Below are 115013 nucleotides of genomic sequence, written 5' to 3'. Positions count from 1 at the left end.
CGGTGTGCCAGCGCGGCGACGTCATCGGGCACGACGTGGTTGCGGCCGCGGACCACGGCGAGGGCGCGGGCGGTACGGCAGAACGCGATCGTCGCTCTCGGGCTCGCTCCGTATTCGATCAACCGGGCGATGTTCGCCGGCAGATACTGCTCCGGCTCCCGCGTCACGCTCACGAGCCGGCTGGCGTAGGCGATCAGTTCGCGGTCCATGTACACGGTACCCACGAGGGCCTGCACCCGCCGGATGTCGTCGATCCCGACGACCGGAGGCGTTCGGTAGTTCTTCTCGTACAGGCCGGCGTCCATCCGCAACACGACCTCGACCTCGTCGTCGACGGAGGGATACCGGACGAGTTCCTTCAACATGAATCGGTCGGTCTGCGCCTCCGAGAGCGGATAGGTGCCTTCCTGCTCGACCGGGTTCTGGGTGGCGATCACCAGAAACGGTTCGGGGATCGGGTATTCCACACCGGCGATGGTGGTCTGGCGTTCTTCCATCGCCTCGAGCATCGCGCTCTGGGTCTTTGCGCTGGATCGGTTGATCTCGTCGAGCAGGACGATGTTGGCGTGCACGGGCCCCAGTTGGGTGGCGAAGGAGTTGGTGGCCGCCTCGTAGATCTGGGTGCCGATGATGTCGCTGGGCAATAGGTCGGGCGTGCACTGGATGCGCCGGAACCCAGCCTGGATCGACTCGGCGATGACGCGGGCGGCCGTGGTCTTGGCCAGGCCGGGCACGCTCTCGATCAACAGGTGCCCGCCGGCCAGCAGGGTGATCAGCAACGACTCCCGCAGGTCGTGCTGGCCGACCACCTTGGCCGAGAAGGCCGAGGACACCGCCGCGACGACGCGTTCGGCGTCGGCGAGATCGCGCTGGTCAAGCCGCGGTGGTGACGCGGTCATAGGTACCTTCCGTATCGAGACAAGTCCCGGTAGGTGTACCCAGCCACCGCCAACTCATGCTTGCTAGGACGGCGGAATCAGCACCGTGTAGAGCTCGGCGATCCTGCCGTCCTTGATCACGGCGGCATCGAAGCCGGACATGCCGGTTTGTCCAGTGGTCGGGTCGACGAGGTTCCAGGCCAGGTATCCGAAGTCGGGCAGCACGTGCACCGGACCGGCCGCCGCGAACTGTTGGTCTCCCAATTGGTTCTGTAGCGCAACGCATTTCGCTTCCAGGGCGTCATGTCCGGTGGACACTCCCTCGGCGTCGGTCCATCGGACGTCGGGTGCGTAGGTGCGCTCGATCGCGGGCCGCCGCGCTTTCTCGTCGCGTTCGTTGAACACCGCGAGCAGGTTGGCCAGCATCAGGGTTCGATCGGGTCAGACACCGTACTAGCCTACGTGCTTGCTGATCGCGGGTCATGTCCTGCCGAAGTACAGCTCCTGGGTCGCGATGCAGACCAGTTGCCCTGAGCGGTTGTACATCGTCGACGTCGATAGTCCACGGCCCGCGACACCGCTCGGCGAAAACTGGTCGGACAGCACCCAATCCGACAGGTCGACCGGCCGGTGAAACCACAGCGCATGGTCGATGAGCGCGTTGAAGGCACTCAGTGGTGTCTGGCGCCGCCGGGTAAGCGCCACCTCGACCATCGTGGTACCCGACAGGTACGTCAACAGACAGCTGCCCAGCACCGGATCGGCGGACACAGAACCGTTGGGCCGCCACCACATTCGCATACGCGGTGGCAGCTCGGGCAACTCGATCGCCAGCCGTGGTGGGGCGTCGACGTAGCGCAGATCGAACGGTTGCGGCCGGACCCAATGGCCGCCCAGCTCGTCGGCGTAGTCCGCCAGCTGCTCCTGGATGGGTGGCAGCGATTCAGGGTCGACGACGCCGGGCATCGGCTGGTGATAGTCGACTGACTCGATGGGCTCGCTGAACGACGCGAGCGCTTCCAGCAGGATCTGTCCGTTCTGACGGGCCGTGATCTGGCGGGTCGACAGCGCGCCGCCGTCACGCGCCACATCGACGTGGATGTCGACGGGCGCACGCGCGTCGCCGGCCCGGATGTAGTAGACGTGCACGCTGTGCGGGGTTCGGCCGGGAGCGGTAAGGCTCGCCGCCATGAGCGCCTGACCCGCTATGTGTCCACCGACGATGTGGTGAGCCGGATTGTCGAGCTGTGTCGCGAGGAAGTGGTGTTCATCGACCCGTTCGACTTCAAGGGTGGCCACCACGTCGGCCAGGGTCGGCGGGCTGTATGTCACCTGCGCATCATGCCGCAGCCGTTTTCACCGGTCGGATCGCGGGTAAGGGTCCCTCATGACATCTCCGGAGCCTGAGAACGAAACCGACGAAGTCCTCACCACGCCCGCCACCCCGGGCGCGGTGGCGCTGCCGACGGAGGCTGACGAGGACGACGAGTCCACGCAGGAATGAGTGCTGACGCGTCGCTGAGCGCCGAGGACCTCGAGTTTCTGCGGCGTCCGCTGCACGGCTTTCTGTCCGTCGCCAAGGGCCCGGTTCCGCCGCAGCCCCGACCGGTGTGGTTCGAGGTCACCGCCGAGGGAACAATCCAATTGTTCACGGGGCCAGACACTTTGAAGGTGCGGCGGGTGCGTGACGACCCACGCGCCTCGATCGTCGTTGCCGCGCCCGTTGGTGAACGCGAGCGATGGGTGTCTGTCGCCGGCCGCGCCACCGTGGAAACCGACGGAGGACACGAGCTGGCCGCCCGGCTGGCCGAACGCTACTGGGATCTCGACGACCCCGTGCGGGCGAAGGACCTCGCTGAGATCCTGGCCGAGGATCAAGTTCGGTTCGTGATCCACCCGGAACGGGTCCGCCGCTACACGTACTGACCTACGCCAACCGCTTCCCGTCCTTGGTCAGCACATGCCATTCGCCGCCGAACAGGTCCAGTCCCTGCCCGCCGGCATCGCGGTCATCCTTGTCCCCTGCATAGCGGTACAGCGGCTGGCCCTTGTACGTCACCTGATTGGTGCCGTCACGACGCGGCGTGGTCGAAGCCGCGGCGACGTCGATGCCGATACCGCCCGTCGGGTCGCCCTTGGCCAAGATGGGCAGCCAGGTGTCGGCACACACGTCGTAGCACGTCGGGTCGTTCGGTCCGTCAGCGGTGAATACGTAGACAGTGCGGCCCGAGCCGTCGACGATGATCTGGCCGACGTCGCCGCGGTCGTCGATCTCCAGCGAGACATCGCCGATGGGCGGTATCCGATCCGTCGACGGGATCGGCGTCGGCGTACCGGTCGCCTCGGTGCGAGGTGCGGCCACCGTGCTCGGCGTCAAGCCGGCCGTCGAGGACTCGGTCGCGGCTTGGTTGGCGAAGGCCGAGCACGCCGTCAACGCCGCGGCGCTGAGCAGCACAAGCGGAAGCAGATGCATGGTGATTCCGTTTCCAGGCGCGACGTCGCTGAAACCCGGCGTGGCGCAGGCCACTAAACCGGCGCGATGCGCTGCGCCCACGGCAGCGCCTGCTCGAGTTGGCTCGCCAACCGGATGAGCAGCGCCTCACCCGCCAGCGGGGCGACGAACTGAACACCCAGCGGCAGACCGGCCGCGGTCCAGTGCAGCGGCAGCGAGATCGCGGGTCGCCCGGTGATATTCGCCAGCTGCGTGTACGGCACCCAGCCCAGATTCTTGTCCACCATGTCGTCGACGATGTTGGTGAACCGCAGCATGCTCGCGGTGCGCGTCTTGAGCAGCAGGTCGGCACCCCTCTGCAGCACAACCGGGAGGTCGAATTCGCCGGTCTTCGGGGGCGGGGTCGCCAGCGAGGGCGTCATCAAGAGGTCGTATGACTCGAAGAAGGTGCTCAGGCGTCGGGTGTGTTCGTGGCGCTTCTGGACCGCGTCGAGATAGTCCACGCTGCTGGTCGCACGGCCGATCGCCGCCAGGACCAGGGTGTCGCGCTCGAACGACTCGTCGCCCGCACCTGTCACGCGTTTGGCCTCGGCGAGTTCCCATGCGGTGTTGACGAACCACGCGAGCAGGAACTCCCTGGCGAGCGCGGCGTCGTCGAACGGTGCCTTCGGCAGCTCCTCGACGTGGTGGCCCAGCGCGGTCAGCGCGGCGACGGTGGCCTCGACGGCCGCGTAGGCCTCGGGATGCGGTGCCGGCGTGATGGCGCAGGGCACCCGCACACCGATGCGCAGCCTCGGAGGCTCCGCGCCGACGTTCGACGCAAGGGGCGATTCCGGCAATCCGGGCACGAATGGTCCGCCCGGTTCGCCGCCGACGATCACGTCGAGCATTGCGGCGGTGTCGCGCACGGTGCGCGAGACGACGCCCTGCACCGCGGCGCCGTGCATGGCCTCGCCCGTCGCCGGACCCGCGGGCGTCAGCCCTCGGCCCGGCTTCAATCCGACGAGCCCGCAGCATGCGGCCGGGATCCGAATCGATCCGCCGCCGTCGCTCGCACCGGCACACGGGACGATGCCCGCCGACACCGCGGCCGCCGCCCCGCCCGACGAGCCACCCGGCGAGCGCTGCAGATCCCACGGATTGTTGGTGGGCCCCCACGCGATCGGCTCGGTGATCCCCTTCGCGCCGAACTCGGGGGTGTTGGTCTTACCGAAGATGACCAGGCCGGCGTCGATCCAGCGTTGGACGACGGTGGCGTGCTCGGCGGCGGGCAGCGACATCAGCGCGCGGGAACCAGCCGAGGTCGGCAGACCGGCGTAGTCCTGCCCGAGGTCCTTGATCAGAAACGGGACGCCGGCGAACGGTCCGGTGAGATCCGCGGTCGGCGCAGCGGGCACGTCGCGCACGATCGCGTTGATCCGCGGGTTCACTGCGACGGCCCGCTCCCGCGCCAGCGTCAGCAGTTCGGCCGCGGACACCTGCTTGTCGGCGACCAGTTTCGCCAGCCCGGTGGCGTCATACGTCCGGTACTCCTCGAAGTTCACTCTCTGACCGTATGTCGCGTGGATATCGTGCAGCCATGAGCCTCGTCACCTACGAGTTGGACGATCACATCGCCACGATCACGCTCAACCGCCCGGAGGCACGCAACGCCATCAACGGCGCGCTGCGCCAACACCTGAACGCCGCCTGGGACCGGTTCCGCGATGACGAGGACGCGTGGGTGGGCATCCTCACCGCCAACGGCAACGTGTTCTGCGCCGGCGGTGACCTCAAGGACGGCGAGGGATCGGTGGGCACCTTCGGCGGCACGTTCTGGGAGAAGCCGACGATCAACTCGTTCGAGAGCGGGATGGAACTGTTCAAGCCGACCATCGCGGCCGTGAACGGTCCGTGCGTCGGTTACGGGGTGACCGGAATTCTGTTCTGCGACTTCGTTATCGCCTCCACGACAGCCACCTTCTCTTTCCCCGAGGTGACGCTGGGGACGCCTACCATCGTCGGTGCGATCCGCCTGCCCGAGCGGCTGCGCTGGGCCGATGCCATGGAGCTGTTGTTGACCGGTGCGCCGATGTCGGCCGAACGTGCCAAAGAGGTCGGCCTGGTGTGGAAGCTGGTCGAGCCCGAAGAGTTGCAGGCGCAGGCACGTGCCTGGGCGCAGACCCTGACGAGGGCCGCGCCGCTGGCGCAGCGCGCGACCAAGGAGGTGGCGTGGCGCACCGCGAACATGGGGTGGATCGAGTCGGTCCGCTTCGGCGAGACGATGCGCAAGGTCGCCGCCGCGACCGAGGATGTCGCCGAGGGCATTCGGGCGTGGCAGCAGAAGCGTGCGCCACAGTGGCGGGGCCGCTGATCAGACCACAGTGGCGGGGCCGCTGATCAGGCGGGTGTCTTTTCGAAGGCGACCGGAGGGGGTGCATCTTCGGTGCCGGGGGTCTCGGTGCCGTTGAGCGGACAACGCGTCGTCTCGGGGATCCTGGACAGGGCAAGAGCGCCGATCACGCACGCCGCCATCATGTAGTACGCCGGGAACAGCGCGTCGCCGGTCGCGTTGGTCAACCATTCGTTCACAGCGGGAGCGGTACCGCCGAAGATCGAGGTCGACACGTTGTAGGCGATGGCGAAACCGGCATAGCGCACATGGGTGGGGAACATCGCCGGGAAGGTCGCCGAGATCGTGGCCAACTGCGGCACGTAGAGCAACCCCAGTACTGCGAATCCGATGATGGCGCCCGCCAGATTTGTGCCCATGAGAAGGAACATCGGGATGCCGGCGACGAAGAGTCCGATCAACGAAGCCCACCACACCGGCTTTCGTCCCACTCGGTCGGACAGCAATCCGACAAACGGGACAAAGACCATCATCGAGAGCATGCCGATGATCGGTACCAGCAGCGACTGGTCGGACGACAGCCCGATTTGTGTCTCCAGATAGGTCGGCATGTAGGTGAGCAGGGTGTAATTCACCACGTTGAGGGCGACGACCATGCCGCCCAACTGCAGAATGGGCCGCCAGTATCCGACGATCAGATCACGAAACTGCGTTGTGGTCTGCCCTTCCGTCTTCCCCTCTTGCTCGAGTTCCCGGAATACCGGCGTGTCCTCCAGTCGTGACCGCAAGTAGACACCGATCAAGCCGAGCGGTGCCGCCACCAGGAATGGCAATCGCCAACCCCAGGCCTGCATCTGGTCGTCGCCGAGGGCGAGCGAGCATCCCAACATCAGCAGGGCGCCACATGAGAACCCGGCCAGCGTGCCGAATTCCAGGAAGCTGCCCAACATTCCGCGTCGGCGGCTCGGAGCGTATTCCGCCATGAACGTCGCTGCGCCGCCGTACTCACCGCCGGTGGAGAAGCCCTGGATCATTCGCAGGAGTACCAGCAGGAACGGTGCCCACAGACCGATTGCGGCGTAGGTCGGAACCAACCCGACGCAGAAGGTCGCACCGGCCATCAGCAGGATCGTAATGGCCAGCACCTGCTTGCGGCCGAGTCGATCTCCCAGCGGGCCCCAGACGAATCCGCCGAGCGGTCGAACCAGGAACGAGACAGCGAAAGTCATCAACGCCAGCAAGGTGGCCTGACCGGTGTCACCGGGGAAAATCGCGGCCGAGATATAGGTGACCCCGTACGCGTAGATGCCGTAGTCGAACCACTCGGTGGCATTACCGATAGCGGAGGCCGCGATCGCCTTTCGGGTCACGGAGGGTGATGTTTCTTGCTCGGCAGTGGGCGATTGAGCTTCACCAGAGCTCACGCATTCCTCCTTGAGAAGTTTGGCTGACGCTCACCCGTACCCAAAAGCTTCATGGTTTATCCGGGTCATTGCCCCAGCAGACGTCGCGACCCGGTTGGCGGCGTCCTACCGTTCCTGCGTTTCGAGCTCAGGCGCTTCACCGGCCTGCGCCGCGTCGTCGGCGGGTGTCGGTTCGAGCGCGACGCTCCATGTTCGTTCAGTAACCGCTCCGGCCGATGCCTGGACCGGGGCCGGCTGCAGCCGGACCACCTGCCCCACCGCACGCCGTAGACCGGGTGCCCCGCGCACCCTCAACAGGTTGCCCAGCCGCCCCGCCCGATAGCGCAACGGAGAGCCCAGCAGTTCGCCCATCACCACGCCGGCCCCGATCGCCAGCGCCGTGGCGGCCGCGGCCGCCGCTTGAGCAATCCCCTGGCCGTAGTCCTTATCGACGACGAAATAGAACACGGCTCTGAACACTGCGAGACCTGGGAGCATCGGGGTGATTCCGGCGGTCGCGGTGACCAGAGCTGGCGCCTGCCGCCGAATTGAAGACAGCGTCGCGAGTAGGCCAACCCCGGCCGCGGCGATACCCGTTGCGACCACCTGGCCGACGCCCCCGCTCGCAAGACCGATCAGTGCCAGCTCGGCGAGGCCGGCGACCACGCCGGCGGTCGCCACGGAACGCAACCGTGCGTAGCTGACGACGGTCAGGCATGCGCCGGCCAGCGCTGCGCCGGACACGGCCAGCGCTATCGACCCTGGTCCGCGCGGAATGATGAAGGCCTCGGTCGCGTCGACTTGGAGCGTGATCGTGACATCGGCAAGCGCGGCGACCTGAAGACCGGCGAGAATGCCGACCACGATGCCCGCCGTCATGAACACCACGTCACCCAGCCGGGCCACAGCGGTCAGCATGTACCCGGTGAGGGCGTCTTGGACCGAACCGACCAGGGTCAGCCCGGCGAGCAGCATGACGATTCCAGTGGCCACCAGTGCGGTCGGCCCCTGGTCGGCGTACTGGTAGGCCGCCACGGCGACAAGGGTGGCGATGAAAGCTCCGGCCGCCTGCTGGAAGAACAGCGGGGTGCCCACACGGTGCAGCACCCTGCCCACCCGATCGATGACCGCGGATGTGACCGCGGCCAGCAGGCAGGTCAGCCATGTGCCACCGAAGAGCATCGCGATACCGAGAGCGAAGCCCGCCCATCCTGCGGTCGCCACCCACCTCGGGTATCGGTGCGGGCGCCGGGTCAATTCGTCCATCGCCTCGTGGGCCTGGTCGACCGAGACGCCACCGGAGGTGATCCGTCGGACCAGCCTGTCCAGCTCCGCCAGTCGCGAGTAATCGGTCGACCGGGCGTGCGCCGACCGCACGATGGTGACGGGCGGGCTGTTCTCCGTGGTCAACGCTGACGCGAAGATGGTGGTGACGAAAACGTCGATCACACAGTCATGAAGCTGGTACGCCGCCGCCACATCCTGCGCGGTGACGACGACGTCCGCGGTGCCCGAGCCCGATGACAGCATCACCTCGGCAAGCCGAACGGTCAGGTCGAGCACCTTGCGGGTGTGCAGATCGTCGACGCCGCCCTCCCGCCTACTTCGCTGTCCGGCCGAGGGAGCGGGATCGCGACGCCCGAGACGCGGAATCCGGAGTCCGCGCCGGCGCCGCTCGTTGTCGCGCGTGCGTGGCGGTTCTATCACCGATCAGGAATCGAGGTGCCCGCGTCGCTTCGGAGCAATCAGCATGACCATGTTGTTCCCATATCCGAGACAGCGGTGGCTCAAACCCGTCACTGGCGGCGCTCGACGTCGCGGTCAGGCGGCGCGCAACGTCAGCAGGGTGATCTCGCTCGGCGCGAACACCCGGAACGGCGGACCCCAGAAGCCTGTCCCGCGGCTCGTGTACAGCTGTGTCCGCTCACCGTGCCGACTCAGGCCCTGCACCACCGGTTGATCCAGTCGGACAAGGTAATTGAACGGCCAGATCTGGCCGCCGTGGGTGTGTCCCGACACCTGCAGGTCGACGCCCGCGCGCACGGCGCGGCCGACCTGCTTGGGCTGATGGGCGAGAAGTAGGACCGGCAGCGTCGGGTCGGCGCCGGTGAGTGCGGCATCTAGATTCGCGCCGTGCCCGTCCACACCGGAGGATTTGGCGGTGGCGTCGTCCACCCCGGCGACGACCAGTCGATCACCACCGCGTTCGACGACGATGTGCCGGTTGTGCAACGCGTCCCACCCGATGCGCTGCATGTAGTCCAGCCAGGCCTGCGCCTCGCTGAAGTACTCGTGGTTGCCGGTGACATAGACCCGCGCCGACGTGGCGTCCACCGCCGACAGCGGGCTCGCCTGGTTTTCGCGTAACTCGACGGTTCCGTCGGCGATGTCACCGACGTGGCACACGACGTCGGCGCCGAGCTCATTGACCCGCGCGACCACGGCAGCCGACCAGCGTGCCCGCTCGATCGGCCCGTAGTGGGTGTCGGTGATCAGCGCGACGCGCAGTCCGTCCAGACCTGCGCCCAGCCGTGCGATGGCAACGTCCACCTCTCGCACCCGGGGCACTCGCATCGCCTCGGCATAGCCCCATGCCAGCAGGACCACCGTCACCACGAGGACGCCGCCCGCGACCCACCTCGACCGTGCCGGATCCTCGACTCCCCCGGCGAGCAGCAACAGGCCCGCCACCTGGCCCAGCACCGACCAGACGAACAGCACCCACGCCGCACCCAGCAGCGCATCGCCTGCGACGGCGGCCCAGTCGGAATGCCGGCGGCCATGGCCGAACACCATCAGCGTCGGCAGCGCGGCGGCGGCTACGGCGAACAGGAGCGTGCCCGCCACGAACACGGCCGTCGGCCACGCTGTCCCCGAGCCCAGCAGCGTCCACCACGGCACGGCGAACAGCAGCAGCACGATGGTCAAAACCACCGCCAGCCGGCCGAGCTTGCGGGAACGGCGAGGCGGGTCCATCGATTCGACGACCTCAGCCGGGGTGTCTGTCATCACGGACGACGTTACCGACGGATTTGCGGTCGCGCCGTCCGCCTCACACTCCGCAGGCGGTGACGGTGAAAAGAACGTGACGTGATCCTTTCATCGGTTCACATCGATGACACGGCCGGCGGGAACCCTGACGTCGACATCCACTCCCGCCAGGCCATCGACGACCAGGTGCTCAACGAACGTCAACGACGGAAGAAGCGACGAAGTGTCCTATGTGGAACCCCCTCAATTCGTGACGAAAATGATCGACGCCGGCGAAACCAAGGTGTTCATGTCCACCCGGGACACCGTCATCCGCGCCTACATGGCCGGCGCGATCCTCGCCCTGGCAGCCGCGTTCGCGGTCACGATCACCGTGCAGACCGGCAACGCTCTGGTGGGCGCCGTGCTGTTTCCCGTCGGCTTCTGCCTGCTGTACCTGATGGGCTTCGATCTGCTCACCGGCGTCTTCACGCTGGTCCCATTGGCGTTGCTCGACAAACGGCGTGGTGTCACGGTCCGGTCGATGCTGCGCAACTGGGGCCTGGTCTTCGTCGGCAATTTTCTCGGGGCGCTGACCGTCGCGCTGATGATCGCCATCACGGTGACGTACGCATTCACGGTGGATCCAAACGAGGTCGGCCAGAAGCTCGGCGAGATCGGTGCCAGTCGAACCGTCGGGTACGCCGATCATGGCGCCGCGGGAATGCTGACCCTGTTCATCCGAGGTGTGCTGTGCAATTGGATGGTGTCCACCGGTGTGGTTGCAGCGATGATGTCGACATCAGTGTCCGGCAAGGTGATAACGATGTGGATGCCCATCATGCTGTTCTTCTACATGGGCTTCGAGCACTCGGTCGTCAACATGTTCCTGTTCCCGTCCGGGCTGATGCTCGGTGGCGACTTCTCCGTCGCCGACTACTTCATTTGGAATGAGATCCCGACAGTCGTGGGCAACCTTGTCGGCGGACTTGCCTTCGTCGGGCTCACCCTCTACGCGACGCACGCCCGCACCGGTATCGAGTGGAAGCGTCCCGCCGATCCCACCGACTTCAAGCTGCCCGCCGAGGCCAACGCATGAACCGCGCCGAGATCACTGAGCAGATCAGCGCCGCGCGGATCGCCAAGGGGTTGACCTGGCAGCAGCTCGCCGAGGCCATCGACAAGCCCGCGGTATGGACTGTCTCGGCGCTGCAAGGCCAGCACCCGATTCCGGCCGAAGCCGGCAAGGTGCTCGTCGAACTGCTCGGTTTGGACGAGTCGGCGGTACCGATCTTGGCGGCGGTTCCGATGCGAGGCGGGTTGCCCAGCGCGGTGCCCACCGATCCGACGATCTACCGTTTTCACGAGGCCCTTCAGGTGTACGGCGGCGCCATCAAGGAACTCATCCACGAACAGTTCGGCGACGGGATCATGAGTGCCATCAACTTCAGTCTCGAGGTTGAGCGCAAACCTCATCCTGAAGGCGACCGCGTGGTCGTGACGTTCGACGGGAAATTCCTGCCCTACGCCTGGACGGCGGCCGACGGCTAACGGGTGGCCATCGCCCCCGTCTCGAGCTCACGCATCGCAGTCCGCAAACCACGGCGTCTCCCAGTGGAAAGGTCGACCCCGAAGCTCTCCGCCATCCCGTTGCGGATCCGGAACTTGAGCTCCGAGTGCGTTTCCGGGGCATCGTCGGATGATGCCCTGAGCAACTTGTCGGGAAGTGCCAGTTTAAGGATCGTCCAGAACGACTGAAAATATTGGCGGGGAAGCGATCCCGTGGTGTACGGCAGATCGTACTTCTCGCAGAGCGCCCTGACCCGCTCGGCGATCTCAGCGTATCGGTTGCTTGGAAGGTCGGGAAACAAGTGGTGCTCGATCTGATAACAGAGATTACCGCTCATGAACGCCATCACCGGACCTGCGTGAAAGTTGGCCGATGCCAACATTTGCCGCAGATACCACTCCCCGTTGGTCTCGTTGTCGAACTCCTCCTGCGTGAACTTTTCCGCACCATCGGGAAAGTGGCCGCAGAAGATGACTGCGTACGCCCAGTAATTTCGGATCAGATTGGCAATCGCGTTGGCCTTCAGGGTCGATTTCCAATTGCGGCCCGCCAAGGCCGGAAAGACGATGTAGTCCTTGCCCACCTGTTTACCGACCTTCTTGCCGATAACCCGCAGATCTTTGCGCACCTCTGCGATCGACTTCTCCCCTTTGCGGTACTTCGTGGTCTCCAAGCCGTGGGCGGCCACCCCCCACTCGAAAAGGGTGCCGAGCAGAATGTTGTAGATCGGATTGCCGATCATCCACCGCTCCCAGCGTTGGTCGCGGGTCAGGCGCATGATTCCGTAGCCGATGTCGTCGTCGAGGCCGACGACGTTCGTGTACTTGTGGTGAATGAAGTTGTGGGACTTCTTCCAATGCACGCTTGGGGAAGTGGTATCCCACTCCCACTCGGTCGAGTGAATCTCCGGATCGTTCATCCAATCCCACTGGCCATGGATGATGTTGTGCCCCAGCTCCATATTCTCGATGATCTTGGCGGCCGCGAGCATGCCGATTCCTGCGAAACGGGCCGCCCTGTTGTGACTCGCGAACAACGCGACGCGCCCGCCCGCGGCCAGGCCGCGCTGCAGCTGGATGGCCCGTCGGATATAGCGCGCATCGCGTTCACCCCTCGAATCCTCGATGTCGGCGCGAATGGCGTCGAGTTCATCGGCGAGCGCCTCGATGTCCTCTGGTGTGAGGTGCGCGTACTCCTTGATGTCGGTGATGGCCATGATCCCTCCCTCTCTGTCTAGATCTTGAGCGTGCAGTCGCCGGATGCGGTGGAGACGCAGGTGTTGATTCGGTCGCCTGCGCCGTGCTCCTCGCCTGAGCGGAAATCGCGCACATGGCCCGACTCCAGTGGCAGCACACAGGTTTGGCAGATGCCCATACGGCAACCGAAGGGCATTTGAATGCCCACCTTCTCCCCCGCCTCCAGAAGCGATGTGGCACCATCGATCTCGAGACTCTTGTCGGAGATGGCGAATGTGACGGTGCCGCCTTCGCCACCCTTATCGGTGCGTGCGATCGTGAACCGCTCGATGTGGAGGTGCTCGGCGCGGTCGGCGGCGTCCCACACTTTCTCGATGTCATCAAGCATCTGGGTGGGCCCGCAGGCCCAGGTCGGCCGCTCCGCCCAATCGGGAACGACATCACCGATGCCCTCGAACTCGAGGTGTCCGTCGGTCTCGGTCAGCTGCAGATGCAGCCGGTAGCTCGGATGGTCGTCCTCCAGCATCCGCAGCTCGTCGTGGAAGATCACGTCACCCGCCGTAGGCGCGGAGTGAACGTGCACGATGTCCGGGGACTGACCGCGCGCGGTCAGGGTCCGCAACATCGCCATCACCGGCGTGATGCCGCTTCCGGCACTGATGAAGAGGACCTTTTCCGGTGGCGGGTTTGGCAGTGCGAAATCACCTTTGGGTGTCGCCAGCCGCACGATCGTGCCGGGTTCGACGCCGTTGACCAGGTGCGACGACAAGAAACCCTCGGGGGTGGCCTTCACCGTGATCGTGATGTGCTTGGAATCCCTGAGCGGAACCGACGTCAACGAGTACGAGCGCCAGTGCCACCGCCCGTCGACGCGCAAGCCGATGCCCACGTATTGCCCAGGTCGGTACTCGGCGGTGAAGCCCCACCCCGGCTTTATCGTGACGGTCGCAGAGTCCTGTGTTTCTCTGCGCACGTCGACGACCTCCCCCCGAAGCTCGCGAGCCGTCCACAGCGGATTGAGCAACTTGAGGTAGTCGTCCGGAAGCAACGGCGTGGTGGCACGAGCGGCGAGGCCGCGCAGAACATTCACTTTCGGAGTGACCGCGGTTTCGACGTTTCTCGCCGGCTTGACGGCCCACCTCGCGATTCGGCGTGTGGTCAGGGGCATCCGTCATCACCTCCGGCTGAGCGGAACTGTCCATTCAGTGAACACATGTGCACCCGGTACCCCGCCGCTCGGGTGTTCACACATCATGGCCAGAGCAGGGCTGAATCAGCTCACACCACGTGACCGTCGGCGCCGGCGTGCACAGGCAATTCGTCGCCGGCGCGCGTAAATGCAGTGAGGGCCCGCACCAGACCGCGGCGTTCGGCCGGTGCCATCTTCGCAACCACACGCGCGATCTCTTCGCGGCGACGTTCGGTCACCGCGTCGACGATTTCACGACCGCGCCTGGTCAGCGTGACGACCAACTCACGTCGGGAATCCGGGTGGGGGCGGCGGTCGATGAGGCCGGCGGTGACGAGACGGTCGACCATCCTGCCGGTGGTCGACGGCGCGACATCGAGTAGGCCGGCCAAGTTCGCGAGGTTGATCGCGTCGCGGGTCGACAGGATCACGAGCGTGCGGAACTGCGCGAAGGTGATCGTCTCGTCCACGAGGGCGATCGACCGTGCTGACATGGCAACCAGCAGCCGGGACGCGGTCAGCAACGCGTCAGTGATCGCATCCGCGGCATCTTCGGCCGATGCCGCGCCTGCCGTCATGTCGCCCTCCGTATCTGCCCACCGGCCACCACCATCACCTTCACTCATCGCGCGGCCGACCCGAGAACCAGAGCAGTAAGCAACTATTGCATACTGCAATTATGCGCACCTCCCGGTTCTGGGCACCGCACGCCTAGCAGTCATCGGCTGAATCACCTACGAAACCGTCTTCACCAGAATGCATCCCGAAGTCGGACCGGCTCCCTGAGCCGTGTTGGAAGGAAGGACAAATGAAGGTAATCAAGAAGATTGGGCCCCCGTCGGGCATCCGTCGGTTCCTGTTCCGACTACCGATCTACCTATACCGGGTAAGACTCGGATGGATGCTCGGGGACAGACTCTTGCTGTTGCACCATGTCGGCCGAGTCTCGGGTAAACACCGTTTGGTGGTGCTGGAGGTCGCCGAGCACGACAATGCCACCGACAGCTTCCTCGTTGCGTCGGGCTGGGGGCCGACCGCCGCGTGGTATCGCAACGTTCTGAAGACGCCGGATGTGACGATCCAGGTGGGCCGTCGCACAATTGCCGTCACGGCTCAACCCCTCACCAAAGAGGAGGGCGCCGAAGTCTTCGTCCGTTACGCACGCCGCCACCCAAAGGCTGCCGAACGCGTGCTGCCACATCTGATGGGCTACTCCGTCGATGGATCCGAGCGGGACTTTCGAGAGGTCGGGCTGATGATGCCGTTCATCCGGTTCACCCCACGGGCGACTGTACCGTGACCCCGCTGATTTCGGCAGGCGCGCTCGTCAGCCTCGTAGCGGCGACGATCTCACTTTCCGCCTGTTCATCGACATCGACTGCACCGCCGCAGACTTCGTTGGAAACCGGTCCGCAGCGGGGAGAGCTGTCCGTGATGACGCCACGCCGACTTGTCGAAGCACTCGATCGCGCAGGTCTTCCCGCGCCCAACCCGATGGACACGACCGCTTTCGAGTGCAAGTCCACGCCGTGCCTTCAAGCGATCGTCACCGACACCGTCCGCGTCAAATCGTTTGCGACGACGCGGCAGGCACAAACCTACGCCGCCGATCGAGGTCTCTTTCAGGTAGCGACGATCGTCGTCGCGTTCGCACCTCCGCTAAACCCTGCCCAGCAGCGCCGCTACCGCGCCGAAATCCCTGAACTGCTGCATCGTTGACCTTGGCCGATTGCGCTACACGAAGTGTGCTTTCTGAATCTGCGCATGCACGCCGACCGTCTTGTCGACCACCTGGCTGACGGCGAAGTTCGCCGCGGCGGAGAGATACGCGTAGGCCGTCGGACGATCCATGCCGCGATCGTTCTCCAGGAAGTTCAGCGCGTTGATCACGGCGCGACGCATCGCGACGTCCAGGTCGCTTCCCTGTTCGTCGGCTGCGCCGTCGGGGTCGGACAGCCCGATCGGAATCCACGAATCCTGGTCCTCTGCAAAGGGGTACATGAAGGCGACCGACGGCGCATCGGCGGTGCCCTTCTTGCACACCGTGAGGCGGAACGTTCCCCGCAACGATCCCTCCATGGCGGTGAGCGCGACTTCGCCGTCGCCCATCGCCATGTGCGGATCGCCGACGTAGAAGAGCGCGCCCTCGGCGAAGACCGGCAGATAGAACGTCGACCCCGGTCCCAGCAGGCCGATGTCGATGTTTCCGCCGCCGAGCGTCGGAGGGACGGAGTTCGCATTAGGCGAGGTCAGCCCCGGAGCGTCCGCATACGCGACACCCATCATTCCCATGAAGGGCCGCAACGGAAATCGCACTGCGGCCCCGTCACCGAACGACATCACGCCGTTGCCTTCTTCTATTGCGGTGAACACCGACACGTTGCCGTATTTGGCCGGATCCTTGGATTTGCGCCCGTCCGTCGCCGCGGGTGGCATCACTTCGTCCAACTGCACACCCGCGGGTGCTTCGCCCTTCGCGGACAGTGCGAGCGCTCCCTTGCCGTGTCTGCTGGAGACCACGCCGTAGGGCACCCGGGGAACCGCCTCCAGCGTCTCGACCTTCAGGACATCGCCCGGCTGTGCACCTTCGACGAAGATCGGACCTGTGACGATGTGCGGTCCGTCGACGTCGAAATTGCGTGGGGTGCGCCGGTATCCGGCAGCGATATCGATCGCATCGTTCAGGACGTCGCTTTCGGACACACCGTGTCCGCCGAAGTACTCGACCGGGTTCCGACCCTGATCCTCGAGGATGCCTTCGTGTGAAACGGCGTCGATGGTGACCGTCTGTCCTGACCGCATCTGTAGCACCGACTGCGCGTGCACGGTGGGAACGTAGCCCCACAGCACCTGGTCGGGCGCCGAACCCAGGTAGTGATCGCCCGGCTTGGGGCCGCCACCGGGCTGCAGGATCTCGCCGGCGCTCGCCGACGCTCCGCCACCCGCGCCCGGGGACGATGCGCACGAGGCGAGGCCTGCTCCTGCGCTCAACGCGGCCACCGTCTGAACGAACCGTCGGCGCCCTATCCCTCGCATTATCGTTTCGGCGGCTGATTCGGCATCACTGTTGTTCATTCGTCAGGCATTCCCGCATCCGATTTCGGACACATTGCCTGGGCGTAACGCTTCTCGACTCTGGACTACTCTTTCGGGCGTGCTCGATGCCCTCTGGACCGCCGCGACCCGGCATCCGTTCCTCGATGCGGTGCGCGACGGCACCATCGGCGACGCGGCCTTCGACCGGTGGCTGGCGCAGGACGCACTGTTCGTCGCCGACCTGCTCACCTTCCAGGCGCGGCTGCTCGCGCGCGCGCCGCGCCCGGCTCAGGGTGTGCTCGCGGGGGGATGTGTGGCCCTGGTCGACGAGCTGGACTGGTTCGAGGTCAAGTCGGCCGAGCGGGGCGTCTCCCTGGATCAGCCCGCGCTGGCGGCGACGGCCGCGTACCGCGAACTGCTGCTGCGGCTCGACACGATGCCTGTCGGCGCGGCGCTGACGGCGCTCTGGGTCATCGAGCGGGTGTACCTACTCGCCTGGTCTTCGGCGGTCTCGAGCACGTCACCCCTGCGTGAATTCGTGGAGCATTGGACGGCGCCCGGCTTCGCCGCATACGTGGATGCGCTCGGGGAGTTGGCGACCCCCGAGGGCCACGACGATGTGGTCGCCGAGGTGCTGACGCGTGAGGTGGCGTTCTGGGATATGGCACTGGCATGAGCCTCTCCAATCGGCTGTGGTCCGCCAACGGCGATCTGGCCGCCGCCGCCCTGGCACATCCATTCGTCCGCGGACTGGGCGACGGCTCGCTGGATCGAGAGGTCTTCGCGGGTTACGTCGCGCAGGATGCGTTCTTCCTCGAATCCTTCGCACGCGCCTACGCCTTGGCGCTGGCTCGCAGCACCGATACCCCCACACTGATCGCGTTGGCCGGCTTGATCTCCGGGGTAGCCGACGAGTTGGGCCTGCACAACTCGTACGCCGCGCGCTGGGGCATCGACATGGCCGGCATCGAACCGTCGCCCGCGACGCTGGCGTACACCGACTTCCTGCTCGCCACCGCCGCAACGGGCGGACTGGGCGTGACGCTTTCGGCGATGACGCCATGCATGCGCCTCTATGCCTGGCTCGGGACGTCGTTGGATGCGGACGCGGCGGGACCGTATGCGGAGTGGGTACAGACGTATTCCGATCCCGGCTTCGAGAGCTTGGCGTCCCGGCTGGAGGGGCTGCTCGACCAGCACGCCGATGACGGCGTCGCGGTCAGGCAGGCCTACCGGCGCGCGATGATTCTCGAGGTGGCGTTCTTCGAGTCGGCACTGTCACGCTGAAGGCCCGTGCTACTGGCTGGTGTTCAAAGGTGCCGCGTCGGCCATCCTGCGCAGCTCCTTGCGGTCGGCGTCGGCGCCGCCGAGCGAGGGCAGGCTGAAGCTGGTGTACATCACGCGTCGTTCGCGGTGCACCGGCGGCGCAGCCATGTGCAACGTGCACGAGCAGTGCACGGTGACGTCGCCGGTCTCGGTCGCGAGGTTGACCACCGGAAGATCGAGGCCTGGTTGGAGGCTGGGCGCGGGCCAGACCAGGGCTCGATGTGAACCGGCGACGACGCGGAGCTGACCCGACATCGCGTCGGCACCGGTGACCGAGATGCCGACGGTGAGGCCGCAGCAGTCGTAGCTGTGCCTGCCGAGCGAGCAGTCCTTGTGCCACGGGATGTCCGAAATCCCTTGGACGACACCGATCGGTTTAAAGAGCGCTTCGAGTCGGTTACCGTCCCATCCGCTGGCGACGTGGCCGTCGCCCGTCAACGCGGCGATACGGGTCAGGCGTTCGTCGGCGACCAGTTCGGCGGCGAGCGGCGATTCCTTGTCGAACCGCTGCATCCGCACCAGCGCACGAGATCCGTCCTCGAGGCCGGCCCACCATGACCGGCCGTCACCATCGGCGTAACGCGTTGCGGCGACGTCCATTTCGGCGGATACGGCGACCATCTCGTCTTCGCTGTACAGACCTTTGACGTGGAGGAAGCCGGCTTGCTCGAGGAACCAGGCCATGTCGGCGGCGGAATCGGCGGGAGTGAACGAACGGCTCAGGTCGAGCGGTCCGCCGTCCCGATCCTCGAATTCGATCGCGCCGGTGCGGTGGGGCGTCGTGCCGTCGAGTGTGGCCCGGAGCAGGAGCCACCAATTCAAGATGTCGGAGAGGTGCCCCGTCATATCGAGGGAGCCGCTGGCCAACCAGCCCATCGGGGTGACTTTGTCGGCGACCAGTGCGTCGAATTGCTCGGCGTCGACCCGGATGGCGGAGCCGGTGCCCGGACCCTGCATGACGGCGACACGAGCATCGTCGGCACGCAGCGTCCAGGATTGCCCGTCGACGGTGACGGTGAGTGGCCGGGGCCGCATCTCCTCCAGCGACGGACCCAGCCGATCCGTCGCTGCGGCGAACAGTTGAGGCAGCGTGACGTCGAGGAACTCGGCGGGCGCGATGGATGCGGGCTCGCCGTCGACCCTGATTCGCCTGTCGACAGTCATGTGCGTGATCAGCTTAGGCAGATTGCGGGGCGCCATCGCAGGATTCCGGGATCGGGGTGCCCGCGCGTTAGTGTGCTGTGGTCGGCTCCGAACCAGCCGACGGAAGAGTTGAGCTTATTCATGACTGCACCAGCAGACGCGTCGCCCATGGAAGCGCGGGTCGGCAGCTACTACCAGATGGACGGCACCTACCTGGTGGGCCGCGAGAAGGTGCGTGAATACGCCCGCGCGGTGCAGGACTATCACCCCGCGCACTGGGACGTCGCCGCCGCCGCTGAGCTGGGCTATTCGGATGTCGTCGCGCCGGTGACGTTCACGTCGACCCCCGGCATGAAGTGCAACCGGCGCATGTTCGAGTCGATCGTCGTCGGATACGACACGTACCTGCAGACCGAGGAGGTCTTCGAGCAGCACCGCCCGATCGTGGCCGGTGACGAATTGACCATCGACGTCGAGCTGACGTCGGTGCGCAGGACGGCGGGGCGGGATTTCATCACCGTCACCAACACGTTCACCGATACCGCAGGCGAGCGCGTGCACACGCTGCACACCACCGTCGTCGGGGTCACCGCCGAGGACATCGACGCGGGAGTCAAGACGGCTGTGCAGAACGCGATGATGCACGACATGAACATCCTGGACATCCCCAGTGTGGATGGCGAGTACGAGAAAGAACTCCGCCCCGAGGGCGAGATCCGGATCGCCGACGGAGGCTTCACCCGCACGCCGGGAACACCGTCGTTCGACGACGTGAAGGTCGGCGACCAGCTGCCGGTGCACCACACCCGCCTGTCGCGCGGCGACTTGGTGAACTATGCCGGTGTGGCGGGTGACGCCAATCCGATCCACTGGGACGAGACCATCGCGAAGCTGGCCGGGCTGCCTGACGTGATCGCCCACGGAATGCTGACCATGGGTTTGGGTGCCGGCTTCCATTCCGCGTGGTCAGGAGATCCCGGCGCGGTGACGCGCTACACGGTTCGGCTGTCGGCGCCGGCCGTCGTATCGGCCACCGGGGGTACCGACATCGAGTTCAGCGGGCGCGTCAAGTCGTTGGATCCGGCGACTCGCAGCGGTGTGGTGATCGTTGCGGCGAAATCGGACGGCAAGAAGATCTTCGGTATGGCGACCATGGACGTCCGCTTCCGCTGATCGGCGGTCACTCGCTCCCGGTATTCGCGGTGGCCAGGCCCGCCTTCACCTTTCGGGACAGTTCATCGGCGAGGATCTCCTTTTCACCGTTGAGCAGCCCAGTGACGGCCAGCGCCGCGACCTGTGCCGGATCGATCTTCTGCTCTGGTGGGATGTAACTGACCATGTCGGTGTCCATGTAGCCGACGTGCAGGGCGGCCACGTGAATCCCCTTGGGAGCCAGCTCTGTTCGCATCGCATCGGTGAGAGCCCACGCCGCAGCCTTGGCCGCTGAGTAGGCGCCGGAGGTCGGTGGGTGGGTCCACGACAGGACCGACAGAACGTTGAGGACGCCGCCGCCGCCGTTGCGCTCGATGATGGGGACGAACTCCCGGCTGACGTTCAGCGTTCCGAAGTAGTGCGTTTCCATTTCCGCGCGGATGTCGTCGATGGATCCGTCGAGCAGCGTGGCCCGCGTCGAGATGCCGGCGTTGTTCACCAGCACGGTGACATCGTCGGCAACGGCCGCCGCATGCCGGATGGACTCCGGATCGGTGACGTCGAGTTGAATCGGTACCACGCCCGGCAGATCGACGGTTTCCGGTCGCCTCGCCGCTGCGTACACCTTCGCGCCGCGCGCTAACAGTTCTGCGGCCAGTTGCCGACCCAAACCTCGATTGGCGCCGGTCACCAATGCGGTCACGTTCTGCGTCATCGACGTCTCCCTTCCTTGTTGCGACCACACCCGATCGCTCGACTGCAAGAACACACAATGCTCGACTTCGCGTCCCGGCTGGGAGGCAGCGCCTTACAGCTACGAGCAGATCAGACATGGCCGACGAGGCGCGCGGCGCTTCACGATGGGGAAATGCAATACCACGGACACGTCGTGCGCAGCGCCGCAGCCCTCGCCGCGGCCATGGGGATAGGCCGGTTCGCGTACACGCCCATCCTGCCGCTGATGACCGCGCAGGCGGGCATCACGACGCATACCTCCGCGACCCTGGCGACGGCCAACTATGCCGGCTACCTCGCGGGCGCACTGGCCGGATCCATCTGGCCTCGACTTGCCCGTTCCGTCGCTGTCTGCCGCGCTTCCCTGGTCGTACTCGTCGCCAGTCTGGTCGGAATGCCGTTGATCGCCAGCACAATCGAATGGGCTTTGCTGCGCGCGTTGGCCGGGGTCGCCAGTGCGCTGGTCTTCGTGATCGCCGTCAACACCTTGCTGGAACACCTGCATGAGCGGCCCGCCCATCTCGCCGGCTGGGCACTGGGCGGGGTCGGCGGCGGTATCGCGTTGTCGGCAGTCGTCGTGCTGACAAGCGGTCAGTGGCGGTTGGCGTGGTGGACTTCGGCCGCAGCGGCGGCGGTGCTGGCCGCCGTCGCCTGGACCATGCATCCCGCACCAGAAGGGGCGACGCCGGAGTCGTCAGACCGGCCCGGGCGCCGTCCACCGCATCGTGCCTTCGCGCTGCTCGCGGCGAGCTACACCCTGGAAGGGATCGGGTACATCATCGCGGGCACGTTCCTGGTCGCCGCGGTCGCACAGGATGCGCCCCACTGGCTCGGTGGCGGGGCGTGGTTGGTGGTCGGCTTGGCGACAGTGCCGTCGGCGGCGCTATGGGCTGCACTCAGCTCTCGCTGGTCACACCCCGGTCTGCTCGCGACAGCGCTGTGCGTGCAGGCCACCGGCATCGCCGTAGCCGGCCTGTTCGGCGGGGTGACCGCAGCACTGGTCGGCGCGGTGCTCTTCGGTGGGACATTCATCGGTGTCAGCACGCTGTCACTGGCGGCCGGGCGTCTGCTGCGCTATCCGCGGGCTGTCGCGTTGCTGACGGCCGGTTATTCAGTCGGTCAGATCGCCGGACCCGCCGCGGTGAGCCCGTTGCTCCACAACGGTTTTCGTACCGCGATGCTCGTCGCTGCGGTGGTGGTGTCAGCCGCCGCTCTCGTCGCCGGGCTGATGCGGATCGTCGGCGGGCAACCACACGGATGGGTCACCGAGTCCGAAGTCGCCGACGCCTCGGGTGAATTCGTCGATCAGGGCGTGAATCGCGGGGTTGTCCTCACCCCGCCGCCACACCAGTGACCACGTCCACATCGGTGACGGGTTCACCACGGGTCGACGCACCAGATCTTTCGGCAGTGTTTCGTCCTGGCCTTTGGGATTGTTCAGGACCGCGCGGCGCAACCCTCGCACATGCTCGAAGAACGTCGCTCCGGTGACACCGCCGTCGTCGGTGCGCATAACACGGGCGCCGGTCGCGGAGGCGAACTGCTCTGCGTAGCGATTCCACGACGACCAACTGGCGGCATCGGAGTCGACGAGCACCACGGTGTCACCGGCTTCGACGGGGGACTCGTCGGAACCGGCGGCGAGCGCATAGAGCCGGTCGACCCCGAGGAGTCGCGCCTCGAGCGACAGTTTCTCGAGGTCGCTGTTCTGGACCCAACAGATCGCGAGGTCGAGGCTGCCCTCCGCGACCCGTGCCGCCTGGGCGTGTGACGGCATCACCCAGGTATCCACCCGCAGCTCAGCCACTCCTGCCGCACGCTGCGCCCAGTCGACCGGGCACCAGTTCACGTAGCCGACACGGACAGGCTGTGATTCTCCGAGACCCATTGCCCGCCTGCGTAATTCGTCGGCATCGCTGACCAACTCCCGCGCATCCGGAAGCAAAGCCGCGCCCGCAGGTGTGAGAACGACCGATCTTCGGTCCCTTTCGAAGAGGGTCACCTTGAGGTCTTTTTCCAGGGCTTTGATCTGTTGAGACAGCGACGGACCCGCGATGCGCAGACGCTGAGCCGCTCGGCCAAAGTTCAGTTCCTCGGCGACGGCGACGAAGTAGCGCAGCTGCCGCAGCTCCATCGGGTCAGCCTAATAGCCTCGGCCTCCCAGCAGGGAGGTGATTCGTCTCGTCTGCCAGGCATAGCCGCCCTATCTCGGCACGTTGAGCCGGGCATGGCAAGGAAAGGAACAACAATGAACACTTCGACACGGGTCGCCGTCATCACCGGCGCCTCCCAGGGGATCGGCGCCGGACTGGTTCAGGGTTACCGGAAACTGGGCTACGCGGTCGTCGCCAACTCGCGGACCATCGGCGAGAGTGACGATCCGATGGTGCTCACAGTCGCGGGTGACATCTCTTCCCCCGGTGTCGGCCAGCGCGTGATCGATGCCGCGATGCAGCGGTTCGGCCGGGTCGACACCGTCGTCAACAACGCGGGCATCTTCATTCCCAAACCGTTCACCGAATACACCGACAGTGACTTCGACGCCATCACCGGCGTGAATCTGCGCGGCTTCTTCGAGGTCACTCGTGCCGCGCTGGCAGTGATGCCGACCGGCGGCCACATCGTCAACATCTCCACCAGCCTGGTCGACCAGGCCAACTCGCAGGCGCCGTCGGCGCTGGCGTCGCTGACCAAGGGCGGGCTGAACGCCGCCACCAAGGCGCTGGCCGTCGAATATGCCGGTCGTGGCATCCGGTCCAATGCGGTCGCGCTCGGCATCATCGACACACCGATGCACGACCCGTCCACGCACGCGGCGCTTGCCACACTCAACCCGACGGGACGGCTCGGTGACATCGACGACGTCGTCGACGCCGTTCTCTACCTGGAGACGGCCGGCTTCGTCACCGGCGAGATCCTGCATGTCGATGGTGGTCAAAGTGCTGGGCGCTGAGGAGATCCTGCGCGCGGTACTGGACCCGTGGAGGGACGGAATCGACGCGCACGATCCAGACCGGGTGGCCGGCGTCTTCACTGATGACGCCATCTTTCAGGGGCTGCGGCCGTACAGCGTCGGGCCGCAGGGGGTGTTCGAGTACTACGACGCGCAGCCGCCCGGCATGACGGTGCAGTACCGGATCCTGGAGTCCCGCCGGCTCGGCGCTGATGTGGCGCTCGGCTACCTCGCCGCGGACTTCGCTTTCCGGGACCGGGACACCGTGCACCTCAACATCGGGTCGTCGTCATCCGCACGAGCAAGGACTGGCACATCGCGTCGTATCAGGCGAGCCCGGCAACCCGTGGGTAGCACCCGCCGAAACGGGTACGGACTGCTACATGAGCAGTGGGCGACCTCGAGTTCTCATCATCGGCGGCGGGTTCGGGGGGTTGTTCTGCGCCCGTCGCCTCGGCCGGGTCGACGTGGACGTCACCCTGCTGGACCGCGCAGCGTGCCATGTGTTCCAGCCGTTGCTCTACCAGTGCGCGACCGGAACGTTGAGCATCGGCCAGATCAGTCGATCGCTGCGTGAAGAACTGTCACGCCACCGCAACGTCAAGACACTGCTCGGCGAGGCCATCCGGCTAGATCCCGAGGCGCGGCGCGTCACGGCCCGTCGGCCCGACGAGTCGAAGTTCGACGTCGACTACGACTACCTGGTGATCGCCGCGGGCATGCGTCAGTCGTATTTCGGGAACGAGGAGTTCGCCGCCTGGGCGCCCGGTATGAAGACACTCGACGATGCGCTCAGCATCCGGCGTCGAGTCTTCGCCGCCTTCGAGATCGCCGAGACCCTGCCGCCAGGCCAAGAGCGGGAGCAGTGGCTCACGTTCGCCGTCACCGGCGCCGGCCCCACCGGCGTCGAATTGGCCGGACAGATACGGGAACTCGCGACCCGCTCACTGGCCAACGAATTCCACAGCATCGAGCCGGAGGACGCCAGGGTGCTGCTGTTCGACGGCGGCGACAGGGTGCTCAAGAGCTTTGCGCCGGCGCTGTCCGAACGGGCGTCGCGGATACTGGAGGAGTTGGGGGTCGAGCTGCACTTCGGCGTGCACGTATCCGACGTCCGGCGCGACGGCGTCACGGTGAGCCCGAAAGACGGTGGTCCCAAACAGGATTACGCCACCCGAACGGTGCTGTGGACCGCCGGCGTCGAGGCTGTGCCGTTCGCGAAGCACGTCGCGAAGGAATTGGACGCCGCCACCGATCGGTCGGGCCGCATCACCGTAGACCCCGATCTGTCGGTGCCGGGGCATCCCGAGGTATTCGTCATCGGTGATCTGGCGGGTCGCGACGGGTTGCCGGGGGTCGCGGAGAACGCGATGCAGGGTGGCTGGCATGCTGCGGCCTGCATTCGGCGTGATGTCGCTCAACGCAAGCGCAAGGATTTCCGTTACCGCGATCTCGGGTCGGCGGCGTACATCAGCCGCGGTCATGCGGTGGTGCAGGCGGGACCGGTCAAGCTCGCGGGCATGATGGGTTGGCTCGGCTGGGGCTTCATCCACATCGCGTTTCTCACCGGCGTGCGCAACCGTTTCAGCACGGTCGCGACATGGATGGCGACGATTGCGCGCGCCAACCGCAGCGACCGCTCGTTCATCCTCGGTGGATCCGGCCATCCGGAGGAGCCCTACACCTGGGAGTCGCCCGTACACCAGGGCAACCGTTCGGCAGACTAGCGGCCCCGGCCAAGCGGGAACGCTAGAGTGCGTAGATGACTGATATCACCACGAAAGCGGCTGCGGCATCGGAGAACTGGCCGTCGTTGCGGGTCGATGACTGGACTGCCACGCGTGAGACCCTGCACATGTGGACACAGATCGTCGGCAAGATACGCCTCGCCCACGCACCGCTGGTCAACCACTGGTGGCAGGTCACCCTGTACGTGAGTCCGCGAGGCCTGACCACCTCGGCGATTCCCTACGAAGCCGGCGTCTTCGACATCGAGTTCGACTTCATCGAGCACCGGCTGCACATCCGTTGCAGTGACGGCGGCCTCCGTCAGATCGCGCTCGAACCCAAGTCGGTCGCCGCCTTCTATGCCGAAGTGATGGCTGCGCTCGACGAACTCGGCATCACTGTGCAGCTTCGGGCCAGCCCCAACGAAGTCGATCCCGCGATCCCGTTCGCCGACGACCACACGCACGCCTCCTATGACGCCCAGGCGGCGCATCTGTTCTGGCGTCAACTCGTGTCCGCGGACCGCGTGCTGCACGAATTCCGCTCGCACTATCTCGGGAAAGTCAGCCCCGTGCACTTCTTCTGGGGCGCCATGGATCTGGCGTGCACCCGGTTCTCCGGTCGCACCGCACCCGAGCATCCGGGCGGCGCGCCGAACTGCGGCGACTGGGTGATGGTCGAGGGCTATTCGCACGAGCTGAGCAGCTGCGGCTTCTGGGCCGGGGGCGGTGACGAAGGCGCTTTCTACGCATACGCCTATCCCGAGCCTGCGGGTTTCGCCGATTACCCCGTCAAACCCGAACAAGCCTTCTACAGCACGGAGTACAAGCAGTTTCTGTTGCCCTACGAGTCGGTGCGCACCGCCGCCGACCCGGATCGCGCCCTGCTGGAGTTTCTGCACGCGACCTATGCGGCCGCCGCTGACTTGGGCGATTGGGACCGGGCCGCGCTCGAGGTCGATCCGCTCCGGTGGCGCGACAAGCAGTGACGTCGGCGCCCCGCGGCGTTGAGCGCTTCTGAGGCTTGGCGGTTAACCAACTCATCTGTCGCTCCTTGTCGTGGGATTGGACGTGATTGTCGCGCTTCGGGTGGGATCGGGATAACAAAAACGGACTGGAAGGTCACGAAATATGCTTGGGCTCTTGATTTTCCGTCGCTCCCGTCAACATTTGGGCCCCGTGTCAATTGCTCGTGGCGGCCAGGAGAATCGTCTTTCCCCGCAGACGTCCTGCGTCGGAGTCCTCATGCACGGCCGCGGACTGTTCCAGTGGCCGGCGGTCCGCGACCTCGATGCGCAGCTGTCGTTCGTCGACGCGACCGACCAGCCCCGCCAACTGCGCGGCGTCACTGCGGACGAATACTCGCTGCGAGCGGACTCCGCGGCCGGGGTTCTGCGGCCCGAAAACCATGGTGCCCACGTGGAAGCCGCCGTCGGCGATCGCGCCGATCAACGCTTCGGTCTGCTCGTCGGTTGTGCTGACGAGGTTGAGCACCACGTCGAACGGTGCCCCCTCGATCTCGACCGGCGACGAGCTGTAGTCGATGTAGTCGATCGTTCGGTCGGCACCCAAACCGCGTAGCCGCACGGCGTCACGCTCTTTGGCGGTTGCGGTCACGACGGCGCCGGCCTGCTTGGCCAACTGGATCGCATAGCCACCCACCGCGCCGGCAGCGCCATTGATCAGGATCGTCTGTCCGGCCGTCACACCGGCGACGTCGAAGAGGGCCTGCCACGCTGTCAACGCAGCCTCGGGCAACGCTGCCGCATCGGTCAGGTCCACCGAACGCGGCGCGGCCGCCAGCGACTCGGCCGGCACGAGGGTGTACTCAGCGGCCGCGCCGTCAGCGTCCAGCGGCAGAAACGCGACTACCGCGTCGCCGACCTTCCATCCCTGGACTCCGTCGCCGAGTTCCGCGATCGTGCCCGCGACGTCCACACCCGGGATGTGCGGGAAGCTGATCTCGTACACGTCGGACAGGTAGCCGCCGCGGATACCGGCGTCCACCGGGTTGAACGAAGTCGCCGCCACCTTCACCAGAACCTGCCCCGGCCCAGGTACCGGCCGCGGGGCCTCCTCGTACCGCAGCACATCGCTGCCTCCGTAGCGGTGGTATCGCACAGCCTTCATGTTCTCCTCCTCCAGTAGTGCTTCGATTTCGAAGCATTCAAGTGGAGTAACTACTTCGATGTCGAAGTAATTCCGCGACGCCGGTCTCGGGTGGTCCAGCAACGCGCCTAGGGAACGCGCCTAGGGAAGGAGTAGCAGCGCAGAAGTGATGGGCATGACGACAGCGGTGCCGCCGTGGACTCCCAAGGCGATCGATTTGGCGCCGCCGTTGCGGAGCACGATGGTCGCGTCGGCGATCGGAATGAAGGTCGCTGCCAATATCAGCCAGCCGAGGAGGTGGGTCGCACCGCCGACCATCAGGACGATGACGAACAGACCCGATGCGATGTCGCGCACGCCCTTGGCGCGCAAGTAGGCGTGAACCGACGTCTGCTCTGAATCGGGCAGCACACCGTAGCCGGCGGCCGCAACGCGCGGCGCGACGATGAAGCGTGCGCCGATGAAGATGATGCCCGCTGCGATGAGTCCGGCGAGTGTATAGCCGATGGCGATGGCGGTCACGGGATCATCAGCACTACGCAGAGGGCAGCCACCGCCAGGCCTTGCAGCGCTGCACGGGCATCGATGACGCGATCCCACTTTGTCTGCAGCACACGTCCATTCGACAATGTTGCGCCGGCATCGACGGCCGCTGTCAGTTGTCGATTGATCGGCGCGCTCACCTGTGTGTAGAGCGCTATCCAGGCCAAGAGCAGCAGCAGAGCGGCGCCCGCCGCGATCGTCTGCGACCAATGTCCACTGACGGCGGCCAGCATCGCGCTCGTCGCGGAGGCCACGACACCGAGCACTCCGGGCACACGCATGCGCCGGTCCCCATATCGGTGCACTCGTCCCATGATCGCGACCAGCGCACCGTCGTCGAGCGACGCCAGGGCAGGTCGAAGCACAATCGCGCAGAACACGTCGGTGCCGTATACGACTGCGGTCCCGAGCACCGCGAGCAGTGCGGCGATCCTGGTGAGCTCCAAAGCCATGTCACAGCACCCTTCGGGAGTAGGTGCTAGCAACGCTAACCCCGTTGGATCTCGCTGTCAATAGCGGTGCTATCTGTTCTAGCGGTGCTAGAGTTCGGCATGGCCATCGATGACCGCCGCGAACGTGAGCGCGCCGCCCGGCGGCGGCTGATCGTCACGACGGCCCGCAGGCTGGCCGAGGACGAGGGCTGGGATGCCGTGACCACACGTCGGCTGTCGACTGAGATCGAGTACAGCCAGCCTGTCCTCTACAAGCACTTCACCGGCATGGAACAGATCGCCGATGCGATCGCCATCGAGGGGTTCGGCGAGCTCGCCGAGGTGATCAGGGTCGCTCGCCGCGGGGCAGGCGCGGCGGCCGAGGCGTTGCACACCAGCGCCCGCGCCTACCTCGACTTCGCCCGCGACAACCGCGCCGTTTACGACGCGATGTTCACCCGCACCACCGCGCTACGCTTCGCCGCCGACGACACACCTCCCCAGCTGGAGGCAGCCTTTACCGAGTTGCGTCACGCGGTCAGCCTCGTCACCGACGAACAGGATGCCGACGCGCTCACCGAGGTCTTCTGGGCGACGTTGCACGGGCTGGTCACCCTCGGCCGTACCGGACGACTACGCCCGGGCAACGAATCGGAGCGGCTGGATCTGCTCGTCACCCAATTCACCCGCCGCTGAGAAAGCTGAACACGCGGCGTTACTTATTGCTTCGATGTTGAAACACTAGGATGACGCCATGGCGAGCGGTCTGAAGCCTGCGCAAATGCGTACCTACTTCGCACTGACCGAGGCGGTCAGCCTGCTTCAGCACGCGGTGCAGGAACAGTTGCAGGCCGAGGGCGGCCTCAGCTATGTGCAGTTCGAGGTCTTGGCCAAACTGGTCGACGCCAAGCGTCCGCTCACCATGACTGAGCTCGCCGACGGTGTGGTCTACAGCCGCAGCGGCCTGACGCATCAGGCAGGACTGCTGGAGACGGCGGGACTGATCGTCCGCAAAGGCAGCCCCGATGACAAGCGTGCCACCGTCGTTGACATCACCAAGGCGGGTCGTGCGCTGGTCGCCAAGGTTCTTCCCGGTCACATCGACGTGGTCCGCGACCTGCTGTACGGCGCACTCTCCGACGGCGACGTGCACATACTCGGTGACCTCATGAGTCGCGTGCGCGATCACATGCGTGAACGGCCACCCCGTTCCGCCGCACCGCGAAGACGCGCCCCCTAACGAACGGCGGGTGCGCCCGTCGCAATTCGACCAACCCCTGCGAGCTTCTGGATGACGCGAATCTCGTCGTCATTGTGGGCTCGTCCATCGGGGTGGATCAGATCGCTGAACCACGTGTCAGGGAGCTCGGTGTACGGCTGCTGCCACGAATCCCAGGGCAGATAGGTCTGCGTGCGTCCGGCGACGAACCCCCAGTTATAGGCGCCGACGTTGCGCCGCTTGGCGATCGGAAGAATTCCTTCGACCGTGCTCCCCAAGTTCCGCGCCAGGTACTCGGTGCAGATGATCGGGCGCCCCAGCGGGGTGAGTTCGTCGATGCGGGCGTCGAATTCAGCGGGTTCGGCGTAGCTGTGGAAACTGATGATGTCGGAGTGCTCGAGCTGCAGGCCGGCTATCTTGCTGCGGCTTCCCGGATCCTTCCAGTGGCCCTGCCACACGCCACTGGTCAATGGCTGAATCGGGTTGACGGCGCGCACCCATTGGAAGACATGCGGGAGGAAGGCGGCGACCAGTTCCATCTTGTCCTGGTGCTCGACCTCGCTGTAGTCCTTCGACGGGTTGTCCGGCTCGTTCCAGACGTCCCAGCCGAGCACGCGAGGATCGTTCGCGAACATGCCCACGACGCCGGTGACATAGCTTTGCAGCACGCGGGTGTAGGCCGGGTCCCGAAGACGATGGGCGCCCGGGCTCTGAACCCATCCGGAGTTGTGCACCCCCTTGATGGGTGCGCGTTGACGGCCCGCCTTCGGTAAGGGATCCCAGCACGAGTCGAACAAAACGAAGAGCGGCTTGATCTGGTGCCTCGCTGCGATGGCCACGAATTCGGAAAGCCGGCTGCTGAACCCGGCCCGATCGGTCGCCCACAACTGGTCGTGCAGGAACACCCGCATGGTGTTCATCCCGATGCGCCGGGCCACGCTCAACTCGCCCGCGATGCGGCGCGCGTCGTAGGTGCCCGCCTGGAACATCTCCAGCTGGTTGACGGCGGTCGACGTGACATAGTTCGCGCCAAGCAACCAGCCTTGCTGCGCGTACCAGGCGTTCGCGCGATCTGCTGACCATCGACTCGCCGCAGCGGAGGCGACGGGAATCTTGGTCAGCGCCGCGGCCGCTGCCAGGTACAACGGGAGCTTGAGAGCAGTTCGCCGGTGCACCAGACGACCATAATGTCGCGGACCAAAATGTTTGCTGTCGTGTCTCATGTTGCAACGCAACAGGTTTCAAATCGTTATCTAGCAGCCGAGCGGGGTCGAAAATCTAGGTCCACAGTTTGGCGCGGCTGAAGTCGACCGATTGGGTCGGACGGTCGCCGAAGCGCCACAACTCCCGACGCCGTCCCCGCAGTAGCAGGCCGAAGGATCCGGCGTCGGGACTGTCCGGTGCGGTGGTGGTATCGCTGGTGTAGAAAATGCGCAACTCGGCGTCGGATTTGTGATCTTTGGGCAGCCCGGTGGCAGGGTTCAGCTTGCTCGCGACGGGATCGAGTGCCTCCCGAATGGCTTCCTGAGACACGGTGTGGGGGAAGCCGTATTTCGTGCCGCTGGCAGTCGACGACACCAGGGTGATCGCAGGATGGATGCGTTCGACGAGTTCCAAGTTGACGCCGTGCTTCGACGCATGGTGCGAAACTTTGAAAACGTCGGCCGACAGCAGGTCTCGGTTCCCCGTCGCGGCCGCGATCGCCCTGGCCTGCGCGCTGCCCGATGCCGCCAGGAACGGGAAGTCGGTCGCCACGAACGACCAGGACAACGTCTGGGCGTCGCCGCCGAGGATCAGCGTCGCCGAGGCCGGGTTGGCCGCCCAGTTGGACTGTCCGCCGAGCGAGGCGAGGTCGGCCAGCGCGCGGGCGGGATGCTCGATCCGCAACGAGATCGAGGAGTCGTTGATCTCGACTCCGTAAGTGTCGAAACGGTTTCGCAGGTGAATCGAGGGGCTCAGCACTGTCACCGCGACCTGGCCGAAGAAACGATGCATTCCGCTGGTCGGCTGGGTGTAAACGATGTTCGTGCGGGTACCGATCTCTCGAAGCATGTTCTGGTAGGACGCGGCGGTGTGGAAGAACCCGGGCTCCCACACCTCGGCTACGTGCTCACCGCGGGCCTGAAAGAGTTGGGCCATACCTGCGATGTGATCGTGGTGTGGATGGGTCGCGACCACGAGCGCGATGGTGGCGTCCGCCGGGTTGGCGAATGAAATGAGGCCCACCTGTTCCAGCGTGTCGAGAAGATCGATGACCTTGTCGGTGACACCGGCATCGACGACGATCACCCGGCGGATGCCGTCGGGTCCCAGGGGCAACACAATCACTTGAGCGTCGGCATCTCCGACGCTCAGGCAGAAGTAGACGAGGTCATTGTCTCGGACCGCATCGACGAAGTCGGCCGCGGTCAGTCGGTGGTCCTCCAGCGGCAGCGGTTTCATCGAGGCCCGCTCAGATCGTCGGACGGGCCGTCGCCGGCCCCCCTGGCATTTGGGCGACCTGTTCTGTCACACCCGAATATTCGTCGTCGGCGGCGAGGGTCATGTCATCCACCGGCGGCCGGACCTCGCCCAGCGCTGCCACGGCGACGGCGACCTTGGCCATCGTCCGCGCCTGCGAGGTGATGTCTCGCAGAGCTTCCCAGTCGCTCGGCGACTCCGCAGAGAAACCGTGCACCCAGAATGTGTCGCCGATCCGTAAGGGCCGCAGCATATCTCCGGCCTGGGAGCGGAGCCTGTCGACGACAGCCTGGAGATCATCGGCGTCGAACCAGGCGGCTTCGGGCTGGTCCGGAAACCGGAGCCCGAACTCGTCGACAACAGGCCATGCAGCGAAGACGACCCCGATGGTGTTCCCGACCCGCTCGTCAACGGTCACATAACGATCCGCCTCCGACGGCGGGGTCAACGGCGGCGGCGCGGCCAGACCCTCCGGTCTCTCGACCGTCTCGCCCTCGCCCGGGTGCCAGAGTTGAGCCGGCTCCCGGCGGACGGGTTCTGAAACCTCCACCCGCTGCTGAATCACCATCAGCCACCCCCGCTGTCGGTAATAGGATTATCGCAGTACCGGCGCTACATATCGCCTCGAATCGTCCCAGGGGAGCGGGAGGTTGCGCAATGCCGGGTGCGTACGAGAAACACTTTGTGGCATCGAAAGACGGCACGAAGTTGGGCTTTCGTCAGCTCGGTCACGGCCCCGGCATAGTGCTGCAGCATGGCGGAGCGCTGGGCTCTCAGCACTACATGAAACTGGCAGGCGCTCTTGCTGAAGAGTTCACCGTCTACCTGCCCGACCGGCGCGGCCGCGGGATGAGCGGACCGTACGGTCCGCACTACTGCATCGAACGTGAGGACGAAGACCTCGCAGCCATCATCGCCGCCACCGGCGCGGAGAATGTCTTCGGCGCCGCTGACGGTGGCCTGTTCGCGCTACATGCCTCGATGTCCGTTCCGGCGATACGCAAAGTCGCTGTCTTCGAACCGGTCCTGTTCGTCGGACAGCCGGACCTCGACAAGTTCAAGACCACCATCGACCGTGGGCAGCGTCTCGTGGACAGCGGCGACATCGCCGACGCGATGGCGAGTCTGGCCAAGGGTGCCGCCGACGGCGACCCCCGGGTACAGCAGGTCGCCGCGCCGCTTCGTCTGTTGGGCACGATCATGACTCAGCCGCTGATCTGCCGGGCGATCCTGTGGGCCGACGCCAAGAGGGTCACCGGCGACGACGCCTCGCTGCGTGACTTGATCATCGCGTGGAAAGAGGAGTTGAACGTCGTCAAGTCGACCGAAGGCACCCTCCTCGACGACTACCAGAACGTGACCGCCGACGTTCTACTTCTCTGCGGCACAGGCGCTCCCACACTTTTCACCGGCACCCTCGACGCGTTGCAAAGCGTGTTGCCCGCGGCGACGCGCATCGAACTTCCGGGGCTCAATCACGGCGGCGCACAAGATTCCGGCGGCAATCCCCGAGTCATCGCTGATCAGTTGCGGCGATTCTTCGCCTAGAATGCAACCGCGACCGAGCGAGATGTCCGGAATCCGGCGCTTGTTGGCCACATAGGAACTGGCGCATATGTTTCGGTGGGGGCACCGTGGCGGTATGACCGATCACGTAACCACCGACACGGCACAGTGGGGCTTGCCCGATTCAACAGTCTGCGCTGCGGCGGTCGAGCTGGCCTCCGACGTCTCGCCAGACTTCCTGCACAACCATTGCGTGCGCAGCTATCTGTTCGCTCGGGAACTGGCGGCTGCTGACGGATTGCGCGGCGGCGTCGACTATGACGAAGAGGTCGTGTTCCTCGCGTCGGTTCTGCATGACCTCGGCCTCACGAAGTACGGAGCCGGCGATCAGCGATTCGAAGTCGAAGGCGCCGATGCCGCAGCGCGGTTCCTCCGTGAGCAGGGCCTCACCGACGACCGAGTGACGACGGTGTGGCAGTCGATTGCGCTGCACACCAGCATCGGCTTGGGGCACCGTTTCGGTACCGAACAAGCCGTCTGCCACAGCGGGATTGACCTCGATGTCGCAGGCTCACAGCGGGACCGTCTACCCAAGGGTTTCGCTGATCGCGTCCTCGCGGCATGGGCCAGACACAACCTCGGCTTCGCGATCACCCAGGCTATCGCCCGCGGCACTCAAGCCAATCCGATGAAGGCTCCGCCGTTTTCATTCCCCGCCCATGTCCACCAGCTCGTCAATGACGCGCACCGACTCACGTTCGCGGAGGTGGTGACGAACGCCGGTTGGGGCGATGAGTTCGCGCAACCGGGATAGACGAAGCCGGCGCGTTCAGCCGCGCGTCCCGGTGAGTCCGACGACCGCCAGACGGGCTGCGTTGTCGGCGATCTCGTCGACTGACGCCTTCGTCCGCGCGCCGTCGCGCCATTCGGTCGTCGAATTGCACATCCCGATGATCAGTAATGCCAGCGATGTGGGCGGGCCGTCGAAGAACACGCCTGCGCGCTGACCGTCCTGGATGACGTCGGCGATCCGGTGAATGTATGCCGAGATCCCGTCCTGCAGCGGTTTGGCGCGATCGCCACTCAACTTGTTGAGTTCGTTGAACTGGATACGGAACCGGCTCGGGTCAGACGACACCACCCGGACGTGATTGCGCACGAGCTCGGCCAGTTTCACTTCCGGCGAGCTGTCGGAGTCGAAGATGGGGCCCGCCGATGACGTCATCGCCTCCCCCGCCTCGGCGATCAGCTCATAGAGAATGTCGTCTTTGGCACGGAAGTAGTGGTAGACCGCTTGGCGCCGGAAGCCGAGTTCGTCGGCGATCTGCGCCAGATTGGTCTCGCGGTATCCCTGCTGAGCGAACAGCGTTGTGGCCACCTCGAGAATCTGATTCCGACGCGCCGCTTCCCTGGGCCCGACCACGGTGTCGACGCTAGCGCGAAAGCGTCTCGACTGGGCTGAAGCTGCCCCGGCCGGTGCCGAGCGTGCGCGCGTTCTCCGCGCGGCGCCACGCCCGGTGCCGATCATCGATTCGGCGCGCGATAGCCGGAACATGTTGACACGCCGTCTCTCTGATGAAGTTCGGCACGAAGCGCGCCAGCGGAGCGTAACGCCACGGCCCGACCGGCGGGAACCCTGACTTCGTGTAGGACGCGGGCGTGTAGAAGTACGCGTGACCTAGCTGGGCGCGGTAGTTGAGCTCGGCGGCCAGCCGCTTCACACCTCTGGAGTCCGCCGGGGGCTTGTAGGTGTCCATGAACGACCAGCACAGAGCGCGACTGTCGTCGTCGTCGCTGGTGCGTTGCGCCAGCGCGATCAACCGCATCGCTCGATAACCGTCCTCGATCGACTCCGGGTACCACGGCGGGTCGACGCCCATCACGTAGCCGATGTAGCGCTGCAGGTGCATGAGCGCCACGATGTCGTCGTCGCTGGTGCGGTAGCCCAGACGTTTCAGGTCATGACCGGGAATCACCGAGCCGGCCATCAGCGTGCTGAACATGTTGAACTGACTGATGGGCACCCCGAACCGGGCACGGTCCCACTCTGCGTGACCGACGATCCGGGACCGGATCATGCAGTGCAGCAGCCGCACTCGCAGCGACGTCAGGTAACCGGGGTTATCGCGTCGCATGCCGTCGGGTTCGCTGGTGTCCGTCCAGTGCTTGCAGGTCTCCCAGAATCTGTTGAGGGCGGAGTTGCCGGTGTAGGCGCCGGTCAGGATGAGCGGCTTGGTCACCGATGGCGTTCGGTAGCCCGAGAACGTCGCCATGCCGAAATAGGGGTAGAGCTCTTTCCCGTACCGCCGAAAGACTCGCGCGCCGCGATCGAGAAGGTCCCAGTCCAGCCAATCCGGTTCGGTGTTGATCTGGTCGAACAACGCGATCAGCGCCGGCGACGGATCCGTGACGGCGTCGACTCCGTGCTCGAGGGCGGTGTTGAACTCCTCGCGCGCCGCGCGGACCGACCCGCGGCTGCGGGCATCCGCGTACCACGCGTCGCCGAGCCGGTCGCCGGCATCGAGGCTGCGACCCATCGCATCGGCTAGGTCATCATCGAGTGTCACGTCGACACCCGCGAGCTTGGACAAGCGTGCGGTCAGGGCGCCGGCGAAGGGCTTGTCCTTGACGTCGAAGTACACGAACTCGCCAGGGAAACGCTGGGTGGCAAGCGGGGCGGGGCTGGTCGGCTCGACTGTCATCTCGACTCCTGATCGGTACTGGCTGATGCTGCGACGGTATCGCCTTGCTTGCGCGCAAGCAAGCGGGTTCACCGGCAACGTGGTGGAGGTCACGACCTCTCGGTGAATCGGCCGAGCGGAGTCGACGTCCCCCGAAGGGCCCGCGGCGAGCGGTTAAGGTCGGACAATGTCGGTCGCCAGCGAAGAACGCGCGGCACTGGTCCATACCCTGCGGACGGTCGGCCCCGACGCACCGACCGTGTGCCCGGGGTGGACAACTCGACAGCTCGTCGCGCACCTAATCGCCCGCGAGCGGCGACCGGACGCTCTGTTGGGCATCGGCGTGCCGCGGTTCGCCGAGCGACGACATCGCATCGAAACGCAGATCGCCGCCGGCCACAGCTGGCCTGAGTTGGTCGATCGATTGGCGTCCGGCCCGCCCCCCTACTCGCCGCTGCGCTGGCTCGACCGCGTCGCCAACATCCACGAAATGTTTGTCCATCACGAAGACGTTCGTCGCGCCGCCGGCGGGTGGACACCTCGAGCGCTCGATGACGGCACCGTCGGAGCGCTCCGGCGCCTGACGCGTTTTTTCGCGCCAGTCCTCATGCCGGGCGTGCCCGCACGGGTCGCACTCCTCGAGACGGACGGTGCCGTGCTCGCGCGGTTCGGGACAGGCCCTGGGGTCACGGTCACCGGCGCCCCCGGCGAGTTGCTGCTATTCGCCTTCGGCCGCAACGACATACGCGTCGAATTCAGCGGTAATGCCGAGGTCGTCGACGCGGTGCGACGTGCCGAGCGACGATTCTGACCGTGCGGGATGAACGGCAGCGTGAGGACGTTCCATGAGCGACAGACGGTCTGAACCACCCGATCGCATTCTGAGGCCCGGCGAAACCTGCTGGCGCACCGCCCGCTCGGATCGCTTCAGCCGCATCGTCGACGGTGCCGATTACCTCGCCGATGTGAAGTCGGCGATGCTGCGCGCCAGGCGCCGCATCATGCTGATCGGCTGGGATTTCGATTACCGGACCGCCTTCGAGGCCGACAAGAAATCGCTGCCCGGCCCCAATCACCTCGGGACCTTCCTGCACTGGCTGGTATGGCGGCGGCCGGACCTGCGGGTCTATCTGCTCAAGTCGAATCTGCGGTTGCTGCCCGCCTTCGACGGATTCTGGTTCGGTATTGCACCGGTCGGCCTGCTCAATGTGATCACCCCACCCCGCATGCACTTTGCGGTCGACGGCGCACACCCGCCCGGCGCGGTCCACCATCAGAAGATCGTCGTCGCCGATGATGCCATCGCATTCTGCGGCGGCATCGACCTCACTCTTGGACGCTGGGACACGCGGATGCACCTGGGTGACGACCCGCGCAGGAAAGGAGCGGGGCAACCCTATGGACCGCGGCACGAAGTGGCGACGGTCTGTGACGGTGACGCGGCAGGCGCCCTCGCCGAGCAGGCGCGCGACCGTTGGCACGCCGCCACCGGCGAGCTACTCGAGCCGATCGCGGCACGGCGCGATATCTGGCCGCCCGCTGTCGTGGGGCTGTTGCGTGACGTCGACATCGGCATTGCACGAACGCTGCCCGCGTTATCGGAACGCGAGGAGGTCAGAGAGGTCGAGGCACTCAATCTGGCCGCTGTCGCTGCTGCCAAGGACGTCATCTATTTGGAGAACCAGTATCTGGCTGCACGCAGGTTGGCCCGGGCGCTCGCCGCGCAACTGGTGAAACCCGAAGGGCCGGAGATCATCATCATCCTGCCGCGAAGTTCTGAGAGCAGGCTGGAGCAGCAATCGATGGACAGCGCGAGGCAGCGCCTGCTTCGGCTGCTGTGGGACGCGGACACTCACGGTCGCCTGGGTGTGTACTGGCCGGTGGCCGCCGGCGGTGTTCCGGTCTACGTCCACTCCAAGGTGATGGTGATCGATGACCGCCTGCTGCGGATCGGGTCGTCCAATCTCAACAATCGGTCGTTGGGCTTCGACAGCGAATGTGACGTGGCTCTGGAAGCGGTGCCTGGTGTGAGCGGCCACGAGGTGATCGCCGGTGAGATCACCTACGCGAGAGACGATCTGCTGGCGGAACATCTCGGCGTCTCCGTCGAAGATCTCCGTGCCGAAATCACCAGCCGCGGCTCACTTCTCGCCGCTGTCGATTCGTTGCGCACCGTGGGCCGGTCGCTCCGCAAGTTCACCCCCACCATGACATCAGCCGACGCAGGTCCCTTTGCCGAGAACGATCTGATGGACCCCCCAAGCGTCCCGGAGTCGATAGCTCAAGGCGTCTTCAGCTTGGTCACCGGAGCGGCGTTGTGGCCGCTGACCAGGCTGGCGCCCCAGGCCGTCTCGACCGTGCGCTCGCTTTCCGACGCCGCAACCGCACTGCGAAGCGTCGCGGAGTCCCTGCGAGACGACCCCGACGAGTGATCGGCGGCGAGATGCGGAATAGCGAGCACGTGCCCTCCGTTGCGCCCACAAGAGTCGCAACCACACGGAGGTCGTCATGCAGATCGGAATCATCGGGGCGGGTCATATCGGCGGCACATTGGTGCGACGGTTTCGCGAACTCGGCTTCGACGTGAACGTGGCGAATTCGCGCTCTCCGGAAACCCTCGCCGACCTGGAGAAGGAGACCGGCGCGACGGCGGTGTGGGCCAAGGACGCGGCGGCCGATGCCGACCTCGTCGTGATCAGCATTCCGCAAAGGAACGTTCCCGACCTTGCCGACGGAATCGTTGACGCCCGCAGACCGGGCGCCCCGGTGATCGAGACGAACAATTACTACCCGCAACAGCGAGACGGCGAGATCGCGGCGATCGAGGATGGTCAGGTCGAAAGCGCCTGGGTCGCAGAGGAAATCGGCGCGCCGGTGTACAAGGTGTTCAACGGGATCTGGTGGAAGCACCTGCTCGAGAGCGGCCGTCCGACCGGCTCACCTCACCGAATCGCACTGCCCATCGCGGGAGAGGACGGCCCCGGCCGCGAGTTGATTCACGGCATCGTCGATCGCCTCGGCTTCGAGCCGGTGAACGCCGGTCCGGTATCCGAGTCGTGGCGTCAGCAACCGGGAACACCGGTGTACGGCAAAGACTTCAACGCCGACGACACCCGCAAGGCACTCGCCGAGGCGACGCGGGAACGTACGCCTGAGTGGAGCGCACGCACTGGCGTGAGCTGACCCCAGCAGCCGTCGGCAGCAGGGCCCGCGCGTCAACGGTGCCGACGTACCGGCCCGGCCCGAAGCGGCGGCGTCGGGTCGCGCGTCGGGGCCTCACCGGAATCATGATGTCTGACAGTGATGTTCACTGGGCCAGAGGTGACCGTAGGTTGCTGCGGTGCGGCGGCCGGGGCGTGGGTGCGCAGCCTCGAGTAGGCGGCCAGCACCTGTTGCAAACGGGTGTCGGCTCCCTGTGCCGACATGGGGTCGCGCGTGTCGGGGTGAGTCGCGAGCAACCGGGCACGAAACGCACGGACGATTTCGGCCTGCGACGCGCCGGGCGACACTCCCAGCACGGCGTACGGATCTTCGGTGTTCACCGCATTCTCCTGCATGAGAAAGCGTCTGAAGCGGGGCCGGGGGTTCCCGGCCCCGCCACTCAGATTGGGCGTTGGTGTCGTAGCCGCCGCGCGTGTCAATGCCATGTCGATGGCAGGTCGCCGTGACCGGCGTCTGTCGGTCTGTGCGATTCGACGTTCATGAGACCTGGGCGGCTTGGCTGAACTTGTTCGAAATTGTTCGGAGACTTCGGAAAAGCATCACCTCCCTGATAGTCCTGACACATTGAGAAACACCGTCGCACCCGGGGTGCGGAGGCGATCTCTGGGTAGGCCACACGCGCGCCTGCCCTCGTTGTCTTGGTGCCACCGCGCACCCGCCCGCCGAGAGACCGAGGCCCGGGCGCGGGTCAGTGGCCGCCGCCACCGCGGTGCCTATCGGAACTCGCCGAAGCGCGGGCCTCTCACGGGTTATCGCGTCGTTCGGGTCCGCGCTCTGCTCCTCGAGAATGCGTATCCACTCAGCCTCGACGACCGCTTCGGCTTCGACGAGTGGCTCGACTGTCCATGCAATGCTCGTTGGCACGTCGCTCACCACCCGATGTCACGCGTTGACGGACTTCTTCTCGTCGCGGGTGGAGATCTGGATCCTTCGCGGCTTCGCCCTCTCCGCCACCGGGATGGTCAGCCGGAGAACACCGCCGCTGTAGTCGGCCTCGATCCGTTCGGTGTCGAGCGTTTCGCCAAGAAACAGCTGCCTACTGAAGACACCTCGTGGGCGTTCCGCCGCAACCATTTCGCGCTCGCTGTCGAGAGCGGGGCGTTTGGCGTGCACGGTGAGCACGTTGCGTTCGACGTCGAGATCCAGCGAGTCGGGGTCGACGCCGGGAAGGTCCAATTCGACGACGAACGTGTCACCCTCGCGCCACGCGTCCATCGGCATCACGGCGGGGCGGGCGGCGGTGCCCAGCACCTGCTGGGCGAGGCGATCGACGTCGCGGAATGGATCGGTGCGCATCAACATGTCTACCCTCCTCGGCCGATAGATCTATGGCTTGTGCCATAAATTTCTTATAGCACCCGATGCAGCAGTGTGCAAGGATGTTTGGGGAGATTTTTGGACGGAGGGTTTATGCGCGAGGAGTCGGCGGACCGATCGGCGCGCGGCGTGTACGGCATCTCCGTGGCCGCGGAGTTGACCGGAATCGACCCGCAGACGCTGCGGCTCTACGAGCGCCGCGGACTACTCACGCCCGCACGGACCGACGGCGGGACGCGACGGTACAGCGACGACGACGTCGTCCGACTGGAGCGCATCAGCCTGCTCGTCGGTGCGGGCGTCAATCTCGCCGGCGTCGCCCAGATTCTGGATCTGGAGCACCGAAACTCGTTGTTGGAAAGCGACAATGGGCATCTCCGATCGGAGAACACCAGGCTGCGCGAACAGACCCGGACCACCCGTGACCGGCAGGGATGACGGGACCTAGTTGCAGCCCCTGGTGTCGAGGAGCGAGCATGGCCCCACGGGACCGCGATTGTCCGGCGGCGGGTTCGGTCCGTCCCAGATCATCGGGCCCACGTTGCCCTGGCCCCAGTTGACGATGTAGAAGGTGTGGCAGATGTTCCAGTCCCAGTTGGGCGGACCGGGAGAATTGAAGGGACCACCCGGTCCTCCGCCTGGGTCGTCACCGGGGCACCACGTGCGTGGTTCTGACGGCGGGGCCGCCAGGGCGGGGGCCGCGCTCAGCCCCAAGGCCGCGAGCGCTGCGAAAGTTGTTGTCAGAACTGCACTCACTCGATTCATCGTGAACTCCTGTCGCCGCGGTGTTGCAGATGTGATGCCAAGCCGAATGTCTCGACAAGGGTCAGCCAATCGGTCCCCGAGACCTCGTAGTCGGCGCGCGCGGCAACAGTGGGCACACCACCGGGCCATGCGAACCGGAAGTCCAAACCCATTGCGGTGTCGCGGCATCCAACCGTCAGCGGTTCCATACCGGGAATGGTGATGCGCATCCCGGGTGACGTGGACCAGTAATCGGTCGCCGCATCGCTCATCGCATTCCCGAGGGTGGGGAACCAATGCCGCCCTTGCATCGGGCGGAACACCACCGGCTGTGCGCTCACCTGCCGGGGTGAGACGGAGGCGATGACCGCTGCGGTGGTCGGATCGATCACTCGGATCGAGTTGACGCCTATGTCGATGGCCAGCCGGGCTGTGCTGAGGGAACGGGTGAACTGCCACTGCTTACGGATCGAGAACGAGCTGATTTCCTGTAGTTTCAGCGAATTCGTGAACAGCAGGCAGCGGGTTGGTTCGTCGGCGCTTGGCCGTCGGACATCCAGTCCGCTGCGGCTGCTGACGATGGCGAGCAGCGCGTCGAAGTCCTCTGCCGACAACCAGGCGTCGACGTCAATCGGCAAGCCATAGCCCGCGTCGGGCGCATCGAGCCGAGTGCCGGCAGCGACACGTCGGTCTCGACCACCGAGAGCGAATCGCTTTGAGCCGCAGTGTAAGTGCAGCGCCGTGCCCATCGTGTGGCCACCGGTCACACCCCAGGTCCCCAGTTGCGCTTCGGTGAAGGGATACACGTCGCCGGGCCGGGTGGTGACTGTAAGGGCGTCGCTCGTGGCGGACACCACGATCTTCTTGTCTCGAGACCAACGGGTCCAGCCGTAGACACCGCCGAAGAGGAGAACAAGCAGGCCCAGCTGCAGTCCGTGCGTTGACGCTCGTTGGATCCACTCCGACCCATCCTCGGTGAGCGACTGCATGCCGAAGAACAGGGCCCAGAGCGCTCCCGTGAAGGCGAAAACCCCGACGATCGTGAACAGATATGCCTTGGCGGGGTTGTTCTGCCAGGCGGGGGTGGTGAAGGAGGCGACCTTGGATCCCCAGAAGGGTGGCTGCGCGACGAACTGGCGCGCCGCGCCTGAATTGTTGTTGGCGTTCATGTCGTGCCTCCCCTACCGCGTTTCTGTCTTGTCGCGAGTAGAGCAGCGCCACCTGGCTACCGATCCCAAGAATTCAACGCCGTCGATGCGGCTATGTCCAGGCGCGTTCATGCCAGCGCCACGCCGAGTCCGCAAGGAAGTTGCTCAGCGAGCGCGGCGGACGACCCAGCAGTCGTTCGACGTCACCGGTAATCGGTTGATTGCGGCCGAACCTGGTCAACGTGTACACGGCGGCCATGAATCCGATCGTGTCCCAGCCGACTCCACGGTGGCGCAACCGCCGCGCGAAAGCAATGAGGCTCGGATCGGTGTAGCGGATCGGGCGGCCCAGCGCGACCGTCAGCTCGGTGGCGACCTGTTTCATGGTCAGCGGGGCAGGGCCGGTCAGGTGATACACCACGTTGCGGTGGACGGTCGTGTCGGCGAGAACCTCGGCGGCCACCTCGGCGGCGTCACGGGCGTCGATGAACGTCGTCGCACCCCGGCCGGCCGGAATGAACAGCTCCCCCGTGTCCACGATGTCGGTGCCGTGGGTGGAGATGGCTCGGTGCAGGTTCTGCATGAAGAAGCTGCACCGCAATACGGTGTACGCCATCGACGAACTCCGGAGCGCGTCCTCCACCTTGTAGTGCGGGATGAATTTGGCCCGGTCGGCGCCGAATACCGAAACATAGACGACGTGGCGGCACCCGGCCCGCTCGGCGGCATGAATGAAGGGGATGATCGCCCGCCGAGCGGCGCGATTGCCGGGCAGGGGGAACAACAGGAACAACGCGTCGACGTCGGCGAGCGCCCCGGCCCATGTCGTCTGATCAAAGAAATCCAGGTAGACGCGTTCCGGAGTGCGGTATGCGGCCAGGTCCTCGCGATGTCGGCTGCCGACCCGCCACGCTCGGTCGTAGTGCGCGTCGAGCACGTCGACCAGTTCGTGGCCGACGTTGCCCGTCGGCCCGGTCACCAGCAGCATTCCAGGCCGAGCCGTCAGACCGTCCACACCGTTGTCTCCGCGACCGACCGTCGCGAAGGAACGGGACACATGACGGCGTTCGCCGGTGTGGGGCCCAGCCGAATGAGCGTCTGGGGATGGGCTTCAGCGTCGAACAGCTCGCACGCGAGCGCCAACCTTTCCCGCATGTCACTGATGGGTTCGGTCAATGCGCACGAGGCCAGCCCCATCACTGTCGCTGACAGCAGAAGATGGCTGAGCGCCTCTCCCGCGCGCAACCGCATGGTGTCGTCGTCGGTCTCGGTGGCAAGGACCAGCAGCGTACCGTCGACGGCACCGGGGCGCGGGCCGTCCTCGACGTCGCCTCCGTATCGCAAGCGAATTGCGCCTTCCGGCAACCGCATCCAGTGCAGTTTGGGCACCACGCTCATCTGCACACCGTATCGGGCGGCCCGGATGAGCAGCAGCTCCAGTGTTGACGGTGGTAGGGGGGACGCCGCGTAATCGCGGCGGTCCGACCTGCGTCGCGGGATGGCGGTCGCGAGTTCGACGACAGCGTCGGTAGGGGCGCGGTCGATCAGCTCGAACGAAGCCACATGCCCGTCGTCGGGAAACCGGCGGATGCGCGCCTGCCATCCCGCTGCGGCCAAGCTCACCGCACAATGATTCAGAATCGAGCCACACCCCAGCAGAACGTCGCGCCGGCCCGCATCGCTGTCGAGACCCGCACGGCCCCAATCGGCGGCCAGGTGTAATCCTGAGCCGTCGACCTCCCAACGCCAGGGCTGCGAGTTGCGCGCCGACGGCGCCCACGCGGCGAGTTCGAGTACTCGTTGCAGCGTGGCGGTGTCGGGAAAGTCGCTTGGCAACGCCGTCTCCATCGTGACGTCCGGTGCGGGCCTGTATGGTCTCACACTCGGCGGGGCTTCAGCGGCGTTTGCGTCCCTGGCATCACCCACGATGGGCCGTCGCGCAACCACGTTCGGGCGAGGCATAACGGGAACGCTTGCCTTTCAGCGGAATTCGTTGCAAAAAGACACGTGCCGGTTGGGTTCTCGGGACTGGTCTAGGGTTTCGGGGTTCTCGAAGTAGTCCGGATCCCGGTTGGCCGAAGCGACACCCGCCAGAACCCTGGCGATCGTGCCGTCGGCCGATTCGTCGGCTAGCGGCGTGGCGTCGTGGTGATGTGCACGTGGTCGTAGTGCCCGTAGCCCGATCCGGCCGGCCCGGACGGCGTGTAGTAGGTGCCGCGCCAGATCACATCCTGGAGCCCGAACCGCCCCGCATTGGCCATCGCGAACGCCATGATCTCGTCCCCGAGCGCGATGCCCTCGGGGGTTTCGGCGTTGGGAATCATGATGTCGATCGCCAGGCCGCTCGGATGCCACGGCTTCGAGTCAGGCCGGACACCGCCGATCTCGGCGATCTGGGGAAACCGTTGGCTGACGGCGCGGGCCGCGAGGATGGTGTTGGGCTGCAACCCGGCCTCGTACGCGACGCCGACCGGCAGTGCGTCGGGGTTGTCGGGAATGGCCGCAGGCGGAGGGACAACCGCGGCCGGAGGCGGGGCGGGCATCATGTTGAGCATCGGATCCGCCGGAGGGGGCACAGCCGCCGGGGGCGGCGGCGGCAGGGCGGCCGCGACGTCGACCGCCGCCTGCTGAGCGGGCGTCAACGCCTCGTACTGCGCCTCCGCGGCGATGATCTGTCGCTGCAGTTCTTTCCACTTCGCCTGCAGGTCGGCGTGCACCGCGGCGGAGCGCTCGGCCGCCACACGGGTCTCAGCGGCCGATGTCTCCGACGCCTTCGCAGCGGCGGCCGCGCGCTCACGCGCGACTTGATAAGCCTTCATCTGATCGGCCGCCTGTGCGGTGATGACCCGCTGCAGCGACAGCCCGTCGATCAGCTCTTGCGGGGAGCCTGCGGTCAGCACTGCCGTCATCTGCCCGGTGCGTCCGCTCATATACGTCATTGCCGCCACTTTGTCGGCTGCGGCCTGGTTGGCGGCGAGCTGAGAATTTGCGGCATCGAGGGCTGCCAGGTTGGCGCGATGGCGGTCTTCGGCCGCGGTCTGGGCCGCCAATTTGTCCTCGGCGTCATGTTGGGCGTTGGTGACGGCTTCACGAGTCTGAATGGCCTGGCTGGACAATTCTTCGAGCTTGGCCAGCGCGTCAGCCGCCGGGTCTGCCTTCACTCCCGCGATCGACATCGCCAGCACTAGGACCGCGGCCGCAAATCCGCCCACTGTTCGCCGAAGAGGGTGGCGCGCCGGACTCATACGGACAGTCACGATCCTTCGTTGCAAGCCCCCCGGCTACAAGCGTCTCGGACAGGGTATGAACTGGCACCGTCGATGTCCACTCCCGGTATTCGTTCGCGGCCGTGAACAGAGCTGTCGGTCACCACGGGTAGACGGCGCCGGTGTCGCCGACTAATTCTGCCGTGGGTCCGTCGTCGCCGATCAGGGCCATCGCCACCGCCACCTTCGCGCCGTGTCCTGTCGAATGGTCTCCACGCAGCGAAAACTTCACTCGTCCGGACGGAACCAGGATCGCCATCGTGTTCGAGCGGGTGACGTGAGCGCTGCCGATTTGCGGTGAACCGGCACGATGGAACGGATGGACGTCTTGGTGGTCGGCGCCGGACCGGCCGGAATGGCTTTGGCGGGCGCGTGCCGCCGCGTCGGGTTGACCACGGGGTTGCTCGACCCGGCCCCGCAGCGGCCGTGGCTGGCGACCTACGGGATGTGGAGCCGAGAACTCCCGGCCGATCTGCCCGCGTCCGTCGTCGCGGCGCGGGCCGCCGGTCGCGCGATCGCGGTGACCGAACACGATCTGGGCTGGGAGTACGCCGTCTTGGACGTGCCCGCGCTGCACTCCCACCTCAGCGATCGGCTGACCGGGGTGGATGTTCGGGTCGGGCGAGCGGTGGGGTCGCCGGAGCGCGGGGTGGTCGCGCTGGCCGACGGCTCACGCATCCGGGCCTCGGTCGTCGTCGATGCAGCCGGGCGGTGGCGGCCACTGGCCGCTACCGAGAAGCGCGGCATCCCGGCCGAGCAGACGGCGTACGGGCTCGTCCTCGACGAGGGCGCGGTGGCGTCACTGGTCGACGCTGGGGCGGCGCTGTTCATGGATTGGCGCGCCGACCACGGAGAAAGCGGTTGGCCGACGTTTCTCTACGCGATTCCACTGGGCGGGGGCAGGGTGCTCGTGGAAGAGACCTCGCTGGCACGGCGACCCGGGCTGCCGCTGTCGACGCTGCGGCGGCGGCTGCACGCCCGGCTTGAACGCCGAGGTGTCTCCATCCCGAAAGACGTTCGCGACGAGAAGGTTTCGTTCCCAGTGGACGATCTACGCCACGACGGGAAAGGGGTGCTGGGTTTCGGCGCGGCCGCACCGCTCATCCACCCTGCAACCGGATACAGCCTGGCCGCGTCGTTTCGCCTCGCGCCGCAGGTGGCTGACGCGATAGCCGCAAACCTTCCCGACCCGGGCCGGGCGCTGGCGGCCGCCCACCGAACCGTGTGGTCGCCGTCGGCAAAGGCAATTCACCGTTTCCGGCGGATCGGGTTGGAGGCGCTTCTGAGCATGCCGCCCGACGAGGTCCCCGGTTTCTTCGAAACATTCTTCGCCCTCCCCGAACGGCACCGGTGGACGTATCTCACTGCGCGCGACGACGTGGGCGGAACGGCGTCGGCGATGAATTGCCTTTACTGGGCGTCCAACTGGGGGTTGCGCCGCCACCTCGTCGCGTCGGCCGTGCGCCGCCCTCTACGGAGCAACGACGTCACGGCGTGACCTCACCTCGGTGGACCTAGTGCGGTGACGGGCTGGCCAGCGCGGCTCAAACAGCGACCGCGGTGCCACAGACGCCGCAGACCTCGAACTGCCGGCGTTTCCAGCGCGCAACCGGGACGAAGAACAACGTCAATTGTTTGAACTCTCGCATCCGCGCCCACTGCGTTGTGTTGTGGCAGCGCGGACAGGCGCGAACCTGTCCGGCGCCAAGGTGCTTCTGCTTGGTGCCGTAACCGAAGATGAAGAACAACACAACACCACCGTAGGCGTACCGGCGCCACCAACCCGCTAGGCGAGCGAACCGTTGGTTGAGCCAGCTGCTTCCAGCAGTTCGGTGAACGCGCTGACGAACGCCTCGGTGAGTTCGTGCGCGTCACGAAAGATGTTCTTGTCGGCCAACGCTGCGACGCTCAGCTGGTCGGCATAGCTCCATACCGTCATGTTCAGCCCAGCGCCGGCAGCGAGCGGTCCCACCGAATAGAACTCGGTCACCACCGCGCCGGCGGTGCTGACCCGTTCGCGAGGCCCGGGGACGTTGGACACGATCAGATTGAACAGCTGATTGGGAGCCTCGCGCCCTGACATCCAGCGAAACGTCGCCCGTGTGACGGCCGGCGGCACGAACTCCAGCCACTGACCCACCAGAGTGGGGCCGAGCAGCTGGTGATCCTCCTTGGCGATGAATGTGGAAGTACGGATAAGCCGCAGCTGCTCCATCGCGTCCTCGGCCTGAACTGGAAGCGAGACCAACAACGTGGCCAACGCGTTGCCACTGATCCTGTCCGGCGACGTGTCCGTGGCGGTGGGAACCGACGCGATGAGCGGCCGGTCGGTGGGTTCACCGTGGTCGAGTAACACGCGCCTCAATGCGCCAGCCGTCGTCGTCAACACCAGGTCGTTGATCGTCACGTCCAGCCTCTTGCTGAGGGTCACCACTTCGCCCAGCGGGACGCCGGCGCTCGCAAAAACCCTTGCGGCCGAGAGCTTTTGATTGAAGAAGGTGGGCGGCGGCTTGAACTTGGCGGCCAGTTCCGGATGGCGGTCACGCTGCCTGACACGTGACTGCAGCCGGTAGGCGCCGATCAGTCCTGCCCGCACCGCCGCAGGCAACGCCCGCAGCCGCGCGAAGTGATCCCGCACCGCGAATCGCACGACTTCGACAGACGGCGGCGGACCCGAGGTCGGGCTGGTGCGGCTCGGCTCCGATTCGGTGTCGAATCCCTTCATTGCCCGCGCCATGAGATTGGCGGAGGCGACGCCATCGGCGAGGACGTGATGCACCTTGCCGATGACCGCGACCCGCTGATCTGCCAAGCCTTCGGCGTAGAAGAACTGCCACAGCGGGCGGCTGCGGTCGAGGGGTGTCCCGGCGATGGTGCCGATCACGGCGTCGAGCTCGTATCGGCCGCCGGGCGCTGGGACCTGCACGGGCTGCAGGTGATAGTCGAGGTCGAGTTCGGCGTCCTCTCGCCAGATCGGGCGATGCAGACGCCAGGGGGTCTTCACCAACTGATAGTGCAACGGCTCCAGAACGTCGAGGCTGGTGCGGAAGACATCGCAGAACGCGTCAAACGTCGCCTCGCCTTCGAAGCCCGTGGTGTCGACGATGGCCACCTTCAGGGTGTGCTGATGCACGTTCGGCGTCTCGCTGCTCAACAACAACAAGTCCCACCCGCTGAGTCGCTTCACCGCCGCTCCTCCCCTCGCCCGGAGGCCTTGCGCCACTACCTGGCGGTGCGCTCGGCGACGCGCGGCGATGGAAGTCGGCGGTGGACCGATTCGATCGCCCGCCGAAGTCCGGGGACGAAAACAGCCGGCTGCAAGGTGCACCCCGCGTGGCCGGCCTCGACCGTCACCATCTCGGCGTCAGGTATGTGAGTTGCCAGCCACTTCTGCCGCTGGACGCCGAATGCTCGATCTTTGGCAGTCACCAGAACCGATGTGGGGACATCGATATCGCCGACCCATGTCGTCGAATCGAACCGGACCACCTCGGCGATCGCGCGGGTGATGCCCCCCGGCGAGGTGGCGCGGAACTGACTCAACACCCACTGATGATCGGGGAGCAGTCCACCCGTCACCGCTGCCGAGGGCCCGCAGCGGCGGGGCGTCGGGCCGAGTGCCTCGATCAGCGAGGCGAACAAGCCGGTGGCCAACCGTTCGTAGCGAGCGCGGCTAACGGCTGCCGCAGCGGCGCACAGCACCAGTCCGTCGACCCGTTCGCGATGTCGTTTCCACACCAGTTGCGCGACGAGCGACCCCATCGAGTAGCCGACCGGCACGAAACTGCGGATGCCCAGGGCATCGGCGACTGCCGCGACGTCGTCAGCACAGTCCTCGAGCAGGACGCGGGGCGCCGAGATACCTTGCCCGTGGCAGCGCTGGTCGAACACCACGACGCGGCCGAACTCTCGCACCACGTCCAAGGCGGGGTACCACGTCATGAGCCCCGTGCAGGCCAGCGAATGCAGCAGCAGGTGCGCCGGCCCGTCCGATGGCCCCGAGTCATAGACATACGTGCTGCCCCGATTGGGCAGATCAATGACCCGCCCTTCCGGAATCCGACCGACCGGTGCCAGCGCGGCCACCTTCGGAAGCCGCGGCAGCGTAAGACCTCGAAGAGGCCGGGAGCCATTGATGGCTCCATTCAAACACTCTGGAGAAGCCGAACCGGGTTCATCGGCCGCGAAATCGGAGAAGCAGCCTGGTCCAGACGGCCTGCGCGTTCAGTCGGCACGTTTTTCGGGGCTCGCCGCGGGAACACGGTGCTGAGGTCGTCAGAAGGGAATGCCCATGCTCACAGCTGTGCTGTTCGGGCTGGCGGCGTCTAGCGCGTTGGTGATCGGTGCGGCCATTGGCGCACGATGGGATCTGCCCAAGAAGGTGACCGGCGTATTGCTCGCTTTTGCCAGTGGCGCCCTCATCTCCGCGCTGGCCTTCGAACTATTCGAAGAGGCCTTCCATCTGGGCGGAGCGCTGCACTCCGGCCTCGGCCTGCTGGCCGGAGCGGCTTCGTTCGTCATCGCGGACAGTCTGCTCGATCGTTACGTCAGTGGACATTCCGGTCCGGAGCAACGTGAAGTGGTCACCGAGGGGGCTCGCCGAGGTGTTGGGCTGGCGCTGCTGGCCGCGGTGACTTTGGACGGCGTGCCCGAAAATCTGGCGTTGGGTGTCTCGTTGGTCGGCGGGGCGTCTGTTTCGCTGTTGGTGGCGATTTTCTTCTCCAACTTGCCCGAATCGCTAGTTGGCGCGATGTCGATGCGCCATTCCGGTATGAGCGCTCGCGCTGCGATCGGTGTCTGGATGGCGTGTGCGGCGCTGCTGGCGGCAGCGGTGGTCGTAGGCAGGTTTACCGCCGGACACTTGAGCGATCCCGTGTTGGCGGTGGCGCTCGCATTCGCTGGTGGCGCGGTGCTGGCGTCACTAGCCGACACGCTGATGCCCGAAGCGTTCGAACATGGCCGGCCACTCAACGCGTTCGCCACCGCGGGCGGATTCTTCCTGTCCTTCATTCTCGCCGGCTGAATTCAGCGAGCTGCCGCGCCTCGTTTGTCATGCGATCGGGGATCTCCGGCGAACGAATTTACGCGCGAGGCAGTTTCGTCGACCTTGCTCGCGGGCATCTGCGTGGCGAGGCCCAGAGCGCTGGGTCACCGACAAGGCGTGAGGACGTGAGGCTGTGACAGGACCCGACCGCAGCTCGCCAGAACCGTCGATCATCGGCGTTCTGGTGGGGCGCCGCCGTCGATGAACGACCAGGTCGAAATGACGCGTGGGCCGTCGTGGCTCAAGTGGTGGATCGGGGCGATTGGTGGGCTGCTGGCTGGCCTGTTGGTGAGTCGATGGCGGAATCGGTCGCCCAGAGACTCGGTCACCGGGCTGGGCGCCACGTCCGTCGAGAGAACGCTGACCGCACCTGCCCACCCCGCACCTGACCGTGATCTTCCCGAACCCGACGCCAATGAAGACACCAAAGATGCCCCCGACCCAGAAGACCCCTCCAAGCCAGATTCACCCACCGATCTCAAGAAGCGTTCGGTGTTGTTCGTGCTCCGCAAAACAGCACGAGAGTTCAGCACCGACCAGTGCACCGACCTGGCCGCAGCCCTCACGTATTACGCCGTGCTCTCGCTGTTCCCCGCCTTGGTGGTCGTGGTCTCCCTGCTCGGCGTGTTCGGTCAGGGGCAGCGCACGACCGAGGCGGTCTTGCAAATCGTGGATGACCTCGGCCCGGCCTCAGCGGTTGACACGCTGCGCGCCCCGATTCAGCAATTGGTCGAGTCCCCGTCTGCCGGCTTCGCGCTGATCGTCGGTATCGCCGGCGCGTTGTGGTCGGCGTCGGGTTACATCGGCGCCTTCGGTCGCGCCATGAACCGGATATATGAAGTGGAAGAAGGCCGACCGGTCTGGAAGTTGCGGCCGATTCAGTTGGCGGTGACCCTGGTCGGGCTCGTCGCCGTGGCCGTGGTGGCGTTCATGCTCGCGGTCAGCGGACCGCTCGCCCAGGCGGTCGGCGACGCCATCGGAGCAGGCGAGGTCGCGCTGACGGCCTGGAACATCGGGCGCTGGCCGATCGTCCTGATCTTCGTGATCTTGGCGGTCGCCGTCTTGTACTACTCCTCCCCCAACGTCAAGCAACCAAAGTTCCGGTGGATCAGCATCGGGGCCGGGGTGGCGATACTGGTCTGGGTTCTGGCGTCGGTCGGGTTCGGCTTCTACGTCGCCAACTTCGGCAGCTACAACAAGACCTATGGTGCGCTGGCCGGAGTCATCGTCTTCCTACTCTGGTTGTGGATCACCAATTTGGCATTGCTATTCGGAGCCGAACTGGACGCCGAACTCGAACGCGGCCGCCAACTGCAGGCAGGCATCCATGCCGAACGCGATCTGCAACTGCCGCCCCGCGACAGCCGGGTCGCCCTCAAGAATCAGGCCAAAGAAGAACAGGACGTCGAACGTGGCCGCGCCCTACGGGAATCTCGCGGCCAAGACGACGGCTAATCGGCAGGCGCTTTACCGGCTACTCGAGCCCGTCGCCAGCGCTCGACGCTCCTTTAGCGCGTCGAGCAACCGATGTTCAGCGTCTTCGCCCGGCTTGATACGCGTTGGGATGCGAAGTAGAAAGAACGCGCCGAGCGCCCACCAGGCACCGAACAGGATCCACGGCGGCACGTCGAGGAACGCCGGCATGCCCGGCAGGTAGAGGCTCAGCAGCCCAACGCACAGCACGACGGCGGCGCCGCCGATCAGCAGGCCGCCGTTCCCCTTGCCCCCCACCCGGAGCGGTCGGTCCATCAGCGGCTCCCGGCGGCGCAGGACGACGAAGACGACCGCCACCAGCAGGTAGGCGATGACGATGCTGGGAGAGCCGGAGTCGACGAGCCAGCCGAGCATCGCCTCGCCGAGGAACGGGGCGACGAAGGACAGGCCACCGACGAACAGCAGTGCGTTGATCGGGGTGCGGAACTTCGGGTGCAGCTTGCCGAACCAGGCGGGCAGCATGCCCGAGCGCGCCATCGAGTACATCAGACGCGAGGCGCCGAGCAGCAGCGAGTTCCACGACGTGAGGATGCCGGCGATGCCGCCCGCGATCAGGAGCTTCGCCATGAAGTCGCTGCCGAACATCGCGCCGAACGCGTCCGCGGTGGCGATATCCGCCTCCCCGAGCTCGGCGGCGCTCATCGCCGACGAGGTGGTCAGAATGGTCATGACGTACCAGATGGAGGCCAGGAACACGGCGATGACGACCAGGCGTCCGATCTGACGCGCAGGGATGTTCACTTCCTCCGCGGACTGCGGGATGACGTCGAATCCGACGAACAGAAAGGGCACCACGACGAGAACGGCGAAAAACCCTGCGGTGCCGCCGGTGAAGAGCGGCTCCATGTTGTTCGTCGAGCCGCCGGTGAAGGATCCGACAACCAGCATCAGGCCGATGACCAGCAGCAGCACCACGACGAACGTCTGTGCCACACTCGCGAACTTGACGCCGAGGATGTTGATCGTGGTGATGATCGCCGCGGCGATCGCGCCGACCAGTGCCCAGGTGAGATAGACCTGGCTGCCCGCGACCTCCCACAACGGAACCTGGTTGAGGCCGGGAAATAGATACAGCGCGGTTCTGGGCAGAGCCACCGCCTCGAACATCACGATGGTCACGTAACCGCCGACGATGCCCCACGAGCCGACGAACGACCACCGGGGTCCCATGCCGCGAAGCAAAAAGTTGTGCTCACCTCCGGCCTTGGGCATGGCCGCCGTGAGCTCGGCGTACGTCAATCCGACCACGCCCATGATCGCCCCGCCGGCGAGCATCGCCAGCACCGCGCCGAGCGAGCCCGCAGACCCGATCCAGTCTCCGGTGAGCACCACCCAGCCGAATCCGATCATGGCACCAAAGCCGAGGGCTAATACATCCCAATTGCCGAGGACCTTCAGCAGAGAGGCGTCTTCGGTTTTATCGACTGCGTTTCTCTCCATTGAGAACACACCTTTCAGGTGCTCGTCTTGGCTACCGCTAAGGGCTGAACTCAAGCTAGCCGATTGTCGGTCCTCGTCGATTGCCAAACGGCGCAAGCAGCAGGGCGATGGGAATGCGTGGCCTCGGGTTTCGACCAGCCGTGCCACCGGGCGATTTCAGCCGGCTGTCAGCGAGACGAGCTCTGCGGATTCACCCAGCGCCACTGTCGGGTGGAGCATTCCTGGGCATCGGGAACGCGATCCCGCACTGCCGCAACCACACCCGGCCACCACTGCTCGTCGTAGTCGTCCCCGGAGAGCCATCCGCCCGGCGCCACCTTCGGTAGCCAGCCGTCAATGTCGCCGAGCACGCTGTCGTACTCGTGGCGGGCGTCGAGGTGAACCCAGGCCAGGGACCCGTCGGCGAAGAGCGCGGCGGCCGCCGGTGACGGGCTTACCAAGAGGTGTACCCGGTCGGCGAAACCACACGCGATGACGTTGCGGTGCAACTGCCCGGCCAGGGTGCCGCCCCCATCGGCGACGGCGGCGGCATGAGAGTCCTTGTCCGCGGTACCCTCGCGTCCGCTGCCGCGGCAGTAGTCGACGCCGACCACGGTGAAGTCGCGATTCGCCTCGCGCACCACCTCGGCCAGTGAACACAGACTGCGACCCAGGTAGGAGCCGACCTCGACGAACGTGCTGCCGTCCGCGAAGGTGGTCACCGCCTCCTCCTGCAGGTCACGCCAGCCGAACCAGCCGTGGATCTGCGACCAGTGCGATATCGGTGCATTGTGGTCTTCGGCCTGTGGATTCACGTGTCAGATCCTTTCGGCAGGACCCGAGGGTACCGTCAGTTCCCAAACTCGTTGTCACTGTGCGGTTCTTACGGCGCGCTCACGCAGAGCGTCACACATGTGCTCATTGATTTGTCTTATCTCGTCCTGTCTTTATCGACCGCTTCGTGAGGGACCGACCCCTCGTCTCCTGCGTCGTTTAGGCGTCCGCGTGGCGATACTCGACAGGCTGTCGTCACCAGCATGAGTCAGTACAGTCGAAATCATCATGGTAAAGAAGCCCAGCATTCGCCAATTGGCGCTCGTTCTAATGGTGTTGGTAACGAGCATTGCCCTCGGATCGGCTACCGCCGTGGCCGACGAACTCGGTGACTATCGGTGGGAACGTCGCCCTCTGCTGGTGTTCGCGCCGACAGACAGCGATCCACGGCTCGTTGAAACGCTGGGCCGAATCGAGGCCAGGCGATGTGACTTTGTCAGCCGCGACATGGTGCTTGGCCTGGTGGTCACCGAGGGAAACAGCACGCTAGATGGTCAAGCCATCAACGCCGATGAGTCACAACGGCTTGGAGACCGACATGCGATCGGCGAGAACGCCTTCAGCGTCGTGCTGATCGGGAAAGATGGCGGCGAAAAACTGCGCGTCAACGAGGTACCGGACCTCTCCGTAATCTATGCGGTGATCGATGGCATGCCCATGCGAGGCCGCGAGATGAATGCCAACCCGAGTCGGTGTTGATGTCAGCTCGGCGAGGGTACCGACGTGGGCAATTCAGCGTGTTGTTCGCCTGCTTGGCGCTTCTGACGGTGTCATGCGGAAGCACTGGGCGAACCGTCGACCCAGACGAGACGACGAACGTGGCGCAGACTCCCCAATCGTCCTCGCAAGCACCCCGGCCAGAAGCACCTGGCGCCGTTCTGGTCGACCTCGACGACGCCGGCGAGGTGGCCACCTGGGCCACGGTCAACGACCCCGTGATGGGCGGCATGTCCACCTCGAGAATCGCGTTCGCCGATGGTGGTCTCGTGTTCTCCGGCAACATCTCGCTGCAGAACAACGGCGGATTCGCCTCGGCCCGCAGTCCGCAGGATCCCGATATCGGCTTACGCGCAGCGGGGGCGAAGTCGCTGCGCGTGCACGCGGTGGGCGACGGTAAGACCTACCTATTGAAGGTGGGCACTGCGGGGCAGCCATGGTCCTACGTCCAGCGCTTCGCGACCGAGGCCGCCGTCCAGCGGATCTACGATCTGCCCGTTGAGGGCTTCGAGCCGGTTGGCATGCGACTCGATCCCGCACCCGACGCGCCGCAGACTCTGGACCCGTCAAGCATCAGCCAGGTGTCGCTCTACATTCTCGACAAACAGCAAGGCCCCTTCGAACTCACTGTCAGCAAGATCGATGCCACCTCCTGATTGCCCCTCCCGCAACAGGTTCCATGGCGGCTGCGTCATTCAAGCCGGGCGTAAGAGCGGGCACGGGTCCGCTGCGCGCTGCGGTGCCTGCGGTCGTGAACGCGTGAACTAGCTTCGGCCCACTGCGATTCGAGACACAGGGATGGGCTTTGCGGCCAGTGCCCCGCCAGAAAAGGTGGCCCGATACTCGGAAGGGGACACATCGACGATCCTGCGGAAGTGCAGCCGCAGGTTAGATCCGGTTCCGAGGCCGACCTGATCCGCGATCTGGTCGACGGACAGCCGCGTGCTCTCCAGAAGCTCTCGGGCGGCGTCGACCCGAGCGCGCAAGATCCACTGCAACGGAGTGCTGCCGGTCTCTTCGGCGAAGCGACGCAGGAACGTACGCGGCGACATTCGCGCGTGCGCCGCGAGATCATCGATGGTGAGCGGCTGGTCGAGCCGCGCCATGACCCATTCGCGGGTCGCGGCCAGAGTGTCACCCCGGGGCGCGGAGCTGTTCTTCGGCAGATACTGGGCTTGCCCTCCGCTCCGATGGGGCGCAGTCACGAGGCCGCGGGCAATCTCGTTCGCCGCGGTGACACCGAGGTCGCGTCGCACGATGTGCAGGCACAGGTCGAGTCCGGCGGCGGCACCCGCCGAGGTGAGGACGGGTCCTTCGTCGACGAAGAGCACGTTCGGCTCGACCGTGATCTCGGGGTATCGCTCCGCCAGCTGCTCGGCCGCGTCCCAGTGCGTCGTCGCACGGAGACCGTCGAGCAGGCCGGCCTCGGCGAGGGCGAAGGCGCCGTAGCAGATCGACGCGATCCGCACGCCGCGCGATGCCGCGCTCCGAAGTGCTTCGTGCACCTTTGTCGGTACCTGTCGACCCGCCGGTGCGTAGCCCGGGACGATGATCGTGTCGGCTCCGGCCAGCGCCTCCAAGCCGCGAGAGACGGCGTACCCGAAGCCCCCGTGAGCCGGCACCGTTCCAGCATCAACCCCGCAGAGCGAAACGTCATAGGGAAACCCCGTCTCGGGATGGAACACCTCCGCCGGGATGCCGACGTCCAGGGGAAGAGCACCGTCGAGCACGAGGACCACAACGTGATGGGGTCGGCTCACCACAGAAACGCCTCGCTGTCACTATCCTCGCGCATATTGGCAATCTTGCCACTGGAGCATGCATCGCCGATAGCGAACACTGAGAGGACATCCGTTCGGGCGCGGTCGCGCCGACACTCCAGATGGGGAGTTCTGATCATTGCTGACACCATGAAGGCCGTCGTCCTCGCCCGTTTCGGCGGTGCCGACGCTTTCGAACTGCGCGCCGTCCCCGTACCGAATGTCCAACCCCGCCAGGTGCGGGTGCGCGTCCACGCGACCGCCGTCAACCCGCTCGACTTTCAGATCCGTCGCGGAGACTACGCAGACTACGTCCCTCTCCCCGCGATCATCGGACACGACATCTCCGGCGTGATCGAGGAAGTCGGTTCTCAGGTGACCGAGTTCCGCGTTGGCGACGAGGTCTACTACACACCCCAGATCTTTGGCGGCGACGGTTCGTATGCCGAACAGCACGTCGCTGACGTCGATCTGGTCGGCCGGAAGCCAAAGAATCTCAGCCACCTCGAGGCGGCAAGCCTGACACTCGTCGGCGGGACGGTGTGGGAGGCCCTCGTGACGCGAGCGCAGCTCACCGTGGGTGAGACCGTCCTCATCCACGGCGGCGCGGGGGGCGTCGGCTCGATCGCGATCCAGGTCGCGAAGGCGATGGGCGCACGGGTCATCACCACCGCGAAGGCAGCCGACCATGACATGGTGCTTTCGCTCGGAGCGGATGCGGCAATCGACTTCACGACGACCGACTACGTGGACGCCGTTTCTGAGATGACGCGAGGCCAGGGAGTCGACGTCGTGTTCGATACCATCGGCGGCGACGCGCTCACGAGAAGTCCACTGACGCTTGCAGACTCCGGACGCGTCGTCAGTATCGTCGACATCGCGCAGCCGCAGAATCTCATCGAGGCGTGGGGCAAGAACGCCGCCTACCATTTCGTCTTCACTCGGCAGAACCGCGGCAAGCTGGACGCACTCACCAACCTGATCGAGCGCGGCCTCGTGAAACCGGTCATCGGCGCGACCCTGCCGCTCGCGCGAATGGGCGAGGCTCATGAGCTCTTGGAAAACAGGCGGTCGTACGCACTTCACGGCAAGGTCGCGATCGACGTGGCAGGCGACACTGTCGCGCTGCCGGCTCGCGTCTAGTGGGCCTGCTCCTGTAGCACGCCTTCTGTCACGGATGGTCTGGCACCAGACTATGCGAACCTTCCCTACCGACAACGTAACCGGAGGGCCACGAAGTCAAGCGATTGGGCGCAGCCGTGGCGTGGGAAGGGATCGCCGGCAGCTCGCTGAGCAGCTGCCGGCGCGCGAAGGCACATTGAGTCGAGCCAGCCCGACCTGCCACCTCGTACACACTTTGTCTCGAGATGAGAAACAACTGTCTGCTATTGGCATCTTGAACTGCAGGTCAGCGGCCTAGCTTGAGAATCGAGGAGACTTCGCCAGCGCGGCACACGTCGCTACATCTGCTCGGCCTATTGACGTGTGCGCTGTCGCCTCGCCAGCCTGATGCGATGGGCACGTGTGGACATCTTCCGGCGTCGCCGATCCGACCGGCTACGCCATGGGTGAGGATCGTTCGTCCGAGGGCCACGCGCGACAACGGTTCGGCAAGGGGTGTATCGCGGCTCCACCCCGATGATCCAGCGAAATGTTATTCACCGACCACCACTCGATTTTGTGACCGGCCGCTTCGCGCCGTGGGGAACGCAGTCACGGGCGGTTTTTGATCAGTACGGAAAGGACACGGGTTCAGCAGCGATGACGGCAGATCACAACAACGCTGGCGTGCTTTCGTCGATGCGGCCGTTCGGCACCGCCGTGCAGATGAACATCGGCGCCGCGATTCGCACCAGACGGCGTGGCGTAAAGGGGTGGACGGGGGCGGTCAATACCGCCTACGACCCCCTTGATCCGGCCACCGCTGCCGAACCCTTCGCCGCTTACCGTGCTCTGCACAGCAGTGGACGCGTCCACTACAACCCGAAGAGGGCAACGTGGGTCGTCTCCCGGCTGGAAGATGTGCGGGCTGCCCTCCGAGACACCGACAGAATCAATAGCAGCCAAGGCGTCACCCGGGTCCGCATGGCCGCCGACTTGGTTGTCGTCACGGACGGCGAGCAGCACAGTCGACTGCGAAAGCAAGTTCAGCCCGCATTCACCAAACGCGCTCTCGAGAGCTGGCAGGCGATCACCGGCCGTCTCGCGACTGAACTTGTCGACCACGTTGTCGCCAATCCAGGCTGCGACGTGGTCGAGGAGCTTGCCATCCCCATGCCCCTGCGGGTGATCGCCGGCATTATGGGCATCCCGGAGACCGACATCGCTGATTTCCGCCGATGGTCCGAGGGCGCAGTGCAGCTCATCAACTTCACCCCCACTCCGAGCGGCGTGATCAGTGTCGCCAAGTCCGTGAACGCTGCTCTGGCGCTACGCCGTTATTTCCTCAAGCAGCTCGCGAGCGGCCACCTCAAGGGGTCCGGCACCGTGCTGGGACGCTTGCTCGAGCACAGTACCGACGGCAACCTGACGGATGAACAATTGTTTTTCATTGCCGTACTGCTTCTCATCGCTGGGAATGAGACCACCACCAACCTCCTCGGTGGGATGTTCGAGGCATTTGCTCGAAACCCTGAAGAGTACGACAAGATTCGGGCTAATCCGGATCTCATCCCGATGGCCATCGAAGAGCTCCTCCGTTTCACCAGCCCGATCCAAAACCTGTACAGGTACACCTGCGCCGACTACGCGATTGGCGATGTCACCATCCCCAGCGGATCACGGGTCCTCCTGTCCTTCGGCGCTGCGAACCGTGACCCGCTGGTCTTCGACGATCCCGATGCCTTCATCGCCGACCGCAATCCACGCATGCACGTCGCCTTCGGGTACGGGGCCCACATGTGCCTCGGCGCTCCGCTGGCCCGCATGGAAGCCGAAGCCGTCCTGCGGGAGCTCGTCAGTCGTGTCGAGAGGATTTCCACAGAGGGGCCCGTAACGTGGTCGACCAACAGCTCGTTGCGAGGGCCGACCAAATTGCCTGTCCGCCTTCAGAAATGCTGATGGTGGGCTGCGCGGCGGGCCCGAACGCGGCGGCTTACGTGACGGCGCAGGTAAGGAATTGCGAGACCGCCGACATCGCGATCGATTGGGAATTTGACGGATGATGAACGAGCACAAGTGGAGCGAGAGCGACGTTCCGGATCAATCGGGTCGAGTTGCCGTCGTCACGGGATCCAATACGGGCCTCGGGTTGGACACCGCGCGGGTGCTTGCGGCACGCGGCGCGCAGGTGGTGTTGGCTGTGCGCAATGCGGACAAAGGCAAAGCGGCCGCTGACCAGATTCGCCGGTCGGTGCCGGAGGCGCAGGTAGCGGTGCAGCAGCTCGATCTGGGGTCACTCGAGGCGGTTCGGGCCGCGTCGGCCGAACTGCGTGCCGCCCATCCGCGGATCGACCTACTCATCAACAACGCCGCGGTGGCGTTCCCGCCCAAGACGACGACTCCTGACGGCTTCGAGTTGCAATTCGCCACCAACCACCTCGGCCACTTTGCGCTGACGGGACTCCTGCTGGAGAACATGCTCGGCGTTGACGGGGCGCGGGTGGTGGTGGTGGCAAGTTTGGACCACAAGCTCGGCGGCGCAATTCATTTCGATGATCTTCAGTGGGAGCGCCGGTACAGTGGCGCGCTCGCCTACGCCCAGTCCAAGCTCGCGAACTTGATGTTCTGCTATGAGTTGCATCGACGCTTGAGTAGATCGGGCGCGCCCCTGATAGCGGTTACCGCCCACCCCGGGTACACGAAGTCTGACCTCTTCAGGAACATGTGGAAACCGGTCCAGGCCATGATGAAGTTCTCCGACCGTTTCATCGGTCAGGATCCCGCGAAAGGTGCACTGCCACAGCTGTACGCCGCGACGATGCCTGACGTGCGCGGTGGTCAGTACTGGGGACCAGACGGGTTCCTCGAGATGGCGGGTCACCCCAAACTGGTGCGGTCGAGCAAGAGGTCGTACGACCAGCAGACGCAACAACGTTTGTGGACAGTGTCCGAGGAGTTGACCGGTGTCACGTATCCGATCTGACCACTATCACCCTGACCTGAGGGGCATCGCGCGAGTGCTCCCCCGGTCGCCCTTCAACAAAGTAACGCTGCCGGCAATGCGTGCCCTGACCCGATTTGCGCCGGCAACCTCAGAGGGTGTGGAAGTCCTCGCGATCACGCACAGCGCCGGGGTCCGGCTCTATCGACCCGAACGCGAGTGCACGCACGGCGGCGCACTGCTGTGGATCCACGGCGGCGGATACGTCATCGGAACGGCAGCCCAAGACGATGCGCTGTGCCGACGGTTCGTCCGCCGCGTCGGCGTTCCGGTCGCGTCCGTCGACTACCGGCTCGCTCCGAAAGATCCTTATCCGGCCGCACTGGAGGATTGTTATTCGGCGCTGACCTGGTTGGCTCGCCAGCCCGGGGTGGTTCCCGACCGGATAGCGATCGGCGGCGCCAGCGCGGGTGGAGGTTTGGCAGCGGCGCTTGCGCTGCTGGCCCGCGATCGCGGCGAGGTGACACCGTTGTTCCAGTTGTTGGTCTATCCGATGGTCGACGATCGACCGTCCAGTCGCCCAGGTCTGGAGAGCCCGCACTATCGGCTATGGAGCGAAAAGAGCGATCGGCTGGGCTGGCAGGCGTACCTGAAAGGGGCCGATCGCCAGTCTGCGGTCCCGGCACGACACGACGACCTCTCCAATCTCGCGCCTGCATGGGTGGGCGTGGGAACGGTGGATCCGCTATACGGCCAGGACGTTGAGTACGCGCATCGGCTGCGTGACGCGGGTGTGGCATGTCAGCTCGACGTCGTCGACGGAGCGTTTCACGGATTCGACATCATCGCCTCCAAGACGCCTGTGGCGCAGAGCTTTTTCGATCGGCAGTGCGAAGCACTGCTGGCAGCGTTTGCAAGCTGACTCGGACGGGAGTCTGGCGTCTGGCGATGTCAACGTGGACCGGCCCGCTGTGACGGACGACTTATTCCTACTTCGCAGTTCCGTAGGCCGGCGTTTGAGGCGGGCCCGTTTACGGGTCTCATGTCCCGAGCGGCATGTCCCGACGCCTGTAGCTGCGCTGCAGTTGTTGGCAGCTAGCCCTTTGCCATGTTGGTGAACCGCGACAGGTGCAGCTGGTGCGCGACGGTGATCGTCTTTGTCGGACCGTTTCGGTGCTTGCCTAGAATCAGATCCGCTTCGCCGCCTCGTGGGTCGTCGCGCTCGAACGCATCCGGCCGGTGCAGCAGGATCACCATGTCGGCATCTTGTTCCAAACTGTTATGAACCGAGATGCCGTCGGCGACGAAATTATGTGTGCCACTTACCGTTCCGTCGTAGACAGGCCGCTTGCCGATACTCGTGATCTCGACGACGGTGTCCCAGAAGACATCGCTAGTTGCCATGTCGTGAAGCGCGGCGTTCTCCAACAGTGTGGCCGCGCGATGTAGTCGACTACGGCTTGGCGCATGCTTCCACAAGGTCGCCCCGCAGAACTTCGTGCCCATCGCCGCCGCGAACTCGCGGTGCGTCATCTTCTTCGCGACCAAATCTGCCCGGACGTCAGTCCATACTTCCTTCGGCACTGTGTCGAGGTTGGCGTTACGAACCTTGTTCTCCAGCAGGGCGATGACCGCGCGCGCCGTAGCCGCCTTCATTCCGTTAACACCGACATGGCGCAGGAACCGCAGTTGATTCTCTGCGCCGTAAATGTAAAGGTGCCACCCATCGCGATAACCCGCCTTGCGGATCCGCTTGACACGACCGAACACGCCCACTCGGGCCAGCAAGCCGTTGACATCGTCGATCAACTGTCGGCTTGTCGACGCGTAGTACACGCGGCCCTGGCTAGCCTTGGTGTCCCACTTGACGCAGCCATCGGTTGACCAAAGGTGCTTTAAGAACACGGCCACTTGGTCGTTCGGCGCACCGAACATCGCTCTAGGAACGAACTTTTCGTAGCTACGCTTGCCGAAGATGCCGAGCCCATCCAGCCAGGCAGCAATCGGATTCCGCCGGCCATGTGTCAACTGATAGGGCGCGGGCAGCCGCAGGGTGGTCACCCTTGCCGCGGCGTAATCGTCCCGGATCGGTTCCACACCGAAGTGCCGCGCCGCGCTAGACACTGCCGCCAGATTCAACTCATCGACGCTTGCATACCTGATCGGTTGGTTCTTCACACACGATCCGTCGCCGATCATGTGTGCCAGCAGAATCACCTCGTCTTCTGGCAGACGTTGCGTCTGAACAGGTTCCGGAACCCTGCGCGGCACCGCCAAACGGTCGCCGACTTTCAGCTCAGCCAGCGGTGTCCACCCGTCAAACGTCATGAACGGATGATTGGCCGTTGCCTCGATCTCGCGTCCTGAGGCCAGCCGCATCTTGAAGACTTCCTTGTGTCCGCTGTAGAACACGTTCGTCATCGGCCGAGCGACCATCCGCTTGCGCTCATCCAGCGACCAAACCAGCGGTCGCTCACCCGTGCGCATCAGCTCGCCGAAGGTCACCTCGGCGCCCGTGTCCGCCCGCAGGATTCTCGTGTTCGCGGTCAGACAGCCTGACTCGCGAAGATCCGAGACCATCGGCTTCTTGTCGGTGCGCTGCTCCGGGCCGCGGTTCAACTGGCTGATCGCCACCACCGGGACGTCGAGCTCCTTGGCCATCAGCTTCAGGCTTCGCGAGAAGTCCGACACCTCTTGCTGGCGCGACTCATACTTCTTGCCCGACGTCATCAGCTGCATATAGTCCACGACGATCAGTCGCAGGCCGGCCTTTTGCGAGAGCCGTCGCGCCTTCGCCCGGATCTCCATCATCGTCAGGTTCGGCGAATCGTCGATGTAAAGCGGCGCCTCGCTTATTTCGCTCATCCGGCGCGCCAGCCGGGTCCAGTCGTCGTCACTCATCCGACCCGACCGCATGTCGGCGAGCTTGATCTTCGCCTCTGCTGACAGCAGCCGCATCACGATCTCCGACTTACTCATTTCCAGCGAAAAGATGACGCTCGGCATCTGATGCTTGATGGAGCACGATCGCATGAAATCCAAACCGAGAGTCGAGTTGTGCGTCGGCACCATGTCAGGGCCCGCCAGGTACAAGTGCTCTGGATTGGCAACCTCAACGCAGCGCACCGGCACGCTCACAACACGACGGATCGACTCGATGCCCCATGCCCGCTGCTGCCGTCCGCCAACAGGGGCGAGGGCAGGCGCCCGCGTCGCGCTGATCAGGTCCGCACCCGGCCGCAATGCCGTCGTGATCTGCACGCCCCGACTCGTCGGCCACTGGTGGAACGCATCCGCGACAAGCCCTGTGCCGTCGGCGAAGTCAACTTCGTAGCACGGCCTTCCGAGCATGATGTCTGTAGCGGCGACCACCCGTGTTGGCTCGCCGTGAGCGTCCAGCAAAAAATCGCCGACGGCGACGTCGCCCATCGTCGTCCACCCAGTCGGTGTGGGCAGCGGAGTATCAAGTGCCAGCGCCTTCCCGACGCCCGGCCGTGCCGCCACGATGATCATCTGACCCGGATGTAAGCCGTTGGTCACGTCGTCGAGTTCGACGAAGCCGGTAGGCACCCCGCGAGCGATACCGCCTTGCGACGCGATCGCGTCGATCTCGTCCATCGTCGGCTGAAGAATCTCTTCCAGCACCACGAAATCCTCAGCGGTTCGCCGCTCGGTGACGTCATAGATCTCCGCTTGCGCCCGGTCCACGACATCGTCGACATCGGCACCGTCGGCGCCGGCATAGCCGTACTGCACGACGCGCGTGCCCGCTTCCACCAACCGGCGCAACAGTGCCTTCTCCGCCACGATGCCCGCATAGAACCCCGCGTTGGCTGCGGTCGGCACCGTCGAGATCAGCGTGTGCAGATACGGCGCTCCACCGATCCGGCGCAGTAACCCGCGGCGGTCCAGCTCCGCCGCCACCGTCACCGCATCGGCCGGTTCACCACGGCCGTACAGGTCCAGGATCGCGTCATACACGTTCTGGTGCGCGGGCCGATAGAAGTCACCCGGCCGCAGCTTCTCCAGCACGTCGGCGATCGCGTCCTTGCTCAGCAGCATGCCGCCCAGGACGGCCTGCTCCGCCGCAGCGTCCTGCGGAGGCTGACGTCCGAAATCCTCACTGGGTGGAGGAGTGTCCATGGCCGAATGGCCAAGGTCGTCCACGACAGCCACGGAGCTACACCTCCCCAGAACTAGGTCGAACTGACGTTCGATGAAACGCTACCGCGGCACGGTGACAAGCGTCGGACATCCGCCCCCAATCGGTCGCCCTAAAGGACTCGCGACGGCCAACGCTAGACGTTGCTGGGAGCGATGCAAGGGGCCCCTGTTCATGGACCTGTGGATGGACTGTGGATAGGTCTGGACAGCCATGTTGAGTCGTTGGGGAGAACCTGTGTATAACTTGCTTTTTTCAGCGCATCCGCGCAGATAGCCGCACCATAAACCGCATGGAATTCTGTGGATGGGAATTCGCACGGCGTGTCGCCATCGGTTGCGGTCTCGGGCGTGTTGTGTTTCCGATCGGGGCCATGCAGGTTAACAGCCGGTTAGCTTCGCTGTGACCTAAATACCTTGACGAGTTCGCCAGCATCGGCCTACGCGCACAGCAACGGCCGGGTGAAGATCTATTCGATCCTCACCCGGCCGTATTTGCGCTGACGTTATTGTCCGGCGACGACGCTCAACGACACCGAGGCGTCGACCTCGGGATGCAGCCGCACCGTGATCGGGTGCGTGCCGGTGGACTTGATATGCGCCTTGGGCAACTGCACCGTGCGCTTGTCCAGATTCGGGCCGCCGGCCTTCTTGATGGCAGCGACCACGTCGGCGCCCGTAACCGAACCGAACAGCTTGCCGCTGTCTCCGGCCGCCTTCACCGCCAGCTCGACTGCGCCCAGACCCTCGAGCGCCGTCTTCAACTCGCGCGCATGCTCGAGCCCCTGCACGGCCTTGGCCTCGCGGGCGCGGCGGATCTCCTCGGCCTGGCGCTCCGCGCCACGCGATGCCACGACGGCCATGCCGCGGGGCAGCAGGAAGTTGCGGCCGTAGCCGTCCTTGACCTCGACGATGTCACCCGAGGTGCCCAGGTGATCCACCTCAGTAGTCAGAATGAGTTTCATTGTCTCTTCCTCGCCTCTATCGCGTCGACGAGCTGAACGGCAGCAGCGCCACCTCGCGGGCGTTCTTCACCGCGATGGCGATGTCGCGCTGGTGCTGAACACAGTTGCCTGTCACGCGGCGGGCACGGATCTTGCCGCGCTCGCTGATGTAGGTCCGCAGCAGTGCGGTGTCCTTGTAATCGATGATCTGGTTCTTGCCCTTCTTCGAGCAGAACACGCACTTGCGAGTCTTGACCGGCTTCTCGGGAGCCGGGCGCCTCTTGGTCGAGGACTTGGCCATGTGTCTATCTCTTTCTGGAATTGCTGATCAGTAATGAGTCAGAAGGGGGGTTCGTCGTCGCTGCCGCTGAACGAGCCCGACGCGGGCGCGCTGCCCCACGGATCGTCTTGCCGGCCGTCGGAACCGCCGGCGCCGCCGGCACCGCCGGTAGCCGCACTGCGCGAGCCACCACCGCCGCCGCTGCCGAACCCGCCGCCACCACCGCCGCTGCGGCTGGCCTTGTTGACCTTGGCCGTGGCGTACTTCAGTGACGGGCCGATCTCGTCGACCTCGAGCTCCACCACGGTGCGCTTCTCACCCTCACGGGTTTCGAAGGAGCGCTGCTTGAGCCGTCCCTGCACGATCACGCGCGAGCCGCGAGTCAGGCTCTCGGCCACGTTCTCGGCCGCCTCACGCCAGATGTTGCAGCGGAGGAACAGCGCCTCGCCGTCTTTCCATTCATTGGTCTGACGGTCGAAGATGCGCGGCGTCGACGCCACGGTGAAGTTGGCGACGGCTGCGCCTGACGGCGTGAACCGAAGCTCGGGGTCTGCCGTCAGGTTTCCGATGACCGTGATGATGGTGTCACCAGCCACGAGTTCCTCCTGGATTGGGTTGTCGGCGCGAAGTCAGTCGCAGGCGAGCCTACGGAGCCGCTCCGACGTACGGCAGCCTTTAGTGCTTGTCGGTTCGCATGACCTTGGTCCGCAGGACGGACTCGTTCAGGTTGAGCTGGCGGTCCAGTTCGGACACCGTTGCGGACTCGGCCTTCACATCGACGACGGCATAGATGCCCTCGGCGTGCTTGGCGATCTCGTAGGCCAGCCGGCGCTTGCCCCAGATGTCGACCTTGTCGACGGTGCCGCCGTCCTTGCGGATGACGTTGAGGAACGTCTCCAGCGACGGAGCAACAGTGCGCTCGTCGAGAGTGGGGTCGAGAATGACCATGATTTCGTATGGACGCATGAGAACCACACCACCTCCTACGGTCTTGTTCGGCCACGGTCGTTCCGTGACAGGAGGGTTACCTGCGTCGGCAACCGGCCCAGGCTACAGGAATGCCCGCTGATCTGCGAAATCGCCTAGCTCACCGACACGGCGCGGGGACCGCGCTAGCCAGCTCGCCCGCCCACGCTTCGTAGGCTTCCTGGGTCGGGTGAATCCCGTCCTCGACCCATTGGTTCTCGTCGGCCTGTTGCGTGTACAGCGGTCGCATGTCGATGAATTCGGCACCCGCCGCGTTGGCCTCTTCGATCAGCACGCTGTCGAACGCCTCACGCTGTGCCGCGAGATCATCGCCGTAAGTCTGCCCCTCGGGCGACCGAAACCATTCGTTCTGCGCCAGCACGATCACGCGCGCACCACCGGCCGTCGACGCATCGAGTACCGACTTCACGTTCTTTCGGTAGTCCTCGATCGTCACACCGTTGACGATGTCGTTGGCACCGGCCTGGAAGGTGATCAACGTCGGTGCGAACGAGTCGATCTGGGGCACCTCGTCGGTCAGCACCTGCTCGGCCGTGTAGCCGCTGATGCCGGCATTCTGCAGTTCTACCTGGCAGCCTTCACCGCGCCACCGTTCGGCGAGCAGCGCTGGGAAAGCACCCGTCTGCTCATCCGGGGCGCCGACGCCCTGGCTCAGCGAATCGCCCAACGCGAGATAGCGCACGGTGCCGTCGTTCGGTACGGCGGAGGTCGTGCCACCGCCCTGCTGCGCCGTCGGCGGCGAGGGTGCCGGGCTGTCGGACTTGCCGCAGCCGACCAGCGCGGCGGCCACGCAGGCCAGTACGAGGATGCCTCGGATCCGGCGCATCATCCGTTGACAATAGCTTCGAGCGTGGCTGCGTCAGGCTTAAAATTCCAGTGTTCTCCGTCGGCCAACCCTGATTGGAGATGTGCCCATGACCGGTCTGCCATTCGACTGCGACCTCGTTTTGAAGGGCGGAATCACCAGCGGTGTCGTCTACCCCACCGCCATCGTCGAACTCGCCCGCGATCACCGCTTCCACAACATCGGCGGCGCGTCGGCAGGAGCGATCGCCGCCGCCGCCGCTGCGGCAGCCGAGTACGGGCGCCAGACCGGCGGCGGCGGCTTCGACGAACTGAACGCGATTCCCGGGGAATTGGCGCAGGAGGACGCGACGTCCCACCAGACGCTGCTGCAGCGACTTTTCGTGGCGCAACCCGAAACCCGCGAGTACTTCGACCTGTTCTGGCAGCAGAAAAAGCTGGACGGAGGGCTCTTCACACGCGCCAAGGCCGTGCTTCCAACCCTCCTCCGGCACAGTCCAATCGTTCCAAAGTTCAAGGTGGCCAATCTCTTTGCTTTCGGCCTGCCGCTGGCGGCGATCGTCTGGGCGGTGCTCGCGCGCTCACCGGGAACGATCGCGTTCGCCGTGCTCGCAGTGCTCGTCGGCGTGGTCACCTACCTGGTCGCTCGCGTGGTCGAGGGCGTCATCCACGCGGTCGGTCACGCGCAGCAGGCCGTCGCCGCCAACATGCACGGCCTGGTCAACGGGCGCTCGGTCGGCGACCAGATGGGACTCACCGATTGGCTGCACGAACGGATAGAGCGACTGGCGGGCGGCGATCGTCAATCACCGCTGACCTACGGCGATCTCAAAGAACACGGCATCGGCCTCGTCACGCTCACCACCAACCTCTCGCAGAGCGCGAGTGAGACCTTTCCCTTTTCAGACGAAACATGGGCGTTCAGGCCCGACGACATCCGCAAGCTGTTTCCCAAACCGGTCGCCGACCATCTCGAACGCCTGGGCCAGGTGGCTACCGAAAAGTCGAGTAGGCGAACGGAACTCAATGCGGCGGAACTGCTCAAACTGCCGCGCGCAGAGGACATACCAGTGCTCGTCGGCGCGCGGATCAGTTTGTCCTTCCCGGTGCTGATCTCGGCAGTTCCGCTGTGGCGGCTCACATTCTTTCAACGGGAGAACAATTGGATCGCCGAATACCGCCAGGTCTGGCTGTCCGACGGTGGCATCTGCTCGAACATGCCGGTCCACCTGTTCGACCATCCGTTGCCGTCACGACCGACCTACGGGATCAACCTCGGCTCCGCCGCAACCGGCGACGGCGGTATGGCTGCTGCCCATCGCAACGTGTGGCGACCGATTCAAGCAGGGGTCGGAGACGGATCTCCGATTGTCGGCATCACGTCGACCGGTGGACTGCTCGGTGCGGTCCTGACAACCATGCAAACCTGGTCGGACAACTTGGCAACCAAGGCGCTCGGCGTCCGTGACCGCATTTGCACCATCCAGTTGGCCAAGGGTGAGGGTGGCATGAACCTCGACATGGACAGTGGGACGATCACCGGCTTGATCCCGAAGGGACGGGCAGCCGGGGAGAACCTGGGTTGGATGGTGCGGGGTGACATCCCCGAGCATGTCGACCTTCCTCCCCACATCGGCCCCGCCGAGGCCACAACTCAGTGGACCAGGCACCGGTGGACGCGGCTCCGCTCGACAGCCCTCGGAGCAGGCAAGTACATTGAGGCAGTCAAGGGCGGGTGGACCAAACCCGCTGTGCCACAACACGGACCGATGCAGAACGACCTGACGTACACCCAGCTCGCCGGGAGCGCGGACACGCTCTCGTACTTGCCGTACGTGTCGAAGTGGAGCGCAGCCGCAGGTGCCGACCTGACGGCTGGCATTGGGGCGCTGACCGCTGTCGACCTCGGCGTCGCCGAAAAATTTGATCCGCCGCCGTATCGGCGACTCACGTTGAGCACGCGCGGAGAGCCCGAGACCGAACTCAACAAGCGCACTCAGCGCGACGAACTGCCCACGAGCTGATCGGAATCAGGATCGGGATCGGGCTGCGGCGCGCTCACCCGCACCCTGTCCCGATCCGGCCGTAGCCAGTCGGGCAGCCATCGAGGCGGATCGTCGGGCGCGCGGTCGAAGACTCCCCCGGCCGGGTCGTCGACCTCACCGCCGAAGCGCACCAGATCCTTGTCGGGTCGATAGATCTGATGAATCACCAACGCGCACAAGCCGATCACTGCGAGATCCCGGATCACCACCACGACGGTGAACGGTTGCTCGGGCAGGCCCTTGTTCTGCTGGCCGTAGAGGTACAGCATCCGCGGAATCCACACCAGCGCGTCTACCGTCATCCACGCGAGCAGGATGCGCCGGTGGGGCAGGGCGAGCACCGCCAGCGGCACCAGCCACAGCGAGAACTGCGGGCTCCACACCTTGTTCGTCAACAGGAACGCCGCGACGACCAGGAACGCGATCTGCGCCACCCGCGGCCGCTGCTTGGCCGTCAACGCAATATAACCGATTGCGACACAGCAAGATACGAACAGCAGCGCCGACACGGTGTTCAGCACCGTCGGCGGCTCCCACACTCCCAGATCCGGATCGAAACCACCCCAGCCGGTGAACGACCGAATCACGTTGTAGATCGAATCCATGTCGTCACCGCGACGGCTGTTGAGCCGGAAGAACTCTGACCATCCCCTCGGGAACAGCACCATGATCGGCAGGTTCACCAGCACCCAGGTGACCGCGGCGGCGAGCGCCGTCTTACCGACCTCACGTCCCTTGCCGGTGCGCACCGCCAACACCAGCAGCGGTGCGAGCAGCAACAGCGGATACAGCTTCGCCGCCACGCCCAGGCCGATCAGCACGCCCGCCAGCACTGGCTTTCGCCGCGCCCACGCAAGCATCGCCCCCGTTGCGAAAGCCGTTGCGAGCGCGTCGAAGTTGGTGAAGATCTGGAAGATCACGATCGGCGAGGCCGCTACCAGGGCCGCATCCCACACCCTGCGCGGGCCGGCTAGTCGAGACGTCGCCCATACCGTAGCCAGCCACGCCAGCGCCAGCCCGAAGGCCGCGATGTTGAAGAACATCACCACCTCGGCCAGGATCGGCAGCGACACGAGCTTCGCCAACGCGGTGTATGACTTCGCCAGCGTCATCGAGCCGTATTGGTACAGCCCGGTCAACACCGGATACTCCATGTACCGCACCGCGACGTCGCCGTCGTACCTGATCTTCGGCTTACCGTCGCCGTCCTTTTCGGTCCAGCTGGACTTGTACGGGAACTTGCCGAGGTTCAACAGTTCGGCGGTGTAGAGCGGAACGGTGTCGGAGTAGCAGAGCTGGTAGTACGCCCGCTGATTGTCCCAGTTGGCGACGCGCTGGTCAGGCGGGCCGGTACCGGTGGTCTGCAGGCACGCCGCCTTGGTCGAGTACCCGAGCGCGAGCAGCACCAGCGCGATGAGCAGCATGGCGCGCAGCGGCGTGAAGAACCGTTGACGGCCGATGAGCGCGTGCCTGCCGACCGGGCCGCCGATCACTCCGGACAGGGCGGCGCCCATTGTGTCTGTGCGGCTTGGCATGTCCCGGTTGTCGAGACTCCGAGTGTCGAGCGCACGCGGCATCGGCGACACCGTCGATGGCTCGCCGTCGTCCCGGCCTGGCACGTCGGTCACGGAGGCGGAGGCGGTGCACCCGGCACGCCGGGGGGTGGCGGCGGCGGAGGCGCACCGGGCGCTACGGGCACGCCGGGCGCCCCGGGCGCAGGCGGGCCGACGGGCACAGTCGTAGGCGGGCCCCACGGAATCGTGACCCCGGGCGCCAGCTCGATCGTCGGCTGGATCACGGTGGTCTGCGGCACGGGCGGGACGTCCGGCGGCGGGGTTGACGACGGCGGCGCCGGGGCTTGCGGCACACCGGCGTAGCCGCCGATCTCCTCGGGCTTCGGGAACGTCTCGTTGTCCGTTCCGTCCAGCGCGCCGTCCATCGTCGCCTTCCAGATGTCCGACGGCAGACCCGAACCGTAAACCGGCGAACCCCATTGGTTCTCCAGCGGTTTGGTGCCTTCGGTGGTGCCGACCCAGACCGCCGTCGACAACGACGGCGTGAAGCCGACCATCCACGCGTCACGGTTGGCGCCGGTGTCCCCCAACTGGTTCGTACCCGTCTTCGCGGCCGACGGACGTCCGCCGGCCAGCGCGTGGCCGTTGGAGTAGGCGGCGATCGGCTGCATCGCGGCGATCACGTTCTCGGCGACCTTCTTGTCGATCCGCTGCTCGCCCTGGTTGTCCTGCTGCGACGCGTCGAACAGCACTTCGCCGTTGGCGTTGACGACCTTCTGCACGAAGTGCGGTTTGTGGTACACGCCGGACGCCGCGATGGTCGCGTACGCCGACGCCATGTCGAAAACCCGGCTCTGGTATTGGCCCAACACGATGCCGTTGTTGGGTGGTCCGCCCTGACCGTCCTCGGACAGCGTGTGGTCGACGCCGGGGAAGCTCTCGGCGATGCCCGCCTCGTGGGCGGCCTTCGCGACGTCGGCGGGCCCGTTCTCCAACTTGAGCATCAGCCGGTAGTAGCTGGTGTTCAGTGAGCGCTTCAGGGCTTCGGCGATGTTGCAGGTGCCGCAACCGCCGCCTTCGACATTGTTGATCGTGATGCCGTTCATCGACACCGGCGAACTGTCGACCTGAGTGCCGAGGCCCATGCCCTGCTGCAGTGCGGCGATCAACGCGAACACCTTGAACGACGAGCCCGTCGGCAGACCGGCCTGGGCGAAGTCGAATCCGTTGGCGTCGGTTCCGCCGTAGTACGCCTCGACCCCACCCGTCTTCGGGTTGATCGACACGATCGCGGTGCGCATGTCGGGATCCTGGCCTTCGAGGTATTCGGCCGCGGCTTCCTCGGCGGCCCGCTGCGCCTGCGGGTTGATCGTCGTGGTGATCTGCAGGCCCTCGGTGTTCAGGGTCTGTTCGTCGATGTCGAACAGCTCGAGCAGTTCGCGCTGCACCTGCCGTTCGATGAGTCCGTTGGGGCCCGTGGTCTGGTTCTGCGACCGCGCCTGCTCAGGCGGCACGGTCACCGGGAATACCTGCCCCGCGCGCTCTTCGGGTGACAGCGCACCGATGGTCACCATGCCGTCGAGCACCCAGTTCCAGCGCTCCACCGCACCCTCGGGGTTGACGGCGGGATCCAGGCCGGACGGCTGCTGGATGAGCGCGGCCAGCAGCGCGCCCTCGGCGACCGAGAGCTGTTCGACGGGTTTGTCGAAGTACGCCCTCGACGCCGCGGCGATGCCGTACGAGCCGCGGCCGAAATAGATGATGTTCAGGTATGACTGCAGCACCTGGTCTTTGGACCAGTCGCCGGCCATCTTCGTCGAGATGACCACCTCTTTGGCCTTGCGGATCAGGCCGCCGACACCCGAGCGCTCGTCGCCGACCAACGCGTTCTTCACGTATTGCTGGGTGATGGTGGAACCACCCTGCAGGTCGCCACCGAACAGGTTGTTCTTCATGGCCCTGATGAACCCGGTGAACGAGAACCCCGGGTTGGAGTAGAAGTCGCGGTCCTCGGCGGCCATCACCGCGTTGCGCACCTGCACCGGTATCTGGTCGATGTTGACGTCGACGCGGTTGCCTTCCGGCGGAACGATTTTCGCGAGCTCGCTGCCGTCACTGGCCAGGATCGTCGACACCTGATTGGTGCGGATGTCGCCCGGGTTGGGCACCTCCACGATCATGTACGCCATCGCGAAGGTGATGATCGGCAACACGATCATCGCGACCACCGCGACGAGGGTTCCGCGTCGGACCCACTTCCAGTTGATCTGGGGCCGCTGACGCGGCGGCCCACCCCCCGGCCCCTCCGGAGGCCCCCCACCGCCGGGTGGACGGCGCGGCGGTGGCGGAGGCGGCTGCTTGGGCGCCGGTGTGCCGTCGAGCGCGGCCTTCACCACGTCGATGGGATCGCGCCACTGCGGCGGCGCAGCGTCACGCACCGGGGGCAGTATCGCGGTGTGCCTGTCGTCGGGCGGACGGCTGCGCGTCCGCGGCGGCGCCGGTGCCTCACCCGGCGGACGTTGGCGTGCGGCGTCCCCGGAGTGACGTCCCGCGCCCTCTGAATGCTTTGGTCCCGGGTCGCTCACGCCATCAGCCACTCGCCCGGCATGGGCGTCGTTGGCTGACCGGTCGTGGCGCCCTTCGCTATTCACTGGCCGTGCGCGCACGACTGCGCGCCGTCTGGGTCCGCCTCGGTGTGCGCGATCCCTTCGGTGGCGGGATGGCGCCGAGTACGTACGACTTGACCAAGTGATTCCAGCTGCAGGTGCGGCATACCTCCACCACGTGTACGGAGAACTCGTCGTAACGGGTCGCCAGCAGGACCAGCTCCTCGGCGGTGCGCGCCGAGCCGGACACGGCGCCCAGATGGTCGCCGAACACCCAGGACACCAGGGTGAGCTGCTCCTTGCGACAGATCGGGCACATCACCGAACTGGGCTTCCCGTGGAACTTCGCGGCTCGCAGCAGATAGGGATTGGCGTCGCAGACCTCCGAGACGCCGGTGCGTCCCGAATAGACCTCCGCCAGCAGGGACCGTCGCCGGAGGGCATAGTCCACCACCTGTCGCTGCAATCGCACGGAGACCAGAGTACGTCGGCCGCGCGGCGGCCGAGGCGCGACGCCGCCGTGGCTTACTCCCCGTAGGCGGTGACCTGGACGCCGGACATTTACGATCATCGTCGTGGCGAACCGGCAGACGGCAGGAACGCGGGCCAAAGACAGCGATCGCAACGACACCTGCCAGATCCTCGACAGTGCGCTCGCCGACGGGCAGCTGTCGATGGAAGAGCACCGCAACCGCGTCGCACTGGCGACGCAGTCGGAGACCCTCGGCGACCTGCAGTCGCTGATCTCCGACCTGCAGACCGGCAATGCGCCCGTTCAGTTGCCCGACCTCAAGCGGCAATCGAGGATGCCGTCCGGCGGTGGTGGCGGGTGGGGAATCCGCCTAGCCGTGGCCGGTGTGTTGGTCGCGCTCGGCATCGGCATCGGCTGGGGCCTCTACGGCAACACCACGTCGCCGCTGAGCTTCACCTCCGACCCCGGCGCGAAGTCCGACGGCATCCCCGGCAAGGTCCTGACCCCACCGAAGCAGCTGCAGTCCCTCGGTGGACTCAACGGCCTGCTGGAGCAGATGCGCCAGCGGTTCGGCGACACCATGGGATACGACATGGTGATCTATCCGGAGTACGCGGTGCTGTACCGGCCCGACCCCAGCGATGAGCGCCGCAAGCTGAGCTACACCTATCGCGGCGGGTTCGACGATCCGACCACGTCGGCCAAGAGCGAGGATGACGTCCTGGTGGACCTGGGCGCGTTCGACGTCGAGACCGCGGTCGGCATCCTGCGCGGCGCCGCCGAGACCGTCGGCCTGAACCCCGCCGACGTGAAAAAAGACAGCACCTACCTGACGATCGACCCGGCGAAGGATCCGACGGCGCCCGGCGAGCTGACGCTGCGCGCGAACGTGTCGAGTGACTTCGGCAGCGGTTCGGTCACCTTCGCCGGCGACGGCACGGTCAAACGCATCGACGACGTGACCTGACCCCGCGGTTCGCGGCGAGGCGCCGCGGCTTAACCCTCCGTTGGCGCCGAATATATCGGCGCGATACTATTGCCGGAGGTGTTGGACCGCCGTAACGAAAAGCAAAGGGGGCGATCTGATGTTGGAGCTCGCCATCCTGGGCCTTCTGCTCGAATCCCCCATGCACGGCTACGAGCTGCGTAAGAGATTGACGGGTCTACTGGGTGCTTTTCGGGCGTTCTCCTACGGCTCGCTGTATCCCGCGCTGCGGCGCATGCAGGCCGACGGACTGATCGTGGAGGACGCCGCGCCCGAGGGCATCCCGAAGATGCGTCGTGCGCGCCGGGTCTACCGGCTCAGCGAAGCCGGCATACAACGATTCACCGAGCTGGTTGCCGACACCGGCCCCCAGAACTTTTCCGACGACGGATTCGGCGTTCACCTCGCCTTCTTCAACCGCACACCCGCCGAAGCGCGGATGCGGATTCTGGAGGGCCGCCGTCGTCAGGTGGAGGAACGCCGCGAGGGCCTGCGCGAAGCAGTGGCACGGGCCAGCAGCTCGATCGACCGCTACACCCGGCAGCTACACCAGCTCGGGTTGGAGTCCAGCGAGCGTGAAGTGAAATGGCTCAACGAACTGATTGCGGCGGAACGGACCGCGCAGCAACGGGCTGAGCAGCCGTAAGTACGACCGGGTTGTAGGACAGGGACAGAAGGGAAGAAGCCGTCATGACTTCTAATTCAGACGTGCGCGTCGCGATCGTCGGCGTGGGCAACTGCGCGTCGTCGCTGGTACAGGGCGTGCAGTACTACAAGGACGCCGACGAGAACGCCACGGTTCCCGGCCTGATGCATGTGCGGCTCGGCCCGTATCACGTGCGCGACGTGAAGTTCGTCGCCGCGTTCGACGTCGACGCCAAGAAGGTCGGCTTCGACCTCTCCGAAGCCATCTTCGCGTCGGAGAACAACACCATCAAGATCGCCGACGTGCCGCCCACCAATGTGGTCGTGCAGCGTGGTCCGACGCTCGACGGCATCGGCAAGTACTACGCCGACACCATTGAGGTGTCCGACACCGAGCCGGCCGATGTCGTCAAGATCCTCAAGGACAACGAGGTCGACGTGCTGGTGTCCTACCTGCCCGTCGGCTCGGAAGAGGCCGACAAGTTCTACGCGCAGTGCGCCATCGATGCCGGTGTGGCGTTCGTCAACGCGCTGCCCGTCTTCATCGCCTCCGATCCGGTGTGGGCCAAGAAGTTCGAAGACGCCGGCGTGCCGATCGTCGGCGACGACATCAAGAGCCAGGTCGGCGCGACGATCACCCACCGCGTCATGGCCAAGCTGTTCGAGGACCGCGGCGTCCAGCTGGACCGCACGATGCAGCTCAACGTCGGCGGCAACATGGACTTCCTCAACATGCTCGAGCGCGAGCGCCTCGAGTCGAAGAAGATCTCCAAGACCCAGGCGGTCACCTCCAACCTGCAGCGCGAGTTCAAGACCAAGGACGTGCACATCGGCCCCTCCGATCACGTCGGCTGGCTCGACGACCGCAAGTGGGCCTACGTGCGGCTGGAGGGTCGCGCGTTCGGTGACGTGCCGCTGAACCTGGAGTACAAGCTCGAGGTGTGGGACTCGCCGAACTCGGCAGGCGTCATCATCGACGCGGTGCGCGCCGCCAAGATCGCGAAGGATCGCGGCATCGGCGGGCCCGTCGTCGCCGCGTCGGCGTATCTCATGAAGAGCCCGCCGCAGCAGCTGCCCGACGACATCGCTCGCACCCAGCTCGAAGAGTTCATCGAGGGCTGATCCTCGATTCAACTTTTTGTGTCGTTTGTTGCCGCGAATAGCGAGTTAGCGCGGCAACAAACGCCACAAAACGGGTGCGGGATAGGGTGCCCTAATGACGGACATCAGCGCTGATGACGAGCTCGCCTCTCTCTCGGAGTTCACCTTCCTGCGGGAGAACGCCAAGCAGGCCGGTGCGACGGGCCCGCTACCGACTGTCGAGCGCATCAACTCCGCGGCCATCAGCGCGCTGAAGTTCGGCGACGCCGGGCCACGGGTCGTGTTCCTGCATGGCGGCGGACAGAACGCGCACACCTGGGACACCGTGATCATCGGCCTCGGGGAGCCGGCCCTGTCGATCGATCTGCCCGGGCACGGGCGCTCGGCATGGCGCGAGGACGGCGACTACGGGCCCAAGCGCAATGCCACCGCCGTCGAACCCGTCGTGCGTGCGTTCGCGCCGGACGCCGACCTGGTCGTCGGAATGTCGCTGGGTGGGCTCACCGCACTGCGACTGGCGGTCACCGCACCCGACCTCGTGCGCAAGCTGGTCCTCGTCGACGTGACGCCGTCGGCGCCCGAGCGGCACACCGAGATGACCGACGAGCAGAAGGGCACCGTCGCGCTGGTTCAGGGCGAGAAGTCGTTTCCGAGCTTCGACGCGATGCTCGAAGTCACCGTCGCCGCCGCACCCCATCGGGACCGGGAGTCGTTGCGGCGCGGGGTTTTCCACAACGCCAAACGGCTCGACGACGGCACCTGGACATGGCGCTACGACTCGATCCGCAAGGGTGAGGGCTTTGACGGGTTGTGGGACGACGTCCCGCAACTCACGACGCCGACGACGTTGGTGCGGGGCGCGAACTCGTTCTTCGTCAACGATGACGATGCCGCCGAATTCGCCCGTATCGCACCGGGATTCCAGACCGTGCACATCGTCGAGGACTCTGGACACTCGGTGCAGAGCGATCAGCCGGTGCGGCTGATCGAGATCTTGCGAGGGTTGCTCGACTAGGCCCGCTCGATCGTTTGATTTCCGTTCATCTGTTGCTTGCCGACTGCTACACCTGTTGTCGTAGGTTTTCGCGCGTCTGGCCGCAGCCCTGGCCGGGCAGCCCAACAGAAGGAACCGCAGCCATGACGCTCGTGCCTCTCAATCTGCTCGTCACCCACAACGGCAAGTCCAAGCGTCAGCACATCACCTGCGTGTACAAGTGCGGCGACGCATGCTCCAAGCCCGTCCCCAACACCAGCGACAACGAGTACTTCGGCGACATCGTCAAAGCGGTGTCGCGCCGCTCGATGCTGCGGGCCGGGGGCATCGCGGTGCTGGCCGTGGGTGCCGGATCGGCACTGGCCGCCTGCGGATCCGACGAACAGCCGGCCGCCACACCGACGTCGTCGTCCGCGGCTCCCGCCGAACCGCCGCCGGGCATGAAGTTCAGCTCGGTCGCGCCCAACAGCGAGGACCTCGTCGTCATCCCCGACGGCTACCAGCAGGCAGTCGTCATCAGCTGGGGCGACCCCGTGCTGTCTGGCGCCCCGACGTTCGACGTCGCCAGGCAGACCGGCGCCGCGCAGCGAGCGCAATTCGGTTTCAACAACGACTTCGCCGCTCTGCTGCCGATCCCAGGTCAGCAGAACCGTTTCCTGCTGGTGACCAACTTCGAGTACGTCGACCCGATCTTCATGTTCCCGGGCTACGACAAGGACAAGCCGACGCGTGAGCAGTTCGACGTCGAAATCGCCGCCGTCGGCATGGGTGTCGTCGAGGTCGAACGCACGCCACAGGGCCTCAAGCCCGTGATGGGCCGCTACAACCGGCGCATCACCGCCGACACCCCGATGACGCTCACCGGTCCCGCCGCGGGCACCGACTTCGTCAAGACCGCCGCCGACCCGGCCGGGCGCACCGTCGCCGGCACCTTCGCCAACTGTGCGGGCGGCGTAACCCCATGGGGCACAGTGCTTTCCGGCGAGGAGAACTTCCAGGACTATTTCGGCGCCGCCGAGGGTGCGCCCGCGCCTGCCCCGGTGGACGCCGACCGCCTCGACCGCTACGGCATCTCCGCCGAACCGTCGACACTGCTTTGGGAGACGTTCGATCAACGCTTCGACCTGGTGGCCACGCCCAACGAGCCCAACCGCTTCGGCTACGTCGTCGAGCTCAACCCGTGGGATCCGGCCTCGGCGCCGGTGAAGCACTCGGCGCTGGGCCGGCTCAAGCACGAGGGCGCCAATATCAAGGTCACCGACGACGGCACCGTGGTCGCGTACACCGGCGACGACGAACGCTTCGACTACATGTACAAATTCGTCTCAAGCAAGAAGATGCGCCCCGGTACCGATCCGGCCGCCATCGCCTACAACATGACGCTGCTCGATGAGGGCACGCTGTACGTCGCGAAGCTATCCAGTGATGTCCCGGCCAACGAGATCGACGGCTCGGGCAAGCTGCCGTCGAAGGGCTCGTTCAGCGGCACGGGCACCTGGCTGCCGCTGCTGCGCTCGGGCCCCGACGGGCAGGCCGAGTCGCTGGTCGACGGCATCTCGCCACAGGAGGTCGCCGTCTTCACCCGGATGGCCGCCGACAAGGCGGGCGCCACCAAGATGGACCGCCCCGAGGACTTCGAGGCCAACCCGAAGACCGGCAAGGTCTACGTCGCGCTGACCAACAACAACGAGCGCGGCGCCCCCGGGGAGGCCCCACCCGATGCGGCCAACCCGCGCAACGACAACAAAAGCGGTCAGGTCCTCGAGCTCACCGACAACCACGCGGGCACCGACTTCACCTGGGATCTGCTGCTGGTGTGCGGCGACCCCGTCGCGGCCGACACCTACTTCGGCGGGTTCGACAAGACAAAGGTCAGCCCTATTTCCTGCCCGGACAACCTGGCGTTCGACAGCCACGGCAACCTGTGGATCTCGACCGACGGTAATGCACTCGACTCCAACGACGGGCTGTTCGCCGTCGCGTTGGAAGGTCCTGGCCGCGGCGAAACCAAGCAGTTCCTCACCGTGCCGCTCGGTGCGGAGGCGTGCGGCCCGATCGTCACCGACGATCTCGTGACGGTGTGCGTGCAGCACCCCGGCGAGTACGACGACAACAGCATCGACAACCCGGTGTCACGCTGGCCCGAGGGCGGCAACGGGACGGCGCGGCCGTCGGTGGTCGCGGTATGGCGGACCGACGGGAATATCGGAACGTGATCGCGGTTACATCTACACCGTGAGCAATCCAATTCGTGTCGGCGTTCAGCTGCAGCCCCAACATGCCCCGCAATACCGCCACCTCCGCGACGCGGTGCGGCGCTGTGAAGACATCGGTGTCGACGTCGCGTTCAACTGGGATCACTTCTTCCCGCTGTACGGCGACCCCGATGGTGCGCACTACGAGTGCTGGACGATGCTCGGCGCGTGGGCCGAGCAGACGACCCGGCTGGAAATCGGCGCGCTGGTCACCTGCAACTCGTACCGCAATCCCGAGTTGCTGGCCGATATGGCGCGCACCGTCGACAACATCAGCGACGGCCGGCTGATTCTGGGTATCGGTTCAGGCTGGAAGCGAAAGGACTACGACGAATACGGCTACGAGTTCGGTACTGCGGGTAGCCGCCTCGACGACCTGGCGGGCGCGCTGCCGCGGATCACGTCGCGGCTGGCCAAGCTCAATCCGGCACCGACGCGCGACATTCCGATCCTCATCGGTGGTGGTGGTGAGAAGAAGACACTCCGCCTGGTCGCCCAGTACGGCGACATTTGGCACAGCTTCGCCGACAGTGCCGAGTACCCACGCAAGGCCGAAGTGCTCGACGGCCATTGCGCCGAGGTCGGGCGCGATCCCGCTGAAATCGAAAGGTCAGCGGGTGTCGCGGGCGACGACGAGGACGCGCTGCTCAAGGAGGCCGACGCATTGGCGGGGCTCGGAGTGACCCTGCTGACCGTCGGCGTCAACGGCCCCGACTACGATCTGACGCAAGCAGAGGCTTTGTGTCGCTGGCGCGCGAGCCGCACCGGCTAATTACTGAAGCTGCGTAACTGCTCCGGGTCGGGTATGCGCCGTGAGAGGCTTGTATCGCCATGCCCAAGAAGTATGGATTCAAAGAGAAGGACCTCGTGGTGGCGCACGTGGTCAACCTGATTCTGACCGGCAAACTCCGGTCCGGAGATCGAGTGGACCGCAACGAGATTGCGCACGAACTCGGGGTTTCGCGGGTGCCCATTCAGGAAGCCGTCGTCCAACTCGAGCACGACGGCATCCTGTCGACGCAGTATCACCGGGGTGCTTACGTGGAGACGTTCGACGAATCCGTCGTCCGCGAGCACCACGAGATCTACGGAATGCTCAGCGGTGTCGCGTCGGCACGCGCCGCCGACGTCCGGAACCCGGCGCACCTCCACCAGCTCGGCACCTTGCTGGAGACGATGCGCGCCAACATCGACTCGCGCGCCTTCCAGGATGCGGCGTTTCAATTCCGCGTCCTGATCAACGAGGAGTACTCGGGCCCACGGCTACTCGCCGTCATCCGGGGGTCGCAGTCGTTCCTGCCGCGGGTATTCTGGCCGGCTTACCAAGACAATCACCGAGATCTGCTGCGGTTCCTCGAGGCGGACTATGACGCCATCCGTGCCGGCGACGGTCCGGCCGCGCGTGCCGCCAACCACGGGCGGGCCGCGCTCATGGCGCAGATCATGCTCACCGAACTGGTGCGGCGCGGGGTTCTGCCGCCCCAGGGCGTGGCGCAGGTTGGGTTCTGAACGAGCCGAAGGCGGTCCGTCCGCGCCGGAGGTCGATACCTTGCAGGGATGAGCTTCTGTAGGACACTCGCCGTGGCGCTCATCGCACTGCTGGTCGGCAGCATCGGGATGGCTGGGCCCGCGGCGGCCCAGGTCGACCAGTGCGCGCCGCCCGGGATCAAGAGCGCCAGCGCGCTACCGACCAACCTCGCGACCGCCGCCACCGGACCCGACGAGGACCGGTACACCACCGCGACCGTGCAGCCGCTGGACTCCATCGACGTCACGGCGCTCGGACTGAGCGAGCCGGGGACGCTCACCGTCGGCACACTGTCGGACGCACCGCCGAGCATCTGCATCAACTCGGCGGGCCAATTCACTGGATTCGACAATGAGCTACTGCGGGCCATCGCCGAAAAGCTAGGCCTGAAAATCAATTTCGTCGGCACCGAGTTCTCCGGTCTGCTGGCACAGGTGGCGTCGCGTCGCTTCGACGTCGGGTCGTCGTCGATCACCACCACCGACGCGCGTCGCCGGACAGTCGGTTTCACCAATGGCTATGACTTCGGCTACTTCTCGCTCGTCGTGCCGACAGGGTCACCGATCACCGGATTCGACAAGCTTGCCGCCGGACAGCGCATCGGTGTCGTGCAGGGCACCGTCCAGGAGGCGTACGTCATCGACACGCTCGGCCTGGATCCCGTCAAATTCCCGGACTACAACACCGTCTACGCCAGCCTGAAAACCCGGCAGATCGACGCCTGGGTGGCGCCGTCACAGCAGGCGTCGGGCACAGTGCAACCGGGTGATCCCGCCGAGATCATCGAAAATACGTTCAGCTTGGACAATTTCGTCGCATGGGCGGTCGCGAACGACAACCCGCCGCTCATCGACGCGCTGAATTCCGGGCTCGACGCGATCATCGCCGACGGCACGTGGTCGCGGCTCTACACCGATTGGGTGCCGCGCGCGCTGCCGCCCGGATGGAAACCGGGTTCGAAGGCTGCGCCCGCACCGCAGCTGCCCGACTTCAACGCGATAGCGGCCGAGAGCCAGGAGGCGCCTTCGGCGGCGGCCGCGCCCAAGTCGACCCTGTCCCAATTGGCTGCGGCGTTCGGCAATTGGGAGTTGTACAAGCAGGCCATTCCCGATCTGTTCAAGACCGGCCTGCCGAACACCTTGATTCTGACGGTCAGCGCGGCCGTGATCGGTTTGACGCTCGGCATGGCACTGGCGGTGGCGGGCATCTCCCGGCATCGCTGGCTCCGTTGGCCGGCGCGGGTGTACACCGACATCTTCCGCGGACTGCCCGAAGTCGTGATCATTCTGCTGATCGGACTCGGGCTCGGCCCGGTGGTCGGCGGGCTCACCGGGAACAATCCGTATCCGCTCGGCATCGCCGCCCTTGGCCTGATGGCCGCTGCGTACGTCGGGGAGATCTTCCGGTCAGGCATCCAGAGCGTCGAGTCCGGTCAGATGGAAGCATCACGCGCGCTGGGCTTCTCGTACACGTCGTCCATGCGGCTGGTGGTGGTGCCGCAGGGCATCCGCAGGGTGCTGCCGGCGTTGATGAACCAGTTCATCTCGCTGCTGAAGGCGTCGTCACTGGTGTACTTCCTCGGGCTGATCGCCACCCAGCGCGAGCTGTTCCAGGTCGGCCGCGACCTCAACGCGCAGACCGGCAACCTGTCGCCACTGGTCGCCGCCGGAATCTTCTACCTGCTGCTCACCGTGCCGCTCACACATTTGGTCAACTACATCGACGGCCGATTGCGCCGCGGCAACAAACCCGCCGAGGAAGACCCGCTCGAGCTGTCGCGAAGTCAGGAGATGATCTGATGACCAGTCCTGCTGAGCCGGTCTCGTTGAGCGCCAACGATATTCATCTGTCGTTCGGTCCGAACGCGGTGCTGCGCGGTGTGGAGATCGACGTACCCGCGGGCACCACCACGGCGGTCATCGGGCCGTCGGGGTCGGGCAAGTCGACGTTGTTGCGGACGCTGAACCGGCTGTACGAGCCCGATCGCGGCGACATTCTGCTCGACGGCCGCTCGGTGCTGGCCGACAATCCGGACCAATTGCGGCAGCGCATCGGAATGGTCTTCCAACAGTTCAACCTCTTCCCGCACCGCAGCGTGCTGGACAACGTGACGCTGGCGCCGCGCAAGCTCAAGCGGCTCGACGCCGAGCAGGCGCGCGAACTCGGGTTGGCCCAACTGGATCGGGTCGGACTGAGGCACAAAGCCGCGGTCCGCCCGTCGACCCTGTCCGGCGGGCAGCAACAGCGGGTGGCGATCGCGCGGGCGCTGGCGATGGCGCCGCAGGTGATGTTCTTCGACGAAGCCACCTCCGCGCTGGACCCCGAGTTGGTGAAAGGTGTGTTGGCGCTCATCGCCGAGCTCGGCGCCGACGGCATGACGATGGTCGTCGTCACCCACGAAATGGGCTTCGCCCAGTCGGCGTCGGATTCCGTGGTGTTCATGGACCACGGGAAGGTCGTCGAGTCCGGTTCCCCCGACCAGGTGTTCGGGGCCGCCGAGACGGACCGGCTACGGCGCTTCCTTTCGCAAGTTCTCTGAGCTTTTACGTGCTCGTCACACAACTTGGCAGGCTCAGACAGGTTAGACTGCCGAAATTATGGTGGAGACCGAACCGCAGGTCGCTGAGCTGGCCGGAGAGCTGCAGCGCGTCCTCTCCCGGGTGTTCTCCGTGCTCCGCCGGAGCGATCCCAGCCGGGACGCCGCCACCGGCGATCTGACCCTTGCCCAGTTGTCGATTCTGCTGACGCTGCTGGAGCAGGGACCGATCAGGATGACCGAACTCGCCGCGCACGAACGGGTGCGCACGCCCACGACGACGGTCGCGATCCGCCGGCTGGAGAAACTCGGGCTGGTGAAGCGCTCCCGCGATCCCTCCGACCTACGGGCGGTACTGGTCGACATCACCCCCGAGGGCCTGGCCCAGCATCAGGAAGCGCTGGCCAACCGGCGGGCATTCCTGGCCACGCTGCTCGCAAAGCTCGGACCCGAAGACCTCGAGACGCTGAGCAAGGCGCTGGTCCCGCTCGAGCGCATCGCCGAGTAGCCTCTCAGCCCAACCAGTCCAGCACCGCCGCGGCGGTCCATGACTGCTGCATGCTGCCCAACGGTTCGCCGGTGAACGGTTCGTAGTACTCGGCGAAGGTGCCGTCGCTGACCTGTCGCAGCCCTTCGCGCCGAAGGATCAACGACCGTTCCGCCCAGCCGCGGCGCGCGAAGCACCACGAGAACAGCCACGTCGTCACCGGCCAGACCGGCCCACGCCAGTACTCGCGCGGGCGGAAGTCGCGCGACACCGGCGACGTCGTCGGAATCAGCGCGAACTTCAGGTCGGGATGCCCGCAGAAGCGCGGCCCTTCCAACAGCCGCAGCAAGGCACGCTCCTTGTCGTGCGGCAGCCCGCCACACAGCAGCGGCGCGAACTGCGCGACCGTCTCGGTGGCCACCCATTTCTCAGCCCGCACGTCGTAATCCCTTGCCGCGCCGTTACGTTCGTCGGCGGTTTCAACGACGCCCCTGCGGAACCGCTCGGCCCAGGCGTACAGGTCCCGCACGTCGGAGCGGGGCCGCTTGTAGTCCTCGCCGATCTCGGCAAGCACATCGCACGCCACGGCGAGTATCGCCGATACGAACACGTCCTCGACGGCGAAGCTCATCACCTTGGGCAGCAGCTCGTCGTCGTAACGAGCCGACTTCATCTCCTCGAGCAGCCACAGGTAGCGGTCGTACTCGATGTCCGACGGCCGCTGGCTGGCGTCGGTGACGATCGCGTTGTCTGCGCGCTGGTATTCGGGCAGCCGGCCGGGGACGACGTTGGCGTAGGCGCTGTCCCACCGCGGCGAATTGTCCATGCCGGACTCCCAGCCGTGGTACATCGTGACCCGGCCGCGCGATCTGGGGTCGCGGGCCTCGGCGAGCCAGCGGTGCCACCGGACCAAGTCGTCCCACCGGCGGTCGAGGAAGGCCTCGGCGACGGCGCGGGTCGACCGGCCACGACTGCGGGCGTGATCCAGGATGCGCTGCACCGCGATCGCGTGCACCGGCGGCTGGGTGATGCCCGAGGTGTGGCGGTTGCGCGGGGCGTTGACGGCAAGCGCTGACGTGGCCCACCGCGCCGGTCCCGGGAAGTATCCGTCCACGCCGTTGGCGAAGACGATGTGCGGGATCATGCCGTTGGCCCATTGCGCCGATAGCAGGGTGTCGAGCTCGACCACGGCGCGTTCGACGCTCAGCGGAGCCAGCCCGATCGCCACGAAAGCGGCGTCCCAGCTCCACATATGCGGATACAGCAGCGGCGCCGCCGTCGTCATGGTGCCCAGGTCGTTGCCACGCAGAAGATACGCGGCGCGGGCCGCCAGTTGCGTCGGCGCGAAGCCGGAATCGTGGGCCATCGTGTCAATGATGCGACGGCCGGGCACGAGTTGCAGGTCGGTAGGGTGACTTCGTGTCGAATGTCGCCGCCGACGCGGCCCGGATGCCGACGGCGATGATCACCGGGGCCTCGCGCGGGCTCGGTGCGGCCATCGCCAGCGCACTCGCACCCACCCATACGTTGTTCCTCGCGGGGCGGCCATCGGCGGAACTCGACGCCGTCGCCGCCGAGTACGGGGCTACCACCTGGCCGGTCGATTTCGGTGATCTCGAAGCCATCGAGGTCGCCGTCGAACCGATCGTCGAGCTGGACGTCCTGATCCACAACGCGGGTGTCGCGTACCCGGCCACCGTTCCCGACTCGACAGTCGACGAGTGGCGCTCCACAATGATCGTGAATGTCGTTGGCCCGGTGGCACTTACGCTACCGCTGCTGCCCGCACTGCGCGCCGCCAGAGGCCACGTCGTCTTCGTGAACTCCGGCGCGGGCATCAACGCCTCTCCCGGCCTGGCGTCCTACACCGCGAGCAAGTTCGCCCTACGCGGGTTCGCCGACTCCCTGCGCAACGACGAGCCGTCGCTGCGGGTGACCTCGGTGCACCCGGGCCGGATCGCGACCGAGATGCAGGAAGGTCTGGTCGCCTACGAGGGTCGCGAGTATGACCCGTCGCACTACCTGAGCCCCGAGACTGTCGCCAAAGTCATAGCCGACGCGGTCAACGCGCCCCCCGACGCGCACGTCCACGAGGTGATCGTCCGCCCCCGTTGATTGTGATTTCGGTGCTCTGACGATCGCCCGCCGACTGTTCGCGCACCGAAATCGCCCTTCGGATGATCGCGATGACTCGCTGGGGATACTCGGTCAGGTCCAGCCACGTGAACCGCAGCACCTGCCAGCCGAGCACCGAGATGTCGTTCTGTCGTTTTCGATCGACCTGAAACGCATCCGAGTCCGAGTGGAACGCCCAACCGTCCGTCTCGATCGCGAGTCGTTCCGCCGGAAATCCGACATCGACCTTGTACCCGGCCACGGGAAGGTTGGTGCGCCAACCGGTAATACCTGCTTCCCTGAGCAGTTTGACCAGCAGACGTTCGGCAGCCGACCGTGCACCGTCGCCAGCAGCTTGGAGCAGAATCCGGGCAGCCGGCGACCCGTACCTTCCCTTATTGCGCAATTGCGCGCGCCAGAGTTCGCGGAGTTCGACGTCCTCTTGGAGGGCTCCGTCCATCAGCGACATGCCCGCGCGTCGATTAATCGATGCTTCGCGAACCGTCAGCGGTCTTGCAGTTACGCGCAATCCTCGAATACTCGTGACGTCCGACGGTTCGAGATCTCGTCGCCTCAACCGAGTCTTTTCATGACAACGGCCATGACCCGTGCGCGGCATCGTCACTTCGACGATGCCGGGCGCAAACCGCGTCAGCCCGTGCCACCATGCGGCCGTCAACCCGCTGGCGATTGCCCGTTCGCCATAGCCCCATACCGCCGCTCGAACTCGGGCAGCACTGGTGAACGGTCGATCGTCGACGAAGTAGACGCCCCGCGAACACCGCATCCAGTCGCCTGACTGCACTCGACGCTGCACCGCCTGCACACTCAGGCCCGATTTGGTCGCCTGTTCGAGCGTGATGACGCCGTCTTGTTCTCGAAGTAAATCCTTCAGCATCCCCAATGGACGTTGGCCGACGCCTCATCGGTTCCACTCCTCGCGATTTCAGGCGACGATGTTGACCAGCCGGCCCGCCACCACGATCACCTTTTTCGGTGTGGCGCCGGCGAGGAACTCCTGCACCTTCGCATCGGCGAGCGCCGCGGCCTCCAACGCGTCCGCATCGGCGTCGGCGGGCACGGTGATGCGTCCGCGGACCTTGCCGTTGACCTGTACCGGCAGTTCGACGGTGTCCTCGATGAGGTACCGCGGGTCGGCCACCGGGAACGGCCCATGCGCCAGCGAGGTGTCGTGGCCCAGCCGCCGCCACAGTTCTTCGGCGAGATGCGGCGCCAACGGCGCGACCATCAGCACCAGCGGCTCCAACGCCGCCCGGGCCGTCACCCCCTGCTTGGTCAAGTGGTTCGTGTACTCGATCAGCTTCGCCGCGGCGGTGTTGTTGCGCAGGTTCGTGTAGTCGTCGGACACCCCGGCGATCGTGCGGTGCAACACCCGCAGGGTGTCGTCGTCCAACGCCTCGTGGGCAGCCGAGCGCCCGGCGCCGGTCTGCTCGTCGACCACCAACCGCCACACCCGTTGCAGGAAGCGGTACGCGCCGACGACATCCTTTGTCGCCCAGGGCCGCGACGCCTCCAACGGGCCCATCGACATCTCATAGACCCGCAGCGTGTCCGCGCCGTACGCGTCGCAGATCTCGTCGGGCGACACCGAGTTCTTCAGGCTCTTCCCGATCTTGCCGAACTCCTGGAACACCTCGATCTCACCGTCGGGTGCGCGCCAGTAGAACTTTCCGTCGCGTTCGACGACTTCGGCGGCAGGTACGTACGAACCGCGCGCGTCCGTGTAGGCGAACGCCTGGATGTAGCCCTGGTTGACCAGCCGGCGGTAGGGCTCCCGCGACGACACGTGGCCGAGGTCGTAGAGCACCTTGTGCCAGAAGCGGCAGTAGAGCAGATGTAGTACCGCGTGCTCGACGCCACCCACGTACAGGTCGACGCCACCAGGATCGTCCGGCCCGTGCTCGGCCGGCCGCGGCCCCATCCAGTAGGCCTCGTTCTCCTTGGCGCACAGCTCTTCCTTGTTGTACGGGTCGGTGTAACGCAACTCGTACCAGGAACTCGCCGCCCACTGCGGCATGACGTTGGTGTCGCGGGTGTAGGGCTTGAGGCCGTCGCCGAGATCCAATTCGACGTGCACCCAGTCGGTCGCCTTGCCCAGCGGCGGCGACGGCTCGCTGTCGGCGTCGTCGGGATCGAACTGCACCGGGGCGTAATCCGGAATGTCGGGCAGCTCCACGGGAAGTGCGGATTCGGGCAACGGATGCGCCCGGCCGTCGGTGTCGTAGACGATCGGGAACGGCTCGCCCCAGTACCGTTGCCGCGCGAACAACCAGTCGCGCAGCTTGTACTCGACGCGGGCCTGCCCGCGCCCGTCGGCGACCAGCCGATTGGTGATGGCCTCCTTCGCCGATGCGACGGACAGACCGTTCAGATAGTCCGAGTTGACCAGTTCACCATCACCGGAATAGGCCTGCAGCGAAATGTCGCCGCCGGCAATCACTTCGATGATCGGCAGACCGAACGTCGTGGCGAACTCCCAGTCGCGCTGATCGTGACCGGGCACCGCCATGATGGCCCCGGTGCCGTATCCCAGCAGCACATAATCGGCGATGAACACCGGAACCTGTTGGCTGTTGGCTGGATTCGTCGCATACGCGCCGAGGAACACGCCGGTCTTGGTCTTGTTCTCCTGACGCTCCAGATCCGACTTGGCCGCGACGGTCGCGCGGTAGGCCCCGACAGCCTCCGCGGGGGTCGCCGCACCGAAGGTCCAGCGCGGGTCGGCGTCGGCGGGCCACTGGGCGGCGAGGAGCCTGTCGACCAGCTCGTGTTCAGGTGCCAGCACCAGGTACGTCGCGCCGAACAACGTGTCGGGCCTGGTGGTGAACACCTCGATGTCACCGGCTTCGGTCGCGAACTGGACCGCCGCGCCGGTGGACCGGCCGATCCAGTTGCGCTGCATGGTCTTGACCTTGTCCGGCCAGTCCAGCAATTCGAGATCGTCGAGCAGCCGGTCGGAGTAGGCGGTGATGCGCATCATCCACTGCCGCAGGCGTTTCCGGAACACCGGGAAGTTGCCTCGGTCACTGCGCCCGTCGGAGGTGACCTCCTCGTTGGCCAGCACCGTCCCCAGACCCGGGCACCAGTTGACCAGCGAGTCCGCCCGGTACACCAGTCGGTACGAGTCGACGACATCAGCACGTTCGCCGGCGCACAACTCCGACCAAACCCGGCCATCATCCAACGTCCTTCTACCCGAGTCGAATTCGGCGATCAGCTCAGTGATTGGCCGCGCTTTGTCCATCGCCGGGTCGAACCAGGCGTTGTAGATCTGCAGGAAGATCCACTGCGTCCACTTGTAGAAGTCGACGTCGGTGGTCGAGAAGCTTCGCCGTGCATCGTGCCCCAGCCCGAGCCTGCCCAGCTGGCGGCGGAAGTTGACGATGTTGGCCTCGGTTCGGGTACGCGGATGCGTTCCGGTCTGGATCGCGTACTGCTCGGCGGGTAAGCCGAACGCGTCGAAACCCAACGCGTGCAACACATTACGTCCGGTCATCCGGTAGTAGCGCGCGTAGACGTCGGTGGCGATGTAGCCGAGCGGATGTCCGACGTGCAGACCCTCCCCCGACGGGTACGGGAACATGTCCTGCACGAACATCTTGTCGGCCGGCACAGGGCCGCCGTCGGGCTCGGCCAGCGAGCCGACCGGGTTGGGCACGTTGAACGTCCCGGAGTCCGCCCAGCGCTGCTGCCAGGCACGCTCGATCTGCCCGGCCAGCTCCGCGGTATAGCGGTGCTGCGGGGCATCGGTGCCGGCGTCGGGCGATTCAGTCACGTGAACAGGGTATAAGCCCGCCGATCGTGCTCTCGCCGGCCACAGGTTGGTCTCGGTTACGTCACCGGTCGGTCAGAGCTTGATCCCAGGTCGGTTCCGGCCCTGGTGACTGTCGCTGCGCGGTGGATACAGTCGGCGCCTGACCACATGGCTGACGAGCCCGACAGTGAAAGGACCGACGGCGATGAACGACAACGCCCGACGCTGGAGGACTCCGGCTATCAGCGTGGCTGCGGCTACCGTCGGCGTCCTCTTCTTCACCGGCGTCCCCGCCTCGGCCCAGCCACTGCAGCCGGTCGCGCCGCAGCCCAATCCCGCCGTGGTATCGCAGACCGCGGCGACACCCAACGCCGCCCTCACCCCCGCCGCACCCAACGCCGCGCTCGCCGTCCCGTCGACACCGAGTGCCGCTGTCGCGCCGGCAATGGCCAACCCCGCCCTGACCCCGGCGTCGCCGGTCGCGGCCGCGGCCGCACCCGGTGGTGTCACTCCGCCTCAGGTCGCCGCCCCGGCGGTGCTCCCGATCACCCCCGCCAACGCGGGCACACTGTCGGACTTCTTCCAGTCCAAGGGCGTGGCGATGGAGCCTCAGGTCAGCCAGAACTTCAAGGCCCTCAACATCGTGCTGCCGATGCCGAGGGGCTGGGCACACGTGCCCGACCCGAATGTGCCCGACGCGTTCGCCGTGATCGCCGACCGCGTGGGCGGCAATGGCCTGTATTCCTCTAACGCCCAGGTCGTGGTGTACAAGCTGGTCGGCGACTTCGACCCGCGCGAGGCGATCAGCCACGGGTTCATCGACAGCCAGCAGCTTCCGGCCTGGCGGTCCACCAACGGGTCGATCGCCGAGGTCGCCGGGCTGCCGACATCGACGATCGAAGGCACCTACCGCGAGAACTCCATGACGCTGGACACGTCGCGCCGGCACATCATCGCCACCGCGGGTCCGGACAAATACCTGGTGTCGCTGGCGGTGACCACCAGCGTCGACCAGGTCGTCGCGGCGGCCGACGCCACCGACGCGATCGTGCGGGGCTTCAAGGTCAGCGTCCCCGGCGCAACCTCGCCCCCGGGCGCACCCGCTCCCGCACCGCAAGGTCAGCCGGCGGCGCCGGCCGCCACGGCTCCGGCCACTGGACTAACTGGATAAAAGGGCTTGTTCCCCCGGGCGAAGCCTGGCGCCCGGGGGGACGCCCAAAACCCGGTAACCGCCGCCTCGTATTCTGTGGCGCATGTTCCTCGTCGCGGTGTTGTGCCTGTGCGCCGCGGTCGCGATCGCGGGTCACGGTGTCTGGCTGCTGGCCCGGCCACGGTCGGCGGATCCGATCCAATCTGTGCTCCGCGGGGTAGCCCCGACCCAGTTCGCCGCCGCGGCGATGCTGGCAGCCGCCGGCACCGTGGCGCTGTCGAGCCACCCCGACACCGCGCTCGTCGTGGTCGTGGTCTGCGTGGTCGGTGCCGTGAGCACCGTTGCGGCCGGCTGCTGGCAGGCGGCCAAGGTCATCGCAAGCCGAGAGGCGAGCGATGCCGACGCTTGCGCTGGTGCCTGCGCGACATGCACGCTGTCCTGCAGCTGAACGGCGGTTCAGTTGCGGCTGATATCGATCGGGTGCGTCGCGAGCAGCGACAGCGGCAGCGGCTGACGGCGCAGGACCCGCGCCCACAAATCCATCCGGGGCTCGGAGAGCACGTCAGTTGGCAACGCGGACAGCACAATCCAGTCGTCGCGCTCGATCTCACCCTCCAGCTGACCGATGGTCCACCCCGAGTAGCCGGCGAAAATCCGCACCCCTTCGACCACCGGTGCGATCGAATCGGGGTCGGCGTCGAGATCCACCATCACCATGCGGCCCTGCACGTGCCGCAGCCCCGGCAGGCCGGCCGGGTCCATACCGACCCGCAGGGTCGCCAGGCACAGTGCGGCGTCGCGCTTGACCGGGCCCCCGATGAACATGGTCTTCGGTTTGGTGGCCAGCTTCGCCCACTGCGGCAGCACGTTGTAGACGGCAGTCTCGCTGGGCCGGTTCAGCACCACACCGAGCGTGCCGCCGTCGTTGTGCTCGACGATGTAGATGACACTGCGCCGGAACGTCGGCTCGAGCAGGTCGGTGTTGGCGAGCAGCAGTGTGCCCGCGCGGACCCGGTGTTTCGCAGGCGCTATGAAGTCCTCCGGGTCCTCTGAGTGCGCCATCACCCCATCATCGCATCAGCAACCAGCGAACGTGGCGAACAAAGCCGGTCCGGCGGGATATTTGTACTGTGGGTCGGGGGGCCGCTGAACATCGATCGCCGCAAGCCGCCCGGCGATGCAACAGGGACGGGATTGTCGTGGTCGAGGCACGTTCGCCGCTCGCCCTATGGCATTCGGTACGCGCCCTTCCCGAGTTTCGACGCCTGCTCGAGCTTCGGCTCGTCAGTCAGTTCGGTGACGGCCTTTTCGCCGCCGGACTGGCCGGCGGGCTGCTGTTCAGCACCGAACGGGCCGCGACGCCGTGGGCCATCGCCGGTTCGTTCGCGGTGCTGTATCTGCCGTACTCGCTGCTAGGCCCGTTCGCAGGCGCGCTGCTGGACCGATGGGACCGCCGCCTGGTGCTCATCGGCGCCAACATCGGGCGTCTGCTCACGGTGTTGGTCGTCGCCGCGCTGCTCGCGGCCAGCGCTCACGATCTGGCGATCCTGGTGGCCGCGCTGATCGTCAACGGCTTCACCCGATTCGTCTCCTCGGGTCTGTCGGCGGCGCTGCCGCACGTGGTGCCGCGAGAGCAGGTGGTGTCCATGAACTCGGTCGCCACCGCGACCGGCGGGGCCGCCGCCTTCCTCGGCGCCATCTTCATGCTCCTGCCGCGCTGGCTCTTCGGGGCAAACGACGTCGGCGCCTCGACGATCATCCTCATCGTCGCGGTGCCGGTGGCGCTCGCGCTGTGGCTGTCGTGGCGCTTCCCCCCGCATCTGCTCGGTCCCGACGACAGCAAACGCGCGGTCCACGGATCGATCGTGTACGCGGTGGCCACCGGTTGGGGACATGGCGCCCGCACGGTCGCGGCGGTGCCGTCGGTCGCCGCGACGCTCGCCGGGCTGGCGGCGCACCGCATGGTGCTCGGCATCAACAGCCTGCTGGTGCTCGTGCTCGTCCGGCACGCCGACGTCGACGTGCCCGACGTCGCGGGTCTGGGGACGACCGCGCTGTTCTTCGCGGCCGTCGGCACCGGACAGTTCCTGGCCGCCGCGGTCATGCCGGTCGCCGTCGCGCGGTGGGGCCGGTACGCGACGGCCAACGGGGCCTTGGCGATCGCCGCGGTGATTCAGGTACTGGGCTCCGGCCTGCAGCTGCCGGTGATGATGGTGTGCGGCTTCCTCATCGGACTGGCCGGCCAGGTGGTCAAGCTCTGCGCCGACAGCGCGATGCAGCTGGACGTCGACGACGCGCTACGCGGCCACGTGTTCACCGTCCAGGATGCGCTGTTCTGGATCGCATTCATCCTCGCGGTGACGGCGTGCGCCGCGGTGATTCCTCCTGGCGGTCACCAACCGGCGCTGGCCCTCGCGGGTGCCGGCATCTACCTGCTCGGCTTGGCCGCGCACGCCACGCTCGGGCGGAGCCAACGCCACGGCTAAGGTGGCGCCATGGCTGGTGCCGAGCCTATGGTCGCTGACCTGCGGGCCGAGAGCGACGAACTCGACGCGCTCGTGGCCGACCTTCCCGCCGCACGCTGGAGGGAGTCCACACCGTCGCCGGGGTGGACCATCTCCCACCAGATCGCGCACCTGTTGTGGACCGATCGCGTCGCACTCACCGCCGTCACGGACGAAGCCGGATTCGCCGTCGTCTTGGAGGAGGCGTCAAAGGATCCGTCGGGGTTCGTCGATGCGGGCGCCGAAGAGCTGGCGTTGACGCCGCCGGCCGAATTGCTGGCCGATTGGCGCCGCACCCGCGGCCGTCTGCACGACGAGCTGTTGACAGTGGCCGACGGACGCAAGCTGCCGTGGTTCGGTCCGCCGATGAGCGCGCCGTCGATGGCTACCGCGCGGCTGATGGAGACGTGGGCGCACGGTCTCGACGTCGCCGACGCGCTCGGTGTCGACCGACCCGCCACTGCACGCCTCAAGTCGATCGCCCACATCGGCGTGCGCACCCGCGATTTCGCCTTCGCGGTCAATGGCCTTGCGCCACCGACAGATCCGTTCCTCGTCGAGCTGCGCGCTCCGGACGGGTCGACGTGGTCGTGGGGACCGGACGACGCGGCGCAACGAGTCACCGGCGCGGCGCAGGACTTCTGCATGCTGGTCACGCAGCGCCGGCCACGGTCGCAGCTCGACGTGACGGCCACCGGCGCGGACGCCGAGCGGTGGCTCGGCATCGCGCAGGCGTTCGCCGGACCACCCGGACCGGGGCGGGCGTGATCAGAGCTCGTCGGCTCCATCGGCCTTGCCGTCGGCATCACCGTCGCTCAGCTTGACGTCCCACCGGCCGTCGCCGTCGGTGTCGACGAAGGCGTGCTCGGCGCTCACCGCGCGGTCGGCCAGCCCGTCGCCGTTGAAGTCCAGTAGTCGGTCGTCGACCTGACCGTCCGCGTCGACGTCGACCACCAAACCCCCGGCGTGCTCAACCCCGTCGAGCCCGAACCACCTCAACGACCCGGCCCGGTCCAGGCTCACCGCCCAGGTGCCGGTGCCGTCGTCGGTGAAGAACGCCGAGTCGGACAGGTGATCACGCACCAGCTGATCGGCAACGCCGTCGGCATCCAGGTCGGCCATCGCATCGTCGAGCAGGCCGTCCCCGTCGAAGTCCAGACCGACGGCGTCGAGCGCACCATCACTGTTTAGGTCGATATCCGGGGCAGCGCTCCAGATGGTGGCCGACCCGTCACCGTCGCCGAGGCAGTACTCCATACCGATCAGACGGTCTGGTCGCCCCGCGCGTTCCACCACTTGGTCAATTCCTCGACAGCCTCGTCATGCGACAGCGGGCCGCGGTCGAGTCGGAGCTCCTTGAGATACCGCCACGCCTCGCCGACCTGTGGCCCGGCCGGGATGTCGAGTAGCCGCATGATCTCGTTGCCGTCCAGGTCGGGCCGCACCCGCGCCAGATCCTCTTTCGCGGCGAGCTCGGCGATGCGCGCCTCGAGATCGTCGTAGGCCGCCTGCAGGCGCGCCGCGCGCCGCTTGTTGCGGGTCGTGCAGTCGGCGCGAACCAGCTTATGCAGTCTCGGCAACAGCGGGCCGGCGTCGGTGACGTAGCGCCGCACTGCCGAATCACTCCACCTGCCGGCCCCCTTGCCGTCGGCGTAGCCGTGGAACCGCAGGTGCAGGTACACCAGCTGCGAGATGTCATCGATCATCTGCTTGGAGTACTTCAGCGCGCGCATCCGCTTGCGCGCCATCTTCGCGCCCACCACCTCGTGGTGGTGAAAGCTCACCCCGCCGTCGGCCTCGTGCCTGCGCGTGGAGGGCTTGCCGATGTCGTGCAGCAGTGCCGCCCAGCGCAGCACCAGATCTGGGCCGTCCGATTCCAGGTCGATCGCCTGCCGCAGCACCGTCAACGAATGCCAGTAGACGTCTTTGTGCTGATGGTGTTCGTCGATCGCCATCCGCATGCCGCCGACCTCCGGCAGCACGACGTCACCGAGCCCGGTCTGCACCATCAGGTCGATACCGGCGACCGGGTCCGCACCCAGCAACAGCTTGTCTAGTTCGGCAGCCACGCGTTCGGCGGAGATGCGCTGCAACTGAGGTGCCATCTCGACGAGCGCCTCCACCACCCTCGGCGCCACGGTGAACTCGAGCTGCGAGACGAACCGGGCCGCGCGCAGCATCCGCAACGGGTCGTCCCCGAACGAGATCTCCGGTGCCGCAGGGGTATCCAAAACCTTGGCCTGCACCGCCGCCAGGCCGCCGAGGGGATCGTGAAACTCGCCGGGGCCGTCGGCGGTGATGCGCACGGCCATCGCATTCGACGTGAAATCGCGTCGCACCAGATCGTCCTCGAGGCGGTCGCCGAACCGCACCTCCGGGTTGCGTGACACCTGGTCGTAGGTGTCGGCACGGAACGTGGTGATCTCCAGGCGGTCGTCGCCCTTGCCGACCCCGATCGTTCCGAATTCGATGCCGGTGTCCCATAGCGCGTCGGCCCACCCGCGCAGCATCGCCTGCAGCTGCTCCGGCCGCGCATCGGTGGTGAAGTCGAGATCGTTGCCCAGGCGGCCCAGCAAGGCATCGCGCACACTGCCGCCGACGAGGAACAGTTCGTGGCCCGTATCAGCGAACACCCGGCCCAGCTCGCGCAGGACGTCGCCATGCCGGTTCAGCGCAACTTGCGCTGCGGCAAGCAGTTCAGCATCAGCACCCGATCCGGCCACGTTCGGACACCCTAATAGCAACGGGTCCATCACGACCGGTGAGTGTGGCGGGAGCGATACTGCGTGGCAGCTACTATCGCTTGGGTGTCGGACGGCGAACATGCAAGACCACGACGGCGCCGCGGGCGACGTCGCGGCCGCCGCGCGGCAGGCCCTCCCGAGTCCGGTCCCCAGCCGGCCGAACACCACAACAACTCGTCGGTCAACGGTGCAAAAGACCAGGTAAACGCCCAGCCCAAGCCGCAGAAGTCGCGTCCGCGCCGGCCACCGGACCGGTTGCGCACCGTCCACGAGACCTCGGCGGGCGGGCTCGTCATCGACGGCATCGACGGGGCCAAAGACGGCCAGGTAGCCGCCCTCATCGGACGCACCGACCGGCGCGGCCGGATGCTCTGGTCGCTGCCGAAGGGCCATATCGAACTCGGTGAGACCGCCGAGCAGACCGCCATTCGCGAGGTCGCCGAAGAGACCGGAATCCAGGGCAGCGTGCTGGCCGCGCTGGGCAGCATCGACTACTGGTTCGTCACCGAGGGGCGCCGAGTGCACAAAACCGTGCACCATTATCTGATGCGATTCCTCGAGGGAGAGCTGTCCGACGAGGACGTCGAGGTCAGCGAGGTGGCCTGGGTGCCACTTAAGGAGCTGCCGTCGCGGTTGGCCTACGCCGACGAACGCCGGCTCGCCGAGGTCGCCGGTGAGCTCATCGACAGATTGCACGCGGACGGGCCCGCCGCGTTGCCGCCGCTGCCACGGACCTCGCCGCGGCGACGGGCCCAGACGCACTCGCACACCCGCAACCGTCGTCCCGACGAAAAGACAACTCGGCGGACGAACGGCTGCGGCCAAGGGCCGTGATCACGGTCCCCTGCCCTTCGGCCGTGGGCCCAGGGCCGCGTATGTCCCCTGTGGCGGTGGCGCGCCTGCTACTCGCGGTCGGGATGTTGGCGATGTTCGCCGTGCCGCTGGCGATCCCCCCCGCCGCCGCCGGTGAACCCGGCTCGACGCCGTTCCTGACGGTGCGCATCGACCGCGTCACCCCCGAGGTCGTCACCACGACCAGCGAACCCGTCGTGACCGTCGCCGGCACCGTGGAGAACGTCGGCGATCGTCCCGTGCGTGACGTGATGGTGCGCCTCGAGGACGCCGCGGCCGTCACGTCGTCGGCGGGGCTGCGCACCAACCTCGCAGGCAACGTCGATCAGTTCGAGCCGGTGGCCCAATTCGTCACTCTTGCACCAGAATTGGCGCGTGGGGGCGCTGTCCCGTTCACGCTGTCCTACCCGCTGCGGTCCGCGGAACAACCGTCGCTCGGCATCGAGCGGCCCGGCGTCTACCCAGTGATGGTCAACGTCAACGGGACGCCCGACTACGGGTCGCCCGCACGCCTCGATGACGCCCGGTTCCTGCTGCCGGTGCTCGGCGTCCCGCCCGACCCGGCCGCCGACGCCGACGACGCGCTGACGGCGGTGGTCCCGCCGGACACCTCCAAACCGGTCGGCCTGACCCTGCTGTGGCCCATCGCCGACCGGCCGCGGCTGGCCGCGGGCGCCCCCGGTGGCACCACACCGATCCGGCTCACCGACGACGACCTCGCGACGTCCCTGGCACCCGGTGGACGGCTCGATACCCTGCTGTCCGCCGTCGAGTTCGCCACCGGCCCGCAGGTCGATCCCGAGGGGAACGTCCGCCTCGCGACGTGCCTGGCCGTCGACCCCGATTTGCTCGTCACCGTCAACGCCATGACCGGCGGCTACGTCGTCAACGACGGTCCCGACGCCGGGCCGGGCACCCCGACGCACCCCGGCACCGGCCAGGACGCCGCCGTGGCCTGGCTCAACCGGCTCCGCGGCCTCGCGCAGCGCATGTGCGTCGTCTCGACCACCTACGCGCAGGCCGACCTGGACGCGCTGCACCGGGTCGGTGACCCCGGGCTCTCCACCATCGCGGTGAAGTCCGCCGGCGACATCGTCGACCAGATCCTCGGGATCGCGTCGGTCCGCGGCGCCAGCCTCATCGGCGACGGACCCCTCACCGGGCCGGCGGTGCAGCTGCTGTCCGCCCTGGGCCCCCGCCCGCAGGCCAGCGCAGAGCAGACCGTCGCGATCGGCGCCGCCGAAGTCACGGCCTCGGATTCCGACGGTGCGAACGCCGCGCCAGAACCCGCCGAACTGCGGCCGGTGCGCTACGCGCCGAACGTCGTCGCGGCGCCGTTCGACCCCGCGGTGGGCGCCGCGCTGGCCGGGGCGGGGGCCGAACCGGTCGCACCCTCGTACCTCGACCCTTCCCTGGATGTCCCCCTGCACCACGGTTCGGAAGTGGCGCGCAGACAAGACGCCGTCGGCGCGATGATGTGGCGAGCACTGCAGCCCGACATCGAGCCGCGCACCGAGATCCTGATGCCGCCGATGGCGTGGAGCCCACAGCCGGCGGACGCACAGGCGATCCTCACCGCGGCGGCCACCATGATCAACGCCGGGATGGCGCGGCCGCGCCCGCTGACCCAGGTGATCACCGACGGCTATGCCGTACCGCCGCAGCGCATCGCGCCGCTGCCCGAAGCCAACCTCGGGGATTCGCGCGGGCGGTTCGACGACGCCGTGGTGTCCGGCATCGCGGCGGTGACGGCCCGGCTGTGGGGTCTGACGACTGCACTGACCACCGACGAACGCACGGGCCTCACCGGCTACGGGTACACGGCGCCGCTGCGTGAGGACTTGCTGCGTGCGCTGAGCCAGTCGGTCCGACCGGATGCGCGCAACGGCCTTGCGCAGCAACGGCTCACGACGGTGAGCCGCACAGTCGAAGACCTGTTCAACGCTGTCACCATCGTCAACCCCGGCGGCTCCTACACGCTGGCGACCGAACGCAGCCCCCTCCCGCTCGCCGTGCGCAACAACCTTCCCGTGCCGATCCGGGTGCGGCTGGACGTCGACGCGCCGCCGGGCATGACCGTGACCGACATCGGCGAGATCGTGGCGCCGCCTGGCTTCCTGCCGCTCAAGGTTCCGATCGAGGTGCACTTCACCCAGCGCGTCGCCGTCGACGTGGCACTGCGCACCGCCGACGGTCTACCACTCGGCGAACCCGTGCGGCTTTCGGTGCACTCCAACGCATATGGCAAGGTGCTGTTCTTCATCACGCTGACCGGTGGGGCGATCCTCGCGCTGCTCGTCGGCAGACGGCTGTGGCACCGATTCCGCGGCCAGCCCGACCGCGCCGACCTCGACAGACCCGATCCCCTCGAGGTCGCGATGCGCTTCGACGAGGACACGGTTGCTCAGACCGGGGAGAAATGAGTCCCGTCCCCGGCGGCCCCCCGACGCCACCATCGCGAACCGGGCCGCCACGGCCGGTCGGCGCCCGCAACCCGCTGCCCGGTCCCCCACCGCCGCCGCCCCGCAGGAGTTCGGCCCCACCGCCACGGCTGCCCCGCGGCCCCGCACCCCGGCGTCGCGCCGGACGCCCCGAATTGTCGGACGCCGCGGTCGTCTCGCGCTCGTGGGGAATGGCGTTCGCAACCCTGATCAGTCGGCTCACCGGGTTCGCCCGCATCGTGCTGATCGCCACCATCCTCGGCGCCGCACTGTCCAGTGCGTTCTCGGTGGCCTATCAACTCCCGAACCTCATCGCCGCACTGGTGCTGGAGGCGACGTTCACCGCGATCTTCGTGCCCGTGCTCGCCCGCGCCGAACGCGACGACCCCGACGGCGGAACGGCGTTCGTGCGCCGCCTGGTCACCCTGGCGACCACCCTGCTGCTGATCACCACCGCGCTGGCCATCGTGTCGGCACCGCTGCTGGTCGAACTGATGCTCGGCGCCGACCCCCTGGTGAACCGCGACCTCACCAAGGCGTTCGCCTATCTGCTGCTGCCGCAGGTGCTGTTCTACGGGCTTTCCTCGGTGTTCATGGCGATCCTCAACACCCGCAACGTGTTCGGGCCGCCCGCCTGGGCTCCGGTGTGCAACAACGTCGTCGCGATCGCCACGCTTGGCCTCTATCTCGTTGTCCCCGGCGAGCTTTCGGTAGATCCGGTTCAGATGGGCAACGCGAAGCTGCTTGTCCTCGGCATCGGCATGACGCTGGGGACGGTGACGCAGGTGGTGGTGCTGCTCGTCGCGTTGCGGCGCGAGCGGGTCAGCCTGCGTCCGTTGTGGGGCATTGATGACCGGTTGAAACAGTTCGGCGCGATGGCGTCGGCGATGGTGCTCTACGTGCTGATCAGTCAGATCGGCCTGATCGTGGGAAACCGAATCGCCAGTGGCGCTGCGGCTTCCGGCCCGGCGATCTACAACTACACCTGGCTGGTCCTGATGCTGCCCTTCGGCATGATCGGCGTGACGGTGTTGACGGTGGTGATGCCGCGGCTGAGCCGCAATGCCGCGGCCAACGACAATCCGGCGGTGCTGGCCGACCTGTCGTTGGCCACCCGGCTGACGATGGTGACGCTCATCCCGATCGTGGCGATGATGACGGTCGGCGGTCCGGCCATCGGCAGCGCGTTGTTCGCCTACGGGAACTTCGGCGATGTCGACGCCGGCTACCTCGGCATGGCGATCACGCTGTCGGCGTTCACGTTGATCCCGTATGCCCTGGTGCTGCTTCAGCTCCGAGTGTTCTACGCACGGCAGCAGCCGTGGACGCCGATCGCTTTGATCGTCGTGATCACCGTGGTCAAGATCGCCGCGTCGGTGGCCGCGCCATACCTCACCGACGATCCGGACCTGGTCGCCGGTTATCTCGGCCTGGCCAACGGGCTGGGGTTCCTCGCCGGCGCGATAGTCGGCTACTTCCTGCTGCGCGCGAACCTCAACCCGCCCGGTGGACGGCTCATCGGCCTGCAGGTGGTCCGCACCATCCTCGTCACGATCTTCGCGTCGCTGATCGCCGGCCTGATCGCCCACGTCGTCGACCAACTGTTCGGCCTCGAGTCGCTGACCACCAACTGGGGTGGCGCCGGGTCGCTGCTGCGGCTGCTGGTGCTGGGCCTGATCATGGTGCCGACGATCGCCGGTGTGCTTCTCGCGGCCAAGGTGCCCGAAGCAGAGGCCGCCCTCGGTGCGGTGCGTCGCCGCCTGGGCCGCGCCCGACCCGTGCCCGAGACCTTGGGCCCACGCCCGGAGGGCAGGCGAGGGAGGGTGGCCTCACCACCGAGAATGCTGCCCGACCAGCCTCCGCCGCGCACTCCCCTCACGTACGCTCGTCAGAGGAATTCGTCCGCGTCAATACGACGCCCGGCACCGCCGGTTGGAAAGCGGGAACCCTCGGGGGAGGTTGTCAGGGATGGAATGGGGAAAGGACCAGCGGTGAGCAACGAACCCGCAGGCGGCTCCGTGCCCGACAACACCGCCACGGCGAAGATCCCGGTACCACCGCCCCCGAACGACGGCGAATCGCCGGTGTCCGCCGACGACTTCCAGCCCGACGTGCCGACTCCTGATGTCCCCGCCGCCCCGTCGCCAGCCGATTTCAAGGCGACCGTGCAGGAGCCCGTCGACTTCGGCGCAACGGCCCGCCTTTCGACGGCGGAACCCAACGGCACCGCGCCGATCCCGGCCTCCGGCCGGCCGCCGTCGGACTACGGCGGCGATCCGACCCGTGAATCGCTGCCCTTCGACGTGCCGCGCGAGCCGCCGATCGAGGCGGCGACGTCTGATGAGGATGTCCATCTGATCCCCGGCGCGGTGATCGGCGGCGGCCGGTACCGGCTGCTCGTCTTCCACGGCGGACCCCCGACGCTGCAGTTCTGGCAGGCGCTGGACACCGCGCTCGATCGCCAGGTGGCGCTGACATTCGTCGACCCGGACGCGACGCTGCCAGACGAGCAGTTGCAGAAGATCCTGGCCGCCACCCTCAAGCTGAGCCGCTTGGACATGCCCGGTGTCGCCCGAGTGCTCGACGTGGCGAACACCGGTTCGGGTGGTCTGGTGGTTTCGGAGTGGATCCGGGGCGGGTCCCTGGCCGAGGTGGCCGAGACGTCGCCCTCCCCGATTGGTGGCGCGCGGGCGATTCAATCGCTGGCGGCCGCCGCAGAGGCGGCGCACCGCGCGGGTGTCGCGATGTCGATCGATCACCCCAGCCGCGTACGAGTGAGCATCGAAGGCGACGTCGCGCTGGCGTTTCCGGCGACCCTGCCCGATGCCACCCCCGAAGATGACATCCGCGGTATCGGCGCCGCGCTGTACGCGCTGCTGATCAACAAGTGGCCGTTGCGCGAGGCGGGCGTGCGCAGCGGTTTGGAATCCGCCGAACTCGATCCCGCCGGACAGCCGGTCGAACCGCGCTCGGTCGACCGTCAGATTCCGTTCCAGATCTCGGCGGCGGCGGCCCGCGCCGTGCAGGAGGGCGGCGGGATCCGTAGCGCGCCGACGCTGCTGAACCTGCTGCAGCAGGCCACCGCGGTCGCCGATCGCACCGAGCTCATCGAGCCCGTCGACGAGCCGATCGCTGCGTCTGCGCCGCACCGCTTCGGCGAGCGAGATCCCGAGGATCCCGACGCGCAGGCCCGCCGCCGCAAGGCTCTGCTGATCGGCCTCAGCGTCGGCGGCGCGATCCTCATCGTCGCGCTGGTGGTGCTGGGGACTGTGCTGACCCGGATCTTCGGCGACGTCGGCGATGGACTCGGCGGTGACGAGCTGGGGCTCAATGCGCCGGGTACGTCCGAGGCCGGCGACGCCGGCGCCGGGGAGACCGTGAAACCCGTTTCGGCAACGGTCTTTTCACCCGAGGGCGAGGCCGACGCACCCGCCGAGGCCCGCCTCGCGATCGACGGCAACCCGACGACCGTGTGGCCGATCGACACGTACACCGACCCGGTGCCGTTCCCGAACTTCAAGAACGGTGTCGGGCTCATTCTGCAACTGCCCGAGCCCACCAGGATCGGTGAGGTCGACATCAACCTCAACAGCACGGGCACGGCCGTGGAGATCCGGTCGGCGCAATCACCGACACCGGCCTCGCTGGCCGATACGACCGTGCTCAAGTCGGCCACCTCGCTGCAGCCCGGTCAGAACACCATTGAGCTCGACAACGCCGAGCCGACGTCCTACCTGTTGGTCTGGGTGTCGACCCTGGGCACCGTCGACGGCGAGAACCGTTCGGACATCGCAGAGATCACCCTCAAGGCGGCGGGGTAACCGCGCCCATCCCCAGCCCGGCAAAGATGTGTCGGAAGGGGCCCTGCGCGCCGTTTAGTGTTCGGCTGTGGGGACCTTCGGCGAACAGGAACGCACCGATGCAGAGTTGCTCGCCGCGCACGTCGCGGGTGAGCCATACGCGTTCGAGGAGCTGTTCCGCCGCCATCACCGCCAGTTGTACCGGCTCGCCCAGCTGACCAGCCGAAACCCGGACGACGCCGCCGACGCGATGCAGGACGCGATGCTGTCGGCGCACCGCACCGCCCCGGCGTTCCGCCACGACGCCGCCGTCAGCAGTTGGCTGTATCGCATCGTGGTGAACGCCTGCTTGGATCGGTTGCGCCGCAACAAGACCCGCCCGACCACCACATTGCTCGACGACACCCACCACGCCGGCGACCCCATGCCGCACGTGGACACTGCGATCGTGGTCGAGCGCGCGCTGATGCGGCTGCCCGTCGAACAACGCGCGGCCGTGGTTGCGGTCGACATGCAGGGCTACTCCGTGGTCGAGACGGCTCGGATGCTCGGTGTCGCCGAGGGGACCGTGAAAAGCCGCTGTTCGCGCGCCCGACGCAAACTCGCCGAGACGCTCGATTATTTCGCGCTCGATGGAACCGCGGCGGGCTCGCCTTCGTCTAATCCCCCGGTGATGGAGACTGGCTGACGTCAGGGCAACCGGCGGGAGCACGCGATGGACAACGGCAGCGAGGACGACCTCGATCCCGCGGTGGTCGAGCGCGTCCGCCGCGATCTCACCGAGCTGGGGTCGGATGAAGCGTCGGCGCCCGACGTGCCGCCGGAGGTGACGGAGCGCGTCCTCGCCGCCCTGCGCGCCGAACCCGCCCACACGGTCGCACGGGCGCCGCTGCGGCGGCTGCAGGTCATCGGGCTCGTCGTCGGCCTCGGCGCCGCGGTGGCCGCCGTCATCGTCGGCGCCGTGATGGTAAACCGCCCCGAGCCGCCCACGTTTCCCGCCGGTCCGACCGCCAAGACGATCACCGTCGAGCGGTCCACCGCGATACCGCTGCCTCGCCCGCAGATCATCGAGCTGCTGTCACGGACCCCGGACTACGGGCCGCTGACCGACCCCGGGCGCCGCGGCTCCTGCCTCGCGGGACTGGGCTACCCACCGGGGACCGCGGTGCTGGGCGCCCGGCCACTGGACATGCGGGGACAGCCCGGGGTATTGCTGCTGCTTCCCGGCGAGTCACCCGACGATGTCGTGGCCGTCGTGGTCGAGCCGGGATGCAGCGGGGCTCACACCGGCCTGTTGGCGAAGTCCTTGGTCAGTCGGACGTAATCTGTCCACCAGACCGGGCGGGAACACCCACGCCTAGGCTGGTGTTACACCCGTGCCGGTTGCGAATCGGCAGAAAGGCGAAAGGCGCTCATGACCTCCAACCCCACGGTTCATGACCTGATCGTCATCGGATCAGGGCCTGCGGGCTACACCGCCGCCATTTATGCGGCGCGCGCTCAGCTGGCCCCGCTGGTATTCGAAGGCATCCAGTTCGGCGGCGCGCTGATGACCACCACCGAGGTAGAGAACTACCCCGGCTTCCGCGACGGGATCACTGGGCCGGAATTGATGGACCAGATGCGCGAACAGGCGCTGCGCTTCGGCGCCGATCTGCGGATGGAGGACGTCGACTCCGTCTCGCTGGAGGGCCCCATCAAGACCGTCACCGTCGGTGACGAGACCTATCAAACGCGCGCCGTCATACTCGCGATGGGCGCGCAAGCCCGCCACCTGGGAGTTCCAGGTGAGGAAGCCCTGATCGGCATGGGTGTGAGCACCTGTGCCACGTGCGACGGCTTCTTCTTCCGCGACGAGGACATCGTCGTGGTCGGCGGCGGCGACTCCGCGATGGAGGAGGCGACGTTCCTCACCCGTTTCGCCCGCAGCGTGACGATCGTGCACCGCCGCGAGGAGTTCCGCGCGTCCCGCATCATGCTGGAGCGCGCTCGCGCCAACGAGAAGATCACGTTCCTGACCAACACCCAGGTGACCGCGATCGAGGGTGATCCCAAGGTCAGCGGGGTGCGACTGCGCAACACCGTCACCGGCGAGGAATCCAAGCTCGACGTGACCGGCGTGTTCGTCGCCGTCGGCCACGATCCTCGCTCGGAGTTGGTGCGCGGACAGGTCGACCTGGACGAGGACGGCTACGTGCAGGTCAAACAACACAGCACCGCGACCTCTGTGGAAGGCGTCTTCGCCGCGGGCGATCTCGTCGATCACATCTACCGACAGGCCATCACCGCAGCGGGCACCGGCTGTTCGGCGTCGATCGACGCAGAGCGTTGGCTCGCCGAAATCGGTTCTGCCCCAAGCGATGAAGCAACCGCTACCCCCGTACGTTAGGAGTTGTACCCATGACTGAGACCTCGGCCGGAAAGGCCACCGTCACCGTCACCGACGATTCGTTCTCCAGCGATGTGTTGTCGAGCAGTACCCCTGTGCTGGTGGACTTCTGGGCCACCTGGTGCGGGCCGTGCAAGATGATCGCCCCCGTTCTCGAGGAGATCGCCGGCGAGAAGGCCGGTCAGTTGACCGTCGCCAAGCTGGACGTCGACGCGAATCCCGCGACCGCACGTGATTTTCAGGTGGTCTCGATTCCGACGTTGATCCTGTTCAAGGACGGTGCGCCGGTGAAGCGCATCGTCGGCGCAAAAGGCAAGGCAGCCTTGCTGCGCGAACTCGCTGACGTGGTGTAACAATCCCCTAGCGTCGTCCCCTAGCTTCGCGGTGGGCCCAGTGGGCCCTGTGGGCCCAAATTCGGGCCCGGCGGATACCCGCCTGGCGTTTTCTCGATTCGCAGATCCGTCTGAGACAATGCTGTCTAGCTTTATTACGTCGTGTCGGCGTTGTGCGACCGCCGGCATCCGTGACCGAAAGGCCGCCTATGTCGAGTCTGCGTCGCGGTGACCGCGGAAGTGCGGTCACCGAGATCCGGGCTGCTTTGACGTCCTTGGGCATGGTCGAGAATCCGGACGACGACATCACCACCGGCCGGCACGTCGCGCTCGACGTGTTCGACGGTGAACTCGACCATGCGGTGCGCGCATTCCAACAGCACCGCGGCCTGTTGGTCGACGGCATCGTCGGTGAAGCGACGTACCGCGCGCTGAAAGAAGCCTCCTACCGCCTGGGCGCACGCACGCTCAACCATCAGTTCGGCGCTCCGATGTTCGGCGACGACGTTGCGACACTTCAGGCGCGGCTGCAGGATCTCGGCTTTTACACCGACATGGTCGACGGACATTTCGGCCTGCACACACACAACGCGCTGATGTCGTACCAGCGCGAGTACGGGCTGTATCCGGACGGCATCTGTGGCCCAGAAACGTTGCGCTCCTTGTACTTTCTGGGTTCGCGCGTCACCGGTGGCTCTCCCCACGCGATCCGGGAAGAGGAACTCGTTCGAAGCTCCGGACCGCGGCTGTCCGGTAAGAGGATCATCATCGATCCGGGCCGCGGGGGTGACGATCACGGGCTGATCATGCAGAGCCCCGACGGCCCGATCAGCGAGGCCGACATCCTGTGGGATCTGGCGAGCCGGCTCGAGGGCCGCATGACCGCGATCGGTATGGAGACGTTCCTGTCTCGCCCCGTCAACCGTTCGCCGTTCGACGCCGCACGGGCCATGACCGCCAACACGGTGGGTGCTGACCTCATGATCAGCCTGCGCTGCGCCACCCAGCCGAGCCCGGCCGCCAACGGCGTGGCATCGTTTCACTTCGGCAACGCACACGGTTCGGTGTCCACCATCGGACGCAACCTCGCCGACTTCATTCAGCGAGAAGTTGTGGCGCGCACCGGATTACGTGACTGCCGCACCCACGGCCGGACGTGGGATCTGCTGCGGCTCACCCGCATGCCCACGGTACAGGTCGACGTCGGCTACGTGACCAATCCGCGCGACCGCGGACTGCTGGTCTCGAGCCATACCCGAGACTCGATCGCCGAGGGCATCCTGGCCGCGGTCAAACGCCTGTACTTGCTCGGCAAGAACGATCGCCCTACTGGCACATTCACTTTCGCCGAACTGCTGGCGCACGAACTTTCCGTCGACCAGGCCGGGCGCGTCAGCCCGAGCTAGCTTGGCGCCCCTACTAGCAGGGGCCGGCGCCCGCTCCGACCGGCTGTTGCAGCTGAGCGCTTTCCAGCAGGCGCTCCAGAGCCGCCTCGACATCGGCCTTCCAGCCCAATCCCTGTTCCAACTCCAGCCGGAGCCGCGGAAAGTACGGATGCGGCGAGACAACCACGAAGCCGGCGTCCTGCAGCACGTCGACATCGAGTACGCATTGGTCGACCGAACAGTCCCCCAGCACCTCGATGATCGGTCGCAGGACAGGCGACACCGCCTGCGGGTCGGTCAGATCGGACGCATCGGCGGTATGACCGAACGCCTCGAGCGCGCGCACGCCACGACGGACGAGATCGCCGACCACCGCCGCGATCAGAGTGCGCGGTAAGGCATCTGCGCCATCCCCGGGTTCCACCCCCAGGGTCGTGAGCAGTACCGCGTCGGCACTGACCGGACCAGACGGGAAATACCGGGCCCGCGGCACCGCGCGCGGCGGCGCATAAAACGCGTAGCCCAGGCAGGCCTCGTCGCCGGTCGGCACGGCGTCATCTCCCATCGAATCGGGACACTGCACCGCTATCTGCCCGCACGCACCCCACTCGAGCATGACCATCGAGAGCCACGCTTCCTTCTCGAACTCGGGGTCCCACAGCTGATTTCCACCCGCTTGCGAACCCTGCAGGGTCGACGGATCGACCTCCCAGAACACGCAACGACGAGCGTGCTTGGGCAGCTGCTCGAATGCTTCGAGCCGCATGGGCGTGATACGTGGCGGCACTAGCCTCTCCGGGTTTCGCACGGTGTCGATGTGCACGGATGCCACTCAAGGATAGAAGGGCGCGGCGCAGTTGACGCCAAATCTGCGCTGAGAACCTCGACCGGCCGTGGCATTCTCGAAAGCTGTTGATACACAGTCATTTCCGCTCGGGGTCGGCGGGCACGGGCACTCTCCCAAGGGTACGTGTCACAGTGACGTAACTGCCGCGGGTAAGGGGTTAGCGGTTGGACGCGCTCATTAGTTCAACTATGCGTTGCAGGTCCTCGACCGACCCGAACTCCACCACGATCTTTCCTTTGCGTTTGCCGAGAGCGACGGTGACGCGGGTGTCGAAGGCCGTCGACAGCCGCTCAGCAACATCCTGCAGCCCTGGCATGTGGATCGGCTTGCGCCGCGGCGCCGCGGGCGTCGCCGGGCCGGCACTGTTGGCCAGCGTGACGGCCTCCTCCGTCGCGCGCACCGAAAGCCCCTCGGCGACGATGCGTGCGGCTAGCTCCTCCTGCTGCTCTGCCCCGCCCTCGAGCGAGAGCAGCGCACGCGCGTGCCCGGCCGACAGCACACCGGCCGCCACCCGCCGCTGCACCGCGATCGGCAGCCGCAACAACCGGATCATGTTGGTGATGAGCGGACGCGAACGGCCGATGCGCGAGGCAAGTTCATCGTGGGTGACGCCGAACTCGTCGAGCAGCTGCTGATACGCGGCCGCCTCTTCCAATGGGTTCAGTTGTACGCGATGGATGTTCTCCAGCAAGGCGTCGCGAAGCATGTTGTCGTCGCCGGTCTCCCGGACGATCGCCGGGATGGTCGCCAGGCCCGCCTCCTGCGCGGCTCGCCACCGCCGCTCCCCCATCACGATCTGATACTTCGGCGTGGCCGCGCCGGGTAGCGTCCGCACGACAATGGGCTGCATGAGGCCGAACTCGCGAATCGAGTGCACCAATTCGGCGAGCGCTTCCTCATCGAAGACGTGGCGGGGCTGCTTCGGATTGGGTTCGATCGCCGACGGATCGATCTCGCGATAGACGGCGCCCGATACGTTGACCGGTCCACCGATCACCACATCGGCAGCGGCGTCACCCATCCGGCCGAGCGACGATTGTTCGCCATCGGACGGACCGGTGGGAATGAGCGACGCCAGCCCGCGGCCCAGACCGCTGCGCTTGCCTTTGGGTTGAGTCATCCAGATCTCCTCATCGGTGGTCGTCGTCCCCCCGCGCTACCGGGCGCAAGCGTTCATTGGCGTTCCGCGATCTCGCGGCTGGCATCCAAGTAGCTCATCGCACCTCGCGAGCCGGGGTCGTAGTCGAGGATCGTCATGCCGTATCCGGGTGCTTCCGACACCTTGACGCTGCGTGGGATCACGGTCCGCAGCACCTTGTCGCCGAAGTGGGCCCGCACATCGTCGGCTACCTGATCCGCCAGCCGCGTGCGGCCGTCGTACATCGTCAGGATCACCGTGGTGACGTTGAGTTCCGGATTGAGGTGGGCCTTGACCATCTCGATGTTTCGCAACAGCTGACCCACGCCCTCGAGCGCGTAGTACTCGCACTGAATAGGGATCAGCACCTCCGGCGCCGCGACGAGAGCGTTGATGGTGAGCAACCCCAACGACGGCGGGCAGTCGATGAAGACGTAGTCGAAGTCGTGGTTCTTGAGACTGGCGAGCGCACCGCGCAGCCGCCCTTCGCGCGCCACCATGCTCACCAACTCGATCTCGGCACCGGCCAGATCGATGGTGGCCGGCAAGCAGTAGAGCCGTTCGCTGTGCGGGCTACGCTGCAGGGCGGCCTCCAGCGGGATCTCCCCGATCAGTACTTCGTACGACGACGGTGTGCCCTCCCGGTGCTCCACCCCGAGGGCGGTGCTGGCATTGCCCTGAGGGTCGAGATCGATCACCAGAACTTGGAGCCCTTGCAGCGCGAGCGCGGCGGCGATGTTGACGGCCGTAGTCGTCTTCCCCACGCCGCCCTTCTGGTTGGCGATGGTGAAGACGCGTTGCCGTTGCGGACGCGGTAGTCCGCCCTTGGCGGCGGCGTGCAGCAGGCGAACGGCGCGTTCGGCTTCGGCCCCGATCGGCGTATCCACGGCGGGCGGGTCCGGCCACGGTTCGGCCTGTGCGGCGCCCTCCCATGTTTCACGTGAAACATGGGGTTGGTTCGTTTCACGTGAAACATCGCGGAACGGATCGGTCTCCGGCCGCGTCGACGCCGGGACGGAACTCATGCTCGGCTCCCTTCCCCCGACGTGTGGTCGGCCGGACTCCGCCGGCGCGCCACGACGACGGTCGCGGGAGGATCCAAGACGTCCGCGCAGCATTTCATCACCCTCACATCGATGGCTCCCAGAGACGCCAGCACACGCCGGTGTTCCCGGGCCTCCTCTTCGGCACGCTCTCCTTTGATGGCCAACATCTCGCCACCCGGACGCAGCAGCGGCATGCTCCACTTGGCGACCTTGTCCAGCGACGCCACCGCTCTGGAGGCCACCGCGTCCACTTCCCCCACCTCTTCCCGCACAGCCCGCTCCTCTGCCCTGCCGCGCACCACCGTCACGTCGATCTTGAGTTCGTCGATGACCTCGCGAAGGAAATCGCTGCGGCGCAGCAGGGGTTCGATCAGTGTCACCCGAAGATCGGGGCGAGCCAACGCCAACGGTATCCCGGGCAGGCCCGCGCCACTACCGATGTCGGCAACCCGGGCGTTCCGGGGTAACAACTCGGCGATCGCGGCGCTGTTGAGGAGGTGGCGGTCCCACAGGCGGTCGACTTCGCGGGGCCCGATCAATCCGCGTTCGACACCCGCGCCGGCCAGGACCGCGGCGTAGCGCCGTGCGCCGTCCAACCCGGGGCCGAACAAGATGTCGGCGGCTTGCGGCGCTACCGACACCTCGTCATGTTTCACGTGAAACATCCTCCGGATCATCGCGGGGCCGACCGTCCCATCGGGACGAACTACACAGATGTAACTCTTGTCAGTCGGCGAGAATGACGACGCGGCGCGACGGCTCAACGCCCTCGCTCTCGCTGTGCACACCCTCGACCGCGGCGACCGCATCGTGCACGATCTTGCGCTCGAACGGCGTCATCGGCGACAGCTCTTCGCGCTCGCCTGACTCCAGCACCCGCCGCGCGACCTTGTCGCCCAATGCCGCCAACTCGTCGCGGCGCCGCCGACGCCAGCGCGCGATGTCGAGCATCAGCCGGCTCCGTTCACCCGTCTTTTGATGCACCGCCAGCCGCGTCAACTCTTGCAGCGCGTCGAGCGCCTCGCCCTTGCGGCCGACGAGCTTGTTGAGATCGCTTCCGCCGTCGATGCTCACGATGGCGCGATCGCCCTCGACGTCCAGATCGATGTCGCCGTCGAAGTCCAGCAGATCCAACAACTCCTCGAGGTAGTCGCCGGCGATCTCGCCCTCGGCGACCAACCGCTCCTCGAGATCCTCCGAACCTGCGCGCTCTTCGACGACTTCGTCGCCGGCCAACTCCTCGCTGCGCTCGGTCGTATCAGCGTCGGTCATGTTTTGTGTCTCTCCCTCATCTACGGTCTGCACCGGTCGTCTTCGGGTTCGCCCGCAGCCACCCGACCACAGGAACCCCAGCGCTTCTCACCGTGGGCCGGTCAGCGCTTACGTTTCTTGGGCCGTGATCCTGGCCGCGGGGTCGAGCCCGGCCGCGGCGTTCGGCTGCCGGTGCCCGACGCGGTCTTACCCGGGCTCGTCCCGGTCGCCTTGCCGTCGGACGATCCGTTCTCCGCCGCCTTGCCGTCGATCTCCACACCGTCGGTCGTCGTGACCTCGGTCGGCTCAGTGGCCGCCTTGGACCGCTTCTTGGGCTTCGCTCCGGGCGGCGGTGCGTTCTGTGAGCGCCGTTCCTTGGCCTCGAGCTTCTTGGCTTCTTCCTCTTTCTCGATCATCCCGAACACGTAGTGCTGCTGACCGAACGTCCAGACGTTGTTGGCCAGCCAGTACATGATGATCGCCAGCGGCAGGAACGGACCGCCGACGGTGACGCCCAGCGGAAAGACGTACAGCGCCAGCTTGTTCATCATCGCCGTCTGTGGATTCGCCGCCGCCTCGGGACTTTGGCGGGCCACCGATGCGCGGCTGTTGAAGTACGTGGCGACGCCGGCCAGGATCATCATCGGCACCCCGATGGCGATAACGGCCGCGCGGTCGAACACGGTAAATGCTTCGAGGCCGTGGCTTTGAACCATGGACGCGCCGATCGGCGCACCGAACAAATGGGTGTTCAAGAAGTGCTGTACATCGATCGCGCTGAACACGTAGTTGCCCAGCTCGCGGTTTTCCTCCGGCGTCAGATTCAGGCGTCCGATACCGATCCCACCGGTGCGGTTGAACGACATGAGGACGTGGTACAGA

The 115013-nt window shown here is 66.2% G+C and carries 111 protein-coding genes and 1 pseudogene (2 of these 112 only partly in view); 54 read left to right on the top strand and 58 right to left on the bottom strand.

Annotation, left to right across the window (positions count from 1 at the left end; genetic code table 11):
* From G6N36_RS21680 to G6N36_RS21670, 3 genes are all read right to left on the bottom strand, one after another.
* Positions 1-899: the 5' portion of an AAA family ATPase gene (locus tag G6N36_RS21680; RefSeq protein WP_163688891.1), read on the bottom strand. 103 nt of this gene lie to the left of the window's left edge; only the first 899 of its 1002 coding nucleotides appear in the window; its start codon is at positions 897-899; its stop codon lies beyond the left edge, outside the window.
* A 63-nt stretch (positions 900-962) separates the two neighbouring features.
* Positions 963-1304 carry a nuclear transport factor 2 family protein gene (locus G6N36_RS21675; protein ID WP_163688890.1) on the bottom strand — a complete coding sequence of 114 codons (342 nt, stop codon included), beginning with the start codon at positions 1302-1304 and terminating at the stop codon, positions 963-965.
* A gap of 54 nt (positions 1305-1358) precedes the next feature.
* Positions 1359-2210, bottom strand: a complete 852-nt coding sequence (locus tag G6N36_RS21670; protein WP_163688889.1) for an acyl-CoA thioesterase — start codon at positions 2208-2210, stop codon at positions 1359-1361.
* A gap of 168 nt (positions 2211-2378) precedes the next feature.
* Here G6N36_RS21670 and G6N36_RS21665 point away from each other — a divergent pair, with 168 nt between their 5' ends.
* Positions 2379-2804: a pyridoxamine 5'-phosphate oxidase family protein gene (locus G6N36_RS21665; RefSeq protein WP_163688888.1), complete on the top strand. Its 426-nt coding sequence runs from the start codon at positions 2379-2381 to the stop codon at positions 2802-2804.
* 1 nt (position 2805) lies between these two features.
* On the opposite strand, the gene G6N36_RS21660 is transcribed toward G6N36_RS21665, so the two are convergent.
* Both G6N36_RS21660 and G6N36_RS21655 read right to left on the bottom strand, forming a co-directional pair.
* A complete protein-coding gene (locus G6N36_RS21660; RefSeq protein WP_163688887.1) occupies positions 2806-3351 on the bottom strand; it encodes a COG4315 family predicted lipoprotein in 546 nt (181 codons plus the stop codon).
* A 53-nt stretch (positions 3352-3404) separates the two neighbouring features.
* Positions 3405-4874: an amidase gene (locus G6N36_RS21655; RefSeq protein ID WP_163688886.1), complete on the bottom strand. Its 1470-nt coding sequence runs from the start codon at positions 4872-4874 to the stop codon at positions 3405-3407.
* Positions 4875-4909: 35 nt separating this feature from the next.
* Here G6N36_RS21655 and G6N36_RS21650 point away from each other — a divergent pair, with 35 nt between their 5' ends.
* Positions 4910-5683, top strand: a complete 774-nt coding sequence (locus G6N36_RS21650) for an enoyl-CoA hydratase/isomerase family protein (RefSeq protein ID WP_163688885.1) — start codon at positions 4910-4912, stop codon at positions 5681-5683.
* A gap of 26 nt (positions 5684-5709) precedes the next feature.
* Here the strand turns inward: G6N36_RS21650 and G6N36_RS21645 are convergent, their stop codons facing one another.
* From G6N36_RS21645 to G6N36_RS21635, 3 genes are all read right to left on the bottom strand, one after another.
* Positions 5710-7086, bottom strand: a complete 1377-nt coding sequence (locus tag G6N36_RS21645) for an MFS transporter (RefSeq protein WP_163688884.1) — start codon at positions 7084-7086, stop codon at positions 5710-5712.
* 105 nt (positions 7087-7191) lie between these two features.
* Positions 7192-8769, bottom strand: a complete 1578-nt coding sequence (locus G6N36_RS21640; protein WP_163690808.1) for a threonine/serine exporter family protein — start codon at positions 8767-8769, stop codon at positions 7192-7194.
* A gap of 117 nt (positions 8770-8886) precedes the next feature.
* Positions 8887-10074, bottom strand: coding sequence for a metallophosphoesterase (locus G6N36_RS21635; protein WP_163688883.1), 1188 nt, complete (start codon positions 10072-10074; stop codon positions 8887-8889).
* Positions 10075-10279: 205 nt separating this feature from the next.
* Here G6N36_RS21635 and G6N36_RS21630 point away from each other — a divergent pair, with 205 nt between their 5' ends.
* Together G6N36_RS21630 and cynS are read left to right on the top strand one after the other, a co-directional pair.
* Positions 10280-11134, top strand: a complete 855-nt coding sequence (locus G6N36_RS21630; protein WP_163688882.1) for a formate/nitrite transporter family protein — start codon at positions 10280-10282, stop codon at positions 11132-11134.
* Entirely contained in the window at positions 11131-11586 is a 456-nt protein-coding gene (cynS, locus tag G6N36_RS21625; protein ID WP_163688881.1) for a cyanase, read from the top strand. The genes G6N36_RS21630 and cynS overlap by 4 nt, the downstream gene beginning before the upstream one ends.
* On the opposite strand, the gene G6N36_RS21620 is transcribed toward cynS, so the two are convergent.
* The 3 genes from G6N36_RS21620 to G6N36_RS21610 form a co-directional block, all read right to left on the bottom strand.
* Entirely contained in the window at positions 11583-12821 is a 1239-nt protein-coding gene (locus G6N36_RS21620) for a fatty acid desaturase family protein (protein ID WP_163688880.1), read from the bottom strand. The genes cynS and G6N36_RS21620 overlap by 4 nt on opposite strands.
* Before the next feature lie 17 nt (positions 12822-12838).
* The gene (locus G6N36_RS21615) at positions 12839-13969 is read right to left on the bottom strand and encodes a ferredoxin reductase (RefSeq protein ID WP_163688879.1); all 1131 of its coding nucleotides are present in this window, start codon (positions 13967-13969) and stop codon (positions 12839-12841) included.
* Between the two features lie 110 nt (positions 13970-14079).
* Positions 14080-14568: a MarR family transcriptional regulator gene (locus G6N36_RS21610; protein WP_163688878.1), complete on the bottom strand. Its 489-nt coding sequence runs from the start codon at positions 14566-14568 to the stop codon at positions 14080-14082.
* A gap of 230 nt (positions 14569-14798) precedes the next feature.
* Here G6N36_RS21610 and G6N36_RS21605 point away from each other — a divergent pair, with 230 nt between their 5' ends.
* Both G6N36_RS21605 and G6N36_RS21600 read left to right on the top strand, forming a co-directional pair.
* Positions 14799-15290: a nitroreductase family deazaflavin-dependent oxidoreductase gene (locus G6N36_RS21605; protein ID WP_163688877.1), complete on the top strand. Its 492-nt coding sequence runs from the start codon at positions 14799-14801 to the stop codon at positions 15288-15290.
* On the top strand, positions 15287-15709 hold the full coding sequence (locus G6N36_RS21600) for a hypothetical protein (protein WP_163688876.1): 423 nt from the start codon (positions 15287-15289) through the stop codon (positions 15707-15709). Before G6N36_RS21605 ends, G6N36_RS21600 begins: the two co-directional genes overlap by 4 nt.
* 15 nt (positions 15710-15724) lie before the next feature.
* Here G6N36_RS21600 and G6N36_RS21595 read toward each other — a convergent pair whose 3' ends face one another.
* A complete protein-coding gene (locus tag G6N36_RS21595; RefSeq protein WP_163688875.1) occupies positions 15725-17065 on the bottom strand; it encodes an acetamidase/formamidase family protein in 1341 nt (446 codons plus the stop codon).
* A gap of 79 nt (positions 17066-17144) precedes the next feature.
* On the opposite strand from G6N36_RS21595, the gene G6N36_RS21590 reads away from it, so the two are divergent.
* Both G6N36_RS21590 and G6N36_RS21585 read left to right on the top strand, forming a co-directional pair.
* Positions 17145-17702: a TenA family protein gene (locus G6N36_RS21590; RefSeq protein ID WP_163688874.1), complete on the top strand. Its 558-nt coding sequence runs from the start codon at positions 17145-17147 to the stop codon at positions 17700-17702.
* Positions 17699-18313 carry a TenA family protein gene (locus G6N36_RS21585; RefSeq protein WP_163688873.1) on the top strand — a complete coding sequence of 205 codons (615 nt, stop codon included), beginning with the start codon at positions 17699-17701 and terminating at the stop codon, positions 18311-18313. The genes G6N36_RS21590 and G6N36_RS21585 overlap by 4 nt, the downstream gene beginning before the upstream one ends.
* A 9-nt stretch (positions 18314-18322) precedes the next feature.
* Here the strand turns inward: G6N36_RS21585 and G6N36_RS21580 are convergent, their stop codons facing one another.
* On the bottom strand, positions 18323-19516 hold the full coding sequence (locus tag G6N36_RS21580; protein ID WP_163688872.1) for a phytanoyl-CoA dioxygenase family protein: 1194 nt from the start codon (positions 19514-19516) through the stop codon (positions 18323-18325).
* A 120-nt stretch (positions 19517-19636) separates the two neighbouring features.
* Here G6N36_RS21580 and G6N36_RS21575 point away from each other — a divergent pair, with 120 nt between their 5' ends.
* Positions 19637-20668 (top strand): fused (3R)-hydroxyacyl-ACP dehydratase subunits HadA/HadB, encoded by a 1032-nt coding sequence (locus G6N36_RS21575; protein ID WP_163688871.1) that lies wholly within the window; start codon positions 19637-19639, stop codon positions 20666-20668.
* Between the two features lie 7 nt (positions 20669-20675).
* On the opposite strand, the gene G6N36_RS21570 is transcribed toward G6N36_RS21575, so the two are convergent.
* Complete coding sequence (locus G6N36_RS21570; RefSeq protein ID WP_163688870.1) at positions 20676-21362, bottom strand: SDR family oxidoreductase; 687 nt, start codon at positions 21360-21362, stop codon at positions 20676-20678.
* A gap of 57 nt (positions 21363-21419) precedes the next feature.
* Here G6N36_RS21570 and G6N36_RS29600 point away from each other — a divergent pair.
* A pseudogene (locus tag G6N36_RS29600) lies at positions 21420-22544 on the top strand (YbfB/YjiJ family MFS transporter); the annotation flags it as partial.
* A gap of 39 nt (positions 22545-22583) precedes the next feature.
* Here the strand turns inward: G6N36_RS29600 and G6N36_RS29945 are convergent.
* Complete coding sequence (locus G6N36_RS29945; RefSeq protein ID WP_163688868.1) at positions 22584-23516, bottom strand: LysR family transcriptional regulator; 933 nt, start codon at positions 23514-23516, stop codon at positions 22584-22586.
* 114 nt (positions 23517-23630) lie between these two features.
* On the opposite strand from G6N36_RS29945, the gene G6N36_RS21555 reads away from it, so the two are divergent.
* The 3 genes from G6N36_RS21555 (at position 23631) to G6N36_RS21545 (ending at position 27051) form a co-directional block, all read left to right on the top strand.
* Positions 23631-24335 (top strand): SDR family NAD(P)-dependent oxidoreductase, encoded by a 705-nt coding sequence (locus G6N36_RS21555; RefSeq protein WP_163688867.1) that lies wholly within the window; start codon positions 23631-23633, stop codon positions 24333-24335.
* Positions 24336-24718: 383 nt separating this feature from the next.
* Complete coding sequence (locus G6N36_RS21550; protein WP_163688866.1) at positions 24719-26062, top strand: NAD(P)/FAD-dependent oxidoreductase; 1344 nt, start codon at positions 24719-24721, stop codon at positions 26060-26062.
* 35 nt (positions 26063-26097) lie between these two features.
* Positions 26098-27051 (top strand): DUF5996 family protein, encoded by a 954-nt coding sequence (locus G6N36_RS21545; protein WP_163688865.1) that lies wholly within the window; start codon positions 26098-26100, stop codon positions 27049-27051.
* 193 nt (positions 27052-27244) lie between these two features.
* On the opposite strand, the gene G6N36_RS21540 is transcribed toward G6N36_RS21545, so the two are convergent.
* The 3 genes from G6N36_RS21540 to G6N36_RS21530 form a co-directional block, all read right to left on the bottom strand.
* A complete protein-coding gene (locus G6N36_RS21540) occupies positions 27245-28192 on the bottom strand; it encodes an NADP-dependent oxidoreductase (RefSeq protein WP_163688864.1) in 948 nt (315 codons plus the stop codon).
* Between the two features lie 120 nt (positions 28193-28312).
* Positions 28313-28693 carry a DUF4267 domain-containing protein gene (locus G6N36_RS21535; protein ID WP_163688863.1) on the bottom strand — a complete coding sequence of 127 codons (381 nt, stop codon included), beginning with the start codon at positions 28691-28693 and terminating at the stop codon, positions 28313-28315.
* Complete coding sequence (locus G6N36_RS21530; RefSeq protein WP_163688862.1) at positions 28690-29166, bottom strand: DUF1772 domain-containing protein; 477 nt, start codon at positions 29164-29166, stop codon at positions 28690-28692. The genes G6N36_RS21535 and G6N36_RS21530 overlap by 4 nt, the downstream gene beginning before the upstream one ends.
* Before the next feature lie 99 nt (positions 29167-29265).
* Between G6N36_RS21530 and G6N36_RS21525 the strand changes: the two genes are divergently transcribed.
* Positions 29266-29841 (top strand): TetR/AcrR family transcriptional regulator, encoded by a 576-nt coding sequence (locus tag G6N36_RS21525; protein WP_163688861.1) that lies wholly within the window; start codon positions 29266-29268, stop codon positions 29839-29841.
* A 58-nt stretch (positions 29842-29899) separates the two neighbouring features.
* On the top strand, positions 29900-30385 hold the full coding sequence (locus tag G6N36_RS21520) for a MarR family winged helix-turn-helix transcriptional regulator (protein WP_163688860.1): 486 nt from the start codon (positions 29900-29902) through the stop codon (positions 30383-30385).
* Here G6N36_RS21520 and G6N36_RS21515 read toward each other — a convergent pair.
* The 3 genes from G6N36_RS21515 to G6N36_RS21505 form a co-directional block, all read right to left on the bottom strand.
* Complete coding sequence (locus G6N36_RS21515; protein WP_197746612.1) at positions 30382-31539, bottom strand: glycoside hydrolase 5 family protein; 1158 nt, start codon at positions 31537-31539, stop codon at positions 30382-30384. The two genes, G6N36_RS21520 and G6N36_RS21515, sit on opposite strands and share 4 nt — an antisense overlap.
* A 103-nt stretch (positions 31540-31642) precedes the next feature.
* Positions 31643-32806 carry a ComEC/Rec2 family competence protein gene (locus G6N36_RS21510; protein WP_163688858.1) on the bottom strand — a complete coding sequence of 388 codons (1164 nt, stop codon included), beginning with the start codon at positions 32804-32806 and terminating at the stop codon, positions 31643-31645.
* A 10-nt stretch (positions 32807-32816) separates the two neighbouring features.
* Positions 32817-33392 (bottom strand): hypothetical protein, encoded by a 576-nt coding sequence (locus tag G6N36_RS21505; RefSeq protein WP_163688857.1) that lies wholly within the window; start codon positions 33390-33392, stop codon positions 32817-32819.
* 89 nt (positions 33393-33481) lie between these two features.
* On the opposite strand from G6N36_RS21505, the gene G6N36_RS21500 reads away from it, so the two are divergent.
* Positions 33482-34372 carry an alpha/beta fold hydrolase gene (locus G6N36_RS21500; protein ID WP_163688856.1) on the top strand — a complete coding sequence of 297 codons (891 nt, stop codon included), beginning with the start codon at positions 33482-33484 and terminating at the stop codon, positions 34370-34372.
* Between the two features lie 94 nt (positions 34373-34466).
* Positions 34467-35144, top strand: coding sequence for an HD domain-containing protein (locus G6N36_RS21495; protein ID WP_163688855.1), 678 nt, complete (start codon positions 34467-34469; stop codon positions 35142-35144).
* Positions 35145-35159: 15 nt separating this feature from the next.
* Here G6N36_RS21495 and G6N36_RS21490 read toward each other — a convergent pair whose 3' ends face one another.
* Together G6N36_RS21490 and G6N36_RS21485 are read right to left on the bottom strand one after the other, a co-directional pair.
* The gene (locus G6N36_RS21490; RefSeq protein WP_163688854.1) at positions 35160-35753 is read right to left on the bottom strand and encodes a TetR/AcrR family transcriptional regulator; all 594 of its coding nucleotides are present in this window, start codon (positions 35751-35753) and stop codon (positions 35160-35162) included.
* Between the two features lie 10 nt (positions 35754-35763).
* The gene (locus tag G6N36_RS21485; RefSeq protein WP_163688853.1) at positions 35764-37032 is read right to left on the bottom strand and encodes an oxygenase MpaB family protein; all 1269 of its coding nucleotides are present in this window, start codon (positions 37030-37032) and stop codon (positions 35764-35766) included.
* A gap of 166 nt (positions 37033-37198) precedes the next feature.
* On the opposite strand from G6N36_RS21485, the gene G6N36_RS21480 reads away from it, so the two are divergent.
* The 3 genes from G6N36_RS21480 to G6N36_RS21470 all read left to right on the top strand — a co-directional run bounded on the left by G6N36_RS21480 (position 37199) and on the right by G6N36_RS21470 (position 40194).
* On the top strand, positions 37199-37822 hold the full coding sequence (locus G6N36_RS21480; RefSeq protein ID WP_163688852.1) for a TIGR03085 family metal-binding protein: 624 nt from the start codon (positions 37199-37201) through the stop codon (positions 37820-37822).
* A gap of 34 nt (positions 37823-37856) precedes the next feature.
* Complete coding sequence (locus G6N36_RS21475) at positions 37857-39443, top strand: phospholipase D-like domain-containing protein (protein ID WP_163688851.1); 1587 nt, start codon at positions 37857-37859, stop codon at positions 39441-39443.
* A 76-nt stretch (positions 39444-39519) separates the two neighbouring features.
* Positions 39520-40194 carry an NADPH-dependent F420 reductase gene (locus tag G6N36_RS21470; RefSeq protein WP_163688850.1) on the top strand — a complete coding sequence of 225 codons (675 nt, stop codon included), beginning with the start codon at positions 39520-39522 and terminating at the stop codon, positions 40192-40194.
* Positions 40195-40226: 32 nt separating this feature from the next.
* On the opposite strand, the gene G6N36_RS21465 is transcribed toward G6N36_RS21470, so the two are convergent.
* Positions 40227-40553, bottom strand: coding sequence for a J domain-containing protein (locus tag G6N36_RS21465; RefSeq protein WP_235690133.1), 327 nt, complete (start codon positions 40551-40553; stop codon positions 40227-40229).
* A 562-nt stretch (positions 40554-41115) separates the two neighbouring features.
* Complete coding sequence (locus G6N36_RS21460; RefSeq protein ID WP_163688848.1) at positions 41116-41535, bottom strand: Hsp20/alpha crystallin family protein; 420 nt, start codon at positions 41533-41535, stop codon at positions 41116-41118.
* 108 nt (positions 41536-41643) lie between these two features.
* Between G6N36_RS21460 and G6N36_RS21455 the strand changes: the two genes are divergently transcribed.
* Positions 41644-41988, top strand: coding sequence for a MerR family transcriptional regulator (locus tag G6N36_RS21455; protein WP_163688847.1), 345 nt, complete (start codon positions 41644-41646; stop codon positions 41986-41988).
* Positions 41989-41994: 6 nt separating this feature from the next.
* On the opposite strand, the gene G6N36_RS21450 is transcribed toward G6N36_RS21455, so the two are convergent.
* The 6 genes from G6N36_RS21450 to G6N36_RS30145 all read right to left on the bottom strand — a co-directional run bounded on the left by G6N36_RS21450 (position 41995) and on the right by G6N36_RS30145 (position 46940).
* On the bottom strand, positions 41995-42306 hold the full coding sequence (locus G6N36_RS21450; RefSeq protein ID WP_163688846.1) for a hypothetical protein: 312 nt from the start codon (positions 42304-42306) through the stop codon (positions 41995-41997).
* 5 nt (positions 42307-42311) lie between these two features.
* Entirely contained in the window at positions 42312-43463 is a 1152-nt protein-coding gene (locus tag G6N36_RS21445) for a hypothetical protein (protein WP_163688845.1), read from the bottom strand.
* Positions 43464-43554: 91 nt separating this feature from the next.
* Positions 43555-44421, bottom strand: a complete 867-nt coding sequence (locus tag G6N36_RS21440; RefSeq protein ID WP_163688844.1) for an NAD(P)H-binding protein — start codon at positions 44419-44421, stop codon at positions 43555-43557.
* Between the two features lie 23 nt (positions 44422-44444).
* Positions 44445-45323, bottom strand: a complete 879-nt coding sequence (locus G6N36_RS21435; RefSeq protein WP_235690132.1) for a nitroreductase family protein — start codon at positions 45321-45323, stop codon at positions 44445-44447.
* Between the two features lie 248 nt (positions 45324-45571).
* Positions 45572-46687 (bottom strand): coiled-coil domain-containing protein, encoded by a 1116-nt coding sequence (locus G6N36_RS21430; RefSeq protein WP_163690807.1) that lies wholly within the window; start codon positions 46685-46687, stop codon positions 45572-45574.
* Positions 46688-46808: 121 nt separating this feature from the next.
* Complete coding sequence (locus G6N36_RS30145; protein WP_268951181.1) at positions 46809-46940, bottom strand: hypothetical protein; 132 nt, start codon at positions 46938-46940, stop codon at positions 46809-46811.
* A gap of 87 nt (positions 46941-47027) precedes the next feature.
* On the opposite strand from G6N36_RS30145, the gene G6N36_RS21420 reads away from it, so the two are divergent.
* The gene (locus G6N36_RS21420) at positions 47028-48206 is read left to right on the top strand and encodes a lycopene cyclase family protein (RefSeq protein ID WP_232076212.1); all 1179 of its coding nucleotides are present in this window, start codon (positions 47028-47030) and stop codon (positions 48204-48206) included.
* A gap of 46 nt (positions 48207-48252) precedes the next feature.
* Here G6N36_RS21420 and G6N36_RS21415 read toward each other — a convergent pair whose 3' ends face one another.
* From G6N36_RS21415 to G6N36_RS21405, 3 genes are read right to left on the bottom strand one after another with little or no spacing between them, the layout of a single operon-like run.
* Complete coding sequence (locus G6N36_RS21415) at positions 48253-48459, bottom strand: zinc-ribbon domain-containing protein (protein ID WP_174262126.1); 207 nt, start codon at positions 48457-48459, stop codon at positions 48253-48255.
* A gap of 35 nt (positions 48460-48494) precedes the next feature.
* Entirely contained in the window at positions 48495-49895 is a 1401-nt protein-coding gene (locus G6N36_RS21410; protein WP_163688840.1) for a WS/DGAT/MGAT family O-acyltransferase, read from the bottom strand.
* Between the two features lie 35 nt (positions 49896-49930).
* Positions 49931-50794 carry an alpha/beta fold hydrolase gene (locus tag G6N36_RS21405; protein WP_235690131.1) on the bottom strand — a complete coding sequence of 288 codons (864 nt, stop codon included), beginning with the start codon at positions 50792-50794 and terminating at the stop codon, positions 49931-49933.
* A 205-nt stretch (positions 50795-50999) separates the two neighbouring features.
* Between G6N36_RS21405 and G6N36_RS21400 the strand changes: the two genes are divergently transcribed.
* Both G6N36_RS21400 and G6N36_RS21395 read left to right on the top strand, forming a co-directional pair.
* Positions 51000-51731, top strand: a complete 732-nt coding sequence (locus G6N36_RS21400) for a ZIP family metal transporter (RefSeq protein WP_163688839.1) — start codon at positions 51000-51002, stop codon at positions 51729-51731.
* 222 nt (positions 51732-51953) lie between these two features.
* Entirely contained in the window at positions 51954-53207 is a 1254-nt protein-coding gene (locus tag G6N36_RS21395; protein ID WP_235690130.1) for a YihY/virulence factor BrkB family protein, read from the top strand.
* A 12-nt stretch (positions 53208-53219) separates the two neighbouring features.
* Here the strand turns inward: G6N36_RS21395 and G6N36_RS21390 are convergent, their stop codons facing one another.
* Both G6N36_RS21390 and G6N36_RS21385 read right to left on the bottom strand, forming a co-directional pair.
* A complete protein-coding gene (locus G6N36_RS21390) occupies positions 53220-54686 on the bottom strand; it encodes an APC family permease (protein ID WP_163688838.1) in 1467 nt (488 codons plus the stop codon).
* Positions 54687-54853: 167 nt separating this feature from the next.
* Positions 54854-55480: a class I SAM-dependent methyltransferase gene (locus tag G6N36_RS21385; RefSeq protein WP_163688837.1), complete on the bottom strand. Its 627-nt coding sequence runs from the start codon at positions 55478-55480 to the stop codon at positions 54854-54856.
* Between the two features lie 247 nt (positions 55481-55727).
* Here G6N36_RS21385 and G6N36_RS21380 point away from each other — a divergent pair, with 247 nt between their 5' ends.
* Together G6N36_RS21380 and G6N36_RS21375 are read left to right on the top strand one after the other, a co-directional pair.
* Positions 55728-56198 (top strand): DUF4174 domain-containing protein, encoded by a 471-nt coding sequence (locus tag G6N36_RS21380; protein WP_163688836.1) that lies wholly within the window; start codon positions 55728-55730, stop codon positions 56196-56198.
* Between the two features lie 119 nt (positions 56199-56317).
* Positions 56318-56872, top strand: coding sequence for a CIA30 family protein (locus G6N36_RS21375; protein WP_235690129.1), 555 nt, complete (start codon positions 56318-56320; stop codon positions 56870-56872).
* Between the two features lie 108 nt (positions 56873-56980).
* Here G6N36_RS21375 and G6N36_RS21370 read toward each other — a convergent pair whose 3' ends face one another.
* Positions 56981-57976: a GlxA family transcriptional regulator gene (locus G6N36_RS21370; protein ID WP_163688834.1), complete on the bottom strand. Its 996-nt coding sequence runs from the start codon at positions 57974-57976 to the stop codon at positions 56981-56983.
* A gap of 150 nt (positions 57977-58126) precedes the next feature.
* On the opposite strand from G6N36_RS21370, the gene G6N36_RS21365 reads away from it, so the two are divergent.
* From G6N36_RS21365 to G6N36_RS21350, 4 genes are all read left to right on the top strand, one after another.
* Entirely contained in the window at positions 58127-59119 is a 993-nt protein-coding gene (locus G6N36_RS21365) for a zinc-dependent alcohol dehydrogenase family protein (RefSeq protein WP_235690128.1), read from the top strand.
* 657 nt (positions 59120-59776) lie between these two features.
* Positions 59777-61036: a cytochrome P450 gene (locus G6N36_RS21360; RefSeq protein ID WP_372512296.1), complete on the top strand. Its 1260-nt coding sequence runs from the start codon at positions 59777-59779 to the stop codon at positions 61034-61036.
* 100 nt (positions 61037-61136) lie between these two features.
* Positions 61137-62060 (top strand): SDR family NAD(P)-dependent oxidoreductase, encoded by a 924-nt coding sequence (locus G6N36_RS21355; protein WP_197746611.1) that lies wholly within the window; start codon positions 61137-61139, stop codon positions 62058-62060.
* Positions 62050-62940 (top strand): alpha/beta hydrolase, encoded by an 891-nt coding sequence (locus G6N36_RS21350; protein ID WP_372512297.1) that lies wholly within the window; start codon positions 62050-62052, stop codon positions 62938-62940. Before G6N36_RS21355 ends, G6N36_RS21350 begins: the two co-directional genes overlap by 11 nt.
* Before the next feature lie 173 nt (positions 62941-63113).
* On the opposite strand, the gene G6N36_RS21345 is transcribed toward G6N36_RS21350, so the two are convergent.
* From G6N36_RS21345 to G6N36_RS21320, 6 genes are all read right to left on the bottom strand, one after another.
* Positions 63114-66194 (bottom strand): replicative DNA helicase, encoded by a 3081-nt coding sequence (locus G6N36_RS21345; RefSeq protein WP_179964830.1) that lies wholly within the window; start codon positions 66192-66194, stop codon positions 63114-63116.
* A gap of 491 nt (positions 66195-66685) precedes the next feature.
* Entirely contained in the window at positions 66686-67144 is a 459-nt protein-coding gene (gene rplI / locus G6N36_RS21340) for a 50S ribosomal protein L9 (protein WP_163688832.1), read from the bottom strand.
* A 16-nt stretch (positions 67145-67160) separates the two neighbouring features.
* Positions 67161-67424: a 30S ribosomal protein S18 gene (gene rpsR / locus G6N36_RS21335; protein WP_014210198.1), complete on the bottom strand. Its 264-nt coding sequence runs from the start codon at positions 67422-67424 to the stop codon at positions 67161-67163.
* A 38-nt stretch (positions 67425-67462) separates the two neighbouring features.
* Positions 67463-67999, bottom strand: a complete 537-nt coding sequence (locus tag G6N36_RS21330; protein ID WP_163688831.1) for a single-stranded DNA-binding protein — start codon at positions 67997-67999, stop codon at positions 67463-67465.
* Positions 68000-68078: 79 nt separating this feature from the next.
* The gene (gene rpsF, locus G6N36_RS21325) at positions 68079-68369 is read right to left on the bottom strand and encodes a 30S ribosomal protein S6 (protein WP_083126552.1); all 291 of its coding nucleotides are present in this window, start codon (positions 68367-68369) and stop codon (positions 68079-68081) included.
* A 121-nt stretch (positions 68370-68490) separates the two neighbouring features.
* A complete protein-coding gene (locus G6N36_RS21320) occupies positions 68491-69219 on the bottom strand; it encodes an SGNH/GDSL hydrolase family protein (protein ID WP_235690127.1) in 729 nt (242 codons plus the stop codon).
* An 85-nt stretch (positions 69220-69304) separates the two neighbouring features.
* Between G6N36_RS21320 and G6N36_RS21315 the strand changes: the two genes are divergently transcribed.
* Complete coding sequence (locus G6N36_RS21315) at positions 69305-71218, top strand: patatin-like phospholipase domain-containing protein (RefSeq protein ID WP_163688830.1); 1914 nt, start codon at positions 69305-69307, stop codon at positions 71216-71218.
* Here G6N36_RS21315 and G6N36_RS21310 read toward each other — a convergent pair.
* The 3 genes from G6N36_RS21310 to G6N36_RS21300 all read right to left on the bottom strand — a co-directional run bounded on the left by G6N36_RS21310 (position 71191) and on the right by G6N36_RS21300 (position 75831).
* Positions 71191-72816 (bottom strand): glycosyltransferase family 87 protein, encoded by a 1626-nt coding sequence (locus tag G6N36_RS21310; protein WP_163690797.1) that lies wholly within the window; start codon positions 72814-72816, stop codon positions 71191-71193. The genes G6N36_RS21315 and G6N36_RS21310 overlap by 28 nt on opposite strands.
* Positions 72817-72863: 47 nt before the next feature.
* Positions 72864-75203, bottom strand: coding sequence for a transglycosylase domain-containing protein (locus G6N36_RS21305; protein WP_163690798.1), 2340 nt, complete (start codon positions 75201-75203; stop codon positions 72864-72866).
* Between the two features lie 193 nt (positions 75204-75396).
* A complete protein-coding gene (locus G6N36_RS21300) occupies positions 75397-75831 on the bottom strand; it encodes a DUF5318 domain-containing protein (RefSeq protein ID WP_163688829.1) in 435 nt (144 codons plus the stop codon).
* A 103-nt stretch (positions 75832-75934) separates the two neighbouring features.
* Here G6N36_RS21300 and G6N36_RS21295 point away from each other — a divergent pair, with 103 nt between their 5' ends.
* The 10 genes from G6N36_RS21295 to G6N36_RS21250 all read left to right on the top strand — a co-directional run bounded on the left by G6N36_RS21295 (position 75935) and on the right by G6N36_RS21250 (position 86383).
* Positions 75935-76798, top strand: a complete 864-nt coding sequence (locus tag G6N36_RS21295) for a DUF1707 SHOCT-like domain-containing protein (RefSeq protein WP_163688828.1) — start codon at positions 75935-75937, stop codon at positions 76796-76798.
* Between the two features lie 118 nt (positions 76799-76916).
* Positions 76917-77462: a PadR family transcriptional regulator gene (locus tag G6N36_RS21290; protein WP_163688827.1), complete on the top strand. Its 546-nt coding sequence runs from the start codon at positions 76917-76919 to the stop codon at positions 77460-77462.
* Between the two features lie 44 nt (positions 77463-77506).
* Positions 77507-78583, top strand: a complete 1077-nt coding sequence (locus tag G6N36_RS21285) for an inositol-3-phosphate synthase (RefSeq protein WP_163688826.1) — start codon at positions 77507-77509, stop codon at positions 78581-78583.
* A 94-nt stretch (positions 78584-78677) separates the two neighbouring features.
* Entirely contained in the window at positions 78678-79577 is a 900-nt protein-coding gene (locus G6N36_RS21280; RefSeq protein ID WP_163688825.1) for an Rv0045c family esterase, read from the top strand.
* A 122-nt stretch (positions 79578-79699) separates the two neighbouring features.
* Positions 79700-81772: a PhoX family protein gene (locus tag G6N36_RS21275; protein ID WP_163688824.1), complete on the top strand. Its 2073-nt coding sequence runs from the start codon at positions 79700-79702 to the stop codon at positions 81770-81772.
* A 19-nt stretch (positions 81773-81791) separates the two neighbouring features.
* The gene (locus G6N36_RS21270; protein WP_179964829.1) at positions 81792-82583 is read left to right on the top strand and encodes an LLM class F420-dependent oxidoreductase; all 792 of its coding nucleotides are present in this window, start codon (positions 81792-81794) and stop codon (positions 82581-82583) included.
* Between the two features lie 59 nt (positions 82584-82642).
* Positions 82643-83320 (top strand): GntR family transcriptional regulator, encoded by a 678-nt coding sequence (locus tag G6N36_RS21265; protein ID WP_163688823.1) that lies wholly within the window; start codon positions 82643-82645, stop codon positions 83318-83320.
* A 48-nt stretch (positions 83321-83368) separates the two neighbouring features.
* Positions 83369-85138, top strand: coding sequence for an ABC transporter substrate-binding protein/permease (locus tag G6N36_RS21260; RefSeq protein ID WP_163688822.1), 1770 nt, complete (start codon positions 83369-83371; stop codon positions 85136-85138).
* On the top strand, positions 85138-85878 hold the full coding sequence (locus tag G6N36_RS21255) for an amino acid ABC transporter ATP-binding protein (RefSeq protein WP_163688821.1): 741 nt from the start codon (positions 85138-85140) through the stop codon (positions 85876-85878). Before G6N36_RS21260 ends, G6N36_RS21255 begins: the two co-directional genes overlap by 1 nt.
* A 58-nt stretch (positions 85879-85936) precedes the next feature.
* Complete coding sequence (locus tag G6N36_RS21250) at positions 85937-86383, top strand: MarR family winged helix-turn-helix transcriptional regulator (protein ID WP_163688820.1); 447 nt, start codon at positions 85937-85939, stop codon at positions 86381-86383.
* Between the two features lie 4 nt (positions 86384-86387).
* Here the strand turns inward: G6N36_RS21250 and ggh are convergent, their stop codons facing one another.
* A complete protein-coding gene (gene ggh, locus G6N36_RS21245; RefSeq protein WP_163688819.1) occupies positions 86388-87728 on the bottom strand; it encodes a glucosylglycerate hydrolase in 1341 nt (446 codons plus the stop codon).
* Between the two features lie 83 nt (positions 87729-87811).
* Between ggh and G6N36_RS21240 the strand changes: the two genes are divergently transcribed.
* Complete coding sequence (locus G6N36_RS21240; protein WP_163690795.1) at positions 87812-88477, top strand: SDR family oxidoreductase; 666 nt, start codon at positions 87812-87814, stop codon at positions 88475-88477.
* On the opposite strand, the gene G6N36_RS21235 is transcribed toward G6N36_RS21240, so the two are convergent.
* On the bottom strand, positions 88425-89375 hold the full coding sequence (locus G6N36_RS21235) for a PDDEXK-like endonuclease domain-containing protein (protein WP_163688818.1): 951 nt from the start codon (positions 89373-89375) through the stop codon (positions 88425-88427). The genes G6N36_RS21240 and G6N36_RS21235 overlap by 53 nt on opposite strands.
* A 48-nt stretch (positions 89376-89423) precedes the next feature.
* Complete coding sequence (gene leuS, locus G6N36_RS21230) at positions 89424-92273, bottom strand: leucine--tRNA ligase (protein WP_163688817.1); 2850 nt, start codon at positions 92271-92273, stop codon at positions 89424-89426.
* Positions 92274-92457: 184 nt separating this feature from the next.
* On the opposite strand from leuS, the gene G6N36_RS21225 reads away from it, so the two are divergent.
* Together G6N36_RS21225 and G6N36_RS21220 are read left to right on the top strand one after the other, a co-directional pair.
* Complete coding sequence (locus G6N36_RS21225) at positions 92458-93423, top strand: LpqN/LpqT family lipoprotein (protein ID WP_163688816.1); 966 nt, start codon at positions 92458-92460, stop codon at positions 93421-93423.
* Positions 93424-93505: 82 nt separating this feature from the next.
* Positions 93506-93850, top strand: a complete 345-nt coding sequence (locus tag G6N36_RS21220; RefSeq protein WP_163688815.1) for a hypothetical protein — start codon at positions 93506-93508, stop codon at positions 93848-93850.
* 8 nt (positions 93851-93858) lie between these two features.
* Here G6N36_RS21220 and G6N36_RS21215 read toward each other — a convergent pair whose 3' ends face one another.
* Entirely contained in the window at positions 93859-94464 is a 606-nt protein-coding gene (locus G6N36_RS21215) for a YqgE/AlgH family protein (RefSeq protein ID WP_163688814.1), read from the bottom strand.
* Between the two features lie 137 nt (positions 94465-94601).
* On the opposite strand from G6N36_RS21215, the gene G6N36_RS21210 reads away from it, so the two are divergent.
* Positions 94602-95888, top strand: a complete 1287-nt coding sequence (locus G6N36_RS21210) for an MFS transporter (RefSeq protein WP_163688813.1) — start codon at positions 94602-94604, stop codon at positions 95886-95888.
* Positions 95889-95897: 9 nt separating this feature from the next.
* Positions 95898-96674, top strand: coding sequence for a TIGR03084 family metal-binding protein (locus G6N36_RS21205; protein WP_163688812.1), 777 nt, complete (start codon positions 95898-95900; stop codon positions 96672-96674).
* Here the strand turns inward: G6N36_RS21205 and G6N36_RS21200 are convergent, their stop codons facing one another.
* Together G6N36_RS21200 and G6N36_RS21195 are read right to left on the bottom strand one after the other, a co-directional pair.
* Positions 96675-97163 (bottom strand): pullulanase, encoded by a 489-nt coding sequence (locus G6N36_RS21200; RefSeq protein WP_163690794.1) that lies wholly within the window; start codon positions 97161-97163, stop codon positions 96675-96677.
* A gap of 5 nt (positions 97164-97168) precedes the next feature.
* Complete coding sequence (locus tag G6N36_RS21195; protein ID WP_170311176.1) at positions 97169-98659, bottom strand: CCA tRNA nucleotidyltransferase; 1491 nt, start codon at positions 98657-98659, stop codon at positions 97169-97171.
* Between the two features lie 54 nt (positions 98660-98713).
* Here G6N36_RS21195 and G6N36_RS21190 point away from each other — a divergent pair, with 54 nt between their 5' ends.
* The 8 genes from G6N36_RS21190 (at position 98714) to G6N36_RS21155 (ending at position 109870) form a co-directional block, all read left to right on the top strand.
* Complete coding sequence (locus G6N36_RS21190; protein ID WP_163688810.1) at positions 98714-99484, top strand: NUDIX hydrolase; 771 nt, start codon at positions 98714-98716, stop codon at positions 99482-99484.
* Between the two features lie 41 nt (positions 99485-99525).
* Positions 99526-101925, top strand: a complete 2400-nt coding sequence (locus tag G6N36_RS21185) for a DUF6049 family protein (protein ID WP_163688809.1) — start codon at positions 99526-99528, stop codon at positions 101923-101925.
* Positions 101922-105764, top strand: coding sequence for a murein biosynthesis integral membrane protein MurJ (gene murJ, locus G6N36_RS21180; protein ID WP_163688808.1), 3843 nt, complete (start codon positions 101922-101924; stop codon positions 105762-105764). The genes G6N36_RS21185 and murJ overlap by 4 nt, the downstream gene beginning before the upstream one ends.
* Before the next feature lie 67 nt (positions 105765-105831).
* Positions 105832-106431: an RNA polymerase sigma factor SigM gene (gene sigM / locus G6N36_RS21175; RefSeq protein WP_163688807.1), complete on the top strand. Its 600-nt coding sequence runs from the start codon at positions 105832-105834 to the stop codon at positions 106429-106431.
* A 27-nt stretch (positions 106432-106458) separates the two neighbouring features.
* Entirely contained in the window at positions 106459-107067 is a 609-nt protein-coding gene (locus G6N36_RS21170) for an RsmA family anti-sigma factor (protein ID WP_163688806.1), read from the top strand.
* A 90-nt stretch (positions 107068-107157) separates the two neighbouring features.
* Positions 107158-108132, top strand: coding sequence for a thioredoxin-disulfide reductase (gene trxB / locus G6N36_RS21165; RefSeq protein WP_163688805.1), 975 nt, complete (start codon positions 107158-107160; stop codon positions 108130-108132).
* 11 nt (positions 108133-108143) lie between these two features.
* Positions 108144-108485: a thioredoxin gene (gene trxA / locus G6N36_RS21160; protein WP_163688804.1), complete on the top strand. Its 342-nt coding sequence runs from the start codon at positions 108144-108146 to the stop codon at positions 108483-108485.
* Between the two features lie 188 nt (positions 108486-108673).
* Entirely contained in the window at positions 108674-109870 is a 1197-nt protein-coding gene (locus tag G6N36_RS21155) for an N-acetylmuramoyl-L-alanine amidase (protein WP_163688803.1), read from the top strand.
* A gap of 13 nt (positions 109871-109883) precedes the next feature.
* On the opposite strand, the gene G6N36_RS21150 is transcribed toward G6N36_RS21155, so the two are convergent.
* From G6N36_RS21150 to yidC, 6 genes are all read right to left on the bottom strand, one after another.
* Positions 109884-110636 carry an acetyltransferase gene (locus G6N36_RS21150; protein ID WP_163690793.1) on the bottom strand — a complete coding sequence of 251 codons (753 nt, stop codon included), beginning with the start codon at positions 110634-110636 and terminating at the stop codon, positions 109884-109886.
* 217 nt (positions 110637-110853) lie between these two features.
* Positions 110854-111816 (bottom strand): ParB/RepB/Spo0J family partition protein, encoded by a 963-nt coding sequence (locus tag G6N36_RS21145; RefSeq protein ID WP_163688802.1) that lies wholly within the window; start codon positions 111814-111816, stop codon positions 110854-110856.
* Positions 111817-111869: 53 nt separating this feature from the next.
* Positions 111870-112859 carry a ParA family protein gene (locus tag G6N36_RS21140; RefSeq protein WP_163688801.1) on the bottom strand — a complete coding sequence of 330 codons (990 nt, stop codon included), beginning with the start codon at positions 112857-112859 and terminating at the stop codon, positions 111870-111872.
* On the bottom strand, positions 112856-113536 hold the full coding sequence (gene rsmG / locus G6N36_RS21135) for a 16S rRNA (guanine(527)-N(7))-methyltransferase RsmG (protein WP_163688800.1): 681 nt from the start codon (positions 113534-113536) through the stop codon (positions 112856-112858). The genes G6N36_RS21140 and rsmG overlap by 4 nt, the downstream gene beginning before the upstream one ends.
* 70 nt (positions 113537-113606) lie before the next feature.
* Positions 113607-114152: a Jag family protein gene (locus G6N36_RS21130; RefSeq protein ID WP_163688799.1), complete on the bottom strand. Its 546-nt coding sequence runs from the start codon at positions 114150-114152 to the stop codon at positions 113607-113609.
* Positions 114153-114253: 101 nt separating this feature from the next.
* Positions 114254-115013, bottom strand: the 3' portion of a protein-coding gene (gene yidC, locus G6N36_RS21125; protein WP_163688798.1) for a membrane protein insertase YidC. It continues 353 nt past the right edge of the window; only the last 760 of its 1113 coding nucleotides appear in the window; the start codon falls outside the window, past its right edge; the stop codon is at positions 114254-114256.

Source organism: Mycolicibacterium gadium (assembly GCF_010728925.1).
Taxonomy (GTDB): Bacteria; Actinomycetota; Actinomycetes; order Mycobacteriales; family Mycobacteriaceae; genus Mycobacterium; species Mycobacterium gadium.
Note: the sequence above shows the minus strand (reverse complement) of the source record. Positions and strands in the feature narration are given on the sequence as shown.

Coding starts and splice junctions, on each gene's coding strand:
- G6N36_RS21200 (WP_163690794.1), bottom strand. CDS start 97,163: ATGGAGTACTGCCTCGGCGACGGTGACGGGTCGGCCACCATCTGGAGC.
- G6N36_RS21455 (WP_163688847.1), top strand. CDS start 41,644: ATGCGCGAGGAGTCGGCGGACCGATCGGCGCGCGGCGTGTACGGCATC.
- G6N36_RS21595 (WP_163688875.1), bottom strand. CDS start 17,065: ATGAACAACAGTGATGCCGAATCAGCCGCCGAAACGATAATGCGAGGG.
- G6N36_RS21530 (WP_163688862.1), bottom strand. CDS start 29,166: ATGGCTTTGGAGCTCACCAGGATCGCCGCACTGCTCGCGGTGCTCGGG.
- G6N36_RS21540 (WP_163688864.1), bottom strand. CDS start 28,192: ATGAAGGCTGTGCGATACCACCGCTACGGAGGCAGCGATGTGCTGCGG.
- G6N36_RS21615 (WP_163688879.1), bottom strand. CDS start 13,969: ATGCCCCTGACCACACGCCGAATCGCGAGGTGGGCCGTCAAGCCGGCG.
- G6N36_RS21585 (WP_163688873.1), top strand. CDS start 17,699: ATGAGCCTCTCCAATCGGCTGTGGTCCGCCAACGGCGATCTGGCCGCC.
- G6N36_RS21675 (WP_163688890.1), bottom strand. CDS start 1,304: ATGCTGGCCAACCTGCTCGCGGTGTTCAACGAACGCGACGAGAAAGCG.
- G6N36_RS21285 (WP_163688826.1), top strand. CDS start 77,507: ATGACTTCTAATTCAGACGTGCGCGTCGCGATCGTCGGCGTGGGCAAC.
- G6N36_RS21275 (WP_163688824.1), top strand. CDS start 79,700: ATGACGCTCGTGCCTCTCAATCTGCTCGTCACCCACAACGGCAAGTCC.
- G6N36_RS21130 (WP_163688799.1), bottom strand. CDS start 114,152: ATGACCGACGCTGATACGACCGAGCGCAGCGAGGAGTTGGCCGGCGAC.
- G6N36_RS21660 (WP_163688887.1), bottom strand. CDS start 3,351: ATGCATCTGCTTCCGCTTGTGCTGCTCAGCGCCGCGGCGTTGACGGCG.
- G6N36_RS21315 (WP_163688830.1), top strand. CDS start 69,305: ATGACCGGTCTGCCATTCGACTGCGACCTCGTTTTGAAGGGCGGAATC.
- G6N36_RS21320 (WP_235690127.1), bottom strand. CDS start 69,219: ATGATGCGCCGGATCCGAGGCATCCTCGTACTGGCCTGCGTGGCCGCC.
- G6N36_RS21155 (WP_163688803.1), top strand. CDS start 108,674: ATGTCGAGTCTGCGTCGCGGTGACCGCGGAAGTGCGGTCACCGAGATC.
- G6N36_RS21240 (WP_163690795.1), top strand. CDS start 87,812: ATGCCGACGGCGATGATCACCGGGGCCTCGCGCGGGCTCGGTGCGGCC.
- G6N36_RS21170 (WP_163688806.1), top strand. CDS start 106,459: ATGGACAACGGCAGCGAGGACGACCTCGATCCCGCGGTGGTCGAGCGC.
- G6N36_RS21225 (WP_163688816.1), top strand. CDS start 92,458: ATGAACGACAACGCCCGACGCTGGAGGACTCCGGCTATCAGCGTGGCT.
- G6N36_RS21545 (WP_163688865.1), top strand. CDS start 26,098: ATGACTGATATCACCACGAAAGCGGCTGCGGCATCGGAGAACTGGCCG.
- G6N36_RS21480 (WP_163688852.1), top strand. CDS start 37,199: ATGTCGGTCGCCAGCGAAGAACGCGCGGCACTGGTCCATACCCTGCGG.
- G6N36_RS21520 (WP_163688860.1), top strand. CDS start 29,900: ATGGCGAGCGGTCTGAAGCCTGCGCAAATGCGTACCTACTTCGCACTG.
- G6N36_RS21145 (WP_163688802.1), bottom strand. CDS start 111,816: ATGACTCAACCCAAAGGCAAGCGCAGCGGTCTGGGCCGCGGGCTGGCG.
- G6N36_RS21360 (WP_372512296.1), top strand. CDS start 59,777: ATGCGGCCGTTCGGCACCGCCGTGCAGATGAACATCGGCGCCGCGATT.
- G6N36_RS21570 (WP_163688870.1), bottom strand. CDS start 21,362: ATGACGCAGAACGTGACCGCATTGGTGACCGGCGCCAATCGAGGTTTG.
- G6N36_RS21495 (WP_163688855.1), top strand. CDS start 34,467: ATGACCGATCACGTAACCACCGACACGGCACAGTGGGGCTTGCCCGAT.
- G6N36_RS21400 (WP_163688839.1), top strand. CDS start 51,000: ATGCTCACAGCTGTGCTGTTCGGGCTGGCGGCGTCTAGCGCGTTGGTG.
- trxA (WP_163688804.1), top strand. CDS start 108,144: ATGACTGAGACCTCGGCCGGAAAGGCCACCGTCACCGTCACCGACGAT.
- G6N36_RS21260 (WP_163688822.1), top strand. CDS start 83,369: ATGAGCTTCTGTAGGACACTCGCCGTGGCGCTCATCGCACTGCTGGTC.
- G6N36_RS21390 (WP_163688838.1), bottom strand. CDS start 54,686: ATGGAGAGAAACGCAGTCGATAAAACCGAAGACGCCTCTCTGCTGAAG.
- G6N36_RS21280 (WP_163688825.1), top strand. CDS start 78,678: ATGACGGACATCAGCGCTGATGACGAGCTCGCCTCTCTCTCGGAGTTC.
- murJ (WP_163688808.1), top strand. CDS start 101,922: ATGAGTCCCGTCCCCGGCGGCCCCCCGACGCCACCATCGCGAACCGGG.
- G6N36_RS21470 (WP_163688850.1), top strand. CDS start 39,520: ATGCAGATCGGAATCATCGGGGCGGGTCATATCGGCGGCACATTGGTG.
- rpsF (WP_083126552.1), bottom strand. CDS start 68,369: ATGCGTCCATACGAAATCATGGTCATTCTCGACCCCACTCTCGACGAG.
- G6N36_RS21525 (WP_163688861.1), top strand. CDS start 29,266: ATGGCCATCGATGACCGCCGCGAACGTGAGCGCGCCGCCCGGCGGCGG.
- ggh (WP_163688819.1), bottom strand. CDS start 87,728: ATGGCCCACGATTCCGGCTTCGCGCCGACGCAACTGGCGGCCCGCGCC.
- G6N36_RS21395 (WP_235690130.1), top strand. CDS start 51,954: ATGAACGACCAGGTCGAAATGACGCGTGGGCCGTCGTGGCTCAAGTGG.
- G6N36_RS21140 (WP_163688801.1), bottom strand. CDS start 112,859: ATGAGTTCCGTCCCGGCGTCGACGCGGCCGGAGACCGATCCGTTCCGC.
- G6N36_RS21485 (WP_163688853.1), bottom strand. CDS start 37,032: ATGACAGTCGAGCCGACCAGCCCCGCCCCGCTTGCCACCCAGCGTTTC.
- G6N36_RS21265 (WP_163688823.1), top strand. CDS start 82,643: ATGCCCAAGAAGTATGGATTCAAAGAGAAGGACCTCGTGGTGGCGCAC.
- G6N36_RS21635 (WP_163688883.1), bottom strand. CDS start 10,074: ATGACAGACACCCCGGCTGAGGTCGTCGAATCGATGGACCCGCCTCGC.
- G6N36_RS21665 (WP_163688888.1), top strand. CDS start 2,379: ATGAGTGCTGACGCGTCGCTGAGCGCCGAGGACCTCGAGTTTCTGCGG.
- G6N36_RS21365 (WP_235690128.1), top strand. CDS start 58,127: ATGAAGGCCGTCGTCCTCGCCCGTTTCGGCGGTGCCGACGCTTTCGAA.
- G6N36_RS21650 (WP_163688885.1), top strand. CDS start 4,910: ATGAGCCTCGTCACCTACGAGTTGGACGATCACATCGCCACGATCACG.
- G6N36_RS21215 (WP_163688814.1), bottom strand. CDS start 94,464: ATGGCGCACTCAGAGGACCCGGAGGACTTCATAGCGCCTGCGAAACAC.
- G6N36_RS21310 (WP_163690797.1), bottom strand. CDS start 72,816: ATGCCGCGTGCGCTCGACACTCGGAGTCTCGACAACCGGGACATGCCA.
- G6N36_RS21430 (WP_163690807.1), bottom strand. CDS start 46,687: ATGAGTCCGGCGCGCCACCCTCTTCGGCGAACAGTGGGCGGATTTGCG.
- G6N36_RS21500 (WP_163688856.1), top strand. CDS start 33,482: ATGCCGGGTGCGTACGAGAAACACTTTGTGGCATCGAAAGACGGCACG.
- G6N36_RS21235 (WP_163688818.1), bottom strand. CDS start 89,375: ATGCTGAAGGATTTACTTCGAGAACAAGACGGCGTCATCACGCTCGAA.
- G6N36_RS21420 (WP_232076212.1), top strand. CDS start 47,028: ATGGACGTCTTGGTGGTCGGCGCCGGACCGGCCGGAATGGCTTTGGCG.
- G6N36_RS21445 (WP_163688845.1), bottom strand. CDS start 43,463: ATGAACGCCAACAACAATTCAGGCGCGGCGCGCCAGTTCGTCGCGCAG.
- G6N36_RS21220 (WP_163688815.1), top strand. CDS start 93,506: ATGTTCCTCGTCGCGGTGTTGTGCCTGTGCGCCGCGGTCGCGATCGCG.
- G6N36_RS21610 (WP_163688878.1), bottom strand. CDS start 14,568: ATGACGGCAGGCGCGGCATCGGCCGAAGATGCCGCGGATGCGATCACT.
- G6N36_RS21195 (WP_170311176.1), bottom strand. CDS start 98,659: ATGGACCCGTTGCTATTAGGGTGTCCGAACGTGGCCGGATCGGGTGCT.
- G6N36_RS21575 (WP_163688871.1), top strand. CDS start 19,637: ATGACTGCACCAGCAGACGCGTCGCCCATGGAAGCGCGGGTCGGCAGC.
- G6N36_RS21475 (WP_163688851.1), top strand. CDS start 37,857: ATGAGCGACAGACGGTCTGAACCACCCGATCGCATTCTGAGGCCCGGC.
- G6N36_RS21380 (WP_163688836.1), top strand. CDS start 55,728: ATGGTAAAGAAGCCCAGCATTCGCCAATTGGCGCTCGTTCTAATGGTG.
- G6N36_RS21555 (WP_163688867.1), top strand. CDS start 23,631: ATGAACACTTCGACACGGGTCGCCGTCATCACCGGCGCCTCCCAGGGG.
- G6N36_RS21605 (WP_163688877.1), top strand. CDS start 14,799: ATGAAGGTAATCAAGAAGATTGGGCCCCCGTCGGGCATCCGTCGGTTC.
- G6N36_RS21620 (WP_163688880.1), bottom strand. CDS start 12,821: ATGGCCATCACCGACATCAAGGAGTACGCGCACCTCACACCAGAGGAC.
- G6N36_RS21550 (WP_163688866.1), top strand. CDS start 24,719: ATGAGCAGTGGGCGACCTCGAGTTCTCATCATCGGCGGCGGGTTCGGG.
- G6N36_RS21290 (WP_163688827.1), top strand. CDS start 76,917: ATGTTGGAGCTCGCCATCCTGGGCCTTCTGCTCGAATCCCCCATGCAC.
- G6N36_RS21505 (WP_163688857.1), bottom strand. CDS start 33,392: ATGGTGATTCAGCAGCGGGTGGAGGTTTCAGAACCCGTCCGCCGGGAG.
- G6N36_RS29945 (WP_163688868.1), bottom strand. CDS start 23,516: ATGGAGCTGCGGCAGCTGCGCTACTTCGTCGCCGTCGCCGAGGAACTG.
- G6N36_RS21205 (WP_163688812.1), top strand. CDS start 95,898: ATGGCTGGTGCCGAGCCTATGGTCGCTGACCTGCGGGCCGAGAGCGAC.
- cynS (WP_163688881.1), top strand. CDS start 11,131: ATGAACCGCGCCGAGATCACTGAGCAGATCAGCGCCGCGCGGATCGCC.
- rpsR (WP_014210198.1), bottom strand. CDS start 67,424: ATGGCCAAGTCCTCGACCAAGAGGCGCCCGGCTCCCGAGAAGCCGGTC.
- G6N36_RS21580 (WP_163688872.1), bottom strand. CDS start 19,516: ATGACTGTCGACAGGCGAATCAGGGTCGACGGCGAGCCCGCATCCATC.
- rplI (WP_163688832.1), bottom strand. CDS start 67,144: ATGAAACTCATTCTGACTACTGAGGTGGATCACCTGGGCACCTCGGGT.
- G6N36_RS21355 (WP_197746611.1), top strand. CDS start 61,137: ATGATGAACGAGCACAAGTGGAGCGAGAGCGACGTTCCGGATCAATCG.
- G6N36_RS21250 (WP_163688820.1), top strand. CDS start 85,937: ATGGTGGAGACCGAACCGCAGGTCGCTGAGCTGGCCGGAGAGCTGCAG.
- G6N36_RS21255 (WP_163688821.1), top strand. CDS start 85,138: ATGACCAGTCCTGCTGAGCCGGTCTCGTTGAGCGCCAACGATATTCAT.
- G6N36_RS21510 (WP_163688858.1), bottom strand. CDS start 32,806: ATGAAACCGCTGCCGCTGGAGGACCACCGACTGACCGCGGCCGACTTC.
- G6N36_RS21185 (WP_163688809.1), top strand. CDS start 99,526: ATGTCCCCTGTGGCGGTGGCGCGCCTGCTACTCGCGGTCGGGATGTTG.
- trxB (WP_163688805.1), top strand. CDS start 107,158: ATGACCTCCAACCCCACGGTTCATGACCTGATCGTCATCGGATCAGGG.
- G6N36_RS21460 (WP_163688848.1), bottom strand. CDS start 41,535: ATGTTGATGCGCACCGATCCATTCCGCGACGTCGATCGCCTCGCCCAG.